Genomic DNA, 109330 nt, shown 5'->3' on the forward strand with positions numbered 1-109330 from the left:
TGCCTACGTCGACGGGGAGCACTCCCTGCCAGGCCCGGTCCGGGATGCCTTCGGCGACCGCGCGTCGCTGGTCGCCAGCGCCGCGCCGTGCCTGGCTGTTACGGATGACGCAGGCCTTCTGTCGGCGTGTCTGTCCGTCCCCGCGCCGCCGTCGCCGTTCACCGAGTGGGCCGACGCCGTTCGACTGGAGCGGTCGTGGTTCGAGCCCACCGGCAAGCACGTCGTCGCGCTAGTCCGTTCCGACCTGTTCGCCCTGGGCGAGTACGACGGCCGGGAGCAGACTGCCTTCCACGGCTTCGACTCGGAGCTAAAGAGCCAGCACTCCAAGGGCGGCTTCTCACAGAGCCGGTTCGAGCGGCTCCGGGACCAGCAGATCGACTCCCATCTTGACCGCTGCCGGGCCGCTATCGAGGAGGTGTCCCCCGACCGGCTGTACGTCGTCGGCGAGGGGTCGGTTATCCACGAGTTCGAGGACCTTTCGACGGCGATGAAACCGGTCGACGCGACTGGGGAGCCCGACACAGCACTTGACGATGCCGTCCGGTCACTGTGGACCGTTCGGTTGCGCGTGCCGTAGTTTGGGCCCTGTTCATTCCGGCACCCTCGGTGCCGGTTCCGTAGCTTTTTCGCGGGGCGGTGATTCTGTCCGGCCATGGCCGTAGCCATCTTAACACACGACGCCTTTCCCGACCGAGCCAAGACGGCTGTCGGGCTGTTGCGGTACGGCGACCGGGAAGTACGAGCACTCGTCGACCGCGAGCGGGCCGGCCAACGCGTCCACGACTCGCTGCCGGACGTACAGGACGCCCCAATCGTCGCGTCGATGGCCGACGCACCCGACGTCGACGCGCTCGTCATCGGCATCTCGCCCATCGGCGGCGAGTTCGACGAGTCCTGGCGCGCTGACGTGCGAATGGCGCTCGAACGCGGCTGTGACGTGTACTCGGGACTGCACTACTTCCTGGCCGACGACGAGGAGTTCGCCCGCCTCGCCGCGGAACACGACGCCGAACTGCACGACCTCCGAAAGCCACCTGAGGACCTGACTGTGGCGGCGGGGACCGCCGGCGACGTGGACGCGACGGTCGTGACGACCGTCGGCACCGACTGCTCGACGGGGAAGATGACCGCATCGTTCGAAATTCGCGACGCGGCGCGGGAGCGCGGCCTCGACGCCGCCGTCGTCCCGACCGGTCAGACCGGCATCGCCATCTCCGGCCGGGGCATCGTCGTCGACCGCGTCATCGCCGACTACGCCGCCGGCGCTGTCGAGCGACTGGTCGAAGCGGCACAGGCGGCGGACCTCCTCGTGGTCGAGGGTCAGGGCGCGCTTGCCCACCCGGCCTATTCGGGCGTGACGACGAGCATCCTCCACGGGTCGGCTCCCGACGCGCTCGTCATGTGCCACGAGGCCGGCCGCGAGGCGATTCACGGCTACGAGTCCTTCGACATTCCACCGCTCCCCGAGTACGTCGACATCTACGAGCGGCTGGCCGCGCCTATCTCGGACGCGTCAGTCGTCGCGGGGATGCTGAACACGCGCCATCTCGACGACAGCGAGGCCGCGGATGCTGTCGCGGGGTACAGCGAATCCCTCGGCGCACCGGCGACGGACCCCGTCCGCCACGGCGTCCCCGACGAGGTGCTGGACGCCATCCTATGAACTGGACTGTCGACCGCCACGACCTGCCGCTGTCGAACCCGTTCGGCATCTCGCGGGAGACCAGCGAGACCAGCGAGACCGTCGTGGTCGAACTCACCCACGAGGGAACCACCGGCATCGGGGCTGTCACGCCGTCGGCGTACTACGACGAGAGCGCGCAGTCAGTGGCCGAAACGCTGCCCTCGCTCTGTGAGACCGTCGCCCGCATCGGCGACCCGCACGCCCAGCAGCATATTGAACGAGAACTCGGCGAGCAAGCGCCGAATCAGCCTGCTGCCCGGATGGCACTCTCCATCGCCGTCCACGACCTCGCCGCTCGAAGCCTGGACCTGCCGCTGTACCGCCAGTGGGGACTCGACCCTGACGCTGTCCCGCCGACGACCTATACGGTCGGCATCGACTCGCCCGAGCGGATGGCCGAGAAGGCCAGGAAAGCGGCGGGCAACGGCTTCGGCCACCTGAAGGTCAAACTCGGAACCGACGACGACCGGGCGCGACTGGACGCGGTCCGGGACGCGGCCCCCGACGCCGAGGTACGCGTCGACGCCAACGCCGCCTGGACCGCCGGGGAGGCTATCGATAAGACTGCGTGGCTCGCCGACGCCGGCGTCACGATGCTCGAACAGCCGGTCGAAGCCGACGACATCGACGGCCTCCGCCGCGTGACCGACGCGACCGATATCCCCGTCGCTGCCGATGAGTCCTGCGTCACCGCGTCGGACGTCCCACGGGTCGCCGACGCCTGCGACATCGTCAACGCCAAACTGGTCAAATGCGGCGGGCTCCGGCCCGCAACCCGACTGCTCAACGCCGCCGACGCGCACGGTCTCGACTCGATGCTCGGCTGCATGGTCGAGTCAAACGCCAGCATTGCCGCGGCGGTCCACCTCGCGCCGCTTGTCGACTACGTCGACCTCGACGGGGCGCTCCTGCTGGCATCGGACCCCTACGCCGGCGTGCCGCTTGACGGTGCCGTGTTCGACCTCGCTGCGGTGTCGGCCGGCACCGGTGCTCGGCGGGCGCGAGACGCGTAGCTGTGAGACAGTACCGATAAAAATTCGGTTCGGAGTATTATGTGGCCCGTTTACGCCGACTCGACGGCGTCCAGCAGTTCGTCGTAGTCCGGCTCGTTGGTCGGGTCGTCGGCGACCCAGCTATAGGAGACTTCGCCGTCGTCGTCGACGACGAACACGGCGCGGTTCGCGACGCCGAGCAGCCCGAGGTCTTCGATGTCGATTTCGAGGTCGTAGTCCTGAATCGCCGACCGGCCCATGTCGCTGACCAGGTCGAACTCCAGACCGTGCTCGTCGCGGAAGGAGTTCAGCGAGAACGCCGAGTCGGCGCTGAGGCCGAGCACCGTCGCGCCGGCGTCGTGGAAGTCCCCGAGATGCTCCTGCAGGGCCACCATCTCGTTGGAGCACGGCGGCGTGAACGCACCCGGGAAGAAGGCGAGCACGACCGGCCCGTCGCCCAGGTGGTCGCTCAGTTCGAAGTCCGCTACCTCACCGTTCGCGATTGTCGCCGAGATGTCCGGCGCTGTGTCGCCTGTGGATACCATCACCCGAATATAACGGCGTCACCCGAATAAATACCCGCCATCCGGCAGGGTTGCCGACTCCTTGCCGCCGTGGGACTGGTCGCTTACAGCCACTCCGCAAAGGAGTGGTGCTCGCGGCTCGCCCCGATGTAGTCCCGCTGCATCGACTGGATGGCCGTCGAGAGGTCGTCGCCGGAATCGAGGGACTGTCGAACCCGGTCGATCTTCCAGTCGCTCGGGGTCATGCCGGCCTCGTAGCGGGCTTCAATCGGGTCGAGATACTCGTCGATGCGAGCCTCGGGCACGCCCTGCTCGGCCAGCCCCAGACGGGCGTACTCGAAGATTTCGTCGTAGATCTCGTCGTGGTCGGCTGTTCGCTCGCCCTCGGCTGTCACCCACGAGAGGTCGGCCTCAGAGCCGTCCTGCGCGGCGCTGTAGAAGCTCCGCCTGGCCTCCTGCCAGGGCAGTTCCGCGGCGGGATGGTCGGCGACGACCAGCCCGCGGATGAGACCGACCGTCAGCGCCTGCAGTCCGATCATGTCTTTGGCGTGGGGCTGGGTCGGCAGCGGGCGGTACTCGATGCGAAGCGACTTTTCAGTGCTTGCCCCGTCGACGGGGGCTCCGCCGACGACACAGCGGAGCCAGCGCCAGTAGGTCCCGCGCTTGTGGTCGAACTCCCAGAACTCGTCTTCGAACGCCGTTCGCTCGTCGTCGTGCAGGAACTCCCGCAGGAACGGCGCGAACAGGTCGTCGTCAACGACGCGACCGACGACATCCGTCGTGTCGTCGAGGTCCCGCGGGACCCGCACTTTCGGGTTCTCGCTGGTGTTGACCGACTGCTCGAAGGCCGCGATGCGGAGTTCGTGATGGGTGTTGTCACAGAGCCACTCGCCGTCGGTGTCGTCGTACATGTCCGCGGGGAGGAACGGCGAGTTCACCGAGAGCGCGAGCAGCGGCCCGAGCGTCCGTATCGCGGCGTTGTAGTACTCGGGGAACGCCTCGGCATCCGGAACCTGAAGGTGTGGCTGGATCGAGGTGGCCAGCGACTCGAACAGAATCGTCGGGAACGACCCGCTGTGCCCCGGCACGTCGAAGTCGATACTGCCGCCGGCGTGGTCCAGCGCCTCGTTGTCCAGCGCCACGTATCTGGGAGCCTGCCGCATGTTGTCCGCGAGGACGACGCCGTCGTTCGTCTCGTGCGCCGAGAGGTACTGCTCGCTGCCCTCCTCGGGCGGGATGGTCCACATCGCGTCGAGGACGAGTTCGCAGTTGTGCTTGCTCGCCTGCTGGCGGGCCTGTTTCGTCTGCATCTCCACCGCCGTCGTCTGGACCTCCATCCCGGTCTGGTCGAAGCTGTTCGGTTCGGTGTTGACCTCGGCGTTGTGCAGGCCCAGTTCCTTGTTGGCCTCGCCCTCGAACACCACGTCGGGCAGGCGGGTCAGCCGCCCCTCCCAGTCCTCGGGGTCCATGTACGGCTCGTCACTTTCTTCCTCGACTGACGACTCGACGGCCGGTTCGGCCTCCTCCTCCTCTGGCGTCTCTGGTTCGTCCTCGGCCAGCGGGCTGTCCGGGTCGATGTCGAGCGACGGTCCCTCTCCGGGACCGAACGAATCCTCGGACTCGGCAGCGGTTTCGCCGGCGTTCTGGTCCAGTGACTCACCGCCGGCTGGTTCCAGCGGGTCGCCTTCGTCTGGCTCCAGCGACGGCCCGTCGCCATTTGGTTCCAGTGATGCGCCAGCGCCGTCTTCTGGCTCCGCCGGCGCGTCGAGCGACCCGCTCCAGGCCGCCCCGCCCGATCCGCTCAGGTCGTCGTCGAGGTCTTCTTCGGCGACCCCCTCGTCGTCTGCTTCCTCGTCTGGCTCGGGTGGGTCCGGCTCCGCGTTGATGGCGTACAGTTCGATCTCCAGGCCGACGGAGAACGCTTCGTTGTCGAACTCTCCGGCCTCGATGGCTCTCCGGAGCTGCATCGCCTGTTCGTCGACCCGCTCGGTGAACTCGGCGGCAGTGTCGTCGGCGAGCGACCGGGTCACCAGGTCGACGATATCGTCCATGCTCGGTACTGTGTGGGCTCTTCCACTATAAGTGACCCGTCGTGTGTCTCCAGCGTTGATACCCGGTGTTACTCGAAGAGATCCTCGTGGCGGGCCGCGAGGTTGGCGTAATCGCCGGAGCTGAACGCCTCGAACACCTCGTTCGGGTCGATTGTTGTCTCTGACAGCGGTGTCACCGTGGCCGGGCTCCCACGGACGAACGACTCCGCAGGAACCTCGTAGCCCGGCGGGACGACCGTCCCCATCGCGACGATGGAGCCCTCGCCGATGGTGGCGTCGCTGACTGTCGAGTTGAAGCCAACGAGCGCCCCGTCCTTGACCGCTGCGTCGTTGAGGACGGCTCCGTGGCCGACCATCACCTTCTCGCCGACGGTCGATGCGTGGACGATAGCCCCGTCACCGATCGCCGATTCACGGCCCACCTCGACGGGCGCCACGTCGCCGCGCAACACGACGCCGGGCCAGACGTTCGCGTTCGGGCCGACAGTGACGTCGCCCACCAGCGTCGCCTCGCGGCTGACGTGGGCGTATCCGTGGATGTCCGGCGTGGCTCCCTCGAAGGTGTACTCTCGGCTGTCCATACTGCTCCCATCGTGTCGGCGGCTCGAAAAGATACCGGTCAGAACGGGGTGCTACTGGTGGTCTGTCCGCCGTCAAGCACGTCCGCGATACGAACGGTACCCCACCTGAGCTATTCGATGTGGACCACGAGGACGGGGACGGGCGCGCTCTGCACAACGCGCTCGGTGACGCTCCCGAGATTGGCGACCCGGTCCCGTCCGGTTCGACCGTGGGTCCCCATCACGATGAGATCTATATCCTCCTGCTCGGCGTAGTCGGTGATCGTCTTGTGGGGAATGCCCTCTTCCATGGTTGTGACGACCTCGACGCCGGACTCCTCGCCGCTGACCACGATGTCGTCGAGCGCGACGTCCCCCTCTTCCTCCAGCGACTGCCGCACTTCGTCCTGATTGGATTTGTCGGCCGCGAGGTACAGCCGCTTGTCCACGACGTACAGGCCGTGGAGGGTCGCGTCGTTGTCGCGCGCGATAGAGGTGGCGTGTGCGAGCGTCTCCGTCGTACCCGAACTGCCGTCTGTGGCTACGAGCACCGAATCATACATATCCGGCTTCTCATGCGAACTGTGCCCACATAGTACTCCCTATCACGTTGACGCGGTCCGTGGCTGTCCAACCGACGGTGAAACCGTTGATTCACCTTCCGTCGTTCAGTGTATAATCGTTCTAACCATTATTTGTCAACAGGAATACTTTTGCCGGTCGCTGTCCATTAATTTCTATACGATGCAGGGGAGCACGCAGCCAGACGAGACACGGGCAGAACTGTACGTTCGTTCACTCCTGCCCGACGGGCACACGCAGCAACAGGCTGCGGTCATCGACCGGCTTCAGGGACTGTCGGACGCTGACGTTCTGTCAGATATTGCCGTTCAGGTAATTGGCCGGCAGATCCCGTCCACACCAGCGGAGGCACGGACTGAGCTCGGGCTATTCGCACTCAACCGAGTTAGCGTCTTTCAGGAGTGGGCAAAACGAAACGACTGTTCACTCGACCCAGCGTTCCGGGTGCGGTCGGTAGATTCGGAAATAACGGGAGAGCAGTACCGCGCGCTCGTGTTCCCGATCCAACTATTAGCCGAGTACGACGGAGCGAAGCTCAGGTGCGTGACGCCGCACACAGCCGACGGGGAGACGGTCACTGTCAGGGACCGGCTCACCATGCTCGAAGGGGAAGACGAATCGACGTTTTCATCGCTGGAACGGGCGAGTGCGGCGCGGCCGCCAGCCCAGTCTGACCTGCCGGCGGCCGACGCTATCGACGAGGACTCGGACCCGCTGTTGCCAGAGTAACGCCAGCGTCGCCCGCGTCTCAATACACTTATCCCCGGCCGCCGTCGTATCCTCGGATATGAGTACGGTCACGGTCACGCTGCCCGACGGGACCCCACTAGAGGTCGAGCGCGGCAGCACGGTCGAGGATGTCGCCTACGAAATCGGGCCAGGGCTGGGTGACGACACGGTCGCCGGCGTCGTCGACGGCGAACTTGTCGACAAGCACGCGCCGTTGACAGCCGATGTCGAGCTCGAAATCGTCACCGAGAGCAGTGACGAGTATCTCGACGTGCTTCGGCACTCCGCCGCCCACGTCTTCGCACAGGCCCTACAGCGCCTCTATCCTGATGCCAAGCTCACAATCGGGCCGTGGACCGACAACGGGTTCTACTACGACATCACCGACGTCGACATCGACGAGGACGACCTCGAAGCCATCGAGGCCGAAGCCGAGGCGATAATCGAGGAGGACCTCGACATCGAGCGCGAACTCGTCGACCGAGACGAAGCCTTCGAGCGTTACGAGGACAATCAGTTCAAACAAGACATCCTCGAAACCGAGGCCGCGGACGACGAGGACGTCTCCTTCTACACCCAAGGCGAGTTCGAGGACCTCTGTCAGGGCCCCCACGTCGAATCGACCGGCGAGATCGGTGGCTTCGCCCTGCTCGAAATCTCGGCTGCCTTCTGGCGCGGCGAGGAGGACAACGAGACGCTGACCCGCGTCTACGGGACCGCCTTCCCGACGGAGGACGCGCTCGACGAGTTCCTCGAACAGCGCCGCAAGGCCGAGGAGCGCGACCACCGCAAGATCGGCCAGGAGATGGACCTGTTCTCCATCGACGAGACGACCGGGCCGGGCCTGCCGCTGTACGAACCCAACGGCAAGAAGATCCTCAACGAGCTGTCGGACTACGTCGCCGGCCTCAACCGCGACGCCGGCTACGACGAGGTCGAGACGCCCCACGTCTTCCGCACTGAACTGTGGAAGAAGTCGGGCCACTACGAGAACTACGTCGACGACATGTTCCTGCTCGACGTCAACGACGAGGAGTACGGCCTGAAGCCGATGAACTGCCCGGGCCACGCCACTATCTTCGAGCAGAATTCCTGGAGCTACCGGGATCTGCCGGTGCGGTATTTCGAGGACGGGAAGGTGTACCGCAAAGAGCAGCGCGGCGAACTCTCCGGGCTCTCCCGGACGTGGGCCTTTACCATCGACGACGGCCACCTGTTCGTCCGGCCGGACCAGATAGAGGAGGAGGTGCTGGCGACGGTCGACATCATCCTCGACACGCTCGACACGTTCAACCTCGACTACACCGTCCAGTTCGCCACCCGGCCCGAGAAGTCCGTCGGCGGCGACGAAATCTGGGAGAAAGCGGAGTCTCAGCTCGAAGCCGTCCTCGACGAGCAGGACATCGACTACGTCGTCGAGGAAGGCGACGGCGCGTTCTACGGCCCGAAGATCGACTTCGCCTTCGAGGACGCGCTCGGTCGCCACTGGGACGGCCCGACTGTCCAGCTGGATTTCAACATGCCGGAGCGGTTCGACCTCTCCTACACCGGCGAGGACAACGAGGAGCACCGCCCGGTGATGATCCACCGCGCGCTGTATGGCTCCTACGAGCGGTTCTTCATGGTGCTGACCGAGCACTACAACGGGAAGTTCCCGCCGTGGCTCGCCCCCGAACAGATCCGCTTGCTGCCGGTCAGCGACGACAACATCGCCTACTGCGAGGAGATTCAGGACGAACTCGACGACTTCCGGGTCACCATCGAGGACCGCTCCTGGACGGTCGGCAAGAAGATCCAGCAGGCCCACGACGACCGCGTGCCCTACATGTGTGTCATCGGCGACAACGAGGAAGAGGCCGGGACCATCTCGGTCCGGGACCGCAAGGAACGCGAGGAGAAGGACATCGATATCGCCGAGTTCCGCGACCACCTCGAAACCGAGGTCGAGCAGCAGCGGACCGCTGTGACGTTCCTCGCCGGCCGATAGCTGCAGTTCGTTCGGCCGATTCTCACCGACGGTGTACTGGCTTTCTGGCATCTGCCAGGCACGCCCTTTTATCCCCGGCGGGCGAGCCGACCTGTATGACCACTGACAGTGGAGCGTCGAGCGATACCATGCGGGAGCGCGCCACCGGTGACACCCGACTTCTCTGGCTCCTGCTCGACGCGGACCGCTGGCTCGTCACTGCCCTCCTCTCCGGTGTCCTGTTCTGTGGGATTCTCGCCGTCGGACTTTTGCATCCCACACCGGCATTGACGCTGTTGACTCGTGGTGACCCGGTCGAAACGCTGTTTCAGGCGCTGATTACGGGGACTGTAACCGCCGTTACGCTGGTTCTGACACTGAACCAGCTCGTCCTGTCACAGGAACTCGGGGCAGTGGGCGATCAGCGCGAGCGGATGGACGGGTCGATGCAGTTCCGCGCCGACGTGGCCGACGCCGTCGACACGCCAGTCAGTCCGGCAGAGCCCTCGGCGTTCCTCCGGTCGCTGGTCCGCGGGACCGCCGAACGGGCCGAGAATGCTCGGAACGCCGCCGAGGAGGCGGCGCTCGATGACGACCTGGCGGCGTTGCTGTCGAACTATCTGGCGGACGTGCTGACCAACGCCGACAGCGTCACCGCTCAGCTCGAAGACGGGACCTTCGGCGAGTTCGACGTCGTCAAGGCCGCGCTGGACTACAACTACTCCTGGAAGCTGTACGCCGGTCGACGCATCCGCGAGGCCTACGCCGACGAACTCACCGACGAGATCGACGACTCGCTTGCGGAACTCGTCGAGACGCTCGAACTGTTCGGCCTGGCCCGGGAACACTTCAAGACGCTGTACTTTCAGTGGGAACTGTCCGACCTCTCCCGGACATTGCTGTACGTCGCTATCCCGGCGCTTACCGTCGCAATCACCTCGTTATTGTTCCTCGATGTGCAAGATTTCGTCGGCGTCACGGCCGGCGTCCCCGACGTGTTGTGGCTCCTCGCGGTGACGACGACAGCATCGCTGCTTCCGTTCACGGTCCTGATATCGTACATCCTCCGTATCGTCACGATAACCAAACGAACGCTCGCTATCGGCCCCTTCATTCTCCGCGAGACGGACCGGCGCGTCGACGTCGACTGGGACTGACGCCGCCGCACATCACCACGGTATAAGTGCCGGACCGGACTCGCTAGTACCATGCAGATTGGCTCGCGTCGGTGTATCCTCAACCCCGTCAGTGGCGACGGCGAGCACGCCGACTACGTCCCGCGGCTGATGGCGGCGCGCGGGTTCGAGGTGTACGAAACCGAGGCGGCGGGCGACGCGGTCGAACTCGGCCGCGAGGCGGGTCGAGCCGAAGCTTCGGAGGTCGCCGTCTGTGGCGGCGACGGGACGGTGAACGAGGTCATCCGTGGGCTCGACGACGCCGGCCACCTCGACTCGGTGACGCTGAGCGTCATCCCGGCCGGAACGGCGAACCTCCTGGCCGGGAACATCGGCGTCACGGACATCGAACACGGTGTCGAAATCGCCGACACCGGAGACACGCGGCCGGTCGATGTCGGTGTCGCCGACGACGAGCCGTTTCTCGTCTCCTGTATCGCCGGCCTCCCCGCCGACGCCAGCGTCTCGACACCGGGCGACCTCAAAGAGCGGTTCGGTACGCTGGCGTTTCTGCTCACCGGGGCACAGGAGGCGCTCCGCTTCGACGGGTTCGACATCACTGTCGCGGCTGTCGGCGAGGACGGCCCGTTCACATGGTCGGGCGAGTCCGCCTGTCTCCTGGTGGGCAACGCCCGTAAGTTCGTCGCGGAAGGCGGGCAAGCAAACATGGAAGACGGCCTGCTGGACGTGGCTATCGTCGAACAGATGCCAACGGGGAACCTCGTCGCGGAGGCCATCGGTCAGCGACTCCTGTCGCTCGATACCGACGGGGTGACCCACGTTCGTGCGAAGGAGATCTCGGTTAGCGGCGACGGCGACGAACTCACGTTCAGCCGCGACGGCGAACTCAGCACGCACGAGGCGCTGTCGCTGTCGGTGCGCGAGCGCGCCCTCACGCTTCGCGTCGGGGCGGGCTACGCGCCGAACCCGGAGTGAGACCGGTCGCCTGTCCCAGCCGTCCACCGGCGGGGTGATCGGTCGGAATCGCCCCCGACGCTTTTGCCCCCATCCATCGAGGGCAATGGTATGCCCCCGCTCTCGATGGGTGCGCTCGTGGTCTTCGCGCTCGTCGCCGCCGCCCTGACGCTGTTCGTCACCGAGTGGCTGCCGCCTGACATGACGGCCATCGCCGTCCTCGTCGCGCTGGTCGTGCTGGAACCGTACACCGGTGTCCCGGCACGGACGTCCATCGAGGGATTCGCCAGCCCGGCGGTGGTCACCATCGTCGCGATGTACATCCTCAGCGCCGGCGTCGAATCGGCCGGCGTCGTCGACTGGCTGGCCGGGAGGCTGGCGGCGCTGACCGGCGGCGACGAGCAGCGCCTGCTGGCCGCCATCGTGGGCACGACGGGCGTCAGCGCGGGGTTCGTCAACAACACGCCGGTGGTCGCGGTCTTCATCCCGCTGGTCACCGGGCTCTCGGAGCGATACGGTATCTCGCCGTCGAACCTGCTGTTGCCGCTCTCTTTCGCCGCGATGCTCGGCGGGACGCTCACGCTGGTCGGTACCTCGACGAACCTCCTCGCCAGCGACCTCTCGGCGCAGTTGCTTGGCCGACCGTTCTCGATGTTCTCGCTGACGCCCGTCGGCGTCGTCATCCTCGCCGTCGGCGTGGCCTACCTGCTGACAGTCGGTCGGGCGCTCGTTCCCGAACGGGTCCACCCCGCGGCCGACTTCACGGAGGAGTTCGACATGGACCGCCACCTGTCGCAGTTACAGGTGCGGGACTCGTCGCCGCTGGTCGGACTGACGGTGCAGGAGGCGCTGGAAGGCGGCGTCCCCGACGACGTGGTCGAAGCAGTCGCGGACGTAGTCGATGCGGGAGAGTCGCTGCCGACCGAGGCCACCGTCGAACAGGTCCTCGCCGCGAGCGACCCGCTTGACATCGATGTGCTCCAGATCGACCGCAACGGCGAGTCGTTCTTCGCGACGGCCACCGACCGACCGCTCGAACCCGGCGACGTGCTGACCGTCCGCGGGAACCGACAGGCCGTCAATCAGTTCGCCCAGACGCTCGACCTGCGGGACCTCGCCCGCGAGTCCGTCACGGCGGACCTCCTGGCAGAGAGCGGCCATCCGGCCGTTCTCGCGGAGGCCGTCATTCACAGGGAGTCCCGGCTCCGCGGGCGGCGGCTCGCCGACGTGCAACTGCGCAGTCGGTTCGACGTGACGGTCCTCGCCGTCCGCCGCGGCGACGAGATCATCCACGAGAACCTCGCGGCGGTCGAGCTGTCCGCTGGCGACCTGCTCTTGCTCCAGACGCCTCTCGACGAGGTGGGCCACCTGCAGGACGAGGGGTACCTGGTCTTGACCGAGGGTCCCCCGGAGTTGTTCGACGCGCTCGACGGCGGCCCGCCGTCGCTCGACGCCGCGGCGGCGGTCCCGCTCGCGACCCTGCTCGCAGTCATCGCGCTCGCGGCGCTGGATCTGCTTCCAATCTACATCGCCGCACTCGGCGGCGTCGTCGCCACGGTCGCGACCGGCACGCTGAGCGCATCGAAGGCCTACGACGCGGTGAGCTGGAACATCGTGTTCCTGCTTGCCGGACTGCTCCCGCTGGGGCAGGCGATGCAAGCGACCGGTGGGGCCGCGTTCGTCGGTGGCCTCCTCGTCGACGCGGCCGGCGTCCTCCCGCCGCTGGCGCTGCTGGCGCTGGTGTACCTCCTGACGGCCGTCCTCGCCAGCGTCATCACTCCGGCTGCGACCGTCGTGCTGATGATCCCGATCGCCGTCGCCACCGCCGCCGAGATCGGCGTCGCCGGGTTCCCGTTCCTCGTCGTCGTGACGTTCGCAGTCGCAACGGCGTTCCTGACACCCATCGGCTATCAGACGAACCTGATGGTGTACGGCCCCGGCGGGTACCGCTTTACCGACTTCCTGCGCGTCGGCGGCCCGCTACAGCTCCTTCTGTGCGTCGTCACGACGCTCTCGGTGTCTGTCGTCTGGCCGCTGTAAAAATCCCGCGGCGGCGGCGCTACTTTTCGTCTTCTTTCAGTTCGTCGAGTTCTGACTCGACCTCGCTCTCGTCGACGTCGACCTGCGTACTCTCGTCCGTGAGTTCCTTCTCCAGTTCGGCCTCGGAGACGTCCGCGTCGCTTGACCCGCTGTCGCCGTCCTCGGCTTTCCCCATCTCGGCTTTCAGCGTGTCGAGTTCGGCGTCGACTGAGCCTTTCTGTCGGACTTCCTCAAGCTCCCGCTCCAGCGAACTCTCATCCGATATCTGACTTTCGAGGACGCCATCCTCGCGGAGTTCGTCCATCGCCTGCGAGCGGGCCTCCATGTCCTCGGTGCGTTCCTCCGCGCGCTCAATAGCCTGATTGATGTCTTGCATCTCGTCGCCAGCGCCGGTCATTGCCTCGTTGACGCGCGCCGACGCCTTCGCGGCCTCGTGGCGGGCCTTCATCGTCTCCTTCTTGGTCCGGAACTGCTCGATCTGTTTCTGGAGTTCGTCTTTCTGCTCGACTAGCTGGTCCTGCTGGCTCTGCAGGTCCTGTATCTGGCCCTCCAGATCCTCGATCTGGCTCATCTTCTGCTTTTTCTTCTCCAGCGCCTGACGGGCGAGGTCCTCTCGGTCCTGCTCGACGGCCTGGCGCGCCTGCTCGTTGTGCTTCTCGACGTTCTCTTCGAGGCGGCGCTTCTGTATCTCCAGTCGTTTCTTCTGGGTCGTCAGGTCCGCGATGCCCTGCTTGACGTCCTGCAGTTCGTCACGCAACTGCTCGTAGCTGTAATCGAGGGTCTCTGTCGGGTCCTCCGCTCGGTTCAGGACGGCGTTGAGTTTCGAGCGGATGACGTACGACGCGCGCGAGAGGATTCCCATATATGCGCATTGGTCTCTCCAACCTTAAATTTCTTACAGAGGGCTGGCGAGTGAACACGTATGACTACCGTCGGGATTCCGGGCGGGCGAGACGTCACCGCGACGCTCGACCGACCCGGGTCGGACGCTATCGTCGTTGCGTGCCCGCCCCATCCACAGTACGGCGGTAAGCGGTCGGACACGCGCCTGAACGCGGTCAGCGACGCACTGGCCCCTGATGTCGGCTGTCTCCGCTTCGACTACGGCGCGTGGGACGAGGGCCGCGGCGAGCGGGTCGACGCCGAGAACGCCCTGGCGTGGGCGAGCGAGCGGGCCGACGCTGTCGGCTTGTTCGGCTACAGTTTCGGCGCAGCTGTGGCGCTCTGTGCGGCCGCCGAACTCGATAGCGAGTCCGAGCCGTCGGTCCTCTCCGTCCTCGCTCCGCCGGCCGGACTGACCGCCCATCTCGATGCTGTCGCCGCGCTCGACGCTATCGACTGCCCGGTACAGGTCGTGGTCGGCGAGCGCGACGACACTGTGGACTGGGAGCCGGTCGTCGACCGGGCCACCGAACTGGGACAGGCCGTCGAGCGACTGCCGGCCGACCACCACTTCGTCGGCCAGAGCGGCCGTGTCGGTGAGACTGTTGGGCCGTTTCTCCGTGACCACCTGTAGCCGGTGTTGCATCCGACTGCCGGGACCCGAGACTACCGGACAGTATCGAAAGACAGAGACGCTGTCGGCCCAATCTCCGATCATGAACCGCCCGCTCGCGTTCGCTGCCGTTTCGTTTATCGCCACACTGGTGGCGCTGCTAGTCCTGATGCAGACGGCGCTCGTCGCGGGCGGACCAGCCCGGGCGCTCGTCCTCGCCTCGCTGGGGGGCCTCGGGACCTACGTCGCTATCAAATCCGGCGTGCTCAAGTCCTGACGACCAGCCGAAGGTACATTTATACTATATACTGATAAATAATGAACTATGTCAACACGAACCAGGGCGGCGGTGTCGCACTCGACACGGCACGGCGTCGTCTCGCTTCTGGGTGGATTCGTCGCCGGCTACCTGTTGTTCATCGCCATCGGCTCTAGTCCCGGTGATGCGCTGTTCTCGGCGCTGACGCTGGCTGTTCTCGTGGCGGCATGGCGCGTCCTCACACAGCCGTCACTGTAGCCCCGTTGACACTGCGACGGGGTGGCGAACAGTGCGCGCTCCGAAACCGTTTAGACTACGCGGGGTTCACCGTCGGTATGCCGACCGAACCCGAAACGGACTACGACCCGGAACTGGGTCGGAAGTTCATCTTCGTCACCGGTGGCGTGATGTCTGGCCTGGGGAAAGGCATCACCGCCGCCAGTACAGGTAGATTACTCAAAAACGCCGGGTTCGACGTTACAGCGGTCAAAATCGACCCGTATCTGAACGTCGACGCCGGTACGATGAACCCCTTCCAGCACGGGGAGGTGTACGTGCTCAAAGACGGCGGGGAGGTCGACCTCGACCTGGGGAACTACGAGCGCTTCCTCGACATCGACATGACCTTCGACCACAACGTCACCACGGGGAAGACCTACCAGCACGTCATCGAGAAGGAGCGGTCCGGCGACTACCTCGGTCGCACGGTCCAGATTATCCCGCATATCACCGACGACATCAAGCGCCGCATCCGCGAGGCCGCCGAAGGAAACGACGTCTGTATCATCGAGGTTGGCGGCACCGTCGGCGACATCGAGGGGATGCCGTATCTCGAAGCGCTCCGTCAGTTCGCCCACGAGGAAGACGAGGACGATATTCTCTTTACCCACGTCACGCTCGTTCCCTACTCGAAAAACGGCGAGCAGAAGACCAAGCCGACCCAGCACTCCGTGAAGGAACTGCGCTCTATCGGGCTCCAGCCCGACATTCTCGTCGGCCGCTGTTCGGACAAACTCGATATCGACACGAAAGAGAAGATCGCGCTGTTCTGTGACGTGCCGACGGAAGCCGTCTTCTCGAATCCCGACGTCGACGACATCTACCACGTCCCGCTGATGGTCGAGGAGGAAGGCCTCGACCAGTACGTGATGGAGGAACTCGACATCGCGACCGAAGCCCTGCCCGAGGACGAGCGGGAGAACCGCTGGCGCGACCTTGTCACCCAGAACACCGAGGGCGAAGTCGATATTGCCCTCGTCGGCAAGTACGACCTCGAAGACGCCTACATGTCCGTCCACGAGGCGCTGAAACACGCCGGCCTGGAGAAGAACGTCGACGTGAACGTCCAATGGGTCAACTCCGAGAAGATGAACGACCACCACGCTGACCGGATGCGCGAGGCCGACGCCATCGTCGTGCCGGGTGGCTTCGGTGCCCGTGGTACGGAGGGTAAAATCGAGGCGATTCGGTACGCCCGCGAGAACGATATCCCATTCCTCGGGCTGTGTCTCGGATTCCAGATGGCCGTCGTCGAGTACGCCCGCAACGTACTGGACCTCGACGACGCCCATTCCGCCGAACTGGACGAAGACACCCCACACCCCGTCATCGACATCCTGCCCGAGCAGTACGAGATCGAGGACATGGGCGGGACGATGCGGCTGGGTGCTCACGAAACCGAAATCGACGCGAACACGCTTGCCGCGACGCTGTACGGCGGCGAGTCCTGTACGGAGCGGCACCGCCACCGCTACGAGGTCAATCCCGAGTACATCGACGACCTCGAAGCCGCCGGGCTGAAGTTCTCTGGCTACGCCGAAAACCGTATGGAGATACTCGAACTCGCGCCCGAGGACCACCCGTACTTCATCGGGACGCAGTTCCATCCGGAGTTCCGCTCCCGACCGACACGCGCCAGCCCGCCCTTCGTCGGCCTGCTCGAAGCGGTGCTCGGCGACGACCCACACACTGTGACGACTGAGGAGGTGAGCCACTGATGGTGAACGTCGACGAGTTCATCGCCGACGCCAAGGCCGAGATCGCCGACGAGATCGGCGACAAGAACGCCGTCATCGCACTGTCGGGCGGCGTCGACTCCTCGACGGCCGCCGCGCTGGCCTACGAGGCCATCGGCGACCAGCTCACCCCGGTCTACGTTGACACCGGGCTGATGCGGAAAGGCGAGACCGACCAGATACGCGAGACGTTCAGCTACATGGACTCGCTGCGGATCGTCGACGCCCAGGACCGCTTCCTCGATGCGCTCGGTGATGAGACCGACCCCGAGGAGAAGCGCCACATCATCGGCGAGCAGTTCATCCGGGAGTTCGAGACCGTCGCCAAGGACGTCGACGCCGACTACCTCGTTCAGGGGACCATCTACCCCGACCGCATCGAGAGTGAGGGGACGATCAAGTCCCACCACAACGTCGGCGGCCTCCCCGAAGTAGTGGACTTCGAGGGCATCGTCGAGCCGATGCGGGACCTCTACAAGGACGAGGTCCGCGAGGTCGCCCGGGCGCTCGACCTCGAGGAGATAATCTCAGAGCGGATGCCGTTCCCCGGCCCCGGCCTCGCCGTCCGCATCATCGGCGAAGTCACCGAGGAGAAACTGGAAGTGGCCCGCGAGGCCAACCACGTCGTCGAGGAGGAACTGGAGGAGTACGAGCCGTGGCAGGCACTGGCCGCCGTCATCGGCAAGGCCACGGGCGTCAAGGGCGACAACCGCGTCCACGGCTGGGTCGTCGCCGTCCGCTCCGTCGAGAGCCGGGACGGGATGACCGCCCGCGCACAGGAACTCGACTGGGACACGCTCCAGCGCATCCAGTCGCGCATCACCGGGGCGCACGAGAACGTCGCCCGCGTCGTCTACGACGTGACCCACAAACCGCCAGCGACTATCGAGTACGAATGAAGGTGGTTCTCGTCGGCTCGGACCCGAACGCGCTCACCGACGCGCTCGAAGCCGAAGGCCACACGGTCACAGTCGCCGACGTCGGTAACCGACCCGGGCTCGAAGAAGCCGGCATCCACGAGGCCGAGGTCTACCTGCTGACCGAGATGTCGCAGGCGACCTCCATCGCCGTCGCCAAGGACCTTGCCCCCGACCTCCGGGTCGTCGTCTACGCGGCGGGCTCCCTGCCGGACTTCGCCAGCCGACAGACCGACCTCGTCGTCGACCCGGACCTGCTTGACGCCGAGGCGGTCGCCGAGGAACTGTAGGCTCGCCCGGTCTTTTCGTGTCTATGGTGTCCGCCCAGCAGTACCAACAGCCGGTCCGGCCGCACCCTCTTGCTGTTGAAGGGCATAATTTAACATATTCTTCGACGGATTTAATAGATAGATTAAGAGAGTAACTACTGGATACACCTATGCTAGCGATTCAGGCCGTCACGGAACGACCGCTGTTGCTGCAAGCGAACGTCGCTAATAGAATTGCCAAATATCTGTCAACATTCATCGCCGACGGCGTATCGGCCGTCGGGACGATACTGATTGCGGCAGTCATCCTCGCCATCGGCTACGGGGTCGGCGAGTACCTCGACAGCGCGGTGTACGACTGGACGCTCGAACGCGGGCTCGACGACCGCGCCGAGGAAACGCCGGTGTCTGCCGTCACAGCGGAGTCGGACCCGGTCGCGTCCGCAGCAGGTCTGCTCGCCCGATATCTCGTCTATCTGGTCGCTGTTCTTGCGGCGGTCAGAACGCTGAACATCAGCGAGCTCCGGACGCTCGCCGCGACGCTGTTCGGGTACGTTCCGAACATCGTCGCCGCCGCAGTGTTCCTGGTCGTCGGGTTCGGTCTCGGCCGACTGCTGGGCACGCTCGTCCCCGGCCTCGTCTCCAGTCCCGGTATCACGGAGAACTTCCCGGAAACGCACCTCGGACAGCTGCTCGACGCTGACAGCGGCACCGTTGGCAGAGTGGCTGGTCTAGTCGTCGAGTACTACGTCTACGCGGCGGCCGTCTACGTCGCTGCGGCGACGCTCACTATCGCTCCCGTCGCGGCCCTGCTCCGTGATGGATTGACCTACGCGCCGACCCTGGTCGGTGCCCTCGTCGTCCTCGTTCTGGGGGCACTAGTTGCTGATCACGTCGCCGACGTGATCACGTCGGTCGATGCCGCCGAAGAGTGGGTCTCGAAGCCGCTCCTCTCGGGAACGCTGCAGGCGCTCGTCTACCTGTTTACCGCCGTTATCGCGCTCAACCTCGCGGGCGTCGACTCGCTGCTGCTCGCCGTGTTGTTGCTCGCGGTCGTGTTCCCCGTCGGTATCGGGTTCGCGCTAGCGGTCGGGCTGGGCGGTCAGGATTTCGTTGCTGGCCGGCTCAGTAGCGACTAGGCCAGCCGTTTCACAGCGTCGCTGCCAGCTTACTGAGTTTCGCGGAACCCCCTTCCTCGAAGGGGACGCCGTGGCCCGGCACAGCGAGTTCAAACCGCGGTGCGCGCTCGGCGAAGTCTCTGATACTCCGAGCAACGGCGTCGGTATCGTAGCTCACCAGCCACGGCGAGGGCTCGGAGCGGCCGCTGTCCTCCCGGACGAGGTCACCCAGCAGTCCAAGCGAATGGTCTTCGCTGACGTAGCAGACGTGCCCCGGCGTGTGGCCAGGGGTATCGTAGACAGTGAAACTGCCGACGGTGTCGCCGTCGGCGAGGGGGACGACGTCGTTGTCCGGCGCGTCGAGGAACGGCGAGACGAGTCGCTGGAACGCTCCCTTGTGGTTGCCCAGCGGCGGAGCCTGCTCGCCGGTGACCAGCGGGGCGTCCCGCTCCCCGACGTAGATAGTCACGTCGATGCCGTCGAAGGCCGACAGCCCGCCGACGTGGTCGAAGTCGAAATGCGTCAGCAGAATTCGGTCCAGGTCCCGGAGTTCGTAGCCGGCGTCGCTCAGGCCGGCGATGAGCGCGTTGCCGTGCCAGGGAAGCCCGGTGTCCACGAGCGTTAGCGCTCCGTCGTCGTCGACGAGCGTTGCGTTGACGCCCGTGAGGTCGTACCACCAGATATCATCGGCGAGCGCCGTTACCATAGCGCGGGGTTGGAACGGCGGCGTCAAAACGCTTGACGAATCGGTGTGGCCGCAGAACCAGTCAACTGTGGCGCTCAGAACGGCAACTGCGACCGAACGAACTGCACGCCGGTCTTGACCTTCGACGGGTCCCGGATCCGCTCCATCTCCGCGCCGGTCAGTTCGAAATCGAAGACTGCCATGTTCGCTTCGAGGTGGTCGCGGCTGGACGCTTTCGGAATCGCGGCCACGCCGTCCTGCTGGACCAGCCACCGAAGCGCGACCTGCGCCGGGGATTTCCCGTACCTGTTACCCACTTGGACGAGCGCGGGGTCGTCGAGGACGCCGCCGCGGGCGAGCGGGCTGTAGGCAGTCAGGAGCACGTCGTGGATGCGACAGTAGTCGAGTAGCTTCCGCTGGTCCCAGTAGGGGTGGTACTGCACCTGGTCGGTGAAGATAGGGGCCGCGGAGATGTCCCGCGCCTTGTCCAGCAGCGACGGCGAGAAGTTGCTGACGCCGATGTGCCGGACCAGCCCCTCCTCGACGAGGTCGTTCATCGCCCCGAGCGTCTCCGACAGGGATGCCATCCACGGCGTGTTCGGCCAGTGGATGAGCAGGAGGTCGATGTAGTCCGTTCCCAGTTTGTTCAGGCTCTCCCGCGTCGACCGGCGGACGCTCCGCTCGTCGCGATTGGAGCCGTCGAGCTTCGTCGTCAAAAACACGTCCTCGCGGTCGACCGCGGCGGCGTCCATCCCCAGTCCGACCTGCCGCTCGTTGCCGTACGCCTGTGCAGTGTCGATGTGGCGATAGCCCATATCCAGCGCCGTTTCGACGGTTTCACGGCAGGACTGGCCGGTGAGCTGCCACGTCCCGAGGCCGAGTGCGGGGACCGACGTACCCTGGACCTGAATGTCGTCCATGCAGGGTGTTGGAGGGGGTCGGTGAAAAGTCAGTGGCTCCGGCGCACCGCGGTCTCGAACCGGCCTGCCCTACTGTACCGTCGCTACTGCTCCAGGATAGTCCCGCCCGAACCGACCGCGATGTCGGTGCCGCCGCGGACGATGGCTTTCAGGTTCTCGCCAGCGGGCGTCTGTTCCTGGGTCCAGCCGCCATCGCCGAGGGCGTACACCTTACCGCCGCCGCCGACCGTGTAGCCGGTGCTGTCGTCGCCGGTGACCTCGATGTCACGCAGGCCGGCGTCGCCCGTGTCGGTCGGCGTCCACTCGGACCCGTTCCAGTGGAAAATCATCCCGCCACCGCCGGAGACCCACACGTCATCTGGGCCGTCGGAGTCGACGCCGTAGAAGTTGACGTTGGCGTCGGCGAGGCCGATCTTGTTCCACGTCGAGCCGTCGTCGGTGGCGAAGACGCTCTTGTTGCCGTCGACGATGTGGCCCGAGCGCACGCCGTGGAAGTCGACGGCGTTGATGGCCGACCCGGAGCCGGGCGTGGTGTAGTCCCACGTCTCGCTCGCGCCGTTCTCGAAGCTGTAGTACATCTTGCCGGAGTCGCCGGCGACGTAGACGTTCGCCTCGCCGGCGCTCCCGGTCACGGACACGTCGTTGAAGTTGTTGGTCACGCCCATCGGGGCGCTGTGGTCGGTGAGAACGCCCGATTCCACGTCGTACTCGCCGATAGCGCCCGAGGCACCGACGAACCAGAGGGCCTTGCCGTCGTCGGTTACATCGGCCCCGTAGAGGCTGTTCCCGTTGCCGGTCGGGCCACCGCCGATGACCTTCTGCCAGCCCCTGCTAGTCCGTTCGAGGACGATACCGCCACCCGCCACCGCGTACGCGCCGGTGGCCGTGTATTCGACGTCGTGGAGGGTGTTCCCGGTCGGGGACTCGACGGACTCCCAGGGACCGGCCGCCGCAACCGTCCCGGAGATGGCTGCCCCACCCAGTGCAGCTGCAGCTGTCGCGCCGATACCCGTGAGCACGCCGCGTCGTGTCGCGTTGTGATCGGACATGACACACGAGCCTGTGGGCTGTCTCTACTTCAATGGGTGACGGAGTTAACGACTTTTTCACGCCGCTTTAAACGTTTAAACGGCCGATATTTGGGAGAAAAGCCGTCGGAAGTGGGAAAATTAGCGACCTGGGACGAACCGGCAAATATCACGTTAAGCCGGCTAAACGGTCACAAGACTGATACCGCGAGTTCGTCGTGTCGGCTCAGGACAGGTCAGCGACGAGAGACGGAGCTTCGGCCGCGATGATCTCGTCGATAGCGATACGAACCGCTGCCGGGTCCGCGGGCAGGCAGAACACCGGCGTCTCTCCAGCGATCCCGGCAGTCGCACGGATGGCGATGACACCGGTTCCCTGCTGTTCGAAGAGGAGGCTCCGGTACACTTCCTCGAACCCCGGCAGGGCCTTTTCGAACAGTGGGTGGACTGCTTCGAGCGTCTGCGCCGACGGGGCGACGCCGAGGCCCCCCGCGGTGACGACGACCTCCACGTCGTCGCGCCCGACTAGTCTGTCGACGGCACCCTGAATGCCGTCGTAGTCCCCTCGCAGGCGCTCGCGGGCGGTGACCGTCTGTCCGGTCGCTTCGAGTGCTGTCTCTACCGCCTCGCCCGTCGGGTCGCCCGTTTCCGTCGCTGTCCCGACCGTGACGACGGCGGCGGCAACCGACTGTTCTTGCGACGCGTCGTCCCGTGGGACTGTCTGCGCTGGTGGTTCATCCGCTGTCGGCGGCGTCTCAGCCTGCGATGTGTTTTCCGGTGGATCGCCTGCCTGTGTCTCAGAAAGGGGGTCTTCGTGGGGGCCCTCGTCGGGTCGCTCCGCCCCGCCGGCCCCTTCAGCGTCCTGTGTTTCGGCCGCTGGATGGCTGCTTTGCTCTACCGCCTCGTCGATTCGTTCTGCGACGGCGCTGTCGGCTTCAGGCTCCGACGTGGAGCCGTCACCGTCCCCCGTCACGTCGTCCGCCGCAGAAGTCTCCGTTCCGTCACCCCCACTTGCTTCTCTGTCGTTGTTTTCCGCTGCTGTATCCGTTGCTTCGGTTGGCTCTGAACTGGCGGCCTCGGAGTCGGTATCGACTGCCGCGGATTCCTCGTCGTCTCCCGTTTCGCCCTCGTCCTCGTCTGTCTCGTCGTCTTCCCCGTCGGTCGGACCCCGGCGTGTGTCACGGGACTGGAAATCCACCATACTACTCCATCGGTCGCGGTCGATAAATACCCTGACGACCGTTTGCGGGACTGCAATGTATATAATATCTGAAAACGGTAGGCTTAAAATATAGCGATATGAAACAAAATGTATGGCTGGGAGCTACCACGTCGTCTGCCATGAGTGTGCGTTCGAGGGACTGTACGAAGACTCGTCGGTCGCGGAGGGCCAGCGGGACGCACACGCTTCATCCAGCGGGCATCGGATGAGCCTGCGTGACATCTCGAGCCAGGAAGCACCTGGTCTGTCGCAGTAGCGGGACCGTTAGCGTTTTGCGCTCGCTTGCCTGATGCCGAGACATGCAGCCACGTTGTTTCGTCGGTACTCCCGGGGGAGGTCCCATCGTGACGCACCGTTCGAGCGGGCGCGACGGGGTGCGTGCCGATGGCTGACGACGAGTCCGGCTACGTCCACCGTCCCGACACGGAGCCACAGTCCGCAAACGCCCCATCTGCGGACAGTGAGACGGGTACGGAAGCCGCCGACGGTCCCGAGTTCGGGACGAGCGGCTGGATTCTGGTCGGGATGATCGGCGTGGCGTTCCTGTTCGTCCCCGGCGCAATTTTGCTTTTGCCGTCCGCACAGGGCGTCATCAGCAGTTTCGGGCTCACGCTCCGGGACGCATATCTCACACTCCCGCTCGTTCCGGCGTTCGTACTTGGTGCCCTCGCCGTGTGGTCCGCGGTTCGCTCGCAGTCGAAGTGACCGAGAATAGTTATATCAGGGACGCCATTACTACGCTACTGAATGGTCCTGTCGCCGCTTACTGTCGTTTTATTGTCGGGTGTCGTCGGTATGGGCGTCGCCTTTCTGGTGTGGCTCCACCGGGACCGGCCGGGCGCAGGACCGCTGGCAGTGTTCGTCGTTGCGGCGAGCCTCTGGGCCGTGACGTACGGTATCGAGCTCGCTGTGCCGGGATTGGCCACCATGGAGCGACTCGTCCAGGTGCAGCTGACGCTCTCGGTAATCATCCCTGTCGCGTGGCTCGTGACGGTTATCGAGTACACGGGGCATCCACACTGGCTCACCCAACGCCGAACAGCGCTGTTGCTCGTCGAACCGGCGGTGTTTGTCACGCTCGTGTGGTCGAATCACGCCCACGAACTCATCTGGTCCGGTCATGGGACACAATCCGTCTCCGCATCGTCGGTGGCGCTCGCTCCCGCGTACGAAGTCATGTACTGGGGGCACATGTCCTACATACTGCTGTTGATTCTCGCCGGCGGTGTCCTCCTGTTGCGGATGCTGTTCCGGTCGAACCAGGTGTTTCAGGGCCAGGGGATCGCACTGTTGCTCGCCATCGCCGTCCCGACGGTCGTCCAGTCGCTGTTCGTGCTCGGTGCGCTACCGACTCCGTTCAACCCAACAAGTCTCGGGTACGTCGCCTCGGGGGCGGTCCTCTCAGTCGCCATCCTCCGCGGGCAACTGCTCGACGTGGCACCGGTGACCCGGGAACTGGGCCGGGAAGCGATCTTCACCGAAATGGACGACCTGGTCATCATCGTCGACGACGAGCGCCGCATTGTCGATGTCAACGCGGCTGCTACGGCGCTGTTCGACGGCGACCAGGACGCGCTGTTGGGCCGTTCGCTACCACAGGTGTTACCAGCACTCGCCGAGGCGGTTCCCGATCCCGGCGAGCGAACGCAGACCGAGACGACCCTCGAACACGAGGGCAGCGTCCGGTACTACGACGTACGCGTGATACCGCTGTACCGCGCGTACGGCGTTGTCTCGGGCCACCTCATCAGCCTCCGAGACATCACGGAGCGGCGACAACGGGAACAGCGACTGGACGTACTCAACCGCTTGCTCCGGCACGATATCCGAAACGAGATGAACGTCGTCAAGGGGAACGCGGACCTGCTCCGGGACACGGCCGACGCCGACGAACGCGAGCGACTCGACCGTATTATCAGCACAGTCGACGACATCGTCGACCGCAGTAACAAGATCGGCCGAGTTACCGAGGCCCTGGAGACCGAACAGCACAGCCCGACAGCGCTCCAGAGGCTGCTGGAATCGGTCGTGAGCGATGCTCGGGACCGCCGCCCCGACGTGGCGATCACGCTCACCTGCGAGGATGATCTCTGGATACAGGGCGGTCCGTCGATCCTCATCGCACTAGAGGAACTGGTCGAGAACGCCGTCGAACATCAGGCGACCGATGGGGGTCCTGTCGAAGTCGAGATTACGGCGACGCGGACCGACGGAACGCCGGGCGTCCGCGTGGCCGTTCACGACAACGGTCCCGGTATCACCGACCACGAGCGCGAGGTCATCCGCTCGGGAACCGAAACGCCGCTCAAACATGGCTCCGGCGTCGGGCTCTGGCTCGTCAACTGGATCGTCCGAAACCTCGGCGGCCGGATGTCGTTCCCCGATACGGCCGAGCCGGGAACGACTGTGGAACTGCAACTGCCGGCGGCTGAGCCCGCCCACGCGACAGACGAGCCAGCGACGGCCGGAAGCGAGAACGCTGACTGATCGCGGCTGCCTACCACTCGATTTCGGCCCTATCGCGCCAGAACCGCCCGCTCGGTGCATCGGGTCGGAAGCGAGCGAGCCAGACTGGCGTCTCAGCCCCCTTTTCGGGCGTCCGTGGAGCGCTCCCCTCGGTCATGTCCGTCTGGACGTAGCCCGGACACACCGAGTTGGCGATGAGGCCGTCGGCCGCGTACTCGCCGTCGAGGTACTTCGTCAGTCCGTTGACGCCCGTCTTCGAGATGCGGTAGGCCGGCGTGCCGCCCGACTGGCTCTCGGTGATGGCTCCCAGCCCGGAGGCCATGGTGACGACACGGCCGCCCTCCTCGGCCAGCAACAGCGGGAGGGCGTACTTCGTCATGAGGACCGCCCCCCGGAGGTTCGTGTCGAGGGTGTGGTCGATAACATCTGTCGGCATCTCGTCGAGCGGCTCCCGTGAGTCCATCACGCCGGCGTTGTTGACCAGCACGTCGAGCCGTCCCTGCTCACGCTCGATGCGGTCGACCGCGGCGACCATCCCGTCGTCGTCGGTCACGTCGAGTTCGATGGCCTGGCGGTCCGTGGCCGCGATGTCGCCGGTATCGCGAGCGCCGGCATACACCGTTGCGTCGAGGTCGACCAGCCCGTCGGCGATTGCCTTCCCGATGCCCCGCGTGGCTCCGGTGACGAGTACGACCTGACCGTCGAGAGAGTCGTACAGCGGAACGTCCATACCCGGGGTTGGGTGGCCGGGCCGAAAAGGAAACGGGTCGGGGCGGCGTCACTGCGATGCCTGCCGCCCGCGCTGATGCTGACCGTCGGCGTTACCGTTCCTCGTCCCGGCGCATCGCGATCTCGAACCAGGGACAGAGGCGGAGCTGGCGGTAGTACTCGGGATGTTCACGCAGTCGCTCGTAGGGGACCCACATGAGGCCGTCGACCTCTTCGGGGTTCGGTTCCAGCGAGGTGTCGTGGAGCGTGGCCTGCAGCACCGCACACACTTCCCATTCGAGGCCGGCGTTCTCGTAGTAGCGCTTGTACTCGAACCGGTCGGTCACGCGGAGGTTCTGGTACTGCGAGGGGTCGATACCCAGTTCCTCTTCGAGTCGCTCCTCGGTGGCTTCGACCTGTGTCTGGCCCTCAACTGGGTGGGAGGCGACGGTGCCGTCCCAGTGGGTGTCCCAGAGGCGTTTGTTCGCCGCGCGCTGGGCGAGCAGAATCCGATCGTTCTCGTCGAACAGCAGGGCAGTGAACGCGCGGTGGCGAACCCCCTCGCCGGTGTGGGCGTCGAGCCGATTGACCAGCCCCTCCTCGTTGTCGTCGGCGTCCACCGCGATGACCTCCTGTCGGGCGTTTTCGTGCGTCTCGTCGACCGCGTCGGAACTCATATGTCGTACCTCTCACAGAGGCGCGTATTACGCGCTTCGACTTCCCCTCACCGCGCGGGGAGGTCCGAGACGAACTGTTTCAGGATCTGCTCCTCCGCGCGGTGGAGGGTTTCACTGCAGGTCGACTTCGCGATACCGACGCGGTCCGCCAGTTCCGTTAGCGAGCACTCCCGCGGCGTGTCGTAATAGCCCGCGTCGATGGCCTCCTGTACCAGTTCCAGTTGGCTCTCGGTGAGCACCTGCTCGGTTTCGAGGTGTTGCTGGATGCGGTCGACGCTGAAGGAGATACCGAACTCCTCCAGTTGCTCGCCGAGTTCGGAGAGCCGCTCCTGTGGCGCCGATATCTCCCAGACGGCCTCGCCGTTGGACAGGGTGAACGGCATCTCAAGCGGGACGCCCGAGCCCTGGACTGGGAAGAGCAGGAGCGGCATCGACGTCTCGAACTGAATCAGCGCGCTGTCGTCCCGGTGTGAAAGTATCTCAAGGGTCGTGACCGATTCCCGGTTCTCGATATCACGGAGGACCGCTGGGAGGTCGTCCGATGTGATCTCCGCGAGCCCGACACCGGAGTCCTCGCCGGGGAGGGCAGACAGGATGCGAAACGTCGCGTCGTCGTACGCTCGCGAGATGTCGCCGATCCAGATCTCGTCCGGAATCGTGAGCGTGAGTTCAGCGTGTGGCATTGGTGTATCCGAATATATTCGCCCGACCCCCGCGTCCGTAATCCCGAACATGTTCGCATAGTCGTGATGGGGATAAGAAACTTGGGGAGTGGTGTCACACACTATCACCACGAGATCAGGTCGCGCAAAACCATTGAGCCGAACATCTCCGGGTATGGCGAACGCTTATTCCGCCGGCCGCTGGCCGTCCGGTATGGAACGCGTCTCGCTGACTCGGACGGTCCCAGCCGACCCAGAGACAGTCACCGACCTGATAACTGACGTGGAGCCGTTTATGCTTGCGGCAGGGTTCGACGAGGTGACACTCGACGGGGACGACCTCGGCATCACGAACCGTGTCGGACTCTTCGAAATCGAACTGGACCTCGAAATCGTCGAAACTGACGCAGTGCTGCGGTACGAGCAACGGCAGGGCATCTTCGAGTCGATGATGACGGAGTACACGGTCGAGGCCGTCGACGGCGGGACTGAAGTCACGGCGACGACGGAGTACAGCGCGCTCGACCTCCCGGTGCTCGGCGAGATGATCGATTCGACCGTTATCTCACGACAGCGCAAGAAGGAACTGAACAAGCAGTTCGACTGGCTGGTCGAACGGGTGTCGTAGCAATACGTGTGATAAAGTCGCTCAGACGAATTCCTCTCTGCAATCCGTTGTGTATAATAACCCGAACATCTTCGGGATAGGACCGAGGGACGCCCGCCGTCAACCGGTACATATGAGCCATTCCCACGAGGACGTGCCTCCGGTTACAACCGAGGTTCACGACAACTCCTGGTCGGCGAACCTGGAGACGCCTGCACACGCCGAAGACCCCGACGTGGTCGTCGAACAGGCCATCGACGCCGTCGAGATGACGACGGCGGGGAACCACGTCAATCTGGTGAGCCACGCCGACCACGGCCACCCGGAAACCTACCTGTTCGATGCGCTGGCGGAGGCGTTCGGCGAGACCATTTCAGTGGAGTACGTCCAGCAGTGTGGCTGTGGGGGCCACGTCACCCGCGTCCATCGGGAGGCATAGATGCGGGGGAAACTCGACCTCGACGAGCAGCCGCTCGTGCTGATCTGGGAGGTGACGCAGGCCTGTGAACTGGCGTGTAAACACTGCCGGGCCGACGCCCAGCCGCGCCGCCACCCCGACGAGCTATCGACGGCGGAGGGGAAGGCACTGCTGGACCAGGCCCGCGACTTCGGCGACGGCCAGCTGGTCGTCCTCTCGGGCGGGGACCCGCTCGCCCGCGAGGACCTCCCGGAACTCATCGACTACGGGACCGAGCAGGGCCTCCGGATGACGCTGACCCCAAGCGGGACGAACTCGATCACGCGGGACCGACTGGCCGAACTCGACGACGCCGGACTCCGGCGGCTGGCCCTGTCCATCGACGGCGGCGACAGCGAATATCACGACACCTTCCGGGGCGAATCCGGGAGCTTCGAGGCGACGATGGCAGCGGCCGAGGCGGCCCGCAACCTCGATATCCCGTTGCAGATCAACACCACCGTCTGCGCCGAGACGGTCGAGCAACTGCCGGCGATCCGGGACCTCGTCGCGGACCTCGATGCGGTGCTGTGGTCGGTGTTCTTCCTCGTCCCGGTCGGCCGCGGGCGGGTGCTGACGCCGATTGCCCCCGAGCGGGCGGAGCGCGTGCTGTCGTGGCTCCACGAGGTCAGCGAAGAGGCATCGTTCGGCCTCAAGACGACCGAAGCACCCCATTACCGGCGCGTCGCGATTCAGAACCAGGAGGACGGTGCCGGCGGGCTCAAACGCCGGATGGGTATACGCGCCGGCAAGGGCTTTGCCTTCGTGAGCCACACCGGCGAGGTGTTCCCCTCCGGGTTCCTTCCGAAATCGGCGGGCAGCGTTCGAGAGGAAAGCGTCGTGGACATTTACCGGGACTCACCGCTGTTCCAGCAGCTCAGGGACGACGACGCGCTGACAGGCAAGTGCGGGGCCTGCCGGTACCGAACAGTCTGTGGCGGCAGTCGGTCGCGAGCGTACGCGACGACGGGGGACCCGCTGGCGGCGGACCCCCTCTGTGATTATCAGCCGGATGGGTTCGAGGGGTCGGTTCCCGATCAGCACCCAGCAGATTGAGGGGGTTTTTCACTCCGTGGGAACGCGCCTCGCCCGTTTTGTAATGTGGTGTCACAGTAACTCATATGAGCGACTCCGGCATTAGAGTAGAGCTGTCGGTCGACACCCCTGGGGCCTGTCCGGTGGCGAGCGTCTCGGACGAGGCGGGCGCGGCCGTGACCGACGTCGCCCGAAGCAGCCCAGATGAAGACGGGCAAGTCATCGAAGAGTTCACCGCGACGGGCACTGACGAAGGGGCAATCGAGGCCCGGGAGGACATGGACAAGGTGTTCGCGACGGGCAACGGCTCCCGCTACCAGTTCTCACGGTCGCGAACTGAGTGCGTCTGCGAGGCGGTCGAAACATACGACTGTCCGGTCGCTGATATCCGCGCCGAGGGCGGACAGCTCCACCTGACCTTCCACGCTCCCGATGTCGACCGGGTGCGCGCTATCGTGACACGGCTGAAAGAACTGTACGACGGCGTCTCGCTCCGGTCGATGCGGCGGAACGGCGACGTTGACCCGGTGGACTCGATCCTCGTCGACCGAAGTAAACTCACCGACCGGCAACAGGAGGTACTCGAAACCGCCGTCGAGATGGGGTACTTCGAGTATCCGAAAGGGGCCAACGCCGGTGACGTGGCGTCGGAACTGGATATCTCCGTCTCGACGTTCGCTGAACACCTCGCAGCCGCCCAGACGAAACTGCTCGACAGTATCATCGCGGAGTAGGCCCACAGCGCGTCGCTACTACTGCCATCGACGGGCGAACGCCGCTAACAGGAGATACGTATAGAGAAGTGCACCGAGAGCTCCAGCCGCTGTGCCGACCGATATTATCCAGCCGAACCGACCGATAAGACCGAGTAGCTGAACGCCGAGCCCACCACCGAGCAGTCCAATCGTCACCAGCGCTGTCCGGTCGTTCGCGTAGGGCCAGACGCCGACCGCCGGTGGGTAGAACTGGAATGCCGCCCCGACCACGGTGAGTCCGAGAAAGCCCGCCAGCATCGCCCGATAGTGTGCGGTGACCAGCGCCGGACTCCGACCGGTTACGGCGAGAACCAGTCCGAGTCCGATACCGACGACCCCGGCCACGACCGCCAACAGCACCGCGTAGAACCCGACGCGGCGGCGCTCCGACCGCAGGAAGAGAACGATATACGACAGTACGAATCCAACGACTGCGACAGCTTCGATGACGCCACCGACAAGGAGGAGTTCGGGGTCGAACAGCCCGAAGGCAAGCAGCGCGGGACCGCCAGCGCCGGCAGCGATGACCACCGTAACGACTGGTCGCGGCGCTTCAGCGACCAGGAACCGGGGAAACAGCCGGAAACCGACGCCGAAGACGAACAGCGCCGCCGTCCCTGCAGCGAGCAGGTGCGAGAGTTGCTGTGGGAGAATCGACTCGAAGCCAACAGCCGTGGCGAGCGCGCCACCCGCGGCGAATGCGAGGTAGCCGAGCGCTATCGGGACCGCGACGTTGGCGGTTCGGTCGACCGGCTCCCGATGGGCGTTTGGACCGCCGGTCCCAGTCGCCGCGCCGGTGACGTTGCCGCGAATCGTCCACCCCACCGTCCCGAGAAACACCGCGACGCCGCCTGCCCAGAGCGTGGTTCCGACGGGCTGGAGCCACGGTGGACCGAACGGCGCGAGCGCTAGCCCTGCTGTACCGAGGACGGACAGCGGGAACTGCACGGCCGGCCCCCGATCCCACGCGAGGTCCCGGTTGAAGTACGACGGTACGAGCGCGTAGGCCTTTCCGAACAGGACGTGCAGGACGAACCCGTACAGGCCGAGCGTGACGACGACGCGGCGGGGCGCGGCGACCGCCATCGCGGCGTGGAAGCCGACGAAAAACAGCGCGCTGGCGGTGACGAACCACCGCGAGACGCGCTCGGGACGCATCTCACTCCGGCCGGATCGTGACGTGCCACTCCTCGTCGGCGACCTGTTCCGTGTCGTACTGGTATCCCTTTCTCGTGAGAACGTCGTACAGCGGCACCGGTTCGAAACTGTTCACCAGCCGGAGCGCCTCGCTCTCGCCGACGGAATCGAGGGCGTTCATGATCTGTTCGAACGGTTCTCCGTCGACGTCCCGAACGTCGAGTTCCTGTACCGACTCCTGGTGATCTGTGCTCATACGTTCGACGACGGTCCCCGCCAGTCAGGCGCTTGTCCCGAACATGTTCGTCTTCGTGGCGGTACAGTACTCGTGGTCCGAGCCCGAACGGATCGCCAATACCACTGCGTTACTCCCGGTATCGCGCTACCGCAGCGTGGTGTAGCTCAGTCCAGCAATCGCGACGAACTGCAGCGAGCGCAGGACCAGCACGGCCTGCTGGACGTGTGGATCGCCGGCGTAGAAGCTCTGCATCGAGAAGAAGAAGTAGACCGCGATGGCGTTCTCGGCGAGCATCGCGACGGCGAAAGCGATGAGACCGGCGACGAGTCCCGTCCGGAACGTCGCGTAGTTGCGGAGCCAGACGCCAAGCAGCGGGAGCAGCAATAGGACGTTGAGTCCCGCGAGCGCTGCCGCGGCAGTGATGAGCGGTCCCATCGCCATCAGCGACACCTCTCTATATCTGTCCCCGTCATTCGTCCATCTTCTCCACGATTTCCTCGAAGGTGTCGCGGTAGTTGTCGAACCGGTCGGTCAGGAAGTAGAGTTTGGCGTACTCCTCGTCGCCGGACTCGACTACGTCGTGGTCCTCAAGCTGTTCCATGTGATGCCTGATCGTCTTGTAGCCCACGTCGAGTTCGTCGGCGAGTTCGTTGGCGTTCATCGGTCGGTCCGAGAGGGCGTCGATGATACGCGCCCGGTTGGCGCCGCCGCGCGTCGCCGTCAGCAGATACCAGAGCGCTTTCTCCATCCCACTGTCCTCCCGGGACCTGCGTCTGCCCGTCGTATAGTCCTGTCTCTCCCCGTCGAACAGCGCGCTGGACTCGGATGCATATGCCACGATGGGATACCGGAGTCAAGACCGGCGGCGGGTAAAGCGTTTCTTCGCACTCTCTACCGAGACTGTTCCAATTTCGGGGCGACTGTCCGCGTCGGCTGCTGACTGCTGGCCACTCAGCGAACCGCCGCCGTCGCGTCGGCCATGATGTCGATGGCCTCCTTCAGCGTCTCCATGTCCGTCGCGTAGGAGATTCGGGCGTAGCCCGCGCCGTGCTCGCCGAAGGCGTCGCCGGGAACGACTACGACGCCGCGGTCGATGACCTCGTCCACCCAGCCGTCGGGGACCTTCGGCATCGCGTAGAACGCGCCCTTGGGCGTCGGACAGTCGAGTCCCATCTCGTCGAGGCCGTCCAGCAGCACGTCCCGGCGCTCCTGGAAGGCGTCGCGCATCTCCGAAACCTGGTCCTGCGGCCCGCTCAGTGCTGCCTCGGCGGCGTACTGGGCCGGAGCCGACGCACAGGCCTGCGCGTACTGGTGGACGCGCAGCATCCGCTCGATGCGGTCGGTCGCGCCGGTGACCCAGCCGAGCCGCCAGCCCGTCATCGAGTAGGCCTTCGAGCAGGCGTTGACGACGACGACGTTGCCCGTGTCGCTGAACTCCGCCGGCGAGCGGTGCTCGCCCTCGAACACCTGGTGTTCGTACACTTCGTCGGAAATACACAGCACGTCGTGCTCGTCGGCAATGCGGGCGAACGCCCGCATGTCTTCGGGTGACTGCACCGCTCCAGTCGGGTTCGCCGGGGAATTGACGACGAACGCTGCCGTGTCGTCGGTGATGGCCTCCTCGACGGTTTCGGGGGCCATCGTGAGATCCTCACGCAGCGGGACCGGTCGCGGCGTCCCCCCGGCCAGATGGGTCAGCGCGTCGTAGGAGACGAACCCCGGGTCCGGGAAGATGACCTCCTGCCCCTCGTCGACGTGGGCCTCCAGCGCGATGTGCAGCGCCTCGCTCCCGCCCGAGGTGGCGATGATGTCCCCGGGGTCGACGTCGAGGTCGTTGTCCCGCTTGTGCTTGGCGGCGATGGCCTCCCGGAGTTCCTCGGTTCCCTTGTTCGACGTGTAGGCGTCGACTTCCCCCGCCTGAATTGCCTCGACGGCCGCCTGTCGGGCGTGCTCCGGCGTCGGGAAGTCCGGCTGGCCGAGGCCGAGGTTGATGGCGTCCTCGCCCGCCGCCTCGAACACTTCGCGGATGCCAGAGATCGATACCTGCTCTACCCGCCGGGAGAATCCAGTCATATTCTGTTTGGGGGCGGCCGGCCCGATAATTCTTCCTTGTGCTGCGGTAGCATTAGCGGCGTCCGTCTGTTCTGTCGCTATTGCCGACCGGTATAAACTATTATAACGTTCATAACTGTACCTTTATATATCAGAAAACAAGATAAACACGTATTTATAAAGTAGCATATATAATTTTGTTTATTAGACACCGGGCTGCATGAGGAATTATATATTAATTTTATAACCCACCCATATTTAGTGGGAGTCGGATGTCCCGACATACCCTACCGAAACCGTCCAGAAGATCAGTTATCAAGGCACTCGGCTCCGCTGTAACCGTCGCAGCTTTTGGTGGAGAAGCCACTGCATCACAAGAATCTGATACAGAAGAGTATCTGATCGGTGTGTCAAATGATAGGAACGCTTCAGACGTTCATGACAAAATAAAAGAACGGTCTGACCTCGAACAGCTCGATATTATCGACGTGAACGAGTCACTTTCGTATCTTCGCTCAGCAGTCCCGCAGAAATTCAAGGGCGAAATCCTTCCGACAGTCGAAGGAATTGACGGGGTCAAATATACGGAATTCAACCACGTTCGCGAGCCGATCGCCACGGTTCCGAACGATCCGAGGTTCGGCAGCCAGTACGCGCCACAACTGGTCAATGCCCCGAAAGCATGGGACATTACGTTCGGAAGCGAAGACGTCACCATCGCCGTCATAGACACCGGTACAGATTACACCCATCCCGACCTCGACGGGCAGTTCGGGAGCCAGAAAGGACGGGACTTCGTCGACAACGACGACGATCCCGCCCCGCAATCCGCTCAGCACGGGACACACGTCTCCGGTATCGCTGCCGGCGAAACGAACGACGAAACCGGTATCGCAGGTGTCAGTAACTCTCGGCTCCTGAGTTGCCGTGCACTCGGCCCGAACGGGGGCCGAACCGCCGATATCGCTAACGCCGTCCAGTGGGCGACTGAGCAGGGGGCGGACATTATCAATATGTCTCTCGGTGGCGGCGGCTACAACCAGACAATGAAAAACGCGGTCTCAAACGCGTGGGATCAGGGTGTTCTCCTCATCTGTGCAGCCGGGAATCATAAGGACAGTGATCCACCAAGCCAGCAGGACGTGTCGTACCCAGCGGCCTACGAAGAATGCGTCGCCGTTGGTGCCGTCGATAGCAACAAGAGTCCGACCGAGTTCTCGAACTACGGCGAGAAGGTCGACATTGCGGCACCGGGCAATGACATACTCTCATCCGTTCCGGGGGGAGACTACGCGCAGTTCCCCGGGACGTCGATGGCGAGTCCTGCTGTCGCCGGCGTCGCTGCGCTCGGTCTCGACAAACATGATTGGTCCGTCAGCCAGACCCGACAGAACCTTCTCGACACCGCCCAGCCTCTGGACGCAGACGGCCAGTTCGTCGGTTTCGGCCTCGCGGATGCATACAACTTCGTAACCGCCGGTGGCGGAACCGAAAACGAACCGCCGATCGTGACGCTCAACGACGATTCACGAACTGTCACTGTGAATAAAGAGATCATATTCGATGCCAGCGGCTCCCGTGATCCCGACGGCTCGATAACGAACTACCGCTGGGAGTTCGGCGACGGCTCTGAACCCATCGAGGGTGCGGACGCGACGGAGGTCAGCCACACGTACACCAGTACCGGCGACTACACCGTCACCGTCACTGTGACTGACAACGACGGTGCCGAGGCGACCACGTCAGTCAGCGTCTCCGTCACCGATGAATCGAAGGACCGTCTCACCGAAGAGTTGTCCGGGTCACTCGATGGGATGCTCGATTATGACAAGCAGACGTACTCCCTCAAGACGGAGTCGCCCATGCAGCTGATCCTCAGCCTCGATGGCCCATCTGACGCCGACTTCGACCTCTATGTCTCCTTCGACGGTCGCACGCCCACTCCGAACGACTACGACCGCGCGTCCTATACGCAGGACAGTAGCGAACAGATAATCATCGACGACTTCTCACAGGTCAGCGAGATCGGCATACTCGTGTATGTCTACAGCGGAAGCGGAGACTACACACTCACACTGGAGGAAATCGGAAAAACGGGCTCGTAATCTAATTGCTGTTCTCTCGTTTCGACTGGTCCCGTACGTAGCGCTCCTCTCGCTCTTCCACTTTCAGTTCAGCGGGATTTCACGCTGGCTTTGACATCGCAATTGCGCCGCCACCGCCGACGCTCACTCGCCTCGCCGCTGGCGGGGCCTACCGGACCACGGACATCGCAATTGCGCCACCGCCACCAACGCTCACTCGCTTCGATGGCGGCGGTTCATTAGCGAACCACAGACATCGCAATTGCGCCACCGCCACCGACGCTCATCCCCACGATACCGCGGTGATGATCCGCTCGCTCCATCGCGTACAGCATCGTGGTCGTGAGGATACCGCCGCTGGCTCCGATAGGATGCCCGAGCGCCACCGCGCCGCCGAGGGGGTTGTGCTTCTCGGCGGGGATGTCGAGTTCGTCGGCGACGTACACCATCTGCGCGGCGAAGGCCTCGTTGAGTTCGAAGTGGTCCACGTCGGCGACGGCGAGGTCGTTGCGCTCAAGCAGTTTAGCGACGACGTCCCGAACCGCGATGGAGAACTCCGACGGGTCGCGGTAGGCGACGGCGTAGTCCTCGACGTGAGCCATCGGTCCCAGCCCCTCGCGCTCTACCGTCTCGGCGTCGGCCAGCACCACCGCTCCCGCCCCATCGGAGAGTTTCGAAGCGTTGCCGGCGGTGATCGTACCGCCGTCTGCAAACGCCGGTGGGAGCGCCGCCAGCTGGTCTACCGTCGTGTCCGGCCGCGGTCCCTCGTCCTCCGTTACGAGGCCGTCAGCCGTTTCCACCGGGACGAGTTCCTCGGTGAACTTACCGGACTGGATGGACTCGACGGCCCGGTGGTTGCTCCGTCGAGCGTACTCGTCCTGGGCCTCGCGGCTGATGTCGTGCTCGGCGGCGAGTTCCTCCGTCAACGTGCCCATGTGGGCGTCGTAGTGCTTGTCCCACAGCGAGTCCCAGATCATCGCGTCGACAAGTTCGCTGTTCCCGTGTCGGCGGCCGCCGCGCATGTCCGGTACGAGATACGGCGCGTTCGACATCGACTCCATGCCGCCGGCGAGACACACCGATGCCCGACCGGCCTCGATGCGGTCGGCGGCGGTCATAATCGCCCGCAGTCCCGACCCCGAGGCCTCGTTCAGCGTCGTCGCGGCGACGCTGTCTGGAAGCGGTGACTCGACGACGACCTGTCGGGCCGGCACCTGGCCGACGCCCGCCTGTACCGCGTTTCCGAGGCCGACCCAGTCGACACTGTCTTCGTCGACGCCGGTTCGGTCGAGCAGTCCCTCGACGGCTGTAGTACCGAGCTCTATCGCGCTTCGCTCTGCGAGCCCTCCCAGCAGTTCACCGTGTGCGGTGCGTGCGCCGTCTACCAGAACCACATCCGTCATACGGCCTACATGAACCTGAGCCTACAATACTGTTCGCCCGACGATGGACGGCGTCTTACAGCGGGAGCAAGGCGAAAGCCCACCCCTTCAGGGGTGTGGATGAAGCCGACAACCCGGCAGCTTCGCCTGTAGCCTCACTCAGCCGGAGTTTTATAACCGGTGACACCGTATGCATGACCACACCGAGGCGGATCAGCCGCCCAGATAAACGGATAATATCGGGATTCGGGCCACGCTACGTCCAAAAGAATCCCTTTCGGGCCGCTGGCTGTGGATTCCGACACACGGTAACTCTGAATCCCCATACCGGGGATAGGAGTAACGGCAGCTTGGCCCCGCCAGGAGTCCGGTCATGCCGACCTGGCTACAAACCTGAAAATCCCAACCTAGCGGTGCGGTGCCGCGGGAATCCCGCGCCTTCAGGCGTGGGAGGAGGTCAATCCTCGGTTGCCGTCCGCAGTTCCTCGATAGCCGTCTCCAGTCGCCGGAGCGTCGCATCAGCGTCGGTGTAGCCTTGCTCGTACTCGCCGTAGGCGTCGTCGGCCTCGTTCAGGAACGCTTCGACGGCGTCGTGCATCTCGTGGTCGCTCATGGCTGTCCCGACGGTAGCCGACCGGAAAAGTCCCGCTACTTGCTGGTTACTGCGTCACATCGTAGTCGACGCTCGCGTCGCGGAGGGCGTCGGTCACACGACCGACGGTGTCTTGTGTCGCCACGACGACAGCGTCGAGTCCCCGTGATGCGGCAGCAGCGGCCACCTCGCCCGCCGCGAAGTGCGTCGTCGGTTCGATGTCGGCATCGCGGAGCGCGACGACGGACTCGACGCCTGCGGCGGTGACGATGGGGGCGTCCGCACAGGCCGCGGCGATGTCGTCGACGTTCTCGACCGGCCCCGACCGGACCGGCGGGACCTGTATCACGCTGACGTGGCCGGGGTTGAGGTCGATGACGCCCTCGAAGCCCGTGACGCCGACGACCTCGCCTTCCGCGGCGCTGGTCGTGGTCACGCCCGTCGCGTCGCCACCGCCGGGATGGGCGTGTAACAGGCCGTCCGACAGCGAGAGCGTCACCGTCTCGCCTTCCGCCAGGTCCGCCGTGGCGATGGCGGCGTCCTCCTGCACGCTACCGAGCACGTCGTCGGTGACGTGGTCGGCGAACCGGCGCACGTCGGTCGCGGACTGGAACACCCAGTCGACGCCCTCCTTCGTGACGCGGTAGCGCGACCGCCCTTCCTTCTCGACTAAGCCGTCGTCGACGAGTTCACGGATGTACTCGCTGACGGCCTGGCTCGTCACACCGACAGCGTCGGCGATTTCGCCCTGACTCACTGCGGGCTGGCGCTCGGCGATCTCCACGAGGACCCGAAACCGCGTTGCGGCCCGCTTGTTCTCCAGGACGTCGACCATACAGGAATCACGGGAGTCGCAGGTAAAAATACCACCGACACTGTCAGGCCGAGATATTCGGCTGCAGTCCGGCCACCTGCGATGTGTCTCGTCCCCATGCCCGACAATATAAGCCTCCCCGGTGCTGACTGGACGGCGATGACAGCCAGCTACGACGACCGGGCGCTCCTGCTCTGGGAGACGCTCGTCGTCGCGGACCTCCACGTCGGCCGGGGCACCGGCGGGAACCTCGAACTCCCGGTCGGGTCCGGTTCGGACATGGTCCAGCGGTTCCAGTCGCTCGTCGAGCGCCATGACCCAGCGGAGGTCATTATCGCCGGCGACCTCCTCCACTCGTTCCAGACGGTTCCCCGGTCGGTCGAAAGTACCGTGGCAGGGCTCAAAAGCGCCTGTCAGGCGGCCGGGGCTCGCCTGCTTGTGACGCCGGGTAACCACGACACGATGCTCGACAGCGTGTGGGACGGCCCGACCGAAACGACGTATCGCGTCGGCGAAACCGTCGTCTGTCACGGCCACGAGGCACCCGACGTTGATGCCGAGCGCTACGTCGTTGGACACGACCATCCGACGATCAGCATCGAGGGTCAGCGCCAACCCTGCTATCTCGTCGGGAGCGGCCAGTACCGCGGCAGCGACGTGGTGATGCTCCCGTCGTTCAACAGGCTGAACGCCGGCGTGGAGGTCAACGAGATGCGGGCCAGCGACTTTCAGTCCCCGCTCGTTACTGATGCCGACCGATTAGAGCCGGTAGTCTGGGACGAGAGCGGGCGGGAGACCCTGTCGTTCCCGCCGCTGGGTGAGTTCCGTCGAATGTTATAACGGTAAATATTTGAGCTACGACGGTGGACGCTGGAACATGGTTCAGACAGAAATCGCGCTGGGTCTCATCGCGATTACGCTGCTTTCGCTACTGTTGCTGTACTTCGCGACGATAAAGTACGTCTCGGAAGTCCTCGAAGGGGAGGGACACGACCACGAGGGAAACACGAATAGCGGCGGTCCGGCCGCATAGGCCGCCGTTTCCTTCCTGAAGTCGTATCGGCGTTTTCCTTATCGAAGCAGATCAGCGGCGACCTTGCCGCTTTCCAGCGCGCCCTGTATCGACGACCAGCGGGTGTAGTCGCCGGCCAGCACCGCGTTTCCGTCCGGCGCTGTCGGGTCCGGGAGCGACTCCCGGTACCCCGGCGGCTGGGCGAACTGTGCGAACGGGACGCGGTCGGTCCGGAGCAGTTCCAGCGCCTCGAAGCTCGCGTTCGGGTACCACGACTGAAGCGCGTCACGGACCTCGGCGGCCAGCTGCTCGTCGCCCGCTTCGGGCGTCCCGAGGAACGTGGCGCTGTACAACTCCATCCCAGCGGGCGCGTACTCGCTGGCGACGGCCGACAGCGGCGCGACGGTGTTCGGTCGGTCGTCCGCCGCGTTGAGGATGATGCGCTGTCCGGTCGTCGGCGCGCGGTTTGTCGGGAGCGCGAAGTACTGGGTGACACAGCCGACGGGCTCGGTCGGGATGGCGTCGATGTCCGTCAACTCCGCCGCGGTCTGCGGGTCCGTCGCGACGACGGCGCTCTCGGCTGACACCGTCTCGTTGCCCACTTCGGCAGTGACCTCGCCTTCGTGGGTTTCCAGGTCCGTCACGGCCGCGTCGGTTTCGATGGTCGCGCCCGCCGAGCGAGCGCGGTCGGCGAGCTGTCGCGGCATCGCCTGCATCCCGTCGGCGGGGACGAATATCTCGCCCTCGCTCAGCATCTTGTAGGTGTACTCGAAGATGCTGCTGTCGGTTCCGAGCGAGCGGTCGAGCGTGATGCCACCGTAGAACGGCGCGGCGAACCGCTCGACGAACCGCTGTGAGAAGCCGTAGTCGGCGAGGTACTCCCGGATGGTCCGCCCGTCACGGGAGAGCAGTTCGACGGGCTCGACGTTGGCCAGCTCGCGCTGGAGCCGGAACAGCCGGAGCTTGTCGGCCGTGCGAACGTCCGTGTTGAGTAGTGTCTGTGGTGCTGCCGAGGGATTGCGGAGCGGGTCCGACAGCACCGAACGGTGGTTCGGGCTGGCGATTGTCGCCCCCGGCGTGAACGTCCGCGGCGACAGCGCCTCGATGTCGAGTTCGCGCTTCGCCGCGGGGTAGGCGGTGAACATGACCTGAAACCCGCGGTCGAACGTGTAGCCGTCTTCGTGGGCCGTCCGGACGCGACCGCCCACGTCCGAGCGCTGCTCGAAGACTGTCACGTCTCGGCCCGACTCGGCCAGGTGCCGGGCGGCGACCAGTCCGGCGAGCCCGCCCCCAGCGACGACGACATCTGTCATACCTCCCAGTTCGGCCGCCCGGGACAAGAGCGTGCTGAAGCGGGACCGGACCACACTTGGTTGTCCCGTCCACAGAGAGAACCATGGAGACGACTGCGGCGTTTCGCGGCCTTATCTGCACGGCGTGTGGCGAGGAAACCGACAGCACGAGCGACCGCTGTCCCGACTGCGGCGGCGTTCTCGTCGGCGACTACGGCGTTCCGGACCTGACGCCTGCGGACCTGCCAGACACGACCGGACCCGGCCGCTACGAGCCGCTGCGGCCGTTCCCGCAAGACGCGACCGTGACGCTCGGCGAGGGGGCGACGCCGCTGGTCCCGGTTCCGGATCTGGCAGAGGAACTCGGCGTCGACTCGGTGTACGTCAAAGACGAGGGGCGCAATCCGACGGCCTCATTGGGCGACCGCAAGGTCTCGCTCTCAGTCACTGCCGCAGCGCAGCGCGGGGCCGAGCGCGTCGTGACGCCGTCGACCGGCAACGGCGCGCAGGCCAACGCCGCCTACGCGGCCCGCGCGGGAATCGAATCGAAGGGGTTTGTCCCCTCGCGGTGTCCGTTCCTCAACAAGGCGATGGTGAACGTCCACGGCGGCGACATGCGCGTCGTCGAGGGCCGGTACGACGACGCCGTCTCGGCTTTCGACGAGGAACTGGCCGAGGCGTCTGACGGCTGGGTTACGGTCGCGCCCGGCCACCCCTTCCGAATCGAGGGAGCCAAATCCGTCGCGTTCGAGGTGATCGACGACCTCGAATGGACGGCCCCAGACGCGGTTGTCCACCCCACCGGCCACGGTGAGACCCTCGTCGGTCTCGAACGCGGCTTCCGGGCAGCGACCGACAGCGGGCTCACGGACTCAGTGCCACGAACCTACGCCGCACAGCCGGACTCGACGGCCGCCATCGCCGACGCCGCACGCGAGGGGGCGAGCGAACCGGCCACCATCGAGCACCCCGACACTATCGTCGGCCCGCTGGAGGTGCCCGACCCCGCCGCCGGCGCAGCGGCGCTGGACTCGCTCGACCGCTCGGGCGGCGACGGCGTCGCCGTCTCGGACAAGGACATCCTGGCCGGTGCCGTCGATGGCTGCGAGATGGGACCGGAGACCGGCGCGACCGGGGGGACGGCAATCGCCGGCGCGAGAGCGTTGGCTGACGAGGGAGCTTTCGACGATGACGACGTCGTCGTCCTCGTGAACCCCGTCGCCGGAAGCAAGGAGGCGGACCTGCTGCGCAGTCACCTCATGAGCCAGGGTATCTGAGGGCGCGGTCGGCCGGAACGCTGGCCGTCGTGGCACACCACCGCATACTTCGGTGTTGTTTAGCCCGTCGTGGCACTACCCAGACCCGATGCGCACCGCAGCGTTCAGCGAACTCACTGGCCCGGACGGCGTCTCGATTGTGAACCAACCGACCCCCGAACCCAGACGTGGCGAGGCGGTGGTCTCCGTCGAAGCGTGTGCCATCAACCGCCACGACCTCTGGGTTCTGGAAGGGGATTCTGCGATGGTCGACACCGACGACTTGCCGTTCGTCAGCGGACTCGACGTTGCCGGAACCGTCGACGCCGTGGGCAAGGGCGTTACGGCTGTCGAACCCGGAGACCGTGTGGTCCTCTGCCCGAACGAGACCTGCGGGACGTGTCGCTACTGCCGCGAGGGGCCGGAGAACCTCTGTGAGAACTTCTCGCTGTACCACGGTGGCCTCGCCGAGGCGGCCCGCGTCCAGGCCGACCGCCTCGTCAGGCTCCCCGACGGCGTGGGAACGGTCGACGCGGCCGCGCTTCCGACGGCCTATATGACTGCCTTCCACATGCTCCGCAGGGTTGACGCCGGACCGGGCGACCTGGTGTTCATCCCGGGCGTAACTGGCGGTGTCGGCGTCGCAGGCGTGCAACTCGCGTCCGTTCTCGGTGCTCACAGCGTCGGGACCTCGTCCTCACAGGCGAAACTGAACCGGGTCGAATCGCTCGGCCTGGACTACGCCATCGAGAGCACCGACCCGGACGAGATTCGAGCGGCGGTCACCGACATCGGAACCGTCAACGGCGTGCTCAATCACCTCGGTGGCGAGTACACGCAGCTCGGTCTTGACGTTCTCCAACGTGGCGGCAGCATGGCCGTGTGTGGACGGACGGCCGGTGGCACATCCGAGATCGATATTCCCGACCTGTTCCTCGGCCACAAACGTATCATCGGGAGTACGATGGGGACCCAGGGCGACCTGGAGCGACTCGTCGGCCTCGTCGCCGACGGCGAGCTCACCCCGGAAATTGATGCAACGTACCCGCTCGAAGAGACCGGTGCGGCGTTTGCGGCGATGCAGGACCGCGATGGCGTCGGGAAGCTCGTCGTGACGCCGTAGTCACCCCAGCGACCCGGGACGGTGTTTCTCCGGACCGATTCCGGTGGAAACGGGGCAAATGTGTGGCCGTCAGTTCATTTCTCAGTCTCCGCCGATCACCGAGCGACGATGACTGGAACGGGTGAGTTACGGAACACTTTCTGGGCGACGTTCCCGACGACCAGTCGATCGGCCAACGCGCCGCCGTGACTTCCGAGTACGACCGAATCGAAATCGTCGGCTCTATTCAGAATCGCCCGAGCCGGATGTCCCAGTTGTACCTCGGTGGTGATTTCGACATCGTACTCGGCAGCGATCTCCCGAGCGTCGTCGAATACCGCCTCCGAACGCTCCTCCGCGGCCGCTTCGATGTCGTCCGAAAGAGCCAGTGCCGTGGCCGCTCCCCCCAACGGTGACGGTCCGCCCACGACGTGTAAGACAGTAATCTCCGCCCCAGGGTGGTTCTCAAGGGCGTACTCGAGCGCCCGCTGGGCCATCTCCGAGTCGTCCATCGGAACGAGAATCTGTGAGATCATATCCCGACTACGATCAGGTGGCTGATAAAACGGTGGTGCGCTTGTCTCATACTGTTGGCTGTAACTATTTCAAGATATTCGCCACCCTGAGGTGGCGAAATTCTTCACAGATGTACAGCCGACAGTATCAGGATAAGCGACGTATTACTACTGTGGTGATCTTCTATCTCGCTACGGCTTTTGTCGGGTACTGTGTCGGTTGAACGAGGCGTGCGAGATGCAGCACGCGTACGCGGCATAAGATGATTCTCGAATGGACGACGCTACTTCGTGGTGAGAATCGAACGTAGTGTTAAATCAATAGCCTGTCAAACTGTGTCCATGAGCCGAACGATCGACTCGATTCTCGTGCCGACCGACGGCAGTGACGGCGCACGGATCGGTGCCCGGCGAGGTATCGATCTCGCTGCCACAATCGGTGCCGACCTCCACGTACTGTCAGCGGTTGACTCCCGTGACATCGAACCGGATCTGAATTCTGACGGGCAGACTGACCGGGAGCGTCTCCTCGAAGCGGAGGCAGAACGAGCGGTGGATTCCATCGCCAGACTCGCCCGGGCACATCTCTCTGGGCACATCACGACCGCTGTCGAGTCGGGCATCCCGTTTCAAGTGATCAACGACTACGTCGATACCCACGATATTGATCTCATCGTTATGGGGACACAGGGACGGACAGGGTTCGAACGGGTTGTCCTCGGGAGTGTCGCAGAAAAGACGCTCCGGACCGCAGATGTCCCGATTGTCACGGTAACGCCGGACGGGGACATCGTCGAAATCGGCGACCAGCGGTACGACAACGTTCTGCTCCCGACTGACGGCAGCGAGGGCGCAGAACTCGCGATCGAGTGGGGAATCACGCTAGCTGAGGTGTTTGACGCAACGATACACACGATGTATTCCGTCGATACGAGTCGCTTCGGCGGCGTTGAGGGGGCAGCCGAGATTCACGACGCGCTTGAGCAGACCGGCCAGGAGGCACTCGAGACGGTCCATGAGCGTGCCAGAGATGCAGGCGTCAGTGTCGCGGGTAATATCGCAAGCGGCCCGGCTGCACGCGCTATCCTCTCCTACAGCGAGGAACACGATATCGACCTCATCGCGATGGGAACACACGGTCGATCCGGCCTCACGCGATATCTGACCGGAAGCGTCACTGAGACGGTTGTCCGTAATGCGGCTGTACCGGTCTGTTGTGTCCCGATGCAGTGACAGGTGTTCAGTCTCTCCCTACGATGCGCGCTGTCTCGACGCACCAGACGCGTGCTGTTTTGCAGTGGTGTACGCTTCCCGGACACGCTTGAACTCGTCCTCGTTGCCACCGTGGTCCGGGTGGACCTCCTTGACGCGCTCGCGGTAGGCCGATTTCACGTCGTCCAGCGACGCGCTCTGGGTCAGGCCCAGTTCGCTGAACGCCTGCACTGTCGGGTGTGGTTCCTCCTCAGGGTCCGGACCGAGGTTGACTTCGGGCGTCTCGAAGGGCAGGCGCGCGCCGAGGTAGACGCCGGGCATCTCGTGTTCGACCAGTACGGGAACAGTCGGCGACCGTTCGATGCGGTAGTACGCCCGGGCGTCGAACGTGATCGCCACGTCCCGTTTCGGCAGGTAGAAGGCGACGTGTTGCCCCTCGACGAAGTGGTTCTCGGCGAACTGCTCGTCGATGGCGGTGAGGTACTCCCGCAGCTCCGCCCGGCGTCGCATCTCTCCGCCGTCGGTCGCCTGCCGGTTCGGCCGCTCGGCCGGAAACACGCGGTTGGCGAGGACGAACAGCCCGGCGACGACGAGGGTTCCGGCGACACCGAGGACGAGCCCGAGGAGCAGCCACTCCGGTAGGACGCCCGGTTCTGTCTGCACGCCCCTCCGTTAGGCTCCAGTGGTAAAGAAATTCCCGCTCTCCGGTAGCAACGACTCCGAGGTCACCAATACCGAGCCACGGGAACGGCAATCTGGCTCAGCCGATATACCTGAGGTCCTCGTCGGCGGGCGACGGGGAGTTCTGCTGTTCCATCTCCTGAATTTTCCGGACGACCTCCTCCATCTCGTCGGCGCGGTCCTCAAGCGAACTGTAGTCGACCTCGAACCCGATGACGTCCTGAAGGATTTCGAGGACGGCCTGCGCGCTCTTGGGATCGACCAGGTAGCCCGACGTTTCGCCCATGAGACAACTGGCCGGCACGTCGCGGCGCTTGCTCAGGCCCAGCAGCAGGCCGGAGACGCCGACGATACCGCCCGCTGGTTCGTCCTCGCGGAAGGCCACGCCAGCGTCCTCCAGCGTTTCCTTGAAGTCTTCGGTCGTCGTCGCGCCGAGTACGTCGTACTCCTCGATGAGTTCACCGGTCGGGACGCCGCCGAGGGCGAACACCCGCTGGACGCCGAAGTCGTCGGCGATATCGAGGAACGTGTCGGTCAGCCCGTAGTGGCCCTGGTTGTCCTGGGCCTGGTGGTCCCCGGAGAGTACGAGCAGGTCCTGGCCCTCATCGGGGGTGACAGCGTGGAACTCGGCGCAGGCGAGCTGTGCCTGGCCTTCGTCGATGCTGACCTGTGGGGGGAAATGTGTCGAGTAGACGCGGCGGACGAGCTCGCTTTCGAGCTCCTCCAGCAGGTGTTCTGCGGCGAGTTTGCCGACGTGGCCGACGCCGGGCAACCCCTCGACCAGTACCGGCTCGTCGAGGTCGGGGTCCGCTACGCGCTCGATGTCGAATTCGTCCATACGGCTTATTCGCGGCTGCGGCGCTTAAGAGAACGTCGATACTCACCGTAGCTGTCTTCGGGCGAGAACGGCGCGGGTGCACTGTTGACCGCCTCGTGCCCGCACTCCGGACAGGTGTCGTCCAGCGTGTACACCGGCCGGTCGTGTTCGGATTCCCAGGCGGCACAGACGCGGATGTCCGATTTCATCGATGGGAAGTCACTGGCGCGACAACCGATTTACTCGTCGTCTTCGCTACGCTCGCGGTGGAACTGCCCCGAACCACCGTGTTGCTCGACGACCTTCGCAGCGCGGTCCGCGCTCTCTTCGAGCGCGTCCTCGGCGGTCTTGTAGTCGGGCGCTTGCACCTGGATGCGGTACTCGGGCGAGCCGACGTAGGTCACTTCGAGCTCGATCTCGTCGGGGACCTCGCCGTTGCCCTCCGCGGCCTGGAGCGCCTCCTTGATCACGTCGACGCCGTCGCTTTCGGGACAGGAGAGGTCGACGTAGCCGGTGACCTGAACGTACGGCACAGAGACGTTGTTCCGAGCCGTCTGCACGATGGCGTCGATTTCCTCCTCGGAGAGGTCGACGTCTTCGAGGGCGTCCTTGCCGTGGATAGCCGCCGACTCGAACCCGTCGTACATCGAGCCGAACTCCGCCAGCAGCTCGTTTGCGATGGCGGCGTAGGTCTCGTCGTCCAGGTCCTCGCCGAAGGCCAGTTCCATCCAGTTGTCGGCCTTCTGCTCGTTTTTCCACTCCTGGATCTTCTCTTTTCGCTGGTGGTCGTTGACGTCCTTGATCGAGAGGTCGATCTGCTGGGCGCTCTCGTCGACGTCAAGCACCTTGGCAACGACTGTCTGCCCTTCGTTGACGTGGTCGCGGACGTTCTTGATCCATCCGCTGGCAACCTCGGAGATGTGACAGAGGCCGCGCTTGCCTTCGTACTCGTCGAGGTCGACGAATACGCCGAAGTCCTCGATCTCGTCGATCTTGCCGACGACGAGTTCGCCCGGTTCGGGCCAGCCGCTGTATTTCATCCTATCGGGCCTCGACGACGGCGGTCACTTCGCCTTCGATGTCGGCCTTGCCGCCCGTCGGGCGGGCGATAGTGTGGCCACAGACGGCACACGAAACTTCGCTCGCGGCCTTCTCGAAGAGGGTCTGTTCGTTCTCGCAGTCGGGGCATTCGACGGTGATGAAGCTTCCTGCCATCGTTACTCCTGGAACTCCAGTCGGCCGGCGCGCCATCCCTCGCGGAGGTGGGCCTTCCCACACTCGCCACAGCGGTACTTGAGGTCCGTCTTCTTGGTGGGCTTGTCGCCACCCGGGACCTTCGAGAACTTGCCGTCGTTCCCGATACCGGAGTTACGCTCGCGCTGGCGGTCGATCCACTTCATGCCGGTCTGACGGCCGCTACGGACTTTCTCGACCTCGTGTTCCTGGTGCTCGTTACAGTGCGGACAGTACGTATTGAATCGTCGTGGCATCTGCATAGATATCGGCCTTACCGAGCGATTTGACGTGGCCGCTTAAAACCCGTTTGGTTCGCACCTGTTGTGCGGCGCTCGATTCCCCGCTGCTGTGACTGAGTGACCGGCGCTACGACAGCTATCCCACACCGTTACCGGAACCGCGCGGAGGGACCGGTCGACTCGATTCGGACCGCGCCGAACACGTCTGACGTGTCTGCCCCGGCCACCAGTTCGAGGTTCACCGCTTCGCCGGTCGAGAGCGACCCCAGCTTCGCCGCCAGTTCCTCGTCGATGTAGTCCACGACCTCGTAGACTTCGTCGGCTTCGACGTCCCGGAGTTCCATCCGTCCGTCGTCGTCCATCGGGCTGACGACGACTGAGGCCCGCTCGCACGACCGCTGCTGTTGTTTCAACATACACGACTGTCGCTATTCCGGATATATAAATATCCGCTATCAGGATGTTTACCATCTAAACACTATCGGCAAGAGTATAAGGTCATTCTAGTCACAGGTAGTTCACCTGTCGCCCGCTGTCGGCTAGTGCGTCGTGTCGCAATCGCCTTCGAAGTCACTAAGTACGCTGTTGGCAAAGGAACGGGCATGAAGAAGCTCATTATCCACGGCGACCCGGGGCTGCGAAAGGGCGGCCGCATCGAGTACGAAGACGAGGAGTACGAGGTGTTCTCGGTCTCGCGGCAGGGCGACTGGCACGGCCCGGACCGACCACAGCTCTGGTGTACCATCGGCTCGGAGGACGAGGAAGAGACGTTCAAACGGCAGGAGTACATCCCGATGCATCTGGACACGGACGACATCGAGGCCGAGGCCGTCACCGTCCTCCGCGAGCGCGCGCCGCCGAACGCCGAGTCCTGACTCGGCCCGCAACGCTCCCTGAAAAATCGTCCTTCGCCCACAGTACTCCGCTTCTTTTTCAGAAGTACTCCGGTCGGACCTGATAGATGACGACGCCGTCAGTTCGCTTCGCCACGGTCACGCCCTGTAGCTGGTCGACAGTCACGTCGCCGTAGCGGGCCCGCTCTGCGGGGCCGACGTAGACGTAGCGCACGTCGTACGCTTCGAGCAGGCGACGCTGCTCGGTCGCGTCCCCGGTGTAGATCGTCTCCACGTCGTCGACGCGGCGGTCGTACACCGTGTCGTTGCGGTACTGGGCCTCGTGAGTCCAGCCGGCGACGGTCGGCAGGCCGGTCAGGCTCGACGGCGCGCTTGCGCCCTCACCGTCGTCAGCATCCCACTGGTAGCCCGCCGGTGCGGCCGTGACGATGGTCGGCCGCCCAGCCGTGTTCTCGTCGAGCCACCGAATCGCCTCAGCTTCCTCGGGATGGTCGTCGTCGAGATAGGCCAGTCCGTCAAGCGTCGGGTCGCCCGCGGCCTCGACGTGGTTCGAGAGCGCGAACACGCCGTACAGCGACGCTGAACAGACGAGCAGGGCGACGAACGTACGGACGCCGATGCTGGTCCATGCTCGCGCGCGGTCGTCGGTCGGCCGCCAGCGGGTGAGCAGCCACGCCAGCACCGGGCCGGCGGCGACCCCCCAGAGCACCCACACCTGCATGTACGTCTTGAAGACGGTGTTCATCCGGCCGATGTTCTCCCTGACGAAAACGAACTCGACGAGTAGGACCAGCCCCGAACCGGCGAGAATCAACACCGCCTCAAAGCCGACGGGTTGGTCGCCGCCGTCAGCGAGCGCCGGGACCGCATCGACGGTTCGGTCGAGCGTCGGCGAGCGCGCGAACAGCCACGCACCCAGCAGCAGGGGGACGAGCAGGCCGACCGCCGCAATATCGAGTGTGGCCGCGAGCGCCGCCGCACCCACGGTCACGAGACCGACGATTCGGGCCGTACTCCGCCCGACGGCACGCCCGGTCTGGGCGTACAGGTACAGCCAGAACGGGGCGACGAACAGGCCGTGAACGGCCAGGAGCTCCAGCAGTGAGGTTCGGTCGGGCAGGACCGCTATCTCGCGTCCGCTCGCCGGGCCGAGCCAGAACGGGAGCGACCAGAGCAGTCCCAACGCGATCACGAAAGCAGCGACGGCCAACCCCAGTCCGATTCGGACGCCCTCCTGGCCCGGCCCGTTCAGTCGGAGCCGCTGTCCGACGTGCTTCGGCAGGAGCGTCGTCGGATCGGCCGGCGCGACGGTGACCGTCAGCAGGGCCAGCCCGCCCATCGACGGGAACGACCAGGTGTTCGTCACGGCCATGATGCCGGCGACGGCCGGGAGCGCGCCGAACAGCAGTGCGAGCCGCCGGCGGCGTTCGGCGGCCGGCGTCTGGTAGTAGCTGAAACAGAGCGCGGCGGCTAGCAACAGGAAGCCCGTGCTCATCATGTGGGCGTGCATGTCACCGTTGAGCCAGGCGAACAGCGGGAACTCGTCGATGACCAGCGCAGCGCCGGGCTCGTACGTTCCGAAATCGGCCGCGCTATCTTCGATGACGCGGCTCGCGTCCCAGTAGCTAAACGAGTCCGGACCCGATGCGAGGCCGTCCAGTTCGTAACCGCCCCGCTCGACGACTGTCTGGCTCAATCCATCGGGCAGAAGCCAGATGACGAACTTGGCGGGTGTCGACAGATTGCTCGCGATGCCCACACAGAACGCCGTGAGGCCGGCTGCCAGTCGTCGTGGGAGACCGCGTTCGCTCGCGACAGCGCCCGCCAGTCCGTACGCCGCCGTGACAAGCGTCGCGTAGAAGCCCGCCAGCGCGAGATTGTACGCGAACTGTCCCGCGGTTCCCGTTATTCTGGTGAGAATCGCCGCGACGAGGTGCCCGCCGTAGTAGTACGCGACCGGTTCGCCGGCGAACCACATGTCCTCTAGCGGGAGGCTGTCGGCCCGCACGAGCGACTGCAACAGTCCGAAATCGAGGAACTTCTCGCCGCCAATGGGGACGATCCCGGGGTCAAGCGCGCGGATGCCGACGACGAACAGAAACGCGACTGTGAACACGCCGGCCGTCTCGGCATAGGTTCGAGCGTTCGGTCCGCCATCAATCCACCAGACAGCTAGCGTACTCACAGCGAGAACGCCGACGCCGAGCCAGACACCGACTGTCAGCGAGAGGCGACCGACGAAATAGGTGACCAGCCACAGTATCGATACCGCGACCGGGACGCCGAAGGCGACTCCGCGGTCGGCGAAGCGAGGGAACAGCAGTCCAGCGACGGTCCCGCCAGCGTACAGTAACAGGAGGTAGAGGGCGAGCCAGGTGGCGAGGAGCCCGTATTCCATCAGTGAAGGGACCGGTTCGCTGGCCTATACGCTTTTTCGTTGCTCCCGGACTTATGACCTGATTAGGGACCGGTAGCTTCGAACTGTTTTTACTTCCGCCTGTCCGATTACTCGGCAATGTCGCCGACCGTTGGGGTTGTCCTCCCAGCCTACCGTCCCGACATGGACCAGCTCGGGACCTATATCGCCGCTATCGACGATGCCCTCGATCCGCGGACTATTGTCGTCGAACTCGATGCGCCACGAGACGGCGTCCCTGCACAGCTCCGGTCGCTCCCGGCAGCGGTCCACACTGTGCCCTACCGTCGCGGGAAGGGCGCAGCGATCACCGCCGGATTCGAGCGACTGGAGACCGACGTGTTGGCCTTCGTCGACGCCGATGGGTCGACACCGGTCCGCTCGCTCGAACGGATACTGGACCCGGTCACCGGCGGCCGAACGGACCTCGCTGTTGGCTCCCGACGTCACCCGGACGCGACGGTCGCCACCCATCAGACGTTCGCCCGGCGGTTCCTCGGCGACGGCTTTGCGTGGCTCGCCGGCCGGTTGCTCGACGCGCGGCTGTACGACTATCAGTGCGGTGCGAAAGCCATCGACGCAGCCGCCTGGGAGCGCGTCCGTGACCATCTGTACGAGCCCGGCTTCGCGTGGGATGTCGAACTGATAGCTATCACCGCGGCGCTGGACCTGTCTATCGAAGAGGTCCCAATCGAGTGGGAGGACAAGCCCGGCTCGACGGTGTCTCCGATACGGACGTCGATAGACCTGCTTGAGGCACTGTTGACAGCCCGCCACCGGTCGAAGCAACTGCGCGATGATCGCTTCCACACGGCTCTGGCCGATCACCTCGACGAACCAACTGCCCTTGTCGAGAAAGACCGATGATGGACATCGAACAGCAGGTTCGCCGCGTCGTTCCCGACCGGTTCGAGTCACTCGTGTCGGGCGTCCGGTTCGGCCAGTTCGTCTCCGTCGGTGTCGTCGGCGCGATCAGCGACAACACGGTCCTCGCCGTACTTGGCCTGGCGTTCGGCGTCAGCGATATGTGGGCCAAAGCCGCCGGCGTCGAGACGGCCATTCTGGTGATGTTTCTCGTTAACGAACACTGGACGTTCGCCGGCCAGGGTGACACCGGCCGCCGTTCGTTCGCCAAACGGCTCGGGAAATCCCATCTGGTCCGGTCCGGCGGCGTCGCGGTACAGCTCGCCGTCTACTGGCTGCTTACGCAGTGGCTGACGGTTGAACTCGTCGTCGCCGGAACTGACCTGTGGTTTATCGCTGCGAGCCCGCTCGCGATTGGAGTCGCGATGCTGGTCAACTACGTCGCCGAGAGCATCTTCACCTGGCAGGTCCACGCGGACGAGTGAGAATAGCGCGTTACTAACTCACGGACGGCACTCGAATCACAACCCTTAATGAGGGGACCGGACTACGAGAAAGTAGCGGGATGGGATAGCCAGGAGATTCCGGCGGGCTCATAACCCGCAGATCGGTAGTTCAAATCTACCTCCCGCTATATTCTGTCGCTCACAAATCCGTGAGCGACTGGAGAAGTCCAGTAGATTTGACCGAGAGAACACCGAGCGATAGCGAGGTGGTCGCGTTGTTCAAATCTACCGCCCAATGTTCTCGCGCTGCAGACTGCTTTCAGCCTGTTCACCGCTATTGCTCCCTGCTGTACCCTTCTCCGGCCGCTGTGAGTGTTCGGTACAGCGTGGCGACCAACGCCGCGACGAGCAGCACGCCAAGGACCTGTGCAGCCGTGTTCTGCGTCTCGAATGCCCACGGGAGCGACAGCGCTACAAACCCGACAGAGACGATAAGTCCGGCGAGTGTCGTGACGGTGACTAACAGATACCGGGCAGCACGTTGAAGTGAACCGCCGCGGTCCAGCGTAGCGAGCCCGTGTCGCTGTACCATCGCCCCCTCCAGCGCCAGCCAGAGTGCCAGCAGTGCGGCCACGCTGAAGCCGATGGTTCCAATCGGGTCCGGAACCACGACTCCTGTTAGATGGGTGGTGATTCTGCCCGCGAAGACGAGCAGCCCGAGCGTCAGTGGCCCAAGCAAGACAAGTGAACTAAACAGTGCGGCGAAATCCTTCGTGAGGGACCGAATGGAGGGGGACACAACAGCCAGTGTCGGCTCAGGTTTTTGTAAGCCTACTGGTGACTACTGGCGGCTCGCCCTCGCCTCGCTACAGAACCGTATCAACAACCGCTCTAGTCGTCGCCGTGCTCGTCGACGATGGTGACCTCGCCGTCGATGACCTGAACGTTGATCAGCGTCTTGGCGTCGTACCCCGCCTCGTCGAGCTTGTTCGTCCCGTCGGCTTTCTTGATGACACAGACGATGTCGCGGATGTCCGCGCCGATGTCTTCGAGCGCGCCCGTGAGTCCGGCCAGCGTCCCACCGGTCGAGAGCACGTCGTCGAGGACGAGCACTTGGTCGCCCTCGTACACGTCGTTGACGTACATCTCGCTCTCGGAGTAGCCGGTCACCTGAGACAGCGATACCTCGCCGTCGAGTCCGTACTGGCGCTTGCGGACGACGACGAGTGGGATGTCGGTCATCAGCGAGACGGCTGTGGAGATGTGGATACCCATCGCCGCCGGTGTGACGATCTTGTCGACGTCGTCGAGTTCTGCCTTCCGAATGATCTTGATGACGATTTCGCGCAGAAGTTCCGGTCGAAGCATCGGGACCCCGTCGCTGATGGGGTGGACGAAGTAGTGATAGCCTTCCTTCTCGATAATTGGCGCTTCGAGTAGGGACTTCTTGAGTCGGTCCATGCCGTCGGTACTACAAGCCCGTACTAAAATTCTCCGTCACCGACTCAGTAGAGTGCCAGCAACTCACCGAGCGCTCGCATCATCGGCAGGAGGTGCGAATCACCCAGTGCGTAGTACTCGACGGTGGTCAGGAGTAGAAACACCGTCGCAACGCCCGTTGCGGCACCGAGAAGCACTGCACCGGCCTGCCCGGCTCGGTCTTCGGAGCGACCACACAGTGCCCAGATACCGAGTGGAATAGCGATTCCAAGCGCGAGCAGCGCGTGCAACTGGAACGCTTCGCCGATGCCGTTCACCGTCAGCGCGACGAACACTACGGTCACCTGCCCGCCGATCAACACTGTCCCCGCAACTGTCCAGAGGAACACGTCCCAGTGGTCCGCGAGGCTCCCGCGTACCGCTGGGAGCCGCACGAACAGATACACGCCGAGCGGATAGAGCGGGAACAGATACCGGGCAGTCACCTGCGCGTGCAGCGGCAAGCGGCTGTTGTACAGCAGGACGACGCCGACGAACGCCGTTATGGCGAACGCGTCCACGACACGGTCGGCGCTGAGCGTTCGGTCGGCCATCGACGAGGGCAAACGCAGCCGTCGGAGGACTGGAAGCGCGCCGAGCATAGCAACGAGTACCGGCGCAGATTCGAGCAGCGAGAGATTGACGGATTCCTCACCGGTGTTATCGAGCGCACCGTCCGCGCTTCCCGACCGCACGAACGCGTGGTACACGTCATCTGGTTGCTGCTGGAGCGTTTTGAGTCCCGAAACGAGTTCGCCGCCAAGCAGCAGCAGTGGCCGCATCCCGCTTTCGAGGGTTCCGAGCAGGGGTGCCAGCGGCGTGAGCAATCCACCGGACCCGCCACTGCCGCCACCACCGCTCGTGCCGCCTGTTCCGTCTCCCCCGAGGGAGCCGCCACCGGAGATCAACCTCGGGGGTTTGATCGGCGATCCGGAGATGGCGATATTAGTGAGGATGAACGGCAGCAGGGAGAGGGCGAAGACGATGCCGATACGAGCAAGCGTTCGTGGGCTGTTGTCCGGGGCTGTCGGGATATCGACCAGTGCCAGGGCGACACAGAGCAGGAGCGCTTCCGGAGCGTGGACCCACGCGTACAGTCCCACAAGTGCGTAGGCCAGCGAACGGAACGTCTGTCGCTGCGTGATAACTGCCCCGTCTGCTGGCTCGCGGCTCCGATAGAGGCAGTACGCGATGCAGACGACCACCGTCCCGGTGACAGCGTGGCGCTTTGGCACCGTCGCCCAGAAGGCCAGCGGTGTCCCGGCTGTGAGCACCACGGCGCTCAGGAGCCCCAGCCGGCGTGTGTGCATCCGACTGAGAAGCCGATAGAAAACCACCGGCGTAAACGCCGCGATGAGGAGATGCGTCAGTTGCAGCGCGTACAGATGGGTTCGGCCGGCGTCGAGTGGCTGTGCCAGCGCGACGTTCAGTCCGAACAGTCCCAGCACGGCAACGGTACCGCTGTAGAGGACCCAGTCGCCGTCGGTGTAGTGACTGCACTGGACCACCAGTGCCAGCAGCGCGAGCGACCAGAGCGCGACCAGTGCAATCCGGAGTTCGACGACAGCGGTGAGCATGTCGAGCACGAACACGGCCGGCAACGAGAGCACGATGACACCGTAGTTGCGCGCGTACCACTGGCCGCCGTACCTGCTCGCCCCCGGCGTATCGAGTCCGGGGCCGTAGGCCGCCTCGGTCATCGCTAGCTGTCCGTTCGAGAGGCTGTACAACCCGTTAGCCAGCGTGTAGGAATCGTTTATCAGGAATGCCGTCCGCCACAGTAGCCCGAACAGCACGACCGTCGCGAGAAACACAGTCAGGCCGAGCCGGTCGCCGAACAGCACCGAGTATGCCGTCTCGCGGGTGTTCGACAGCGCGGGCGTCCGCTGTCGGAGACGCCCGACGAACTCCGTCGCCGTCATTCGACCACCGATATCGTGACGTTGCGCGTCGCCACTACGCCGTGGCCCGCCCCGTCGCGCTTGCTCACGGTCACTGTTCCGTTGTACTGTTCGCGCTCTATCTCCCCGTCAGTGAACGTGTCCGAGGCCAGCGTCAGGTCGTAGGTATCACCGGTTGAGTCGTCCAGGAAGTGATTCGTCGTCCGCGTGTACCCCAGTTCCTCGATTGTGAGTTCGTAGACGAGTGTCGGCCGCCCGGTCCGATTCGCGAACTGTATGCGGACCGGCGGTGCATCGAGGTAGTAGCTTGCCGCGCCGTAGGACCCTTTCTCAATCGTTACTTCGTCCGGCATTTCAACTGTGGAAACCGTGACATTGCCAGATTCGAGTGCGACCGACTCTGGCTCGGATGCCAGCGTGACGCCGGGGACCAGCGGGCCGGAAAGCAGTGTGACGCCGAGTATAAAGGCTATCACACTGGTGACAACAGCCCGCGTTCTTTCCATTGTTACCAGTCACTAGATATCTGGCAATAAAAGTATCGTGGAGAAAGTGCTGTAGCTTGGTACCCTGATAAAACAAGAATAGAGACGCAGTTATGCGTCAGGTCCGCTGTCGGAACCCAGCGTTGCAGACGAATCGCCTTCAGGCGGTTCATAGACGACATTAACATCGTAGTTGCTATACACACCAACATCCAGAGTCGAGCCGGCTGAAACCTCGCTATCCTTGGCGCCGTAAGCCGACGTACTGGACCATGCCTCATCATCGGCATCGTAGTCTGCCTGATCCGGGCTGGAGTCTAAGCCTTCAGTTGAGAGGTCTGAGTCTGTCACCATGTTCTCTCCTCGGATATACAGACTGCCTGCCTCAATAGTATCGCCACCATCATGCGAGACCGTTAGGAGGCCAGAATCGGAATTTGAACCTGCACTTGCGTCATACTCAAAACTGAAACTAGCCTGCGGCGTGGCCTGCTGCGCCTGGTCACCGAGACCAAGCACAAAGGAGGCGATTACTGCGGCCAGAATGACCGTGATTGCGACCATCAGGATGACCCCGATGACCGGCGACACTGCGTCGTCGTCGTGGATGAGTTGTTTGATATCCATGGTTTGTTCGACGCACACCGCGAGTGTGACCCGAGTAGGAACCCCCTATACATCGAAGGATTTCCTTACCGGCTCGCGGGGTGTGCTGACTCAACCACATGAGATGTGCCCACTTATACTCACAACACGTTTTAGCCGTTCAACGTTGCCTTGAAAGCCTTCAAGGCTGGCTGTACCGCCGAAATTCGATAGGCGGTGCGTGGATAGTTCAGCGGTAACTGAGACAAACGAAACAGCGCAAGCCGTGAAACAAACTGGGTGTGTCAGTCGTCCGATTCGGCTTCCTGTGCCACATACTCGGTCAGTGTCATCTCACGACCGGCGTAAGTGTGATAGCCCGCCGAGACGCTGAGTACGACCGCGATCAGCGTGGCCCAGACCAGCGGCGGAATTGCCGTGAACGGATAGACGCCGACCCAGAGGATCGTCACGATTGCCAGACTGACCGCGCCGAACGAGAGGTAATACTCGCGCCAGGGGAACTCGCTTCCCGGCACGATTTCGAGATAGACGGTGAGTTCCTCCGTGTGTGCAGTCTTGGAGATCGTCCCGTTTTCATCGTCGTAGTCGATGATACCCGTTTCGTCCATCCGCGGGAGATGGGACTGCTGTAACGTGGTGTAAACGCGCTTCCGTTGCGCGCTCGTAACCTCGGTATCCGGGCACTCGTACTCCTGTGCGGCGACGTGTGACGCGAGGTCGCCGAGCTGTACTGGCCCGTCGTGTGCCCGTAAATACTGCAACGTGTAGCGACGCCGTTCGTTCTGCAGGACGTCGAATATCTCGCCTTTGGAAAGGTCCTCGTCCGTCGTGGAGTCCGACCGTTCTACCTGCTTACTCATATCATATTCTCCAGTTCCCCACCACCCATCGCAGGGAATACAGCCAAACTCAGAGTGTGCATTAGTTATAAACTCACGGATTTCACTGCCGGAAAAAACGATATGTCGCGAGCTTATGCGTTTGGTCCGGACGCAGTCGCCAGTGTCGCGGAGTTGTCGCCGGTAGCTGACTGATACACAACATTTAGTGTGTAGTCGCCAGCGCTAGTCACGCCCACGTCGACTGAGTCACCGGCGACGACTTTTGAATTGCTCCCGCTCGTGCTACTCGCCGGCCAGGAATCGTCGCTGGTTGTAATGTCCTGTGAACCCAGATTAAGGTTTGACCCTCTAAAGTAGAGATTGCTTGCCTTGATTGAGTCACCACCGTCGTGAGTGACTGAAACCAGGTCGCTTCCACTATCGTAGTCCGTACTAAAGCTGGCTTGCGGTGCCGTGTTGCTGACCTGATCGCCCAGACCGAGGACGAATGTTGCGATAACGGCCGCGAGGATGACCGTGATTGCGACCATCAGGATGACCCCGATGACCGGCGACACAGCATCGTCGTCGTTGAAGAATCGTTTGAGTTCCATTGTTGTGTCCGCACGCATCAACAGGTCCCCCTGTTATGCCGTGCTTATCGAATCGTGGCTATGGAGATATATAAGTCTGCACCTGTATTATCAGAGCCTGTAATTACCTCATCTGTTAACACCTATTCTGGGGTGTTTGAACCCAAATATCCCCGATTAAACTCGCAATTATCACAGAAGATGTTTTTAGAACGTCATGAAAGGGCCAGCAGTGCCACCGTAACGAAGACTGCGAGGATGAGGATGCTGAGTCCGATACCGGCCCGCATCGGATGTGCGAGGCTGTCGTCGTCACGAAGCCGTGCAACCACGTCGTTCGGGGAAGTCACTGTTCGCGTGATGATGCCCGTCGCACGGACCACTGCACGGTCGACGGCGGCGTACAGTTCGGTCACGCCGACGACGAGGCCGCGGGAGCCATAGAAGACGGCGGGGTTGTACAGCGAATCGACGTCCGGGACGCGGCCGAGCTTCGAGAGGGGCTTCTTTGTCACCGCGAAGCCGACCAGTCCGAGGACAGCGAGCGCGACTCCTTCGATGAGATGGGGGGTGGTGTAGGTCTCGTAGACGTGGTCGACGACGGCCCCGCTCGTCACGTCGAACGGAAGAATGGTGAACAGAGCTGTGTCGTACACACCGTAGATGATACAGAGCGCGGCTACGGACACCATGGCGATGCTTTGGCCGCGGTTCGCGTCCGGCACGCTGTCGTCGTATTCGCCGTGGAAGAACGCGTAGTAGCCGAACTTGATGAACGACATGAACGTGCCGACGCCGCCCAGCAGCAGCATCCACTCGAGCGTATAGAACTCACCGAGTGGGAGCGGTCCCTTGCCGAAGGTGTAGTGGCTTCCAGAGATGATGATGCCCTTGCTGACGAACCCGTTGAAGCCGGGGAAGCCGGCGATAGACAGCGCAGCGACGGAGAACGCCCCAGCGGTGATAGGCATCTCTCGCCAGAGGCCGCCGAGTTTCTTCAGGCTCTCCGTACCGGTTCGGTAGATGACGACACCGGCGGTCATGAACAGCAGCCCCTTGTAGAGGATGTGGTTGAATACGTGCGCGAACGCGCCGGCCTGAGCGAGCGGCGAGCCGATACCGACGCCGGCGACCATGTACCCGACCTGGGACTGGATGTGATAGGAGAGGAGCCGCCGCATGTCGTTCTGGAACAGTGCGAACAGCGCGCCGAAGATAGCCATCCCGCCGCCCATGTACGCGATGGCTTCGTGGCCGTTGGGGAACGCGCGGTACATCCCGTAGACGCCGGTCTTTGTGGTGAACACGCAAAGGAACACGCTGGCGGCGATGTGCGGGCGCGGATAGGTGTCGGGTAGCCACGCATGCAGGCCGATGAAGCCGACGTTGACGCCGATACCGATCGCGGCCAGCGCGGCGGCCAGCCCGGACGTGATGCCGGCCGTCTCCGGGCCGCCCGGCACCGACGCGAACAGGAACGTCTCCACCTCGACGTAGTGCCGGAGGATGGCGGCCATCAACAGCGTGCCGCCCAGGCCGTGCAGCAGTGCGTACCGGAAGCCGGCCCGGACTGCCTTGCCGCCGTAGTGCCACACCAGCAGCGTGCTGGTGACGGCCATCAGCTCCCAGAAGAAGATGAGTGTGAGCCAGTCGCCGGCGAACACGGCCCCGAAGCTCGTCGCAACATACGAAAGCGCGAACGCCGTCTGTGTGGTGTCGGCCTCACTGGCGTAGGAGTAGAGCACGGCGACCGCGGCGATGAGCCCGAAGATGATGCCCATCAGCCGCGAGAACGGGTCGACGTTCAGTAGCACGGCGTCGAACCCGAGGAACTGGGTCTGGAGGTGTGCACCCTCAGGGACCACGACTGCCCATGGCACCGCCAGCGCCGGGACGAGCGCACCGACGGCGTGCCCGGCCCGCCGCGGGAGTCGGGACACGACGATTGCCAGCGCGAGCAGTATGACCACCGGCGGAACCGCCGTCAGCATCGACATTAGACGACCACCCCCGGGAGATTCTCGACGATAGCATCGACGATTTGCAGGAAGATCACTGTGTGTGGCACCGTCCCCAGCAGGAGCGACAGCGTGGCTGCGGTGAGTATCGGCCCGAGCATAAACCACGTACTCTCGCCGCCGCGCCAGCCGCGGTCGTCCCAGCCGCCTGCGGGCGGGCCGCCGTGGTGTTCGTGTTCTTCGTGGTGCTTGCCGAGATGGTCGACGTGCTGTGGGTCCGGAACATCGCCCTCGTCGGAGTGACCGTCGGCAGCGCCCGATTCGTGGTCCTCACCGCCGTCGGCCCGAACCTCGTCTCGCCCGCCAAGTGGTCCCCCGATGAGCGGCTTCTCGTCGTGGCTCTCCGGCGACTCGAAGTACGCCTGGTAGACGATGGGCCAGAAGTACGCGATGTTGAGTACGCCCGAAACCAGCAAGGCTGCGGCGAAGATGAGCCCGCCATCGAGGCTCAACGCGCCGATGACGAGATACCACTTGCTGACGAACCCGGCGACCAGCGGAATCCCGGCCATCCCGGCCGCGGCGACGGCGAAGGCGGCCATCGTCAGCGGCATCCGCTTCCCGATGCCGGCCATGTCGCTGATGTCGTCGGTGTGGGTCTCGACGTGGATCGCGCCGGCACAGAAGAACAGGGTGAGCTTCATGAACGCGTGGGCGGGGATGTGGAGCAGGCCGCCGGTCAGCGCCTGTCCGTGGAGTAGACCCAGTCCCAGTACGATATAGGAGAGCTGGCTTATCGTCGAGTACGCCAGCCGCCGCTTGAGGTTGTCCTGTCTGAGCGCGATGATACTCGCTGTCAGGAGGGTAAAGGCCGCAATCGCGGCGAGCGGGAGGCCGACGCCGAGTTGCTCCATCGTTCCGGTTCCGTACACGTCGAGGACGACCCTGGCGATACCGAACACGCCGCTTTTGACGACGGCGACGGCGTGTAACAGTCCGGACACCGGCGTCGGCGCGACCATCGCATCCGGGAGCCAGGAGTGCATCGGCATCAGTGCGGCCTTGACGCCGAAACCGGCCGCAAGCAGGGCGAAGGCCGCCCGCGCTAACGTCGGGTCGGCCGTCGCGAGGCCTTCGAGGCCACCGGGCGTGAATGCGGTCGTCCCGGCGAGGACGAACACGAGGACGGTCCCGCCCAGCACAGCGACGCCGCCGCCGAAGGTGTACGCGAGGTACTTCCGGCCGGCGGCGCGGGCCTCGTCTGTCTCGTCGTGGGTGACGAGCGGGTACGTCGACACCGTCAGCAGTTCGTAACAGACGAACAGCGTCAGCAGGTTCGACGCGAAGGCGACGCCGATAGCCGACGCGAGGCTGGCGGCGAAGGAGGCGAAGTATCGGGTCTGGGCGTGTTCGTTCAGCCCGCGCATGTAGCCGATGCTGTAGAAGCTCGTGACGATCCACAGCAGACTCGCGAGCAGGCCAAACAGCAACCCGAGCGGGTCGACGCTGAACGCCAGTTCGATTCCAGTGGCGAACTGTCCGATTGCGAACTCGTACTCTGTCCCGCTCAGGACGCCAGGGACCATGCTCGCAATGATCCCGAACTTCGCGAACGCGACGAATAGGGTCACCCCCTCCCGTACGTTTGGTCGGCCCTTGAGCGAGAGAATCGCGGGGATGGCCACCGCCGAGACGAGGATTGCCAGGATTGGGCGTAGCGAATCAGTCATTGGTTTAGAAGGGGTGGAAGTGTGTCCTCAAGCATTGCTTGTAACTCCGGTACGGCTGCGGTCAGCGCGACCGCGAGTGCGGCCGCGATGACGACGACGGCGATCATCCCGAACGAGACCGCCTGTCCGCTCCCGTCCGTCACGGGAGCCTCAGCAGGTGTCTCCTCCGAGTGGATGGTCGCCTCGGCGAAGTAGAGCCGCTCGACGAGGCGGGCGAAGTACGCGAGCGTCAGCAGGGTACTCGCGAGTAACACGGCCACGACGGGCCAGTTCTCGGCGTTGACCGCGCCGAGGACGATGTACCACTTGCCGACGAAACCGACCGCCGGCGGCACGCCGACCATCGCCAGCGAGAGCACGGCGAAGCAAAACGCCGAAATCGGGACGCGGCTCCCCATCCCGGCGTAGCCGTTCACCGTCGTCGCGCCCGTCTTACGCTCGATGACCCCCGTTGCCGCGAACAGCCCGCCTTTCATCACTGCGTGGCCGAGCAGGTGGACGGTCGCGCCGACGACGGCCAGCGGGGTCGCGATGGCGAATCCGGCGACGACGAGGCCGAACTGCGACACCGAAGAGTACGCGAGCATCCGCTGGACGCTGTCCTGTGAGACGGCGAGTGCGCTCCCCGCGATGATGCTCACGCAGGCCAGGCCGACCAGTGCCCAGCGAGCGACGGGCACGGCCGTCAGGAACTCAACGGTGAACACGGAAAACAGCAGGCGAGCGAGCGCGTACGCCGAAACCGTCGAGACGAGCGCCGAGATGAACGCGCTCACGGTGTCCGGCGCGTTCGCGTACGCGTCTGGCTGCCAGGTGTGCAGCGGGAACAGGGCGACTTTCACCGTCAGCCCGCCGATCATCAGCCCGAACGCGGTCAGGACGAGCGTCGAGTCGTAGGCCGCCATCTCCCCGAGTTTGCTCGCCAGATCGGCCATGTTGAGCGTCCCCGTCGCCGCGAGCAGGTAGCCAACGCCGAGCAGATACAGCGAGGCCCCGACGGTCCCGATGATGAGGTACTTCAGCGCCGCGACGGCGGCGCTCGCGTCCCGGCCACTGGCTACGAGGCCGTACGCTGCAAGCCCCGTGATTTCGAGGAACACGTAGAGATTGAACACGTCGCCGGTGACGGTCATCCCCGTCAGGCCGGCGACCAGCAGCAGGTACAGGCCGTAGAAGGCGTTCGAGTGCGGGCCGGCCTGTCGGGCGTACGCGAGCACGCCCAGTGACACGACGGCCACGAGCAGGGCGACGGCCCCCGAGAGCCCGTCGACGACGAGTTCGATGCCGTACGGGGCGGCGAAACCACCGACCGCGTAGGAAACGGTCCCGCTCGTACTGACGGTCCACGCCAGCAGGCCGGCCAGACCGGCCTGGCCGACGAGCGTCAGCGTCGCGACTGGCCACCCTGCCCGGTCGCTCACGAGGCTGGCGACCAGCGGCACCGCGCCGCCGATAATCGGCAGGACCACCAGTAACACAGGGAGTTGTTCAATCATAGTAGAGCTGTTTGAGTTTATCTTCGTCCAGCGTCCCGTACTCGGTGTAGATGCGGATGATAAGCGCCAGCGCCACGGCGGTCAGGCTCACCCCGACGACGATAGCGGTCAGGATGAGGACGTGTGGCAGCGGGCTCACGTAGGGGCCGCCGCCCTCCTTGATTATCGGCGGATCCCCGCCGGCCCGGAACGCGAGCGTGATGAAAAACAGGAAGATGCCCGTCTGGAAGATGTTCATCCCGATGACCTTCTTCACGAGGTTCTGGGACTCGATGAGCATGTAGAGGCCGATACCCAGCAGGAGCATCACCGCGAAGTAGTTGTAGTGTGAGTTCAGCAGTTCAAACATTAGCTCTCATCCTCCGGTGAGTCGACGGCGTGGCCGAACCCGGCCGCGAGCAGGAAAAAGAGGCCGATGGCAACGCTGGCGACGATACCACCGATGGCCAGTTCGACGAGCTCGATGGCGTAAGCGACCACATGCGAGATGAACTGTTCGTACAGGTGGTATTCGAGGAAGTTCCCGCCCAGGAGCATCGTTCCCAGACCGATTGCTGCGAACGTGAGCACGCCGCCGGACGCGAGCGCGGCGACGACGCGGACGTCGAGCCACTCCCGGGCCGCATCGATGCCGTAGGCGAAGGCGAGCATCATCACGACCGACCCGGCGATGACCCCGCCCTGGAATCCCCCGCCGGGGGAGTTCGCGCCGTGGAACATCACGAACAGGGCGAAGGTGAGGACGAACGGCGACACCACGCGGACCGTCGTCATGATGATCGTGCTCTCGACGTACAGTCCGGTTCGCTCGTCGCTACTCATGCGAACACCTCCTGTCTGAGGACGGTCAGTGCCGCCACGCCGGCGGAAAAGACTACGACCGCCTCACCCAGCGTGTCGAATCCACGGTAGGCCGCGAGCACGGCCGTCACACCGTTTTTGACTTCCGTGTCCGCGTATGCGTTGTCGATGTAGTGCTGTGTTACCTCGCCGCTGACGACGGGGTTTGCCGCGCCCTCCGCCCCAACGGCGGGCAGCGACGGGACCGTCGCTATCATGACGACGACGAACGCGCCGACCAGGACGACGGTCGGGACGCTGATCGACTCGAACAGGCCGTTTTCCTGTGGCCGAACGGTGTTTGCCAGCGCCAGGATGAACAGGATCGTCATGATGCCGGCCCCGACAGCCGCTTCGGTCAGCCCCACGTCAGGGGCCTCAAGCATCACCCAGATAATGGAGATGCCGAGGCTGTAGGCGGCAAACGCCATCAGCGACGCCAGCACGTCACGGAGTACGGCCGCGCCGATAGCACAGCACAATACGAACACCAGCAACACTCCCTCGATGAGCGAGAGCGTCATGACTCGCCCTCCTCATCGCCGGCAGTCCACGGCTCGATACCCTGGTCCTGTGCCGCCCGTGCGACGGCGTGGGCGGCGGTGGGGTTCGTTAGAAACATAAACACCAGCAGGAAGACGGCTTTGATCGTCGCGAGGTCGGTCTGAATCGCGAGCGCGGCGGCCCCGATAGCGAGGACGGCACCCAGCGTATCGCTCTTCGAGGCCGCGTGCGTCCGAGTGTACACGTCCGGCAGTCTGACGATGCCGACCGAGGCGACGCCACCGAAGAACGCACCGACCAGTGCGAGTACGACGATCCCCCACTCCAGCGGCGTCATAGCACACCCCCGTGTTCGACGTTGAACTTCGAGAACGCTATCGAGAGCAGGAAGTTCAACAGGGCGTACACGAGCGCGATATCGAGGAACAGCGGCTTATCGAGCGCGCCGGAGACGAGCGCGATAGCGATGACGGTGTTCGTCCCCATCACGTTGACCGCGATGACTCTGTCGTGGTCCGTCGGCCCCGCGAACACGCGGTACAGCGACACGATAGCGAACAGGACGAACGCGCTGGCGATCGCCAGCAGCGCCGCCTCGAACTCAATCATCGTCGGCCACCTCCGGGTCGTCGATATCGCTCTCGATTGTGCCGTCGCCGTCCCCCTGCCCCCGTTCGCGCGGCGAGGGAATCGCTGCGGCCTCCCGGCCGTAGAAGACGAACCGGACGGCCCGTTCGAGGCCGCCGTCGAACAGGTCCTCGCGCGCACTTCCGGTGAGCGAGTGGATATCGAACGCCTGTTCGGAGACGCTGACGGTGAGCGTCCCGGGCGTCAGCGTGATGCTGTTTGCCAGCGTCGTCACCGGCCCGTCTCCCCAGATGGCCGCCTCCAGTTCGACCATCTCGGGGTCGATTGGCAGCGACGGGTGCAAGACGACGTAGGCGATTTCGAGGTTCGCAATCGCGATCTCTTTGAGGAGGTACGGGATGTAGAGGGCCATCCGGGCGAACTGCCCCGGAACCCGTGTCAGCGACGGCTGGCGACTGAACGCGATCGGCGCAAGCAATGCAGTGACGATAGTCGCCGTTATCGCGCCAGTGAGGAAATCCAGCGGTTTGTACGAACTCAACAGCAGATAAAACAGGTACGACGCCCCGAAAATGGTGAGATACTTCGGGAGCGTCGCGGCGCGAGCGAGCGCGGTCGACCGCGCCGGCCGCTCGACGGGTGCGGTCTCGACGTCGATATCGCCCCGGACGAGTTCGACTTCGAGCGGCCGGAGCATCGGCGTCGTGCCGCCCGGGTTGAACTCCGGATCGAGGACGACCCGTTCGATGCTGTGTTCGTCGGCGTAGGCCAGTATGACGTCGGCGTAATCGCCGGGGCTGAACAGGTAGCGGTCGGCACCGATGACGCCCAGTTCCACGTCGAGGTTCGACGGTGGGTCAGCACCCAGATCCTCGTCGAGCCAGACCTCGATGCGGTCGAGCAGGTCTTTGGCCTGGCCGAGTTCCGTCTGCGCGTCGGGGTCGACGGCGCGCGTGCTTGCGACGGCGACGAGATGCAGGGATACCTGTTGCTGTCCCTCTCTGGCCGCCGATTCGGCCTGTTCAATGGCGTAGGCGACGGTGTTACGGACCGTCACCGAATCGGCTACTGGCACGAGCAGGCGACGGGGTGGTAGTACAGTCACAGTATCTGTTTAGAAACTCCGAATAGCGGTTCGTCGGGCAGTACTGTCGTTATCGGACCGGAGCAACGGAACACGCAAAACTATTTCGTAATCGGTTACGCGGTCAGCCACGACTGGACAGATGGTCACCGATTTCGTCGGCGACACGAGCGCCGAGTCCCTCCTTGTCCCCGACGTACTCCGTGGCCGTGTCCGCGTCGACGAGCAGGGCGCGCGTCTCGTCGGCCCCCATCACGCTCGCGTCGTTGGCGACCACGAAAGTCAGCCCGGCCCGCTCGCGTATCTCGCGGGCGCGCTCGATCAGCGTCTCGTCGTCACCCTCCGTTTCGACCTTGAACCCGACGATAGGGAGGTCGGGGTGGGCCGACCGAACGGTGTCGATGAGCTTCGGCGTCGGTTGCAGCGTCAGCGTCAGTTCCGCCTGCCCGCTCTTGATTTTCTCCGGTGCCTGCTCGACGGTGTAATCCGAGATGGCGGCCGCCGAGACCAGCGCGTCGGCCGAGTCGGCGACCCGACGAACGGCCTCGGTCATCTCCGCGGCTGATTCGACCTGCTCGACGGTGGCGTACGGCACGTCTGGCCCGTCGTGGACGAGCGTCACGTCGGCCCCGCGGGCGTAACAGGCCCGTGCGACTGCCCGGCCGGTCCGCCCCGATGAGCGGTTCGAGAGCGTCCGCACCGGGTCGACTGACTCCGTGGTCGCACCTGCGGTCACGACGACGTGTTCGTCTGCAAGCGGCCGGTCGTCCGCGGCCCGTGCAGTCGCCGTGACGATGGCCTCCTCCGTTGCAATCTTGGCTTTCCCTTCCTCGATCCGCGGGTCCACGAAGTCGACCCCCCAGGACTCGACGCGGTCGATGGCGTCCAGCACGCCGGGGTGGTCGTACATCGGTTCGTGCATCGCCGGCGCGACGACGACCGGCACGTCCGCGCCGAGAGCGGTCGTCGCACACGTCGTCACAGGTGTGTCGTCGATGGCTCCCGCAACCTTCCCGACGGTGTTTGCCGTCGCCGGTGCGAGCAAGAGCACATCCCCCCAGCCCGAGCGCCCGCAGAGGTCGACGTGCTCGACACTGCCCGTGATTTCGGAAACAACCTCGTTGTCCGTGGCGAACTCGAGTGCCCACGGGTGGATGATGCCCGTCGCGCTGTCGGTCATCACGGCCCGGACGGACGCCCCCTGTCGTCGGAGTTCGTGTGCGAGCTCCACCGTCTTGACGGCCGCGATAGACCCCGACACCCCCAGGACGACGTTGACTCCGGTCAGCATACCTGCCGGTTCGCGGTGCGGGGGTAAAAGCCCCTGTCTCTCCGGCGGGCCTAGTCGCCGTCAGTAGCGGGCTGCTCGTTTCGCGTACCACTCCTGTCGCTGCTGGTACGTGGTCCCCCGTCGTGGGCGTTCAGCGCGAGGGTGAAGGCGGCTATCGCAAGCAGGACCAGTCCGAGCGCGACCACCGAGCTGAGCGAGAGCCCGGCCGACGTGGTCGGAACCGCGACCGGGATGAGCACGTACCTGACGAGCATCACGAGCAGGATAGCCCCGGTGAGGACGGCCGCAGTGCCGGTGACGTGGACGAACTCGCTGTCCGTCGTTTCGGCGTCCCGGCCCAGCTGGTGGCCGATACTGCTGGCGTGCGCGCCGGCGTCCCAGACCAGCAGCGCCGCCGCGCTCCCGACGAGAACGAGTATCGGTGCGAGTCCGCGCTCCGCTCCGAGCAGCGTCATGACGAACAGGAGTCCGCTCCCGGCCGCGAATCCCGCCACACGTCGGGACAGCAACTCCGCACCGACTAGTTCGGACAGCACCGTGACGAGTCCACGAAGGACGACGACCGAAACCAAGACGCCGAGAAGGACCACGGTCGCCGAGCCGTAGTGGCCGCCCCCAGTATAGGTCGGTGCTACCCGCCGGGTCACGCCAGCGGCCGTAAGGACCAGCGCGCCCAGCAGCAGCACCACTGGGAGCACGATACTGCCGGTCTGCCGCGCCAGCAACCGTCCGGGGTTGTCCCCCAGCCACTGTAGCAGCCACTGCCGGAGCCGTTCGACGACGAGGATACTCAGTAACGCCAGCAGTCCGGCTACAAGGTGGAGGTGGAGCGGACCACTGAGAACGACCCGCAGGGCCGAGCCGAGCACCGGGAGGCTATCGAGGAAGCGGTCGAACAGTCCCTGTGCTGTCGGGACAAACGCCACGAGCAACTGCAGGCCCACGGCGGCTTTGACGTAGCGGTCGACGTCCCACCAGCTCGTCCCCAGCAGGTCCAGTCGGCCGAGCGTCCGGTCGGTCGTCGCCGTGGGTGCCGGAATCCACGATTCCAGCGTCTCCGTGACCCGGTCCAGCAACAACAGGGCGAGGAGGACACCAACCTGTAGCGTCACGAAGCCCACGAGCGGCTGGACCGAGAAGCCGGCAACGACACGGACGAGCACCCAGGGCAGCCTGACGGCAGCGGCGACGGCACAGACGATTGTGGCGCAGATACCGACCACCAGTACCACGAAACTCTCGTCGAGCATCGCCGTGAGTTCGTCCGTCGCGTCGGTCGGCGGCACCAGTCCGCTACTCGCGTCGATGACGACGAGTGTGGCGGCCAGCGGGAACCCGAGCGCCACGACGAGCGACCAGTAGTCAGTCGCCAACAGCGCGGTTCCACAGAACACGCCCGCGCCGATGACGACGGCAACGCTGCCGCCGGCGATGCGTTCGTGGGTATCGCTACGGAGCGCCCAGACCCCAGCTGCGATACAGAGCCCGCCGACGAAGCCGGTCAGGACTAGTATCGGGTCCACGACAGCGACGGCAAGGGCGAGCGAGACGAGCACCGCGACTGTTCCGGCCAGCGCCGCGCTCGATGCCGCCGGCCGACTGTCGAGTTCCGTCATGCCCACCGCTCCGTTGCGCGAATGAGGGCTTTGGCGAGCGGTTCCGCGGGCGTCCAGTCGGCGACCCGAACCCTCCCTCGAAGGTCGTCGAGGCGGGCCGTTCGGTCGATTCGTTCGACGGTACTGCCCGGACTGTCCCCGGTCGTCATGTCCGGGCTGACGACCGTGACCGCGTGCCCGTACGCGGCGAGCCGTTTCGCCGCATCGGCCGCCCGGTCGTCGAGCAGGGGCGTACAGAACACGACCTGTGACTCGCTCGGTATCGAGCGGTCGAGCGTCGCCACCGCGTCGCCGCCGTCGGCGATGCCGTACCGGTCTGTCATCCCGGTCGGCGACTGCATCCGCCGGGTTCGGGCGCCGGTGTCGAGCAGCGACGAACTGCGGGTCCCTGCCGACCCAGTGACTGACCCGCTCACAACCGTCTCCAGAAACGCCTCCAATCGCTGTTCCTGTGCCCGATTGGCCGACGGCTGGAGCGTCTCACAACTGTCGTAGACGGCGGCACCCACCCGGTTGTCCATGTCCAGCAACGCCGAGCCGACCTGCTGGGCCGCGTAGGCACAGAACTGGACAGCCGTGGGCGTGCCCGTCTCGCCCGCAACGGGGTGTCGGGAATCCACGAGCGTGATGACGGTGGCCGCCCGCGTCTCCTTGAACTCGACTGTCGCCAGCTCGTTGGTCTTCGCGAGGCGGTTCCAGTCGACGCGGTTCATCGGGTCTGAGGACTGGTGCTCGCGGATGGCGTAGAAAGCGAGGCCGTTCCCGCCGGCGTCCGTCGGCACGCGTCCGGACTGGGAGAGTGTCTGTCCCGAAAGCGGGACGGTGTCTACGCTGGCACTGCACGAGAGCGTCGTCTCGACGGCGACCTGCTCGGCGAACTCGACGGTCCCGGTCAGGTTCCGGCAGACGACCGCCACGTCGGTGAACGCGTGGTCGCCGCGTCGGGCTTCGACGGTGTAGGTGACCGAATCCGACGCTCCGGCTTCGAGGTGGGTGCCAAAGCGCGGGGAGCCGTCCACGACTTCGAGCCGCTCGGGGACGCCGTCGAGGACGCGAACGTCGGGCAGGGTCGCGTCCCCGTCGTTCGTGAGCGTCAGCGTCACTGTCACTTCCGAGCCGGGGAGCGGGTCGGCCGGTTCGACGTGACGCTCGACTGTGAGCGTCGGTTCGGGGTCGCCGATGGCCGCCTGATAGGCCGCGTACACAAGCGCCACCGCCGCGACCATGAAAATCGCCGGGTTCCCGGTGACGATTCCGGCCCCGCCGGCCACCAGCGCGGCCGAGACACCGACGTTGCGCTGTGTGGTCTCTCGGGTGCTCATGCACCCTCACCTCGCTGGAGCCGGCGTATCTCGGCTGCCGCAGCCTCGACTTTCCGGTCGAACCCCTCGCCGCTGGCCCAGTCCCGTAACTGCATCTCGATTGGCGGGTCAGGCGCGTCCGGACCGCCGAGGAAGGCGGCCGCCCGGCGGTCGTCCGTCCACGAGCCAGTACGGACGTCCCGGGCCGCCGCCTCCGTCGACATGTCCGCCGTTTCGACCAGCACCTGTCTCGCGGCCTCGCGGAGCCTGTTCCTGACTTCGGACGCATAGCTCGCTTCGAGGCCGTTGTAGGGGTCGACACGCCCGTCGATTTTCGCGAGTAACTCGTCGATATCCTCGCCGACCATATCGCCGGATTTCGCCTGTGTCGCCTCGGGTTCCAGCAGTTCGTCGAGCAGTTCTGCCGGCTCGTCGTCTGTACCGTCGTCACGATACGGGTCACGCGGCTGGCTCCCTTTCACTGGCGGGAGGTCCGACTCCTGTGTCAACACGACAGTATACAGACCGAAGAGGCCGATTACGACGGCTCCGATACTTGCACCGAGCCGGAGCCGTCTAGCCGTCCCGCTGCCGACATCTGGGAGGACTGAGGGAAAAGTAACGACGAACACCGCCCCGGCAAGTGCGACGAGTCCCAACAGCGTGTGCCGGACGAACTTGCGCCCCGGCGTCGGGCGTTCGACGCTGACGTCGATGGTTGCGCTGGCGGTCTCACCTTGTCGTGACTCTGAATCGCTCATCAGTCGTCACCTCCGCCGAGGAGCTGTCTGAGGGCGTTCCGGGCCGATTCGGCTCGGGCACCGGTCGCCGACCGCCCGCCGTACTCGACCTCGCGGAAGAGGGTTGTTAGCCGTCGAACGGGCTCTGCCGGAAGTCCGCTGTCGATAGCCCGGCGGGCGTACTCGCCGGGCGTCGCCGTCTCGGGGTCCGACACGGAGACGCGGTCGGCCAGTAGCGCCCATGCCTCTTGGATGGACAGGCTATCGATGTCCGGGCCGTCGTCCGCCTCTGCCGTCGATTCGGTGGCCGTCGACTGCCGCTGCTCCGAGTCCGACGAACCAAACAGCGGCGGGCTATCGACGCCACTTCGGACTGAGGCGAGGAAGCCGCCGGTCCCACCGAAGCCCCTGAGGGCTCTGAACGGCGCGACCGAGAGCGACCCGAGCGTACTCGGCAGGCCGGCGACCCCTCGCAGTGACATCGTGCCGACCGACCCGATTCCCGTCGCCAATCCGGTCAGGACACCGCCGGAGACGGCGCTGATACCGGCCCCGACTCGTGAGAGCGCCGACGACCCCGAGAGCAGCGCGGCGGTCGTTACCTTCGGAATCCGGCCGATGGTCCGCCCAACCGCGCCGTTCGAAACCGCCGAGACGACTGTCCCGGCCAATCTGTCGAGGAGCGGGTGCAGGAGGAATCCGGCGTCTGTCGACCCGTCGCGTTCCGGGTCTGATGCCGCCCGGATGACACCGACCGCGACGGCGCCGAACCCGCCGATAAGCGCCAGCCCGAGCAGTTTCATCAGAACTGGGGACCCGCTGTCTTCGCCTTCACCGGCTACCGGCGTCGCTGTCGCCGTCTCCGTCGGTGTTGGCGTCGCTGTCGCCGCCTGTTCGTCGCTCGCGCTCGGCGTCGTCTCTGTCCCATCGCTCGTCGCTACCGGCGTCGGCCCACCGTCGACTTCCTCGGGCGCTGTTCCGTCGGGTGTGACCGGCTCGCTCGCTCGGCTGTCGAGGGGACCGCTCGACTCGAACTCGACGCCGAGCGCGCCGGGAAACAGTGCCGTGCCGAACAGGACAGCGACTGCACAGAGGAGGGCGAGGGCGGCACGTACCAGCTTTGTTGACACTACGAGACCGTTTCCGGCGGCACAGTAAATATTTTCCCTCACTGCTGGGCTGTCGGAGCAGAAAACCTTTCATTCGCTGTGGGTATAGCAGAACCAACCCTATGCGGACACTGACCCGCCGTATCCTGTTGACCCTCCTGCTCCTCCTCGCTGTCGACCTCGCTGTGGTCGCTACCGCGGCGGTGCTCCTGACGCCCTGGCTTGCGCCGGTGCGGGACGCCGTTGCGTCCTCGCTTCCGTTCGGCGGGGCGTCGGCACGCATCGCCTGGTGGGTGGCAATTCTCGCCCCCGCCCTCGTGGCGTTTGTCTGGGCACAGCTCCGGTACACCAGCGCCCAGACGATGGCCGAGGTCGACGCTCGCATCGTCGGCCCCGAGGAGTACCCCGACCTCTACGAACGAGTGCAGCGGCTCGCACAACTGGCCGACCTCACGCCGCCACGGATTGCCGTCGCGGACGCCGACGTGCCAAACAGCTTCGCCATCGGGACGCTCGGCGGCGCGACGGTGGTCGTCAGCGAGGGACTGCTGTCGACGCTCGGAGGTGACGAACTCGACGCGGTGCTGGCCCACGAACTCATGCACGTCGCCAACCGCGACGCGACCGTCATGACGCTGGCCAGCTTCCTCCCGTCGCTGACAAACGGCGAGTACGACCCGCTTGATGACCTCCTCCCCGGCGGGAGCGGGAGTCGCTATGCGCTCGGGCTGGTCGCGCTCGGGTTCGCGTACGTGTGCAGCGCCCGGGTGCTCGCGGCCCCCGTCGGGAGCCTCTCGTTCACGCTTGGTTTCCTGTTCCTGTTCGCGGTGACGGTCCTGTTCGGCGGCGTCGCGCTGGGCGTGTTCACTGCCCCCGTCGTCGTCCTCGGGCGGTCGCTGTCGCGCGCTCGGGAGTTCGCCGCCGACCGGAGCGCGGCCCAGTTGACCGGCGACCCCGCCGCGCTCGCCGGGGCGTTAGAGACACTCGACGGCGGGGGCGACGACCGTCCGGGGACCGACAAGCGCTCCGCGTACGCGGGCGTTCGCGGACTGTGCTTCCTTCCACACGGCTTCGACACCGAGGCGTCGAGCGATTCCCTGTCTATCGAAACGCGGTCACACCCGCCGACGGCCGAGCGGATTGAACGGCTGCAGTCCGTTGCACGCTCGCTCGAAACGGGGTCAGTCTGAGACCTCGTCCTGGTCGACGCTCGGGTGCATCGTCGGCTCGCCCGGCATCGGTTCCTCGAAGTACCGCCGCATGACCTCCAGTGACTCCTGTTCGCGCTTCTTGCGTTCTTCCTCGTCGATCTCCTCACATCCTGGCGGAACCGGGCGGTCGCGGCCGGTGAAATACCCCTCCGGTGCGGTCCAGTCGTGATAGAAGTCGATGTCAGAGTCTTCCAGCAGCGTGAGTCCGACCTGTGCGCCGTGGCCCGCGGCGACGATGGTCTGGTGGTGCTGCTCGGCCAGCCGGCCGGCGGCGTACAGCCCCTCGATATCGGTCCGGCCCTGGTCGTCGGTCGAGATGAACTGCTTCGAACCGCGGTCGATAAGCGAAACTTCCAGCCCCTCCAGATACGACGGGTCCGACCAGGAGGCGGCGATGAGGTACGTCGCGTCGTAGGACTCACCGTCGGCACAGGTGACTTCGAATCCCTCCTCGGTTTCCGCCACCTGCTCGGCTTCGCCGTCGATGAACCAGACGCCGGCGCGCCGCGCCTGTGCCCGCATGAGTTCGAGCAGGAGCCGAGGGTTGATTCCCGCCGGGAACCCCGGGTAGTTCTCCAGGTGAGCATTGCGGTTCAGTATCGACTCACCGGTCGAGATAATCCGAGTCGACAGGTCGGCGCGAGCGGTGTATATCGCCGCCGATAGCCCGGCGACGCCCCCGCCCACGATGATGACTTCTTCGCGGTCGGTTGGCATAGACAGATGTTTTCGATGGGGGTCAAGAAACGTGCCGGTTTGAGACCTACGGACAGGAAGCGGCCAGTAGCGGCCCCCTCCGGACGAACGCCGGGCGATACAGTTTCTGGGACTACCCGAAGCCTCATAACGGTACACCTACTAAAGGCGTCGTAATGACCGACACCGTCGATGAGGTCGATATGCCGTACGACGATGACGCGTCTCAGCAACAGAAGATAGAGGCGCTGCAGGAGCGGCTGGAGGTGCTCGAATCCCAGAACGAGGAGATGCGCGACAAGCTGCTGGACGCGAACGCGGAGAACAACAAGTACCAGCAGAAGCTCGAACGGCTCACGCACGAGAACAAGAAGCTCAAGCAGTCACCGCTGTTTGTCGCGACCGTTCAGGAACTCTCCAGTGACGGCGTGATTATCAAACAGCACGGCAACAACCAGGAGGCCCTGACAGAGGTCACTGACGAGATGCGGGAGGACCTCGAACCCGACGACCGCGTCGCCGTCAACAACTCCCTCTCTATCGTCAAACAGCTCGACGACGAAACCGACGTTCGCGCCCGCGTGATGCAGGTCGACCAGTCGCCGGATGTCACCTTCGCCGACATCGGCGGCATCGAAGAGCAGATGGAGGAGGTCCGGGAAACCGTCGAAATGCCGCTGAAGAGCCCCGAGATGTTTGAAGACGTGGGCATCGACCCGCCGAGTGGCGTTCTGCTGCACGGCCCGCCCGGCACCGGGAAGACGATGCTGGCGAAAGCGGTCGCCAACGAGACCGACGCGACGTTCATCAAGATGGCCGGCTCCGAACTGGTCCACAAGTTCATCGGCGAGGGCGCGAAGCTCGTCCGAGACCTGTTCGAACTGGCCCGTCAGGAGGAGCCCGCTGTCGTCTTCATCGACGAAATCGACGCGATTGCGGCAAAGCGGACCGAATCGAAGACCTCCGGCGACGCCGAGGTCCAGCGGACGATGATGCAACTGCTCTCGGAGATGGACGGCTTCGACGACCGCGGCGACATCCGCATCATCGCGGCGACGAACCGCTTCGACATGCTCGACCGCGCCATCCTGCGGCCCGGCCGCTTCGACCGCCTCATCGAAGTCCCGAACCCCGACGTCGAGGGCCGCAAGCAGATATTCCAGATTCACACCCGCAGCATGAACGTCTCCGACGACGTGGACTTCGAGGCACTGGCCGAGGAGATAACGGACGCCTCCGGTGCTGACGTGAAAGCCATCTGTACCGAGGCCGGGATGTTCGCCATCCGCGACGACCGCACCGAGGTCACGATGGCGGACTTCCACAACGCCTGGGAGAAGATCCAGCAGGAGGAGACCGACGACGAGGACGTCTCCCGGACCTTCGCCTGATTCGGCCACGCTTCTATTGCAGTTCTTTTCTGTTTTCCGAGTCAGCAGCCACCGCTCCGGCTCGCAATCGCGCCGCTGTTCCCGCCCGTTTCAGAACACAGTTACCACTCCGGTCCTGAACTGTTGCTATGGCCGTCGCAGACACACTCCAGTCGCGTGCCCGCGCTCGTCCGCGGCTCGTCACCGCTGTCGTCTCGGTCGTTGGCTACGTGCTCGTGTTCGGCGCGTTCGGTGGCGTATTACCCCTCCCCGAGTTCTCGAACGACACCGTCATCCTGCTGGGTGACGCAATCGCCGTCGTCAACAGTATCGCCTTGCTCGCAATCGTCGCCGGCGTCTACTTCATCAAGAACGACCAAGTACAGAAACACCGCGCGGCGATGCTAACCGCCTTCACCCTCATCATGGTGTTTCTGGCGCTGTATATTCTCAAAGTCGGCGGCGGCTTCGAGAAGGAGATCGTCGCCGAGGGGATCGTCTGGACGGCGTACATCGTGATGCTCGCCATCCATATCCTGCTGTCCGCGGTGTCCGTGCCCGTCGTCGTTCACGCGGTCGTGCTCGGGCTGACACACTCTCCCGCTGAACTCAGGGAGACGATTCACGCTCGCGTGGGCCGCATCGCCGTCTCGGCCTGGGGGCTGAGCCTCTTTCTCGGACTCGTGACCTACGTCATGCTGAACCACATCTACGGCTGGGTCCCCCGGTAGGCGACGACCCTCCCGGTGCGTGCGGTGGCGAACGATTTTGCCGGCCGCCGCCGTAGGCCCGGGCAATGACCACAATCAAGGACAGCGTCCACGACCACATCGAGATTCAGGGCGTCGCGGCGGCGTTGCTCGATACACCGCCGGTCCAGCGGCTTCGGCACATCTCCCAGCTCGGCACGGTGACGCTAGTCTACCCTTCGGCGAACCACACTCGATTCGAGCACTCGCTGGGTGTTTATCACCTCGCGGACCGGGCACTATCTCACCTCGGCATTGAGGGCCAGCAGGCCGAACGGGTCCGCGCCGCGGCACTGCTCCACGACGTGGGACATTCGCCGTACAGCCACAACGTCGAGGCGCTCATCCACCGTCGGACAGGCAAGTACCACGACGACGTGGACGAACTGCTCGGTGACGGCCCTGTCGCGCGGGTCCTCTCGGAGCACGGCCTCAATCCGGACCGCGTGGCCGGCCTCGTTGCTGGTGAAGGCGAACTGGGACAGCTCGTCTCCGGCGAACTGGACGTCGACCGGATGGACTATCTGGTCCGTGACGCCCACCACACGGGCGTGCCCTACGGGACCATCGACCACGAGCGGCTGGTCCGGGAGCTGTGTTTCGTTGACGGCGAACTCGTCTTGGACGAGGGGAACGTCCAGACGGCCGAGTCGCTTCTGCTCGCGCGGGCGCTGATGAACCCCACTGTCTACCAGCACCACGTCGCCCGCATTGCCAAGTCGATGCTGCGCCGGGGGACTGAGGAACTGCTCGCCGCGACTGACACGACGGCCGAGGCGCTTCGCCGATGGGACGACAACGACCTGCTCGTGGCGCTCCGACAGTGTGACGCGACGGAAGCGTACGCCCGGCGGCTGAGTCAGCGGGACCTGTACAAGCGCGCCGTCTGGGCGGAGTGGGGGGCCGTGCCCGACGAGATTCTGGCGGCCGACCACGACGCGGTCGGCGCGATGGAGCGGGCTATCGCCGACGAAGCGAACGTCGACAGCGACGCTGTCGTGCTCGATATCCCGCCCGAACCGTCGATGACCGAGTCGAGCAGCCGTGTCCTCGTCAACGGCGACGTCCGCCGGCTCGGCGAGCAGTCGACCCTGGTCAACGCCATCCGCGCCGCCCAGCGCGACCAGTGGCGACTCGGCGTCTACGCGCCGGCGGACGAGAGCGAGCGGGTCGGTTCGGCGGCGATCCGCGAACTCGGACTCGATCTCGACGGGGCCAGAGTCCGGGACGTGCGGACGGGTATCCATGCCACCCTCGATGAGTTTAACTGAGAGAACGGGCGAACGGAGAGTATGATTCTCGAAGGGACGATTCTGACGGGACGGTCGTTCGAGGCTGTCGAGGGCCGCGTCGTGGTCGAAGACGGGGAGATAGCCGCCGTCGAGGAGACCGCGGTCGACAGCGACGACATCGTGGTCCCGGCGTTCGTCAACGCCCACACCCACATCGGCGATTCAATCGCCAAGGAGGCCGGAGAGGGGCTCTCGCTGGAAGAACTGGTCGCGCCGCCGGACGGCCTGAAACACCGGTTGCTCCGCGATGCGAGCCGGGACGAACTGGTGGCCGCGATGGCGCGGACGCTGTCGTTCATGGAGCAGTCCGGGACTGGCGCGTTCATCGAGTTCCGGGAGGGCGGCGTTGAGGGCGTCCGCGCGATACAGGACGCGCTGGCGGGTTCAGACCTCGACAGCGTCATTCTCGGACGCGAGACGACCGATGCAATGGAATTGGCCGACGGCTTTGGCGCGAGCGGGGCCAACGACAGCGAGTTCGGGGCGGAACGGCGCGCGACACGACAGGCCGGGAAGCTGTTCGGCATCCACGCGGGCGAGGTCGATAGCTCCGACATCAACCCCGCGCTCGACCTCGACCCCGACTTCCTTGTCCACATGGTTCACGCCGAGTCGCTGCATCTCGAACGGGTCGCCGACAGCGAAATCCCCGTCGTCGTCTGCCCCCGGTCGAACATCGTGACCGACGTTGGCCGTCCGCCGGTCGAGGAACTGGCCGAGCGGACGACAGTCGCGCTCGGGACGGACAACGTCATGCTCAACAGCCCGTCGATGTTCCGCGAGATGGAGTTTACCGCGAAGCTGTACGACATTTCCGCCCGTGAGGTACTGCGGATGGCCACAGTCAACGGGGCTGAAATCGCTGGGCTTGGCGGCGGTCTGGTCAAGCCCGGGCAGCCGGCACGCCTGCTCGTTCTCGACGGGGATTCGGACAACCTCTCCGGGGCGCGAAACCCGGTTCGGGCTGTCGTTCGCCGGGCGGAGACGGCCGACGTTCGGCGGGTCGTCCACCCCGGGACGGAATAATTCTTATCACTGCGGGAATAGTATCCTTGGGCGATGCCCTCCACCACCGACCGCGCCCTGAGCACACCACTGAAGATACTCCTGTATGGCCTGCTCGGAGTCGTGTCGCTGATTGTCGTTCTTGCCGCTGTGAGACTCGTGTTCGGACTGTTCTGGGGCCTTGTCGGCCTCGCATTCGGTATCGTCTCCCTGGCGGCTACTATCGGGGTGCTGGCGGCTATCGGCTACGCCGTGTACTGGGTCGTGTCAGAGGTCTTCGGTCAGGACGAGGCAACGGCGTCGGCGACTGACGTGTCACGGGCACAGGCCGCACACACGACTGGCGAGGCCAACGAAACAGACCCCGTTGATCGGCTCTCTGAGCGTTACGCCAACGGGGAGATAACCGAAGCCGAACTGGAACGACGGCTCGAACAGGCCCTCGACGAACCGGCGCTGGATGGCTCCGGGGCAACAGAGTACGAACGGGACCGAGAGCTGAACTGAGCCTTATCCTGCTCGATTGTTGTATGTTGCCTGTTACCAAACTATATCCCTTCAGCCAGACAATAGTACAGCATGTACGACAGGATACTGGTGCCGACAGACGGCTCGCCGGGGTCGGAAGCGGTACTCACACACGCTGAAACACTTGCGACGACCCACGACAGCGAGATTCACGCGCTGTACGTCGTCGACACCGGCCGGTTCTCGACGCTCCCGCACGAACCGACGTGGGAGAGCGTCACCGATTCGCTCCACCGCGAGGGCGAGATGGCCCTGGACATGGTGGAGCGTCTCGTTGCCGACGATGTGACTGTCACGCGAGCCACGGCCGAGGGAAGCCCGAGCCGGGAAATCATCGACTACGCGAGCCAGCACGACTGTGACCTCATCGTGATGGGGACCCATGGACGCGGCGGCATCGACCGCCTGTTGCTGGGGAGCGTCGCCGAACGGGTCGTCCGGTCGGCCCACGTCCCGGTCGTCACTGTTCCGGTCGAGACGACGCCACAGGATATCTCGGAGGACGAACAGCCTACCGGCGTCCCACAGTGACGTGTCTCCTGTCGTCGCCCTCACTCCGTAACCGGACGGAGATGTTCGCAATCTCCCGCTGAAACGACTTCTGTCCCAGATTCTGTCTCGATGACGAGCGCGCCCGGGAACTGGATATCTACGGCTTCGCCCTCGATGGGGCCGCCCGGCGTCTCGACCCGGACCTGTTGTCCCAGCGTCGTCGCGTACTCCCGCCACGCCTCGACGACCTGCTCCGTGTCCTGGCGCAGCGAGTCGAACTCCTCCAGCAGTCGCTGGGTGAACAGCCGTCGGTCGACCGGCTCGCCGCGCTCGGCCGAGAGACTCGTCGGGTTCGCTTCGTCGGGCAAGTCCGCGGGGTCGACGTTCGCGTTGACGCCGATGCCCACGACGACCCACGAGACGCGGTCGGCCTCGCCTTCCATCTCGGTGAGGATGCCGACTAGCTTGCGTTCTTCCTCGCCGCGCCGGACGAGCACGTCGTTGGGCCACTTGATGCTGGCGTCGACGCCGGCCTCGCGGGCCGCCCGCGTCACCGCGACGGCCGCCGCGAGCGTGAACACCGGCGCGTGGGCCATCGGCACGTCGGGCCGGAACAGCACCGAGAGCCAGGCCCCGCCGCTCGGCGAGTGCCAATCGCGGTCGAGTCGCCCCCGGCCGCCGGTCTGTTCGTCGGCCAGCACTACGACGTCCGACGCCCCCTCCGCCGCGAGGTCGCGGGCACGAGCGTTCGTGCTGGGGATGCTGTCGTGGTACTCGACGGAGAACGGCGCGTCGAGGCCGTATTCGACCGCGCTCGCCCCGAACTCCGGTACCGAATCGAGGACGTAGCCCGCATCGTCGCTGCGGATCTCGAACCCCTCGTCACGCAGGGCTTCGACGTGCTTCCAGACCGCAGAGCGGGAGATGTCCAGTTCGTCGGCGAGGGTCGGCCCCGAGACGGGGCCGTCCGCCAGTGCGTCGAGCACCCGGTGGCGTGTCTCGTTCATATGCGGGGCTTCGACCGGCCGGAATAAAAGGCGTCTGCAGCGCGCGGCGGGCAGGCCGCTCGCTCACCCGATCACAAAGAGCAAGTCGCCCATGTCGACGGATTCGCCCTCGCTGACGGCTACGTCGTTGACAGTGCCGCCGCGTTCGGCGACAATGTCGTTTTCCATCTTCATCGCTTCCAGCACACAGAGGACGTCGCCGGCCTCGACCTCGTCGCCTTCCTCGACGTTGACCTCCAGAATCGTCCCCTGCATCTCCGCGGCGACTTCCTGCCCTTCGGCGGCGGTGGCACTGCCGCCTCCGCTGTCTGAACTACTGCCGCCCCGTGGCCGCTGTGGCTGGCTCCCGCCGTCGGCGTCCACGTCGCCGACGTTGATCGGGGGTGCGCCGCGCTCTTCGAGGTCGACTTGGAACCGCTTGCCGTTGACTTCGACGGTGAACTCGCGTTCGACGACTTCCTCGTCCTCGTCGCCATCGGATTCGGTGACTGTGCCCCACTGCTCCTGCGCCTCTTCGATACGCGTGCGGTCGAGGTGTTCGTCGAGGTACTTCGTGGTGTGTGTCCCGGTGACGAACTTCTCGTCGGTGAGCATCAGGCGGTGGAACGGAATGACAGTCGGGATGCCTTCGATGTCGAAGTCCTTGAGCGCCCGTTTCCCGCGCTCGATACACTCCTCACGGTCCCCGCCGTAGGTGATGAGCTTCGCGATCATCGAGTCATAGTCCGTGACGAGGTCGTCGCCCTGCCGGAGCGCGTCGTCGAGGCGGACGCCGATACCGCCCGGCGGGTCGTAGGTGTCGAGGCTGCCGCCGGTTGCGGGCGCGAAGTCGTCAGCGGCGTTCTCGGCGTTGATGCGGAACTCCATCGCGTGACCTTCGATCTCCACGTCGTCCTGCTCGAAGGTGATCTCCTCGTCCATCGCCACCCGAAGTTGCCACTTGACGATGTCGATGTCGGTGATCTCCTCGGTGACGCAGTGCTCGACCTGAATGCGGGTGTTAACCTCGAGGAAATAGAAGTTCGCCTCCTCGCCGAGCAGTTCCCCTTGCTCGCGGTCGGTGTCCTCTTCGACGAGGAACTCGACAGTCCCGGCGTTGTAGTAGTCCGATTCGCGGACGCCGCGTCGGGCAGCGTCGCCGATCTTCTCGCGGAGCGCATCGTTCAGGGCCGGCGATGGCCCCTCCTCAATGACCTTCTGGTGGCGGCGCTGGAGCGAGCAGTCACGCTCGCCCAGATGCCGGACGTTGCCGTGGTGGTCGGCGATGATCTGGACCTCGATGTGGCGGGGGTTCTCAAGATACCGTTCGAGATACACCGAATCGTTCGAGAAGTACGCCTCTCCTTCCCGCTTTGCGCTTTCGAGTTGTTCCTCGGCTTCCTCAGGGTCGTGGACGATTTTCATCCCGCGGCCGCCACCGCCACCCTCGGCCTTGATGGCCACCGGGAAGCCGTTTTCCTCGCCGAACTCGACGACTTCCTCGGGGTCATCGACCGGGTCGGTCGTCCCGGGGACGATGGGCACGTCGGCCGACTGCATGATCTTGCGGGCCTTCGTCTTCTCGCCCAGTGCCTCCATCGACTCGCTCTCGGGGCCGACCCAGGTGACGCCGTCCGTCTCCTGGACGCGCTCCGCGAAGTCGGCGTTCTCCGCGAGGAAGCCGTACCCAGGATGGATGGCGTCCGCGTCGGCCTGCTTGGCCGCGTCGATAATCGCTTCCTGGTCGAGATAGGAGTCTGCGGCACGGGCCGGACCGACGTTGTACGCCTCGTCCGCATACCGGACGTGCCCGGCGTGCTTGTCGGCGTCAGAGTAGACGGCCACTGTGCCGATGCCCAACTCCTCGCATGCGCGCATCACGCGCACCGCTATCTCCCCGCGATTAGCGACGAGCACCTTATCGAACATACGCCCTCATACTGAGAGTCGGCCCATAAAACTATGCGCAGATAGCGGCCAAACTTACATATATAATCATGTTAGTATGGAACATGGACACAAATCCAGATAGGGCACCGCCAACTGATACGGATTGTTGTAGATCATTTCCGGATAGCTCCGATACCGGAGTCGGAGCATCCCACTAACTCTCCCTACCAATCCGTATGACAGAAGAGCTGTCCGCGGTCAGAACCGTTCGGTGCGGCCGGCGGCACTCCAGGGGTCGGTCGGAGCGTCCGAGCGGACCCGGACGGAGCGCTTTTGCGTGGCTTCGACGCGCCCGGAGAACGACCACTGCTTGCCGTCCCAGGAGTCCCCGTCGTCTGCCGCCGCAGCCGCCGCGGCCGCTGCCGCCGCGCGCTGACGGTCGGTGAGGTGTGCACCGATGGCGACGGCGATGGCGGCCGCCTCGTCCGTCGACGCGTCGTCGAGCTGGGCAGCGATCTCCGCGACCAGTTCGGCGTCGACAGCCGAGTCAGTGTCTGCGGCCATCGTTACAGTGGGATGTTGCCGTGCTTGCGGTCGGGCTGGTCCTTGCGTTTCCCCCGGAGGAGGTCAAGGTCGTCGATGAGCCGCGGGCGGGTTTCCTGGGGTTCGATGACATCGTCGACGAAGCCGCGCTTGGCCGCCGTATAGGGGTTTGCGAAGGCGTCGCGGTACTCGTCGATGAGTTGTTGCCGGCGGGCCTCCACGTCGTCGGCGTCTTCCAGTTCGTCGTCGTAGAGGACGTTCACCGCGCCCTTCGGCCCCATCACGGCGATTTCGGCGGTCGGCCAGGCGTAGTTCATGTCCGCGCCGATGTGCTTCGACGCCATCACGTCGTAGGCCCCGCCGTAGGCTTTCCGCGTGATGACGGTCACCAGTGGGACGGTGGCCTCCGAGTAGGCGTACAGGAGCTTCGCGCCGTGGTTGATGATGGCGTTGCGCTCCTGGTCCTTGCCGGGCATGAACCCGGGCACGTCGACGAACGTGAGAATCGGGATGTTGAACGCGTCACAGAACCGGACGAAGCGCGCGCCCTTCCGCGAGGCATTGATGTCGAGCGTGCCGGCGTTGACTCGTGGCTGATTGCCGACGACGCCGACGCTGTGGCCGTCCATGCGGGCGAACCCGATGACGATGTTGCGCGCGAAGTCCTCGGCCACCTCGAAGAAGGAGTCTTCGTCGACGATGCGTCCAACGACATCCGTCATGTCGTAGGGTTTCTGTGGTGCGTCGGGAACAGCCGTCTTCAGTGCCTCGTCCCGCCGTTCAGGGTCGTCCCAGGGTTTGACCCGCGGCGGGTCCTCGACGTTGTTCTGGGGGAGATACGAGAGGAGGTACCGGATGTCGTCCATCGCCTCTTTCTCGTCGGCGGCCGTGAAGTGAGCCACCCCGGACTCGGAGGCGTGGGTCTTCGCGCCGCCGAGTTCGTCGAAGCCGACCTCCTCGCCGGTCACCGTCTCGATGACGTCGGGCCCGGTGATGAACATGTGGCTGGTCTCCTCGACCATGTAGACGAAGTCCGTAATGGACGGGGAGTACACTGCACCGCCGGCACACGGCCCCATGATGGCCGAAATCTGTGGCACGACACCGCTAGCTTGCTGATTGCGGTGGAAGATATCGGCGTAGCCCGCCAGCGAGTCGATCCCTTCCTGAATCCGCGCGCCGGCGGAGTCGTTCAGCCCGATAATGGGTGCGCCCGTTTCGATGGCCTTGTCCATCACCTTACAGACTTTCTGTGCGAACGCCTCGCCCAGCGACCCGCCGAAGACGGTGAAGTCGTGGGCGAAGACGTACACCCGGCGGCCGTCGACTTTGCCGTAGCCGACGACGACGCCGTCTCCCGGTACTTTCTTGTCGGCCATGTCGAAGTTCGTCGAGCGGTGTTCACGGAGCGAGTCGATCTCGACGAAGGTGCCGTCGTCGAGGAAGTAATCGATGCGCTCACGCGCGGTGAGTTTCCCGCGGTCGTGTTGCGCCTCGATTCGTTCCTCGCCACCACCTCGTTCGGCCTCGGCTTTTCGTTCCCGAAGGTCCTCGACACGGTCATCGTGGCTCACGCGATATCACTTCTCCCGGACCGGAGCATATCCGACTCCTTGCGGGCATCCGAGAAAAGCGTTATCAAACTTCACCATTATTTCTCGTATTCGATAACGGAAACCGGCGGAGTTTTGAGCGATGGCCCGTTGCTTTCGCGCGTGAAGAACGTCACGGCCCGCCAGCACAACCCCTTCGGCTTCGACGCACCGTGTGAGCCGTTCGTGCCCGGGTACGGCGACGCCAACGCCCACTTTCACGTCATCGGCGACCATCCGGGTGTCCACGGTGGCGAAACGTCCGGCATCCCCTTTACCGACAGCGCTGCGGGCGAACGCCTCCAGCGGGCGCTTGTCGAGGCCGGACTGCTGGCCGAAGCCGGCACGCCGCCGACCGTCGAAAAGACGTATCTGTCCTATCTGTATATGTGCGGCGGCGAACCGCCGACCGAGTCGGACTACGACGACTTGGAACCGCTGTTCGACACGGAACTCCGGGCCATCACCGCCCACGTTCTCCTACCTGTCGGCGAGCGCGCCACGCGACATGTGTTCGCGAACACGACATCGGAGCCGACCGAGTCCATAGACATGGACGCGCGCCACGCCACGGAGGTCGTCGGGAGCGGCTGGCTCGTCTACCCGATCAAAGAGCCCGCGGAGTGGAGCGACGACGACGAAGACGCCCTTGTCGACGTCCTGACTGCGCTACTGAAGACCGACTATCGCCGCGAGGCGGACCTCGGGCGGTTCCTGCCGAACGACGACCCGTATCTGGTCCGGTAGCGGTTCTATTGATTCTTACAGCGGCTCCGACGATCAGAAACAGTGGCTACAGCGTCCACTCGTCCGAGAGCGGTTCCGCGGACGCCCAGTACGCGTCGAACGCCTCGATAGCCCACTCGCGGACGGCCGGCGCGGTCGTATCGATCGACGCCTGTAGAACGCCGTTGTCGTCCCGCAACAGCAGATGGACCACGTCGTCGGCGATCATCACCGCAAGTGGCACACCGTCGGTTCGCACCCGGACTGACGCGTCCGGTTCGGCACGCAGCGATTCGAGTCGTTTCCGGAGTCGGTCGTCCGCCGCCAGTGCGTCTATCGCGCCGGGCGAGAACACGCCCGAGAACCGCTGTTCGCCGGCGGTGACCCGTTCCTGAACGACTCGAATCGCCTGGTCGTTGAACGCATGGGAGAACGTCCGGACTTCCTCGGCATCTCGAAGCAGGTCGAGCAATCGCTGGACCGGCGCGTTCGGGCGCGTCTGACTTGGAACGGTTATCGTGGCGTCGGCCAGATGTTGCAGGTCGAAGGCCATCGCATCGGTGGGGAGATACTGGACGATGTCGCGCAGCCGCTGCTCGGTTTCGAGGCTACCGAGGAGGTCGGTGAACCCGTTAGCAACGATGCGGCCCGTCGCCGTGGCGACGTACTCGCCCCCTGTTCGGCGAATCCACGACCGCTCTTCGAAGTCAGCGATGATCCGGCCGAGCGTCGCCTGTGACGCGCCGGTTTCGGCCGCCAGTTCCCCGCGTGAGTGTGGCTCCGTGGCCAGAAGCCGCAACACCTCGACCCGGTTTGACGAGAGCGCGAGGAACTCGATCTCTTCGAGCGCCGATTCCATACCGCCACGTTAGGAAGTCCGTCCTAAATCGCTTTCGTAGTATGAAATAATTTCACACCGTGCACATCCGCCACGGGTGTTCGGCCGTTTCGCGTTATGTAATATTTTCTAAACGGGCCTATAAGTATCGATACCGTACTGTAGAGTACGATGATTCAGGTTTCTCCACGCGTTCTCTCTGTCGGCTGTGCAGTCATTTCAGAACCCAAATACGAGGTGGCGGTATGATTTCGCGCCGCACCCTCGCCCTCGCTGCGGTCGCCAGCGTCCTGCTCGGCGGGACCTTCGTCGGCGCGAAGGCCGGCCTGTCGTATCTCCCGCCGCTTCTGTTCGTCGCCCTCCGATTCGACATCGCCGCCGTCGTGCTCCTCGGCTACATCGGCGTGACCCGATCACGGGACGAACTGCTCCCGCGAACCCGTGGCGATGTGCTGGCGATTCTCTCGACGGGGCTATTCGCCCTCGGCCTCGCGAACGCGCTGCTATTCGTGGGCCAGCAGTCCGCCACCAGCGCGGTCGCCGCCATCGTGTTCAGTCTCAACCCGATACTGACGCCGGTGTTCGCCGCTATCCTGCTCTCCGACGAGCGGCTCTCGGCCCGCGGCGGCCTCGGCATGGTTATCGGCCTGCTCGGCGTCGGTCTCGTCGTCAGCCCCGACCCAGCGATGCTCCTGAGCGGCGGCATCGGCAAGCTCGTTCTGTTCGCCGGCGCGACCAGCGCCGCGCTGGGCAGCGTCCTCATCCGGTGGTCCGGCGGCGGCCTGTCGAGTACAGTCCGGACCGCGTGGGCGCTCCCCGTCGCCGCTGCGCTCTGTCACGCGCTGAGCATCGGCATGGGCGAATCGGCGGCCACGGCGGTCTGGTCTCCGACTGCGATAGCGGCCCTGCTGTACGTCGGTATCTTCTCCGGGGCAATCGCCTACATCGCCTACTTCGGCCTGCTCGATGTCACCGGTGCGATCCAGGCTAACCTCATCTTCTACGTGGTCCCCGTCGTGTCGACGCTCGGCGGGTGGGCCGTGCTCGGCGAGGCTATCACCCCGACTGCAGTGGCCGGCTTTCTGACCATCTTCACCGGGTTCGCGGTGCTTGGCAGCGAGTCGGTCGATATCCACGCACTGCTCCCGGGTACCGCCGACGAGGGTGACACTGCCCCCGAGAGTCTCGGGATTGCGGACGAACCGCGCGGGTTCGAATCCGACTGAAATCGGCTAGTAGGGTGTCGTATAGCTGCTGTCTAGTTTAAATCGTTAGTACACCGAGTCCACCAGTCATAGAAATTCAGCAACGCATTCATACCGCCATCATGTGTCTACAATGGTGTGAATTTCAACGAAAACGGACGCATTCGACAGCTCTTGATACCGATTGGCGGATTGGCTCTGGTCATTCAGTCGATAGCGTTTGAATCTACGTTTGAAATCGTAGAAAGTCCCGGTGTTTCCGGGACCCTCAGAGACGTGCTAAGCGGTGGTCTGTTGCTGGTGGCAACGGTCTGCCTCTTCGGTGGCGTGTATCTACGTCTACGCGAAGCGTGACAGAGACACAGCCCTATGGTACAGTCGACTCAGACTCCTGCGGCCGAAAAAATACTACTCTGGAAAAACTGTCTGGACCCCCGTCGGACCACTGCGACTGTTTTTCGCAGCAACCGCACACACTGGGCGGTCACCGCGAACTGCGGAAAAGAAGGTCCGCCGGAAACTGATACCGTACGTCGGTTATATCGGCGGGATGATCGCCGGGTCCTCGGCGAGGAACAGCGTCTGCAGGCCGAGCGCCAGCGTCAGGATGACGCCGAGGATGACCACCGTTCGGACCATCCAGAGCCAGGTCGGGCCGAACGCCCGGAGCCCACCCGTTCCCTGTCGGAGCTCGGCAACTGCGCTGGAGGAGAGCACCCAGCCGACAAACACCAGAACGAGCAGCACCGACAGCGGGAGGAACAGCTTGTACGCGAGCGTGTCGAACCAGCCGAACCACGCCAGGTCCCAGGCTGACGGCAGACCCAGAGCGAACAGCCCAACTCCGAGAATTGCCGACAGCTGCACTCGCGAGTACGGCGTGTTGTCGACACCGTAGGAGACTGCAACTTCGAGCAGGCTGATCGCGGAGGAGATCGCGGCGATGAGGACAACGCCGAAGAACACGATACCGAGGAGTCGACCCCCGGGGAGCTGTGGGAACGCCGACGCCATCGCGACGAAGATGGCGGACGGGCCGCTGGTGTCGGGACTGATGTTGATGGCGAAGAGAATCGGGAACACGACGAGACCCGCCAGCACACCGACGAGCGTGTTCGTCACGACGATGATGCCACCATCGACCGGGAGGCTCTCGTCGTCACCGATGTACGAGGAGTAGGTGATCATGGCTGCCATCCCCAGCGAGAGGGTGAAAAACGCCTGTCCAACCGCGAACGGGATCAGGTCGCCGGCGTTCGCCGCCAGCGTGGAGAAGTCCGGCGAGAGGAAGTAGCTGTAGCCAGCGCCTGCTCCCTCGAGTGTGGTGACCCAGGCCGCCATCCCGATCATGAGGATGACGATGCTGGGGACCATCACCTTCGTCGCCTTCTCGATACCGTCCTCGACACCCACTGCGACGATGCCGACACAGATTAGCAGGAACAGCGCCTGCCCGGCGACAGCTTCTGGCCCACTTGAGATGGCTCCGAAGTACTCCGCGGAGTTTCCGAAGTATGCGCCCGTCGCGCTACCGAGGATATACCGCATGACCCACCCGCCGACGACGTTGTAATACGAGAGGATCCAGAATCCCGTAAAGACGCCCAGGCCACCGACGACCCGCCACTGCTTGAACCCGAGTTCTGCGAACGCGTCGACGGCATTACGGTTCGTTCGCCGACCGATGATGAACTCCGCCAGCATTGCCGGGAAGCCGATGAGCAACACGGCGGCGAGGTAAAAGACGAGGAACACTGCGCCGCCGTTTGTCGCGGTCTTGAACGGGAACTGCCAGATGTTTCCGAGACCGACTGCGCTACCGATCGCTGCGAGAAGGAACCCGAGCCGTGAGGCCCACGTTTCTCTGTCACTCATTGTGATGCGGCATATTCTTTTGGGGTATAAAAACCACCGTGATTCCGGTTCGCAATACCATCCGATAGTATGACCAGTCTGACATCATTTGCGACGGCGAACAGCAGCAGCCGAGAGGTCCACACTGACACCTCCTTGCTGGTCATTTCTCGACAGCGTGGATATGTGACTTCGAATCTACCTATATGACCACGTCCAGAATCTGTACCTCAAATAATCAAAAACAAGTCCACGGTGAAAATTGTTGGGTTTGATTCATGTTCGCCGCGTACTGTGGAACGTAGGGACCGAACCCCCGGTTCTCGGACAACAGACATGGACTATTCAGATACAGAGCGGATTGTTGATGAATCGCTCGAGTTCCCAGCGACGCATACGGCTGTGATTGAACAGATCGGTGCCATTGAAATAACGTCTCCCTCCGGTAACTCGGTGACTATTCAGGAGACGTTAGACCCGGTCGAAGAGGAGAGTTATCTGACCGCGGATGCGCTTTACACCTCGATTATCGGCAATCTCGACGAGACATTCATTGGACGCAAGTACTATGATGATCGCGGGGGGATTGCAATCGGAACTGAGATCAGAGACGAATCTACCGTCTCCTTCTGACGATTGCTCCCGCTCATCCAGACCCCCGGTCGTCGTTCTGGACACGATATCGGTGGGTGACCAGGCAATCGCACCGATACCCTAAATAGTCAAACGTGAGTGGAGTGGTTCGTGCTGTCGGTGGAAGACGCTGTCCGACGGTCTAGCTAACAGTATCAGACCTCGCCGTACACCGGCACCGCTGCGCCGCTGGTCACGGTGGCGGCGTCCGAACAGAGGAACAACATCACGTCCGCGATGTCTTTCGGGTCGACCCACGTTTCGAAGTCGGAGTCGGGCATCATCTCGCGGTTCATCGGGGTGTCGATGACGCTCGGCATCACGGCGTTGGCTCGCACGGCCCCGAGGTTCTCCGCCGCGATGGTCTCGGTCAGGAGTCGGACACCGGCTTTCGATGCGCGGTAGATACCGTCGCCGTCACCGCCCTCCAGTGACGACCGCGCGGAAACTGAGACGATTGCGCCCTCGGTCTCCCGCAAGTGTGGAACCGCGTGTTTCGACGCCAGAAACATCGTCTTCAGGTTCACGTCGAACAGGAAGTCGAACGTGTCCACGTCCGTCTCGTGGATCGGTGTGCCACCCCGCCACGTTCCGGCGATGTTCAGCAAGTAGTCCAGCCGCCCGTGTTCGTCGACGACTGCGTCGACAGTCTCGGCGACAGCCTCCTCGTCGCTGAAGTCTGCCTGGTAGAAATCCACGCTGTCGGGATCGGACAACAGGAAGTCCTCGGTATTCGGTTCGATGATGTCGCTTCCACAGACGGTCGTCCCGGCTTCGAGGAACGCGTTTGCGACCGCGCTGCCCAGCGCCCCGCCGACACCCGTAACCAGTGCTATCTCACCGCCGAAATCAAATTCGACTGACATATATCTGTCAACGGATAGCAAGGGGATAAATGCCAATCCCCGGAAACGCGAGGACCGGGCCGGTAAACCGACGACGGGGTCCGCAGTAGCCGGGCTACGGCGTGACGACGAGTTTGCCGAGGAAGCTGTCGTTCAGTACGTCGTTGTGAGCGGCCGGGACGTCGTCGAGGTCGTACCGGCGGGCGACGACCGGCGTTAGGTCGTCGTCGGCCATGAGCGTCGCCAGTCGGGAAAGCACCGCGCCGAACTCCGGTGTGTTGAACATCGAGACGTGGTGAACGCTGAGGGCTTTGGCCCGGCAGCGCGGGACGTTCTCGAACGTCGCCGCGAGGTCGGTGTTCCCGATAGCGGCGATTCGAGCGCCCTGGGCGGCCACCTCGGCATCGAATGCGAGGTAGTCGTCGAGTCGGTGGTCGAGAATCACGTCCGGCGCGCCGGCGTCGACCACCGCGTCGGCGAGGTCGTCCCGGCTGTAGTCGAACACGTCGTCCGCGCCGAGGTCGGCCAGATGGTTGTGGTAGGCCGGCGATGCTGTCGTCGTCACCTGCGCGCCGTTCGCCGCAGCCAACTGGACTGCAACGTGGCCTACGCCGCCGCTGCCGCCGTGAATCAGCGCCCGCTCGGCCGGTTCCAGCGAGCAGGCGTCGACGAGCGTCTGCCAGGCGGTGACGCCGACGAGCGCGACGGCCGCCCCCGCCTCGGCGGACACCCCGTCGGGGAGCCGCGCCAGATGCGATTCGGGAACAGTGACGTACTCCGCGCAGGTCCCCTGGAGCCAGTTCCCCAGCCCGGTCGCGAACGCCCGGTCGCCCTCGGTGACGGTGGCCACGCGCTCGCCGGTCGCGGCGACGGTCCCGGCACAATCGGAACCAGGTATCCAGGGCAGTTCGCCCGGCTCGTAGTCGCCGGTCCGGAAGTACGTATCGACCGGATTGATCGCCGCTGCCTCGACTTCGAGCAGGACCTCCTCCGGACCTGGTGTGGGTCGTTCGATGTCGTCGACGCGGAGCACGTCCGTCCCGCCGTATTCGCGGAATCGTACAGCACGCATTGGGGTATGCGTCAGGTGGTATCGGGAAAACCTTTCCCCACGGACTGAGCGGCCCCGAATACGCTTCTCAACATATCGCGGTACGTTGAGTGACAGCGCCGACAGCGAACGAGTTGGGTCAGGACTCATATCGGCGACTGCGGATGATATTATCAGAAAAACACAACTAACCAACGTTAGCCGTACCGGGGCTATGAATTTCCACAGTGGCCACAGCGTTTATCATCGGTGAAAATTGCGCACCAACGCTTTATTAGCACGTTTGCGTAGCACTGGATGATGGAATCAGATAGGGACTCGCCGCTCCCGAGTTTTATTGCTGGCAGTTACGCTGCTAGACTCGGGTTGGCGCTTTCATTCGCGATAATTGTTATTATCGCCGCCGGGGTCCTGACAAGCGTGCAGGCGTCCGCCACTCTCGAGGAAGACGTTGCGGACGACATCACGGCGCTGTCAGAGACGCAGGCCGCACAGTTGGACGAATGGTTGACGACATCGCAGCGGGATGTCCGATCAACGTCGCGACTCCCCGTGTTCACTGACGGGACGAACACGGAGAAACAGCAACGACTGGAGGAGTTACGGTCCAACGAGGAACTCCCGCCCGGTGTCGTCGCAGTGCACTACTTCGACACCGAGACAAACGAGATCCGTGCCAGTTCGAATCAGGACTTCATCGGGGTCAACGCTGCCGAGCAGGGGGCACCGTTCGCTACGGACCCGCCACAGTTCGACGGTCCCGACGACACGCATGTGACGGAGCCGTTCTCCGTCTCGGTCGTCGACCATCCGATAGTGGCCGTCGTTTCGCCGGTCCCCGGTGACGAAGACAGAGCGCTCGTGTATATGATCGACCTCCGGGAGAAGGCCGACCAGATATCGAACCAGCGCGATGGGTCGTTTACCACGGTCGTCAACACTGACGGCGAGTTCGTCTCCCACCCCAACACCTCGATGATCGGGTCGACAGCACCGATCTCGGAGATGGAGTCGAACCCGCTGGGGACGCTCGAACCCGGCGAGAGCGCCTTCCACGAAACGGACAGTATGCTGATGGGACTGAACCGACTCGAATCACAGGACTGGGTCGTTATGGTCCACGCTGATCGCCAGAACGCGTACGCCCTGAGCGACCAGATCAACTCTGACCTCATCGGGCTCATTTTGCTTGCCGTCGTCAACCTCGGACTCATCGGAGTCACGATCGGCGGAAACACGATCGCTTCGCTGCGACGGCTTTCGGTGAAGGCCGAAGCGATGGCCGAGGGGGAACTCGACGTCGACCTCAGCACGTCACGCGAGGACGAGTTCGGAACGCTGTACGCCGCCTTCGACAATATGCGGGCGAACCTCCGGACGCAGATATCCGAAGCCGAAACCGCACGGCAGGAAGCCGAGGAGGCCAAAGAGCAGGCACAGACGGCCCGTGAGGACGTCGAATCCGAACGCAACGAGATGGAGGCGCTGACCGGCCACCTCGAACTCAAGGCACAGCAGTACAGCGACGCGCTCGCCGCCGCCGCTAACGGTGACCTCACCGCACGGGTAGATACGGACAGTATGAACGAGGCGATGGCGGAGGTCGGCGAGGACATCAACACGACGCTGGATGCGCTCGAAGACACCATTGCCGACATGAAGGCGTTCGCGGCCAACGTCATCCAGTCCAGCGACCGCGTCAACTCGAACGCGGAGCGGGTCGACCAGGCCAGCAAGCAAGTGTCGAAGTCGATAAACGAGATTTTCGAAGGCACGACCGAGCAAAACGAGGGGCTCGAATCGGCGGCCGCCGAGATGCAGAACCTCTCGGCGACCGCACAACAGGTCGCCTCCTCCGCTCAGCAGGTTGCCGACACGTCCCAGTCGGCCGCCGAAGTCGGTGAGGACGGCCGCGAAGCCGCCCAGGAGGCTATCGCGGAGATGAGCGCCATCGAGGACGAGACCGGCGAGACCGTCGAAGAGATCAACGCGCTCGACGACGAACTCGACGAGATCGGCGAGATCGTCGGCGTCATCACGAGCATCGTCGAGCAGACGAACATGCTCGCGCTGAACGCCTCCATCGAGGCCGCCCACGCTGACGGTGACGGCGAAGGGTTCGCCGTCGTCGCGGACGAGATCAAGGGCCTCGCAGAGGAGACCAAAGAGGCCGCCGCCGACATCGAGCAGCGCATTGCGGGCATCCAAGAGCAGGCCGGCGACACCGTCGAGACGATGGAATCGACCAGTAACCGGATTACTGAAGGCGTCTCGACGGTCGAGGAGACCGTCGATGCGCTGGAGACCATCGTCGAGTACACTGAAGAGGTCGACACCGGCATCCAGGAGATCGACCGGGCGACCGAGGAACAGGCCCGGACCGCACAGGACGTGATGGGTACCATCGACGACCTGACGACGATCAGTCAGCAGACGGCGACGGAGGCCGATACGGTGGCTGGCGCGGCACAGGACCAGTCCGCGTCCATCGACGAAGTGTCGGACTCCGCGACGGAACTCAGGCAGCGGGCTGACGACCTCGAATCGCTCCTGGACCGCTTTACGGTCGAAAACTCGGCCGGGACGGACACCGACAGCACGGCTGTGGTGGGGGACGACTAACAATGGCAACCATAACGACCTGGTTCACGCTGGGACTACTGGGTGAACTGCTCGGGACGGCCGTGCTGGCATACGGCTACACGCTCGTCCCCGAAAAGACGCGGAAGCGGTACCTGCTGTTGATCGCCATCCCGGGTATCGCCATCGTCGCCTACGCCCTGATGGCGCTTGGCTTCGGCTCGATACAGAGTGGCGGCCACACGGTGTACGTGATCCGCTACATTGACTGGCTGTTGACGACGCCGCTCAACGTCTGGTTCTTGGCGCTCCTCGCCGGTGCAAGTCGGGAGGACACGGTGAAACTCGTCGTCCTGCAGGCGTTGACTATCGTCTTCGGGTTCGCCGGCGCGGTCACGCCATCGCCGATTAGCTACGCGCTGTTCGCGGTCGGCGCAGCGCTGTTCGGTGGCGTCATCTACCTCCTCTACCGGAACATTGCGGCGGCTGCGAAGTCGACCCTGTCCGACATAGAGATCAGCCTGTACCGCACCCTCCGGAACTTCGTCGTCGTCCTCTGGATGGTGTATCCGGTCGTGTGGCTGCTCGGTGCGGCAGGAGTGGGCCTCATGGATGTCGAGACTGCGACACTCGTGATCGTGTACCTCGACGTGGTCACGAAAGTCGGCTTCGGCGTCATTGCCTTGCTGGCAATGATGGACCTCGGCTCAGTCGGCGAGAGTGCCGAGGAGCCGACAGCGGTTGCAGGGGACTAGCGAGGGGCGCGAACGAAGCGAGGGGCGCGAACAGAGTGAGCGGCCCTCGTTGTCGCGAGCGGGGAGGAACGATCCGCGAGCAGTGAGCGGCCCTCGTTGTTGCGAGCGGGGACGGAAGGAGCCGTGAGCACTGAGTTGCCCTCAAAAATGCGGGCGGGGAGGAACGACCCGCGAGCACTGAGTCGGCCTCGTTGACGCGGTCGGCGGCCGAAAACCCGCGAGCGGTCCCGATTTTGCGAGAAACTCACGGCACGTCGTTGTGTCGCCTCAGCAGTGCCGGTCTTTCAGGACCGGTCCTCATTGACGCCACCAGACGGCTCTGCTTCGTCAGTCGCGTCGGCTGCCTCGGTCTCCTCGACAGTATCGAGTGCCTCCGGAAGCTGGTTCTCAATCAGCCAGAACGTCAACCGGTAGACGCCGTAGCCGAGCAGGACGAACAGCACTAAGTCGATGAGATACAGTTCGACGAATTCGAGGAGCGAAATTTCGCTGAGCGCGAGGTCACCGGACAGGATGAGAAACTCCAGCGTGGCGACGACGAACAGCGCGGGTGCAAAGAGGATCACCAGTCCGATGACGAGAAGTGCGATCCGTTTCTGCGACGAGGAGACAGGCATACTTACGGTATCGGTGTCCAGACAGATAGTTCTGCACGCCTGTCGTTCCCAGTCCGGTAACGAACGTATAAGCTGCACTACCGGTGCCAGTACCTGCATAATGAGAGCGAACAGAGAACGACGCTACCGCACAACAGGGAACGCGGCCAGTCAGTGGATGCCCATCGCTTCGATCTGCTCCTGATACCGGTTCCGGATGGTGACCTCTGTCACCTGGGCCACGTCGGCGACCTCGCGCTGGGTCTTCTTCTCGTTGCACAGCAGCGAGGCGGCGTAGATGGCCGCGGCGGCGTAGCCGGTGGGTGATTTCCCCGAGAGCAGGCCCTGCTCGGCGGTCGTGTCGATGATCTCGTTGGCCTTGGACTGGACCTCTTCGGAGAGTTCCAGTTCGGAGGCAAAGCGGGGCACGTACTGCTTGGGGTCGACCGGCTCCATCTTCAGTTCGAGTTCCTGGGCGACGTACCGATACGTCCGCCCGATCTCCTTCTGCTCGACCCGGGAGACGTCCGAGACCTCCTCCAGGCTCCGTGGGATACCTTCCTGTCGACAGGCCGCGTACAGACAGGCCGTGGCGACGCCCTCGATGGAGCGACCGCGGATGAGGTCCTCGTTGAGCGCGCGTCGGTAGATGACTGACGCGACCTCTCGAACCGACCGTGGCACACCGAGCGCGCTGGCCATGCGGTCGATCTCTGACAGCGCGAACTGCAGGTTCCGCTCGCCGGCGTCTTTGGTTCGGATGCGCTCCTGCCACTTCCGAAGGCGGTGCATCTGGCTTCGCTTCTCCGAGGAGAGTGACCGACCGTAGGCGTCCTTGTCCTTCCAGTCGATCTGTGTGGTCAGCCCCTTGTCGTGCATCGTCTGGGTCGTGGGGGCTCCGACGCGTGACTTGGACTGGCGTTCAGAGTGATTGAACGCCCGCCACTCCGGCCCGCGGTCGATGTTCTCGTCCTCGATGACGAGGCCACAGTCCTCGCAGACGAGTTCACCACCGCCGTCGCTAGATATGGACTCCGACTCACACTCGGGGCAGGTCTGCTGGCCCGTGCTCTCGGACTCCTCCTCGCGTTCCTCCTGGTCAGAATCCCGCTGGCGCGTCGGCCGTTCCATGTGTTCTTTTACGGAGAAAAGCCAATCACGTATAAATGTTTGGGCGAGACCAACAGTTTTGCCTGATCTGGATGCTGGCCGCGGATGCTAGCTGGAATAATCATGTTAAATTTAGCTAGAACTGTCTATGTTTCGAACGAGCGGTGGGTGTAACCGGCTGACACTCCCCGTTCACACTCCGCGATGATGATGGAGCGCGGACGGATCGGTAGCGGTCGACCGGCATATCGCGCTCTTTTAGTCCGGGACTCTCCCACTCTGACGTATGAGCAAGGTCAATATCGGGCTTCGTGGCTGGCGCTTCGACGAGGACGTACTCGGGCCGGACGGACGGGTCCGGCCGCTCAAGACGATGGAACCGGAAACCCGCCAGCGGCTGCTGGTGCTCGCAGAGCGGGTCGTCGACCCCTGTGACGCCTGCTGGCTGATTCACGGCGACGAAGACATCGAGCAGTGCAACGTCGCGGATGCTATTTACGGGGAGCCGATGGGCGAGGTGGTCGTCTGCTCGGACCACGAGACGGACTTCATCTACTGGTTCCGCGAGGAGGGCGGCGAGGCCCACGCCGGAGAGACGGACCTGGCCTCGGCCTTCCACGAGTGGTTCCTCGACGGGAACCGAGCCCCCGAGGGATATGTCGGCCTCGAACACGTCGAGGAGGACCCGACAGCGTTGCCGGAGGCCCCCGACAGGGACGAAGCGATTCCGGGACTCGAAGAAGAAGTCGAGCAGATGGCCGAGGAAGACCTCGACACGATTGATATGGACCTCAGTGACCTGGACGTATGATATCGGTCGCCGTCGTCGACGCGGAGACGCCGGGCAACGTCGGCACCATCGCCCGGTCGATGAAGAACTTCGGCCTGTCGGAGCTGTTACTTGTCGACCCGCCGGAACTGGACCCCGATGGCGAAGCGTACGGCTTTGCCGGACAGGCCCGCGACGACATCCTCCCGAACGCCCGGACGGTGACGTTCGACGAGATCGTCGAGAACTACCACACCGTCGCCTGCACGGCGACGACGAACGAGGACCCCGCCAACCACGTCCGGTATCCGGCGACGACGCCGGCCGACCTTGCCGACTCGCTTCAGGATGTCGAGGGCGACATCTGCGTCGTCTTCGGCCGCGAACGGGTCGGGCTCTCGAACGACGAACTCGCACGGCTGGACGTCATCTGCTCTATCCCGGCCAGCGCGTCGTATCCGGTGTTGAACCTCGGCCAGGCGGCTACAATCGTTCTCTATGAACTGCGTGAGCTAACTGTTGCCGAGACCCAGCACCCCGAGGAGCTGCATACGCTCGCCGAGACGCCGGCGGTCGAGGGCCTACACGAGGAGTTCGACCGATTCCTCGGCGCTATCGGTCACCCCGAAGAGAAACAGCACAAGGCTCGGCGGCTGTTCCGCCGAGTGCTCGGGCGTGCACAACCCACTGGTCGGGAGACGAAGACGCTTCGCGGCCTGTTCCGGCAGGCCCGACAGCGAATCGAGCGTGCCGAAGACGACTGAGGGTCAGTCGAGCTTTTCAGACCCAGTGTCGGAGTCGAACAGCGAACCGATGACGGCGTCGTGGGCCTTCCGCAACCGGTAGTGCAAGGTCGGCGCGGAAATGTCGAGTGTCGCAGCCAGTTCCTCCGCGGAGCTCCCTCGCGGCCAGTCGTAGTAGCCGCGTGCGTAGGCAGTCTTGAGTGCGGCGGCCTGTTTCGGCGTCAGCCGGTCGCGTATCCGCGTCTGGAAATCCGTGGCCGTCGAGACTGGCTGGTCGACGTACTGCTTGCTCCGCAGTTCTGTCCCGGGCGCGATCTCCTGAATCGCCTCGACGACGGCGCGGACGTTGATATCCGGTGCCATCTCCGCTGTGAACCGCAGGTCGCCGTCCGCTGCGACGGCCCGCCGTACGGCCCCGCCGTAATCTGTGAGCGTGTCAAGCGGCGATGCGGATATCTCGTCGAGCGCGACTTCGAGCAGGGGCGCTCGGTTCTCCGCCGCCGTTTCCACGACGGTACAGGACTCGACCGAGGGCGTCTCAGTGAGCGCCTGACACACCCGGTCAGTGTCCACACCGCTGATGCGAACGTAGTGGAGGCAGTTCCCGGAACTGGTCGGGACGCGCCGTTCGAGCGTAAACGAACAGTCGAGCATCGCTGAGAGGCCGGCGAAGACGTCGTCGGAGTCCGGCGTCAGGAATTCGAGTTCGACCGTCGTCGCCGCCAGCAGTGACTGCTGACTGTGGACGCGCTGGATAGAAAGCGCGATAAGTCGCCCTAGATCGGCCAGAATACTCGACTCACGGCAGCCAATCGTGGCTTCTGTCGATGCGTACACCATCAGGACGCCGTACGTGGTCTCGCCAGTTGTCAGGGGAACAGCCGCGACGGAGCAGCGGTCTGTGAGTAGTGGGCGGTCCATCCCGGTGTCCGAGGGCGTCGACACGTCGGTGATATCCTCGACGACCTGTACCTCGCCGGTGTCGATGGCGTCGATGGCGAGACTGTGCTCGCCGGGCGAAATCTGCTCCGGCGTTGCCGTGTCGATCCCAGCGGCGGCACTCAGTGTTATCCTCGTGGCACTCCCGCGGCTCCCGGCCCACACGGCCTGGTACAGGTCCGATTCAGTGAGATGCGTACACACTGCCGATTCGATTTCCTCACGCGTCTGTGTGTCCTGTAGCGCCTTCGCGATCTCTCTGCCCAGCACGTTGAGCCGCTGTGTCTGTTCGAGTTCGTCACGCTGTCGTTCGAGTTCGGCCTGTCGGTCTTTGTGCGCAGTGATGTCCCGAGCGACGAAGATGACGGTGTCGAGGTCGTACGCGCGACTTTCCAGCGGCGCGACCCGCGCCTCGAACCACCGCTTGCCACTGGGAACCTGCAGTATGTACTCCACGGACTGGAACGACCCGGTCCGCAGGGCCGCACGAACGGTCGCCAGTAGCGAATCAGCGGTGTCGTGGGGAAGAAACTCGTGTAGCGTCTGACCGACAAGCGTGTCCGTATCGTCGACCGTCACCATCGTCTCGGGATCGGTCGGACAGTCGAGAAATCGCCCTTCCGCATCAATGATGAAACTGGGGTCTGGGAGGGCAGTATTCAACGCGCTTCGCTGTTCCGTGTGGCGCTGTCGTTCGAGTTCGTAGCCCGCCCAGTCCGAGAGCAACCGGACGAACGTCAGATCCCACTGCGTGAACACTGTCTCGCGTGGTTCCAGCCCGTAGAAGCAGAACGTCCCGTACACGGCCCCATCGACGACGACGGGCGCGCCGATGTAGTTCGCGATTCCCCACTCCGGGTCAGCGAGGTCCGGCGCGTCCGCAGCAACGTCACTGATCGCGAGCGGTTCGCGGTGTTCGACGACGTGTCTGCAGTTCGGGAGGTCCTCGATGCTGGTCGTGCTGCCGGCTTCGAGGTCGGCAGTCGCCGGTGCAGTGACTGCCTCGAACACGTACTCGTCACCGTGGACCCGGGAGAGCGTCCCAAACGACGTATCGAGCGTCTCACAGCCGAGTTCTAGCAGCGCGTCGAGTTGTTCTGTGAATGTCCGGTTCGCGTCGGTACAGATATCGTAGGCCGCTTCGAGCACTGACTCCCGTTGCTTGCGGGCCGTGATGTCGATATGTGCGATGGACGCATACGTCTCCCCGTCGATAGTGAACGGGGCGGCGTACAACCGGAACCACCGTTGCGATGACGGGGCGTGACATGGATATTCAAGTTCGAACGTGGGTTGTTCGCCAGCGAGGACGGTTCTGATCCCGTCGGCTGCCTGTTGCCCGGTCGCGTCGTCAGCCATGTCAGCGACGTCGAGGTAGTTCACGCCCAGCGTATTCGGTGTCAGCTCTGTTCCGTTTGCCCGGCCGAACTCGCTCCACGTCTCGTTCGTCGAGAGGATCACCCCGGACTCGTCTACGATCGCAAACATGAGTGGTAGTGTATCCATGGCTGGCCCGTACAGGGCTGGGATATCATGGCCATCCATGACACTTGGGACCATGAGTCAAAGTGTGGCGGCGAGCTACTTAACGCCCGGTGTCTAGTTAGAATAGTAATATTTTCTCGGGGAACACGTCTGTGGTGAATACTATGCAGAAATCGAACTCCAGAGCTCTATTCGGGCTGATTTGAACACAAACTTGGCAAAACAACTACCAGATATTCACATACTAACCAATTACCGATTGACCCAGATATATCACCCATGAATCCGATTCGTCCCGATTTATTCTAGGGGCCTAGAGAGAGTGCTTAGGACAGTTACCGCTGTATCGAGGCACAGGATACTCAACATCTCACTATGGATTCCACTGCCAATCCGGTTCGCGTCGAACTGTTCGTCCGGTCCCTCTGTCCGGGAGATGCAACGCAACAACAGAACTACCTGATTGACCGGTTACAGGCTCTCGAGGACGCGGGCTATATCGAGGATCTGTCGATATTAATCTGGGGGCGCCGGATCGAACCGCGGCTCGCACAGCGGACTGCGGAGGGACGACACCTGTTGGAGCGGCTTTCCATGTTCGAACAGTGGGAGCGCGACGCCGATGCCTCGCTTGCCGCCTTCGACTGGGAGCACCCGCTGACGAACATGGTTTCTGACGAATCGGTCAGCGTGATCACGCTGCCGACGCTTGCCCTCGCCGAATACGTTGATGATGACCTCACGCACGTCGCCCCCTGTACGCGGGATGGAACGGTCCACCGCGTCACCGACCGTGTCAACCGTCTCGCGGATGCCGCAGACCTAGCCGACGAACTCGAGCACGAGCGTACCGTGGTACAATAGCGTTCGAACCGCCCCAAACCTGCCACGATAGCTGTCCCCATCCAGCACCATACCAATCAAAATGAATACGAAACAAACTGAGATCCCCGACTCGCTTCCGCTGGACGACCGACTGTCGCTCCTGTCGTCGCACTACCGGCGGTACCTCCTGTACGGGCTTTCACAGTACACGACGCCGGTTTCACTAGCCGTACTCACGGATACGGTGACCGAATTCGAACACGGGACACCGGCCGAACAGCACCGCGACGAGCGACTCAAGATTTACACGGCCCTCTATCACAACCACCTTCCGCGGCTGGTCGATGCCGGTGTCGTCCAGTACGACCAATCGGAAGATATGGTCGATATCGGGCCGAACGCGCCGGCCCTCGTCCCGTTGCTCGAGTCGACGATCGAACACGACCTGTCCGCGAGCGGTAATGGCCTCTCATCGAACGCCGTCGATATCGACTCTTTACGCCCCGAACGGAGCAATTAAGCCCGCTTCTGTATCTCCGAGCGCAACACGTCGCTAACTGTATCGCCGTCAGCTTTGCCACGGAGTGCGCCCATGCACTCGCCCATCAGCGCCGAGAACGCCCCCATCCCCTCTTCGGCGATCTGGTCCTCGTGGCGCTCGACGACCTCGACAACGGCGTCCCGGACCTCCGACTCGTCGACGCCGCCCAGTCCCTCCTGCTCGACGGCTTCCTGGGCCGTCAGCGACGGGTTCTCTGCGAGGGCTGTCAGGAGGTCCTCGATCCCCTCACGCGGCACGTCTCCGCCATCGACCAGCAGGATTGCGCCCCACAGGTGCTCGTCGGTGAGGTTCCCGACGGGCACGTCGTCGCGGCGGAGTTCGGTCAGCGTCGACTCCAGCGTCCCGGCGGCCAGCGTCGGGTCGACGCCCTCGCCTTCCACAAGCGCCTCGAACAGCGGCCACCGCTGGCCGTAGGCGACCTGTTCGGCGAGGCCGGAGCCGAGGTCGAACTCGCTCTCGTACCGGTCGACCTTCTGGGTGAGTAGCTCCGGAGTCTCGACTTCGGTCACGTCGGGTTCGACCGGTGGCACGTCCGTCTCGGGGTACATCCGGGCCGCGCCGGGGAGCGGTCGGAGGTACCGCGACGTGGCGTCCTCGTTCGCGTCCCGCGTCTCCTCGGGGACGCCTTCGAGCGCGGTCTCGGCCCGTTCGGCAACGGCGTCGATAGCCAGTTCGGCGGTCTCCGGGTCGTCGGCGACGATGGCGACAGCGTCCTCGGGACCTGCGCCGACGGCGTCCCGAAGTGCCTCGACTTCCGCCTCGGTGACGCCGTAGGCCGGGAGTTCGTCGGTGTGGAAGATGCCGCCCGCGCCGTGGCGCTTGGCGTGGTCGGACAGCTCCGTCCCGAGCCGGCGGTCGGGCTGAATCTCGCGGCCGACCAGGCCGTCGAAGCCCGAAAGCAGGAGGCCCTGTACCTCGCCGCCCGAGGAGAGCGCGCCTTCGATGACGCCCGACTCCGTGTCTTCGAACACCCCGGTCACGTCCTGTGGCTCGCCGACGGCGGCGTCGCGTCCGGCGAGTTCGTCGGCGATGTCCAGCAGTTCGACCTGCCGGCGGACCTCGTTGCGGACGAGGTCGTCGATGTCGTCGAGGCTCTGGACGCCCTTCAGTTCGATTCGTGCGCCCTCCTCGATGGAGACGTTCACGTCCTGTCGGATGGTCCCGAGGCCGCGCTTGACCTTCCCGGTCGAACGGAGGAGCATCCCGATTCGCTCGGCGGCCTCGCGGGCCTGCTCGGGCGAACTGATGTCCGGCTTCGTGCCGATTTCGACCAGCGGAATGCCGAGCCGGTCGAGCGAGAACCGGACACCGTCGGCGGTCTCCTCGACGCGCTGGCAGGACTCCTCCTCCAGTAGCATGTCCTCGATACCGACCGGGCCGGCGCTCGTCTCGATGGCCCCGTCGTTAGCGACCAGCATCGACCGCTGGAACCCCGTGGTGTTCGACCCGTCGACGACGATTTTTCGCATGACGTTCACCTGGTCGACGACGGACATATCCAGTAGCTGGGCGATTTCCAGCGTCGTCTCCATCGCCTCGCGGTCGACGCGGTGGGGCGGCTCGTCGTCCTCCTCGACGAGACAGGTCGTGTCGTAGGCCAGGTACTCGAACTCCCGGTCGACCATGCTCTCCTCTAAGGCCGCCTGGTCGATCTCCCCGAGTTCGCTCTTGGTCGGGTGCAGATAGCGGGTAAAGGAGCGCTCGCTCTCCTCGGGTTCGCGGATCGTCGTCGGACAGTCACAGAACAGTTTCGTCGCGGTGTCGAGTTGCTGGTGGATCTCCAGCCCGGCGACGAGCCCCAGCTCCTCGTAGTCGTACTCGGTCATTGTCGAGGTGTCCGGGACCGGGGGCCAAAAAACGCACCCTTCCCGCGCTCGCCGCCGTGCTTTTGACGCTCTCTCCCTCACTGTCAGTATGCGCTGGCTGTCGACAGCCGCGGTGGCCGTCCTGCTCCTGACAGCCGGCTGTAACGCCTTCGTCGGCGCTGACACCGCCGATCAGGGCACCGTCACGCCGGTCCCGATTCCGACAGCAGCGGAGTCGGACACGGCAACGACGCTGGACTCGCCGCCCGGCGTTACCACGGAGCGCCTCGAAAACGTCGCGCTCCTGTCCGCCGCCCACCGGCAGGCACTCAACGGCACTACCTACACTCTGAACGAACGCTACACCGAGCTCACAATCGGGAACGACAGCAGCTCCGTCCGGCGCACCGAGACTGTCGCCGTCGAATCACCGACGCGGTATCGCGACGAGATGGTCAGAGTGACGACTGACTCGAACGGGACCGTCGGGCGGTACGAGCAGTCGACCTACGCCGACGGCACCAACTGGTACGAGCGGCGGGAGGACGGCACCGTCGAGCGCCAGCGCGGCGAGGTCCGCTTCAGCCGCGACAAGTACGCTTACCGGACGGCGTTCTACCTGAACCGCTACGCTGTGGTCAACCAGAGTTCTACGACCGTCGTCACCAGTGACGGCAGCCAGGCCTACCGGATTCGCGGTTCCGGCGGTGAGATTCCGACTACAGAACGGCTGGAGGAACTCCGAATTGAACTGCTGGTCGAACCCGCGGGCCTTGTCCGCCGATTCAGCGTTTGGTATCGCACCGAAGACCGCATCGTCGAATACAGCTTCTGGTACGAGGACATCGGCGAGACGACGGCGGAGCGGCCGGCGTGGCTCAACGAATCAACGCCGATGAACTGAGTCGGGCCAGCACGCGGCACCGCGCATCCAGCGGCTAGAGACGGTCCGTTTCCGTTCGAACTTCGTCGGTTCCGGACGTGCTCCCGGCCCGGTCGTCGTAGTACTTCCGGCCGATGAAATCGTCGTCGAGGTTTCCGACGAGGGAGTTGTACAGCCCCTCTGCGGACTGGTACGTGGCTTCGCTGGTCCGAGCCAGCACCTCACTCATTTCGACGGAGTCGCCGTTCTGGGCGACCAGCTCGACGTCGCCGAGCTGGTGGACGATAGTGGTGTGGTCGGCGGGGAACTCACAGGCCTGGTCGAACAACTGCAACGTTTCCGAGTAACGCATCTATATCACATACTCCGCTTCATAATTAAAAAACATTATGAATTTGGATTGTCCGGTGATCATCCTCGCCGACCAGATCCGGTTGTTGAGGCGAGACCTGATATTTCGATCCACTTGCGCGGGAAAACATATCACACATCGTGACATACGTTTCCATATGACAGTCAGTCCGGCAACTCCGGATGATGTGACGGCAATCAACCAGGTTGCGACGGCTGCCTGGGAGACGGATTACCCGTTGCTCACCCAGGAAACAGTCGAAGACGGCGTTGGCGACTGGTATTCGCCCGAGCAGATCGAATCGGAACTGGTCGAATCGCAGACGCTCTTGTTCGTCGCCGAGCGCGAGGGACGCGTTGTCGGGTTCGCACACGCGACGTGGCACGAAACCGACCGCGTGGGGTACATTCTCCGGCTGTACGTCCATCCCGACTACAGGCGCGAGGGCATCGGCCGGACCCTGCTAGAACGGACCTGCGAGGAACTGTTCGAGCACGACATCGACCGGATCAACGCGATGGTCCTCTCGGCGAACGAGCCCGGAGCCGAGTTCTACAAGGGGTTCGGGTTCGAGTTCGCCGACGAGAGCGAAACCGAAATCGGCGACGAGCGCTACCCCGAGAGCCGCTACGTCCTTGCGGACGAGTCGCGGGTCTAGAAGCATCAGCCGTGGTGGCCCAATGCTGTTTCCCGCGGTGACGGCTGTCCGTCGGCACAGAACCGACCAGAAAACAGAGACACAACAGGGGTCGTGCCACCCCGCGGCTCTGTCAGTCGTTCCTCGCGTTTCGGGGACCGGGACCCTCACAGCGCCGTTCCGGTACGAGAAATCTCACTCCGTTCGGCTCTCGCTGCTCACGGGTCGTTCCTCCCCGCTTGCCTATCCGAAGGCTTCGCTTCGCTCAGCCTTCGCTACTCCATCACGGCTCCTCACGTCGCCGTTCCGGTACGAGGGCCGCTCACTCCGTTCGCGCCCCTCGCTACTCATCGCCGAGGATACCACGCTTCGTCATCTTCTCGGGGTCGAGCACGTCGTCGACCTCGTCCTCGTCGAGGTACCCCTCTTCGAGGACGACCTCGCGGATAGTCTTCTCCTCGGCGAGTGCTTTCTTCGCGACCTTGCTCGCCTTGTCGTAGCCGATGGCGGGGTTGAGCGCCGTCGCCAGCGCCATGCTCTGCTCGACGCGTTCGGCGCAGTGCTCGGCGTCGGCCTCCAGTTTGGCGACGAACTTCTCGCCGAACACCGCGCTGCTGTTGGCGATGAGCTTGGCCGACTGCAGGAAGTTCGAAGCCAGCACGGGCTTGTAGAGGTTCAGGTCGATCTGGCCCTCGGCAGCGCCGGCCGAGACGGCGGCGTCGTTGCCGACGACCTGCTTGTGGACCTGATTGACCGCCTCGGCGACGACGGGGTTGATCTTCCCGGGCATGATCGAGGAGCCGGGCTGGTTCTCCGGCTGGTCGATCTCGCCGAGGCCGTTGCGGGGCCCGGACGCAAGCAGTCGGAGGTCGTTTGCGATCTTGTTCAGCGAGCCGGCGACCGTCCGGAGCGCACCGTGGGCCTCGGACATCGCGTCGTGGGCGGCCTGGGCCTCGAAGTGGTTGTCGGCCTCGCGGAACTCCAGGCCGGTTTCCTCGCTGATGTACGCCGCCGCTTTCGCCGGGAACTCGGGATGAGTGTTCAGGCCGGTCCCGACCGCGGTTCCGCCGAGGGCGAGTTCGGCGAGGCGACCGTGCGTGTCCTGCACCCGGGAGATTCCCTTCTCGACCTGCGTGCGGTAGCCGCCGAACTCCTGGCCCAGCGTCACCGGGGTCGCGTCCTGGAGGTGGGTTCGACCGGTCTTGACGACGTTCTCGAACTCGTCTTCCTTGGCTTCGAGTTCGTCGCGAAGCGTCTTCAGGCCGGGAATCACGTCCTTCTCGACGGCCTCCAGCGAGGCGACGTGCATCGCCGTCGGAATCACGTCGTTGCTGGACTGACCGAAGTTGACGTGGTCGTTCGGGTGGATCTCGCGGGTCCCGATGTCGCCGCCGTACAGCTCCGTGGCGCGGTTGGAGATGACCTCGTTGGCGTTCATGTTCGAGGACGTGCCTGACCCGGTCTGGAACACGTCGACGGGGAACTGGTCGTCGTGTTCGCCAGCGATGACCTCGTCGGCGGCCTCGACGATACAATCCGCCTTGTCTTCCGGTATCGTTCCGAGGTCGCGGTTCGCCTGCGCGGCCGCCTTCTTGACGACGCCGAGCGCTCGGATGAACCGCCGCCCGAAAGTCACGTCGCTGATCGGGAAGTTCTCGACGGCGCGTTGCGTCTGTGCGCCCCAGTACGCGTCGGCTGGCACCTGCATTTCACCCAGACTGTCCTGCTCTGTCCGGTACTCGTCGGTCATACGTCCGGGGGGTGGTCCGCCCGGTCGTAAAACCCACCGGTACGAGTCGGGACACCACTCGGCACAGGCCTGGGGCTGCCGGGACAGTCGCTCACTGCGCACCACGGGTCCCCGGTCGGACAGCGGAGACCGTAGGGCTCAGAACCCGTGACCTGGATAAACGTGTATTATCATTCGGAAATATTAAGTAGAATCTCTCTCCACTTACCATGAGTTCGACGCCACAGAGACGTTCATGACTGATGCCCCCACAATGTCCGGTGACGGCGGTGTGTCGCTGCCGTCGTCGGCTGTCGGGGCCCGATGGGACACCGACGGACGTGACACATCGCGAACGCTCGCAGCCGGTGTACCCGCCGCGTTGCAACCGCTCGCCCGCTCGGCACGACGACGGGATGGCACACCCGTCACCGTGCGTTCCCACGCCGCCTGCCAGCCTGTGTTGGTGCGACAGGCTGGCCGGGTCGCGTGGTTACGCGCGTGCTGGCTGGCGAGACTGTGTGACTGACGACACATCCGTCGGGACGATGGACGGCGAACTCACGTCGGCGAACCACTGAACAACCATGCGCGAGATACTCAGTAGACTCCTCGCCACCGGGGGTAGGCTCCGGTCGGCGGTATCGAGAGACGAATCGGACGGCGACCAACTGGCAACAGACGGGGGGGCGACCGTGAAGACGACCCGGGGCGACTCGCTCCGGAACTCACTGCCGGTCGAGTGGGAACTCGTCGAATCCGCCCCGTTCTGGCTCCCACCAGTCCTGTTTGCGGGCTTTTTCGTCTACGGCGCTATCGCCTGGAACTTCCTCCTGTCGCTGACCGATTACAACGGCCTCGGCGGTGCACAGTACGAGACCTTCGACCTCAGTATGTACAGCCGTATGCTGAACGACGGGGCGTTCTGGCAGGCAGCACAGAACACGGTGGTGTTACTCGTCGTGTTCACCGTTCTCTGTCTGGCGCTTGGCCTGTTCGTGGCCATCCTCATCGACCAGCAGATACGCTTCGAGAACACGTTCCGAACGATATACCTGCTCCCAATGAGCCTCTCGTTCGTCGTCACAGCGACGATGTGGGCGTGGGTGTACAACGCCCGCAACGGCGTGCTCAATCAGCTCCTCCGAGTGTTCA

The 109330-nt window shown here is 64.3% G+C and carries 116 protein-coding genes and 1 tRNA gene (2 of these 117 only partly in view); 51 read left to right on the top strand and 66 right to left on the bottom strand.

What is annotated here, in order from left to right; genetic code table 11:
* The 3 genes from ACNO8S_RS02930 to ACNO8S_RS02940 all read left to right on the top strand — a co-directional run.
* Nucleotides 1-577, top strand: the 3' portion of a protein-coding gene (locus ACNO8S_RS02930; RefSeq protein ID WP_151146958.1) for a Vms1/Ankzf1 family peptidyl-tRNA hydrolase. 317 nt of this gene lie to the left of the window's left edge; only the last 577 of its 894 coding nucleotides appear in the window; the start codon falls outside the window, past its left edge; the stop codon is at nt 575-577.
* A 75-nt stretch (nt 578-652) separates the two neighbouring features.
* A complete protein-coding gene (locus tag ACNO8S_RS02935; protein WP_420182452.1) occupies nt 653-1663 on the top strand; it encodes a DUF1611 domain-containing protein in 1011 nt (336 codons plus the stop codon).
* On the top strand, nt 1660-2697 hold the full coding sequence (locus ACNO8S_RS02940) for a dipeptide epimerase (protein ID WP_420182453.1): 1038 nt from the start codon (nt 1660-1662) through the stop codon (nt 2695-2697). The genes ACNO8S_RS02935 and ACNO8S_RS02940 overlap by 4 nt, the downstream gene beginning before the upstream one ends.
* Before the next feature lie 50 nt (nt 2698-2747).
* Here the strand turns inward: ACNO8S_RS02940 and ACNO8S_RS02945 are convergent, their stop codons facing one another.
* The 4 genes from ACNO8S_RS02945 to ACNO8S_RS02960 all read right to left on the bottom strand — a co-directional run bounded on the left by ACNO8S_RS02945 (nt 2748) and on the right by ACNO8S_RS02960 (nt 6374).
* The gene (locus tag ACNO8S_RS02945; protein WP_044951693.1) at nt 2748-3221 is read right to left on the bottom strand and encodes a peroxiredoxin; all 474 of its coding nucleotides are present in this window, start codon (nt 3219-3221) and stop codon (nt 2748-2750) included.
* Between the two features lie 83 nt (nt 3222-3304).
* On the bottom strand, nt 3305-5251 hold the full coding sequence (locus tag ACNO8S_RS02950) for a hypothetical protein (RefSeq protein WP_420182454.1): 1947 nt from the start codon (nt 5249-5251) through the stop codon (nt 3305-3307).
* Nucleotides 5252-5319: 68 nt separating this feature from the next.
* Nucleotides 5320-5832, bottom strand: a complete 513-nt coding sequence (locus ACNO8S_RS02955; protein WP_014039637.1) for a gamma carbonic anhydrase family protein — start codon at nt 5830-5832, stop codon at nt 5320-5322.
* A gap of 110 nt (nt 5833-5942) precedes the next feature.
* Complete coding sequence (locus ACNO8S_RS02960) at nt 5943-6374, bottom strand: universal stress protein (protein ID WP_014039638.1); 432 nt, start codon at nt 6372-6374, stop codon at nt 5943-5945.
* Nucleotides 6375-6555: 181 nt separating this feature from the next.
* Between ACNO8S_RS02960 and ACNO8S_RS02965 the strand changes: the two genes are divergently transcribed.
* The 5 genes from ACNO8S_RS02965 (at nt 6556) to ACNO8S_RS02985 (ending at nt 13218) form a co-directional block, all read left to right on the top strand.
* Nucleotides 6556-7122: an HTH domain-containing protein gene (locus ACNO8S_RS02965; RefSeq protein WP_014039639.1), complete on the top strand. Its 567-nt coding sequence runs from the start codon at nt 6556-6558 to the stop codon at nt 7120-7122.
* Between the two features lie 58 nt (nt 7123-7180).
* A complete protein-coding gene (thrS, locus tag ACNO8S_RS02970) occupies nt 7181-9109 on the top strand; it encodes a threonine--tRNA ligase (RefSeq protein ID WP_014039640.1) in 1929 nt (642 codons plus the stop codon).
* 95 nt (nt 9110-9204) lie between these two features.
* Nucleotides 9205-10245 (top strand): hypothetical protein, encoded by a 1041-nt coding sequence (locus ACNO8S_RS02975; protein ID WP_014039641.1) that lies wholly within the window; start codon nt 9205-9207, stop codon nt 10243-10245.
* Between the two features lie 51 nt (nt 10246-10296).
* Nucleotides 10297-11199: a diacylglycerol/lipid kinase family protein gene (locus ACNO8S_RS02980; protein ID WP_050037613.1), complete on the top strand. Its 903-nt coding sequence runs from the start codon at nt 10297-10299 to the stop codon at nt 11197-11199.
* Between the two features lie 90 nt (nt 11200-11289).
* Nucleotides 11290-13218, top strand: a complete 1929-nt coding sequence (locus ACNO8S_RS02985) for an SLC13 family permease (protein WP_023843140.1) — start codon at nt 11290-11292, stop codon at nt 13216-13218.
* A 19-nt stretch (nt 13219-13237) separates the two neighbouring features.
* Here the strand turns inward: ACNO8S_RS02985 and ACNO8S_RS02990 are convergent, their stop codons facing one another.
* The gene (locus ACNO8S_RS02990; RefSeq protein WP_014039644.1) at nt 13238-14080 is read right to left on the bottom strand and encodes a PspA/IM30 family protein; all 843 of its coding nucleotides are present in this window, start codon (nt 14078-14080) and stop codon (nt 13238-13240) included.
* 60 nt (nt 14081-14140) lie between these two features.
* Here ACNO8S_RS02990 and ACNO8S_RS02995 point away from each other — a divergent pair, with 60 nt between their 5' ends.
* The 7 genes from ACNO8S_RS02995 to ACNO8S_RS03025 all read left to right on the top strand — a co-directional run bounded on the left by ACNO8S_RS02995 (nt 14141) and on the right by ACNO8S_RS03025 (nt 19312).
* A complete protein-coding gene (locus tag ACNO8S_RS02995) occupies nt 14141-14734 on the top strand; it encodes an alpha/beta hydrolase (RefSeq protein ID WP_014039645.1) in 594 nt (197 codons plus the stop codon).
* 82 nt (nt 14735-14816) lie between these two features.
* Nucleotides 14817-14990 (top strand): hypothetical protein, encoded by a 174-nt coding sequence (locus tag ACNO8S_RS03000; RefSeq protein WP_014039646.1) that lies wholly within the window; start codon nt 14817-14819, stop codon nt 14988-14990.
* Between the two features lie 48 nt (nt 14991-15038).
* Nucleotides 15039-15230, top strand: coding sequence for a hypothetical protein (locus tag ACNO8S_RS03005; protein ID WP_008310615.1), 192 nt, complete (start codon nt 15039-15041; stop codon nt 15228-15230).
* A 77-nt stretch (nt 15231-15307) separates the two neighbouring features.
* Nucleotides 15308-16969 (top strand): CTP synthase, encoded by a 1662-nt coding sequence (locus ACNO8S_RS03010; RefSeq protein ID WP_044951697.1) that lies wholly within the window; start codon nt 15308-15310, stop codon nt 16967-16969.
* Complete coding sequence (guaA, locus tag ACNO8S_RS03015; protein ID WP_008310611.1) at nt 16969-17886, top strand: glutamine-hydrolyzing GMP synthase; 918 nt, start codon at nt 16969-16971, stop codon at nt 17884-17886. The genes ACNO8S_RS03010 and guaA overlap by 1 nt, the downstream gene beginning before the upstream one ends.
* The gene (locus ACNO8S_RS03020; protein ID WP_023843141.1) at nt 17883-18194 is read left to right on the top strand and encodes a DUF7126 family protein; all 312 of its coding nucleotides are present in this window, start codon (nt 17883-17885) and stop codon (nt 18192-18194) included. Before guaA ends, ACNO8S_RS03020 begins: the two co-directional genes overlap by 4 nt.
* 149 nt (nt 18195-18343) lie before the next feature.
* Nucleotides 18344-19312 (top strand): mechanosensitive ion channel family protein, encoded by a 969-nt coding sequence (locus ACNO8S_RS03025; protein WP_420182455.1) that lies wholly within the window; start codon nt 18344-18346, stop codon nt 19310-19312.
* A 10-nt stretch (nt 19313-19322) separates the two neighbouring features.
* On the opposite strand, the gene ACNO8S_RS03030 is transcribed toward ACNO8S_RS03025, so the two are convergent.
* From ACNO8S_RS03030 to ACNO8S_RS03045, 4 genes are all read right to left on the bottom strand, one after another.
* Entirely contained in the window at nt 19323-19997 is a 675-nt protein-coding gene (locus ACNO8S_RS03030; RefSeq protein ID WP_014039651.1) for an MBL fold metallo-hydrolase, read from the bottom strand.
* A 74-nt stretch (nt 19998-20071) separates the two neighbouring features.
* Nucleotides 20072-20896 (bottom strand): aldo/keto reductase, encoded by an 825-nt coding sequence (locus ACNO8S_RS03035; RefSeq protein ID WP_146417560.1) that lies wholly within the window; start codon nt 20894-20896, stop codon nt 20072-20074.
* An 83-nt stretch (nt 20897-20979) separates the two neighbouring features.
* On the bottom strand, nt 20980-21945 hold the full coding sequence (locus tag ACNO8S_RS03040) for a WD40/YVTN/BNR-like repeat-containing protein (protein ID WP_420182456.1): 966 nt from the start codon (nt 21943-21945) through the stop codon (nt 20980-20982).
* A gap of 205 nt (nt 21946-22150) precedes the next feature.
* Nucleotides 22151-23125 (bottom strand): molybdopterin-binding protein, encoded by a 975-nt coding sequence (locus tag ACNO8S_RS03045; protein ID WP_058990877.1) that lies wholly within the window; start codon nt 23123-23125, stop codon nt 22151-22153.
* A 112-nt stretch (nt 23126-23237) separates the two neighbouring features.
* Here ACNO8S_RS03045 and ACNO8S_RS03050 point away from each other — a divergent pair, with 112 nt between their 5' ends.
* The 3 genes from ACNO8S_RS03050 (at nt 23238) to ACNO8S_RS03060 (ending at nt 25633) form a co-directional block, all read left to right on the top strand.
* The gene (locus ACNO8S_RS03050; protein WP_023843142.1) at nt 23238-23402 is read left to right on the top strand and encodes a hypothetical protein; all 165 of its coding nucleotides are present in this window, start codon (nt 23238-23240) and stop codon (nt 23400-23402) included.
* 128 nt (nt 23403-23530) lie between these two features.
* Nucleotides 23531-23851, top strand: a complete 321-nt coding sequence (locus ACNO8S_RS03055) for a hypothetical protein (RefSeq protein WP_014039655.1) — start codon at nt 23531-23533, stop codon at nt 23849-23851.
* Between the two features lie 42 nt (nt 23852-23893).
* A complete protein-coding gene (locus ACNO8S_RS03060) occupies nt 23894-25633 on the top strand; it encodes a histidine kinase N-terminal 7TM domain-containing protein (protein ID WP_420182457.1) in 1740 nt (579 codons plus the stop codon).
* Between the two features lie 10 nt (nt 25634-25643).
* Here ACNO8S_RS03060 and ACNO8S_RS03065 read toward each other — a convergent pair whose 3' ends face one another.
* The 3 genes from ACNO8S_RS03065 to ACNO8S_RS03075 all read right to left on the bottom strand — a co-directional run bounded on the left by ACNO8S_RS03065 (nt 25644) and on the right by ACNO8S_RS03075 (nt 27680).
* Nucleotides 25644-26342, bottom strand: a complete 699-nt coding sequence (locus ACNO8S_RS03065; RefSeq protein WP_050037618.1) for an SDR family NAD(P)-dependent oxidoreductase — start codon at nt 26340-26342, stop codon at nt 25644-25646.
* A 91-nt stretch (nt 26343-26433) separates the two neighbouring features.
* Nucleotides 26434-26997, bottom strand: coding sequence for an NUDIX hydrolase (locus ACNO8S_RS03070; RefSeq protein ID WP_008310591.1), 564 nt, complete (start codon nt 26995-26997; stop codon nt 26434-26436).
* A gap of 47 nt (nt 26998-27044) precedes the next feature.
* Complete coding sequence (locus ACNO8S_RS03075; RefSeq protein WP_008310589.1) at nt 27045-27680, bottom strand: helix-turn-helix domain-containing protein; 636 nt, start codon at nt 27678-27680, stop codon at nt 27045-27047.
* A gap of 193 nt (nt 27681-27873) precedes the next feature.
* Here ACNO8S_RS03075 and ACNO8S_RS03080 point away from each other — a divergent pair, with 193 nt between their 5' ends.
* From ACNO8S_RS03080 to ACNO8S_RS03095, 4 genes are all read left to right on the top strand, one after another.
* Nucleotides 27874-28287 carry an SRPBCC family protein gene (locus ACNO8S_RS03080; protein WP_174878656.1) on the top strand — a complete coding sequence of 138 codons (414 nt, stop codon included), beginning with the start codon at nt 27874-27876 and terminating at the stop codon, nt 28285-28287.
* Between the two features lie 112 nt (nt 28288-28399).
* Nucleotides 28400-28705 carry a CGCGG family rSAM-modified RiPP protein gene (locus ACNO8S_RS03085; RefSeq protein ID WP_008310586.1) on the top strand — a complete coding sequence of 102 codons (306 nt, stop codon included), beginning with the start codon at nt 28400-28402 and terminating at the stop codon, nt 28703-28705.
* Nucleotides 28706-29779 (top strand): radical SAM protein, encoded by a 1074-nt coding sequence (locus ACNO8S_RS03090; protein WP_420182458.1) that lies wholly within the window; start codon nt 28706-28708, stop codon nt 29777-29779.
* A 65-nt stretch (nt 29780-29844) separates the two neighbouring features.
* A complete protein-coding gene (locus ACNO8S_RS03095) occupies nt 29845-30492 on the top strand; it encodes a helix-turn-helix domain-containing protein (protein WP_023843143.1) in 648 nt (215 codons plus the stop codon).
* Nucleotides 30493-30510: 18 nt separating this feature from the next.
* On the opposite strand, the gene ACNO8S_RS03100 is transcribed toward ACNO8S_RS03095, so the two are convergent.
* The 5 genes from ACNO8S_RS03100 to ACNO8S_RS03120 form a co-directional block, all read right to left on the bottom strand.
* Nucleotides 30511-31671, bottom strand: coding sequence for a hypothetical protein (locus ACNO8S_RS03100; protein WP_420182459.1), 1161 nt, complete (start codon nt 31669-31671; stop codon nt 30511-30513).
* Between the two features lies 1 nt (nt 31672).
* Nucleotides 31673-31906, bottom strand: a complete 234-nt coding sequence (locus ACNO8S_RS03105) for a DUF2249 domain-containing protein (protein WP_008310578.1) — start codon at nt 31904-31906, stop codon at nt 31673-31675.
* Nucleotides 31907-32032: 126 nt separating this feature from the next.
* Nucleotides 32033-32329: a hypothetical protein gene (locus tag ACNO8S_RS03110; protein WP_044951700.1), complete on the bottom strand. Its 297-nt coding sequence runs from the start codon at nt 32327-32329 to the stop codon at nt 32033-32035.
* Between the two features lie 28 nt (nt 32330-32357).
* Nucleotides 32358-32636, bottom strand: a complete 279-nt coding sequence (locus ACNO8S_RS03115) for an ArsR/SmtB family transcription factor (protein ID WP_004593670.1) — start codon at nt 32634-32636, stop codon at nt 32358-32360.
* Nucleotides 32637-32839: 203 nt separating this feature from the next.
* Nucleotides 32840-33961, bottom strand: a complete 1122-nt coding sequence (locus ACNO8S_RS03120) for a pyridoxal phosphate-dependent aminotransferase (protein WP_014039664.1) — start codon at nt 33959-33961, stop codon at nt 32840-32842.
* A 467-nt stretch (nt 33962-34428) separates the two neighbouring features.
* On the opposite strand from ACNO8S_RS03120, the gene ACNO8S_RS03125 reads away from it, so the two are divergent.
* Nucleotides 34429-36045, top strand: a complete 1617-nt coding sequence (locus tag ACNO8S_RS03125) for a S8 family serine peptidase (protein ID WP_420182460.1) — start codon at nt 34429-34431, stop codon at nt 36043-36045.
* 218 nt (nt 36046-36263) lie between these two features.
* Here ACNO8S_RS03125 and ACNO8S_RS03130 read toward each other — a convergent pair whose 3' ends face one another.
* From ACNO8S_RS03130 to ACNO8S_RS03140, 3 genes are all read right to left on the bottom strand, one after another.
* Nucleotides 36264-37427, bottom strand: a complete 1164-nt coding sequence (locus ACNO8S_RS03130) for a thiolase family protein (protein WP_420182461.1) — start codon at nt 37425-37427, stop codon at nt 36264-36266.
* Between the two features lie 436 nt (nt 37428-37863).
* Nucleotides 37864-38019 carry a hypothetical protein gene (locus ACNO8S_RS03135; protein WP_014039667.1) on the bottom strand — a complete coding sequence of 52 codons (156 nt, stop codon included), beginning with the start codon at nt 38017-38019 and terminating at the stop codon, nt 37864-37866.
* Nucleotides 38020-38065: 46 nt separating this feature from the next.
* Nucleotides 38066-38833, bottom strand: coding sequence for a MarR family transcriptional regulator (locus ACNO8S_RS03140; RefSeq protein WP_151146922.1), 768 nt, complete (start codon nt 38831-38833; stop codon nt 38066-38068).
* Nucleotides 38834-38914: 81 nt separating this feature from the next.
* Here ACNO8S_RS03140 and ACNO8S_RS03145 point away from each other — a divergent pair, with 81 nt between their 5' ends.
* Nucleotides 38915-39652, top strand: coding sequence for a metallophosphoesterase (locus ACNO8S_RS03145; RefSeq protein ID WP_207210964.1), 738 nt, complete (start codon nt 38915-38917; stop codon nt 39650-39652).
* Between the two features lie 37 nt (nt 39653-39689).
* Complete coding sequence (locus ACNO8S_RS03150) at nt 39690-39845, top strand: hypothetical protein (RefSeq protein WP_008310556.1); 156 nt, start codon at nt 39690-39692, stop codon at nt 39843-39845.
* A 38-nt stretch (nt 39846-39883) separates the two neighbouring features.
* Here the strand turns inward: ACNO8S_RS03150 and ACNO8S_RS03155 are convergent, their stop codons facing one another.
* Nucleotides 39884-41137: an NAD(P)/FAD-dependent oxidoreductase gene (locus ACNO8S_RS03155; protein ID WP_420182462.1), complete on the bottom strand. Its 1254-nt coding sequence runs from the start codon at nt 41135-41137 to the stop codon at nt 39884-39886.
* A gap of 83 nt (nt 41138-41220) precedes the next feature.
* Between ACNO8S_RS03155 and ACNO8S_RS03160 the strand changes: the two genes are divergently transcribed.
* Together ACNO8S_RS03160 and ACNO8S_RS03165 are read left to right on the top strand one after the other, a co-directional pair.
* On the top strand, nt 41221-42393 hold the full coding sequence (locus tag ACNO8S_RS03160; protein ID WP_420182463.1) for a threonine synthase: 1173 nt from the start codon (nt 41221-41223) through the stop codon (nt 42391-42393).
* 88 nt (nt 42394-42481) lie between these two features.
* Complete coding sequence (locus tag ACNO8S_RS03165) at nt 42482-43495, top strand: alcohol dehydrogenase catalytic domain-containing protein (RefSeq protein ID WP_420182464.1); 1014 nt, start codon at nt 42482-42484, stop codon at nt 43493-43495.
* A gap of 95 nt (nt 43496-43590) precedes the next feature.
* Here the strand turns inward: ACNO8S_RS03165 and ACNO8S_RS03170 are convergent, their stop codons facing one another.
* Nucleotides 43591-44010, bottom strand: a complete 420-nt coding sequence (locus ACNO8S_RS03170) for a universal stress protein (protein WP_420182465.1) — start codon at nt 44008-44010, stop codon at nt 43591-43593.
* A gap of 321 nt (nt 44011-44331) precedes the next feature.
* On the opposite strand from ACNO8S_RS03170, the gene ACNO8S_RS03175 reads away from it, so the two are divergent.
* Nucleotides 44332-45222: a universal stress protein gene (locus ACNO8S_RS03175; protein WP_014039674.1), complete on the top strand. Its 891-nt coding sequence runs from the start codon at nt 44332-44334 to the stop codon at nt 45220-45222.
* Between the two features lie 18 nt (nt 45223-45240).
* Here ACNO8S_RS03175 and ACNO8S_RS03180 read toward each other — a convergent pair whose 3' ends face one another.
* The 7 genes from ACNO8S_RS03180 to ACNO8S_RS03210 form a co-directional block, all read right to left on the bottom strand.
* Nucleotides 45241-45864 carry a J domain-containing protein gene (locus tag ACNO8S_RS03180; RefSeq protein ID WP_014039675.1) on the bottom strand — a complete coding sequence of 208 codons (624 nt, stop codon included), beginning with the start codon at nt 45862-45864 and terminating at the stop codon, nt 45241-45243.
* A gap of 97 nt (nt 45865-45961) precedes the next feature.
* A complete protein-coding gene (locus ACNO8S_RS03185; protein WP_420182466.1) occupies nt 45962-46720 on the bottom strand; it encodes a proteasome assembly chaperone family protein in 759 nt (252 codons plus the stop codon).
* A 5-nt stretch (nt 46721-46725) separates the two neighbouring features.
* Nucleotides 46726-46908 carry an RNA-protein complex protein Nop10 gene (locus ACNO8S_RS03190; protein ID WP_420182467.1) on the bottom strand — a complete coding sequence of 61 codons (183 nt, stop codon included), beginning with the start codon at nt 46906-46908 and terminating at the stop codon, nt 46726-46728.
* Between the two features lie 30 nt (nt 46909-46938).
* The gene (locus ACNO8S_RS03195; RefSeq protein ID WP_420182468.1) at nt 46939-47739 is read right to left on the bottom strand and encodes a translation initiation factor IF-2 subunit alpha; all 801 of its coding nucleotides are present in this window, start codon (nt 47737-47739) and stop codon (nt 46939-46941) included.
* A 1-nt stretch (nt 47740) separates the two neighbouring features.
* Nucleotides 47741-47914, bottom strand: coding sequence for a 30S ribosomal protein S27e (locus tag ACNO8S_RS03200; RefSeq protein ID WP_004518703.1), 174 nt, complete (start codon nt 47912-47914; stop codon nt 47741-47743).
* A 2-nt stretch (nt 47915-47916) separates the two neighbouring features.
* On the bottom strand, nt 47917-48195 hold the full coding sequence (locus tag ACNO8S_RS03205; RefSeq protein ID WP_004593654.1) for a 50S ribosomal protein L44e: 279 nt from the start codon (nt 48193-48195) through the stop codon (nt 47917-47919).
* A 128-nt stretch (nt 48196-48323) separates the two neighbouring features.
* On the bottom strand, nt 48324-48590 hold the full coding sequence (locus ACNO8S_RS03210) for a hypothetical protein (protein ID WP_420182469.1): 267 nt from the start codon (nt 48588-48590) through the stop codon (nt 48324-48326).
* A 186-nt stretch (nt 48591-48776) separates the two neighbouring features.
* Between ACNO8S_RS03210 and ACNO8S_RS03215 the strand changes: the two genes are divergently transcribed.
* A complete protein-coding gene (locus ACNO8S_RS03215) occupies nt 48777-49049 on the top strand; it encodes an HAH_0734 family protein (protein WP_004593652.1) in 273 nt (90 codons plus the stop codon).
* A gap of 58 nt (nt 49050-49107) precedes the next feature.
* Here the strand turns inward: ACNO8S_RS03215 and ACNO8S_RS03220 are convergent, their stop codons facing one another.
* Complete coding sequence (locus tag ACNO8S_RS03220; RefSeq protein ID WP_420182470.1) at nt 49108-51426, bottom strand: DUF2298 domain-containing protein; 2319 nt, start codon at nt 51424-51426, stop codon at nt 49108-49110.
* A 117-nt stretch (nt 51427-51543) separates the two neighbouring features.
* On the opposite strand from ACNO8S_RS03220, the gene ACNO8S_RS03225 reads away from it, so the two are divergent.
* The 3 genes from ACNO8S_RS03225 to ACNO8S_RS03235 all read left to right on the top strand — a co-directional run bounded on the left by ACNO8S_RS03225 (nt 51544) and on the right by ACNO8S_RS03235 (nt 52942).
* Nucleotides 51544-52311 (top strand): glycosyltransferase, encoded by a 768-nt coding sequence (locus ACNO8S_RS03225; protein WP_420182471.1) that lies wholly within the window; start codon nt 51544-51546, stop codon nt 52309-52311.
* The gene (locus ACNO8S_RS03230; protein WP_014039682.1) at nt 52311-52793 is read left to right on the top strand and encodes a GtrA family protein; all 483 of its coding nucleotides are present in this window, start codon (nt 52311-52313) and stop codon (nt 52791-52793) included. Before ACNO8S_RS03225 ends, ACNO8S_RS03230 begins: the two co-directional genes overlap by 1 nt.
* Nucleotides 52794-52867: 74 nt before the next feature.
* A tRNA-Met gene (locus ACNO8S_RS03235) sits at nt 52868-52942 on the top strand.
* Between the two features lie 146 nt (nt 52943-53088).
* On the opposite strand, the gene ACNO8S_RS03240 is transcribed toward ACNO8S_RS03235, so the two are convergent.
* From ACNO8S_RS03240 to ACNO8S_RS03340, 21 genes are all read right to left on the bottom strand, one after another.
* Nucleotides 53089-53553: a hypothetical protein gene (locus ACNO8S_RS03240; RefSeq protein WP_146417546.1), complete on the bottom strand. Its 465-nt coding sequence runs from the start codon at nt 53551-53553 to the stop codon at nt 53089-53091.
* A gap of 92 nt (nt 53554-53645) precedes the next feature.
* On the bottom strand, nt 53646-54215 hold the full coding sequence (gene hpt, locus ACNO8S_RS03245) for a hypoxanthine/guanine phosphoribosyltransferase (RefSeq protein ID WP_004518711.1): 570 nt from the start codon (nt 54213-54215) through the stop codon (nt 53646-53648).
* 44 nt (nt 54216-54259) lie between these two features.
* The gene (locus ACNO8S_RS03250) at nt 54260-56155 is read right to left on the bottom strand and encodes a hypothetical protein (RefSeq protein WP_420182472.1); all 1896 of its coding nucleotides are present in this window, start codon (nt 56153-56155) and stop codon (nt 54260-54262) included.
* Nucleotides 56152-56640: a hypothetical protein gene (locus ACNO8S_RS03255; RefSeq protein ID WP_420182473.1), complete on the bottom strand. Its 489-nt coding sequence runs from the start codon at nt 56638-56640 to the stop codon at nt 56152-56154. Before ACNO8S_RS03255 ends, ACNO8S_RS03250 begins: the two co-directional genes overlap by 4 nt.
* A 90-nt stretch (nt 56641-56730) precedes the next feature.
* Nucleotides 56731-57246 (bottom strand): type IV pilin, encoded by a 516-nt coding sequence (locus ACNO8S_RS03260; RefSeq protein WP_129755131.1) that lies wholly within the window; start codon nt 57244-57246, stop codon nt 56731-56733.
* Nucleotides 57247-57509: 263 nt separating this feature from the next.
* The gene (locus ACNO8S_RS03265) at nt 57510-58088 is read right to left on the bottom strand and encodes a DUF7344 domain-containing protein (protein ID WP_420182474.1); all 579 of its coding nucleotides are present in this window, start codon (nt 58086-58088) and stop codon (nt 57510-57512) included.
* Between the two features lie 113 nt (nt 58089-58201).
* A complete protein-coding gene (locus ACNO8S_RS03270; RefSeq protein WP_050007431.1) occupies nt 58202-58663 on the bottom strand; it encodes a type IV pilin N-terminal domain-containing protein in 462 nt (153 codons plus the stop codon).
* A gap of 194 nt (nt 58664-58857) precedes the next feature.
* Nucleotides 58858-60639, bottom strand: a complete 1782-nt coding sequence (locus tag ACNO8S_RS03275) for a Na(+)/H(+) antiporter subunit D (protein ID WP_420182475.1) — start codon at nt 60637-60639, stop codon at nt 58858-58860.
* On the bottom strand, nt 60639-62330 hold the full coding sequence (locus ACNO8S_RS03280) for a cation:proton antiporter (RefSeq protein WP_420182476.1): 1692 nt from the start codon (nt 62328-62330) through the stop codon (nt 60639-60641). Before ACNO8S_RS03280 ends, ACNO8S_RS03275 begins: the two co-directional genes overlap by 1 nt.
* A complete protein-coding gene (locus ACNO8S_RS03285) occupies nt 62327-63826 on the bottom strand; it encodes a monovalent cation/H+ antiporter subunit D family protein (protein ID WP_058990880.1) in 1500 nt (499 codons plus the stop codon). Before ACNO8S_RS03285 ends, ACNO8S_RS03280 begins: the two co-directional genes overlap by 4 nt.
* Entirely contained in the window at nt 63819-64175 is a 357-nt protein-coding gene (locus tag ACNO8S_RS03290) for a cation:proton antiporter subunit C (RefSeq protein ID WP_014039689.1), read from the bottom strand. The genes ACNO8S_RS03285 and ACNO8S_RS03290 overlap by 8 nt, the downstream gene beginning before the upstream one ends.
* Nucleotides 64175-64648, bottom strand: coding sequence for a Na(+)/H(+) antiporter subunit B (locus ACNO8S_RS03295; protein ID WP_050037636.1), 474 nt, complete (start codon nt 64646-64648; stop codon nt 64175-64177). Before ACNO8S_RS03295 ends, ACNO8S_RS03290 begins: the two co-directional genes overlap by 1 nt.
* Entirely contained in the window at nt 64645-65190 is a 546-nt protein-coding gene (locus ACNO8S_RS03300; RefSeq protein ID WP_050037637.1) for a DUF4040 domain-containing protein, read from the bottom strand. The genes ACNO8S_RS03295 and ACNO8S_RS03300 overlap by 4 nt, the downstream gene beginning before the upstream one ends.
* Nucleotides 65187-65507: a monovalent cation/H(+) antiporter subunit G gene (gene mnhG, locus ACNO8S_RS03305; protein WP_008310505.1), complete on the bottom strand. Its 321-nt coding sequence runs from the start codon at nt 65505-65507 to the stop codon at nt 65187-65189. The genes ACNO8S_RS03300 and mnhG overlap by 4 nt, the downstream gene beginning before the upstream one ends.
* Nucleotides 65504-65779 (bottom strand): cation:proton antiporter, encoded by a 276-nt coding sequence (locus ACNO8S_RS03310; RefSeq protein WP_005535719.1) that lies wholly within the window; start codon nt 65777-65779, stop codon nt 65504-65506. Before ACNO8S_RS03310 ends, mnhG begins: the two co-directional genes overlap by 4 nt.
* Nucleotides 65772-66815, bottom strand: coding sequence for a monovalent cation/H+ antiporter subunit E (locus tag ACNO8S_RS03315; RefSeq protein WP_044952163.1), 1044 nt, complete (start codon nt 66813-66815; stop codon nt 65772-65774). Before ACNO8S_RS03315 ends, ACNO8S_RS03310 begins: the two co-directional genes overlap by 8 nt.
* 151 nt (nt 66816-66966) lie before the next feature.
* Nucleotides 66967-68133 (bottom strand): bifunctional phosphopantothenoylcysteine decarboxylase/phosphopantothenate--cysteine ligase CoaBC, encoded by a 1167-nt coding sequence (gene coaBC / locus ACNO8S_RS03320; RefSeq protein ID WP_050037638.1) that lies wholly within the window; start codon nt 68131-68133, stop codon nt 66967-66969.
* 50 nt (nt 68134-68183) lie between these two features.
* The gene (locus ACNO8S_RS03325; protein ID WP_420182477.1) at nt 68184-69749 is read right to left on the bottom strand and encodes a DUF7519 family protein; all 1566 of its coding nucleotides are present in this window, start codon (nt 69747-69749) and stop codon (nt 68184-68186) included.
* Entirely contained in the window at nt 69746-71071 is a 1326-nt protein-coding gene (locus ACNO8S_RS03330; RefSeq protein ID WP_420182478.1) for a DUF58 domain-containing protein, read from the bottom strand. Before ACNO8S_RS03330 ends, ACNO8S_RS03325 begins: the two co-directional genes overlap by 4 nt.
* Nucleotides 71068-71811, bottom strand: coding sequence for a DUF7269 family protein (locus ACNO8S_RS03335; protein ID WP_050037641.1), 744 nt, complete (start codon nt 71809-71811; stop codon nt 71068-71070). The genes ACNO8S_RS03330 and ACNO8S_RS03335 overlap by 4 nt, the downstream gene beginning before the upstream one ends.
* Complete coding sequence (locus ACNO8S_RS03340) at nt 71811-72920, bottom strand: DUF4129 domain-containing protein (protein WP_420182479.1); 1110 nt, start codon at nt 72918-72920, stop codon at nt 71811-71813. The genes ACNO8S_RS03335 and ACNO8S_RS03340 overlap by 1 nt, the downstream gene beginning before the upstream one ends.
* Before the next feature lie 101 nt (nt 72921-73021).
* Between ACNO8S_RS03340 and ACNO8S_RS03345 the strand changes: the two genes are divergently transcribed.
* Nucleotides 73022-74089, top strand: coding sequence for a M48 family metalloprotease (locus tag ACNO8S_RS03345; protein ID WP_420182480.1), 1068 nt, complete (start codon nt 73022-73024; stop codon nt 74087-74089).
* Here the strand turns inward: ACNO8S_RS03345 and ACNO8S_RS03350 are convergent.
* Nucleotides 74081-74827 (bottom strand): FAD-dependent oxidoreductase, encoded by a 747-nt coding sequence (locus ACNO8S_RS03350; protein ID WP_420182481.1) that lies wholly within the window; start codon nt 74825-74827, stop codon nt 74081-74083. The two genes, ACNO8S_RS03345 and ACNO8S_RS03350, sit on opposite strands and share 9 nt — an antisense overlap.
* Before the next feature lie 155 nt (nt 74828-74982).
* On the opposite strand from ACNO8S_RS03350, the gene pan1 reads away from it, so the two are divergent.
* The 6 genes from pan1 to ACNO8S_RS03380 all read left to right on the top strand — a co-directional run bounded on the left by pan1 (nt 74983) and on the right by ACNO8S_RS03380 (nt 80281).
* On the top strand, nt 74983-76197 hold the full coding sequence (gene pan1, locus ACNO8S_RS03355; RefSeq protein WP_420182482.1) for a proteasome-activating nucleotidase Pan1: 1215 nt from the start codon (nt 74983-74985) through the stop codon (nt 76195-76197).
* 128 nt (nt 76198-76325) lie between these two features.
* On the top strand, nt 76326-76907 hold the full coding sequence (locus ACNO8S_RS03360) for a DUF420 domain-containing protein (protein ID WP_420182483.1): 582 nt from the start codon (nt 76326-76328) through the stop codon (nt 76905-76907).
* Nucleotides 76908-76972: 65 nt separating this feature from the next.
* Entirely contained in the window at nt 76973-78196 is a 1224-nt protein-coding gene (locus tag ACNO8S_RS03365; protein WP_420182484.1) for an HD domain-containing protein, read from the top strand.
* A 21-nt stretch (nt 78197-78217) separates the two neighbouring features.
* Nucleotides 78218-79243, top strand: a complete 1026-nt coding sequence (locus ACNO8S_RS03370) for an amidohydrolase family protein (protein WP_420182485.1) — start codon at nt 78218-78220, stop codon at nt 79241-79243.
* A gap of 33 nt (nt 79244-79276) precedes the next feature.
* Nucleotides 79277-79729: an SHOCT domain-containing protein gene (locus ACNO8S_RS03375; protein WP_420182486.1), complete on the top strand. Its 453-nt coding sequence runs from the start codon at nt 79277-79279 to the stop codon at nt 79727-79729.
* Nucleotides 79730-79801: 72 nt separating this feature from the next.
* On the top strand, nt 79802-80281 hold the full coding sequence (locus ACNO8S_RS03380) for a universal stress protein (RefSeq protein ID WP_050037648.1): 480 nt from the start codon (nt 79802-79804) through the stop codon (nt 80279-80281).
* 20 nt (nt 80282-80301) lie between these two features.
* Here the strand turns inward: ACNO8S_RS03380 and ACNO8S_RS03385 are convergent, their stop codons facing one another.
* The 4 genes from ACNO8S_RS03385 to ACNO8S_RS03400 all read right to left on the bottom strand — a co-directional run bounded on the left by ACNO8S_RS03385 (nt 80302) and on the right by ACNO8S_RS03400 (nt 85235).
* Entirely contained in the window at nt 80302-81249 is a 948-nt protein-coding gene (locus ACNO8S_RS03385; RefSeq protein ID WP_014039707.1) for a biotin--[acetyl-CoA-carboxylase] ligase, read from the bottom strand.
* A 63-nt stretch (nt 81250-81312) separates the two neighbouring features.
* Nucleotides 81313-83157: an acetyl-CoA carboxylase biotin carboxylase subunit gene (locus ACNO8S_RS03390; RefSeq protein WP_023843149.1), complete on the bottom strand. Its 1845-nt coding sequence runs from the start codon at nt 83155-83157 to the stop codon at nt 81313-81315.
* Nucleotides 83158-83376: 219 nt separating this feature from the next.
* Nucleotides 83377-83682, bottom strand: a complete 306-nt coding sequence (locus tag ACNO8S_RS03395; RefSeq protein WP_420182487.1) for an acc operon protein — start codon at nt 83680-83682, stop codon at nt 83377-83379.
* A gap of 2 nt (nt 83683-83684) precedes the next feature.
* Nucleotides 83685-85235, bottom strand: coding sequence for an acyl-CoA carboxylase subunit beta (locus ACNO8S_RS03400; RefSeq protein WP_014039710.1), 1551 nt, complete (start codon nt 85233-85235; stop codon nt 83685-83687).
* Nucleotides 85236-85376: 141 nt separating this feature from the next.
* Between ACNO8S_RS03400 and ACNO8S_RS03405 the strand changes: the two genes are divergently transcribed.
* Nucleotides 85377-86000 (top strand): uracil-DNA glycosylase family protein, encoded by a 624-nt coding sequence (locus tag ACNO8S_RS03405; RefSeq protein ID WP_146417528.1) that lies wholly within the window; start codon nt 85377-85379, stop codon nt 85998-86000.
* A 46-nt stretch (nt 86001-86046) separates the two neighbouring features.
* Here ACNO8S_RS03405 and ACNO8S_RS03410 read toward each other — a convergent pair whose 3' ends face one another.
* Nucleotides 86047-86838: a helix-turn-helix transcriptional regulator gene (locus tag ACNO8S_RS03410; RefSeq protein ID WP_146417527.1), complete on the bottom strand. Its 792-nt coding sequence runs from the start codon at nt 86836-86838 to the stop codon at nt 86047-86049.
* A 224-nt stretch (nt 86839-87062) separates the two neighbouring features.
* Between ACNO8S_RS03410 and ACNO8S_RS03415 the strand changes: the two genes are divergently transcribed.
* Nucleotides 87063-88043, top strand: a complete 981-nt coding sequence (locus ACNO8S_RS03415) for a DMT family transporter (protein WP_151102983.1) — start codon at nt 87063-87065, stop codon at nt 88041-88043.
* A 516-nt stretch (nt 88044-88559) separates the two neighbouring features.
* On the opposite strand, the gene ACNO8S_RS03420 is transcribed toward ACNO8S_RS03415, so the two are convergent.
* Complete coding sequence (locus ACNO8S_RS03420; RefSeq protein WP_014039714.1) at nt 88560-89897, bottom strand: sodium-dependent transporter; 1338 nt, start codon at nt 89895-89897, stop codon at nt 88560-88562.
* A 315-nt stretch (nt 89898-90212) separates the two neighbouring features.
* Here ACNO8S_RS03420 and ACNO8S_RS03425 point away from each other — a divergent pair, with 315 nt between their 5' ends.
* Complete coding sequence (locus tag ACNO8S_RS03425) at nt 90213-90509, top strand: hypothetical protein (protein ID WP_008310451.1); 297 nt, start codon at nt 90213-90215, stop codon at nt 90507-90509.
* 155 nt (nt 90510-90664) lie between these two features.
* Here ACNO8S_RS03425 and ACNO8S_RS03430 read toward each other — a convergent pair whose 3' ends face one another.
* Together ACNO8S_RS03430 and ACNO8S_RS03435 are read right to left on the bottom strand one after the other, a co-directional pair.
* Nucleotides 90665-91375 carry an SDR family oxidoreductase gene (locus ACNO8S_RS03430; protein WP_420182488.1) on the bottom strand — a complete coding sequence of 237 codons (711 nt, stop codon included), beginning with the start codon at nt 91373-91375 and terminating at the stop codon, nt 90665-90667.
* 94 nt (nt 91376-91469) lie between these two features.
* Entirely contained in the window at nt 91470-92426 is a 957-nt protein-coding gene (locus ACNO8S_RS03435; RefSeq protein WP_420182489.1) for an NADPH:quinone reductase, read from the bottom strand.
* A gap of 399 nt (nt 92427-92825) precedes the next feature.
* Between ACNO8S_RS03435 and ACNO8S_RS03440 the strand changes: the two genes are divergently transcribed.
* Together ACNO8S_RS03440 and sop2 are read left to right on the top strand one after the other, a co-directional pair.
* Entirely contained in the window at nt 92826-95027 is a 2202-nt protein-coding gene (locus ACNO8S_RS03440) for a methyl-accepting chemotaxis protein (RefSeq protein ID WP_151103930.1), read from the top strand.
* Between the two features lie 2 nt (nt 95028-95029).
* Complete coding sequence (gene sop2 / locus ACNO8S_RS03445) at nt 95030-95740, top strand: sensory rhodopsin II (RefSeq protein ID WP_151102988.1); 711 nt, start codon at nt 95030-95032, stop codon at nt 95738-95740.
* Nucleotides 95741-96024: 284 nt separating this feature from the next.
* Here the strand turns inward: sop2 and ACNO8S_RS03450 are convergent, their stop codons facing one another.
* Both ACNO8S_RS03450 and ACNO8S_RS03455 read right to left on the bottom strand, forming a co-directional pair.
* A complete protein-coding gene (locus ACNO8S_RS03450; protein ID WP_008310443.1) occupies nt 96025-96357 on the bottom strand; it encodes a hypothetical protein in 333 nt (110 codons plus the stop codon).
* Between the two features lie 150 nt (nt 96358-96507).
* A complete protein-coding gene (locus ACNO8S_RS03455) occupies nt 96508-97467 on the bottom strand; it encodes a transcription initiation factor IIB (RefSeq protein WP_008310442.1) in 960 nt (319 codons plus the stop codon).
* Nucleotides 97468-97732: 265 nt separating this feature from the next.
* On the opposite strand from ACNO8S_RS03455, the gene ACNO8S_RS03460 reads away from it, so the two are divergent.
* Together ACNO8S_RS03460 and ACNO8S_RS03465 are read left to right on the top strand one after the other, a co-directional pair.
* A complete protein-coding gene (locus ACNO8S_RS03460; RefSeq protein WP_420182490.1) occupies nt 97733-98257 on the top strand; it encodes a hypothetical protein in 525 nt (174 codons plus the stop codon).
* The gene (locus tag ACNO8S_RS03465) at nt 98254-98979 is read left to right on the top strand and encodes an RNA methyltransferase (RefSeq protein ID WP_129754858.1); all 726 of its coding nucleotides are present in this window, start codon (nt 98254-98256) and stop codon (nt 98977-98979) included. The genes ACNO8S_RS03460 and ACNO8S_RS03465 overlap by 4 nt, the downstream gene beginning before the upstream one ends.
* A gap of 3 nt (nt 98980-98982) precedes the next feature.
* Here the strand turns inward: ACNO8S_RS03465 and ACNO8S_RS03470 are convergent, their stop codons facing one another.
* Complete coding sequence (locus ACNO8S_RS03470) at nt 98983-101457, bottom strand: bacterio-opsin activator domain-containing protein (RefSeq protein ID WP_420182491.1); 2475 nt, start codon at nt 101455-101457, stop codon at nt 98983-98985.
* A 300-nt stretch (nt 101458-101757) separates the two neighbouring features.
* Here ACNO8S_RS03470 and ACNO8S_RS03475 point away from each other — a divergent pair, with 300 nt between their 5' ends.
* Together ACNO8S_RS03475 and ACNO8S_RS03480 are read left to right on the top strand one after the other, a co-directional pair.
* Nucleotides 101758-102246: an HTH domain-containing protein gene (locus tag ACNO8S_RS03475; RefSeq protein ID WP_050006915.1), complete on the top strand. Its 489-nt coding sequence runs from the start codon at nt 101758-101760 to the stop codon at nt 102244-102246.
* Between the two features lie 61 nt (nt 102247-102307).
* Nucleotides 102308-102727 (top strand): DUF7344 domain-containing protein, encoded by a 420-nt coding sequence (locus tag ACNO8S_RS03480; RefSeq protein WP_050037659.1) that lies wholly within the window; start codon nt 102308-102310, stop codon nt 102725-102727.
* On the opposite strand, the gene gatE is transcribed toward ACNO8S_RS03480, so the two are convergent.
* Complete coding sequence (gatE, locus tag ACNO8S_RS03485; protein WP_050037660.1) at nt 102724-104595, bottom strand: Glu-tRNA(Gln) amidotransferase subunit GatE; 1872 nt, start codon at nt 104593-104595, stop codon at nt 102724-102726. The genes ACNO8S_RS03480 and gatE overlap by 4 nt on opposite strands.
* An 88-nt stretch (nt 104596-104683) precedes the next feature.
* On the opposite strand from gatE, the gene ACNO8S_RS03490 reads away from it, so the two are divergent.
* On the top strand, nt 104684-105478 hold the full coding sequence (locus ACNO8S_RS03490) for a DUF7537 family lipoprotein (RefSeq protein WP_420182492.1): 795 nt from the start codon (nt 104684-104686) through the stop codon (nt 105476-105478).
* A gap of 34 nt (nt 105479-105512) precedes the next feature.
* Here ACNO8S_RS03490 and ACNO8S_RS03495 read toward each other — a convergent pair whose 3' ends face one another.
* Nucleotides 105513-105809, bottom strand: coding sequence for a hypothetical protein (locus tag ACNO8S_RS03495; protein WP_044951716.1), 297 nt, complete (start codon nt 105807-105809; stop codon nt 105513-105515).
* A 157-nt stretch (nt 105810-105966) separates the two neighbouring features.
* Between ACNO8S_RS03495 and ACNO8S_RS03500 the strand changes: the two genes are divergently transcribed.
* Nucleotides 105967-106467, top strand: coding sequence for a GNAT family N-acetyltransferase (locus tag ACNO8S_RS03500; RefSeq protein WP_420182493.1), 501 nt, complete (start codon nt 105967-105969; stop codon nt 106465-106467).
* A 322-nt stretch (nt 106468-106789) separates the two neighbouring features.
* Here ACNO8S_RS03500 and ACNO8S_RS03505 read toward each other — a convergent pair whose 3' ends face one another.
* The gene (locus ACNO8S_RS03505; protein WP_014039729.1) at nt 106790-108196 is read right to left on the bottom strand and encodes a class II fumarate hydratase; all 1407 of its coding nucleotides are present in this window, start codon (nt 108194-108196) and stop codon (nt 106790-106792) included.
* A gap of 566 nt (nt 108197-108762) precedes the next feature.
* Between ACNO8S_RS03505 and ACNO8S_RS03510 the strand changes: the two genes are divergently transcribed.
* A protein-coding gene (locus tag ACNO8S_RS03510; RefSeq protein ID WP_014039730.1) for a carbohydrate ABC transporter permease crosses the window boundary here: on the top strand, nt 108763-109330 show its 5' portion. 497 nt of this gene lie beyond the right edge of the window; only the first 568 of its 1065 coding nucleotides appear in the window; its start codon is at nt 108763-108765; its stop codon lies off the right edge, out of view.

Origin of the sequence: Haloarcula sp. KBTZ06 (assembly GCF_048595605.1) — an archaeon.
In the GTDB taxonomy this organism is placed as follows: Archaea; Halobacteriota; Halobacteria; order Halobacteriales; family Haloarculaceae; genus Haloarcula; species Haloarcula hispanica.

What these genes read in the sequence shown, in the direction of transcription:
- ACNO8S_RS03070 (WP_008310591.1), bottom strand. Translation starts at nt 26,997, where the DNA reads ATGAGTTCCGACGCGGTCGACGAGACGCACGAAAACGCCCGACAGGAG.
- ACNO8S_RS03500 (WP_420182493.1), top strand. Translation starts at nt 105,967, where the DNA reads ATGACAGTCAGTCCGGCAACTCCGGATGATGTGACGGCAATCAACCAG.
- ACNO8S_RS03165 (WP_420182464.1), top strand. Translation starts at nt 42,482, where the DNA reads ATGCGCACCGCAGCGTTCAGCGAACTCACTGGCCCGGACGGCGTCTCG.
- ACNO8S_RS03275 (WP_420182475.1), bottom strand. Translation starts at nt 60,639, where the DNA reads ATGTCGATGCTGACGGCGGTTCCGCCGGTGGTCATACTGCTCGCGCTG.
- ACNO8S_RS02940 (WP_420182453.1), top strand. Translation starts at nt 1,660, where the DNA reads ATGAACTGGACTGTCGACCGCCACGACCTGCCGCTGTCGAACCCGTTC.
- ACNO8S_RS02995 (WP_014039645.1), top strand. Translation starts at nt 14,141, where the DNA reads ATGACTACCGTCGGGATTCCGGGCGGGCGAGACGTCACCGCGACGCTC.
- ACNO8S_RS03035 (WP_146417560.1), bottom strand. Translation starts at nt 20,896, where the DNA reads ATGGACGACATTCAGGTCCAGGGTACGTCGGTCCCCGCACTCGGCCTC.
- ACNO8S_RS02950 (WP_420182454.1), bottom strand. Translation starts at nt 5,251, where the DNA reads ATGGACGATATCGTCGACCTGGTGACCCGGTCGCTCGCCGACGACACT.
- ACNO8S_RS03075 (WP_008310589.1), bottom strand. Translation starts at nt 27,680, where the DNA reads ATGCCACACGCTGAACTCACGCTCACGATTCCGGACGAGATCTGGATC.
- ACNO8S_RS03450 (WP_008310443.1), bottom strand. Translation starts at nt 96,357, where the DNA reads ATGCCTGTCTCCTCGTCGCAGAAACGGATCGCACTTCTCGTCATCGGA.
- ACNO8S_RS03285 (WP_058990880.1), bottom strand. Translation starts at nt 63,826, where the DNA reads ATGATTGAACAACTCCCTGTGTTACTGGTGGTCCTGCCGATTATCGGC.
- ACNO8S_RS03060 (WP_420182457.1), top strand. Translation starts at nt 23,894, where the DNA reads ATGGTCCTGTCGCCGCTTACTGTCGTTTTATTGTCGGGTGTCGTCGGT.
- hpt (WP_004518711.1), bottom strand. Translation starts at nt 54,215, where the DNA reads ATGGACCGACTCAAGAAGTCCCTACTCGAAGCGCCAATTATCGAGAAG.
- ACNO8S_RS03170 (WP_420182465.1), bottom strand. Translation starts at nt 44,010, where the DNA reads ATGATCTCACAGATTCTCGTTCCGATGGACGACTCGGAGATGGCCCAG.
- ACNO8S_RS03495 (WP_044951716.1), bottom strand. Translation starts at nt 105,809, where the DNA reads ATGCGTTACTCGGAAACGTTGCAGTTGTTCGACCAGGCCTGTGAGTTC.
- ACNO8S_RS03470 (WP_420182491.1), bottom strand. Translation starts at nt 101,457, where the DNA reads ATGGTCCCAAGTGTCATGGATGGCCATGATATCCCAGCCCTGTACGGG.
- ACNO8S_RS03290 (WP_014039689.1), bottom strand. Translation starts at nt 64,175, where the DNA reads ATGTTTGAACTGCTGAACTCACACTACAACTACTTCGCGGTGATGCTC.
- ACNO8S_RS03460 (WP_420182490.1), top strand. Translation starts at nt 97,733, where the DNA reads ATGAGCAAGGTCAATATCGGGCTTCGTGGCTGGCGCTTCGACGAGGAC.
- ACNO8S_RS03115 (WP_004593670.1), bottom strand. Translation starts at nt 32,636, where the DNA reads ATGGAGAAAGCGCTCTGGTATCTGCTGACGGCGACGCGCGGCGGCGCC.
- ACNO8S_RS03040 (WP_420182456.1), bottom strand. Translation starts at nt 21,945, where the DNA reads ATGTCCGATCACAACGCGACACGACGCGGCGTGCTCACGGGTATCGGC.
- ACNO8S_RS03140 (WP_151146922.1), bottom strand. Translation starts at nt 38,833, where the DNA reads ATGGTCGACGTCCTGGAGAACAAGCGGGCCGCAACGCGGTTTCGGGTC.
- ACNO8S_RS03270 (WP_050007431.1), bottom strand. Translation starts at nt 58,663, where the DNA reads ATGGAACTCAAACGATTCTTCAACGACGACGATGCTGTGTCGCCGGTC.
- ACNO8S_RS03265 (WP_420182474.1), bottom strand. Translation starts at nt 58,088, where the DNA reads ATGAGTAAGCAGGTAGAACGGTCGGACTCCACGACGGACGAGGACCTT.
- ACNO8S_RS03085 (WP_008310586.1), top strand. Translation starts at nt 28,400, where the DNA reads ATGAGCCATTCCCACGAGGACGTGCCTCCGGTTACAACCGAGGTTCAC.
- gatE (WP_050037660.1), bottom strand. Translation starts at nt 104,595, where the DNA reads ATGACCGAGTACGACTACGAGGAGCTGGGGCTCGTCGCCGGGCTGGAG.
- ACNO8S_RS03145 (WP_207210964.1), top strand. Translation starts at nt 38,915, where the DNA reads ATGTGTCTCGTCCCCATGCCCGACAATATAAGCCTCCCCGGTGCTGAC.
- ACNO8S_RS02955 (WP_014039637.1), bottom strand. Translation starts at nt 5,832, where the DNA reads ATGGACAGCCGAGAGTACACCTTCGAGGGAGCCACGCCGGACATCCAC.
- ACNO8S_RS02945 (WP_044951693.1), bottom strand. Translation starts at nt 3,221, where the DNA reads ATGGTATCCACAGGCGACACAGCGCCGGACATCTCGGCGACAATCGCG.
- ACNO8S_RS03490 (WP_420182492.1), top strand. Translation starts at nt 104,684, where the DNA reads ATGCGCTGGCTGTCGACAGCCGCGGTGGCCGTCCTGCTCCTGACAGCC.
- ACNO8S_RS03200 (WP_004518703.1), bottom strand. Translation starts at nt 47,914, where the DNA reads ATGGCAGGAAGCTTCATCACCGTCGAATGCCCCGACTGCGAGAACGAA.
- ACNO8S_RS03130 (WP_420182461.1), bottom strand. Translation starts at nt 37,427, where the DNA reads ATGACGGATGTGGTTCTGGTAGACGGCGCACGCACCGCACACGGTGAA.
- mnhG (WP_008310505.1), bottom strand. Translation starts at nt 65,507, where the DNA reads ATGACGCCGCTGGAGTGGGGGATCGTCGTACTCGCACTGGTCGGTGCG.
- ACNO8S_RS03425 (WP_008310451.1), top strand. Translation starts at nt 90,213, where the DNA reads ATGGACTATTCAGATACAGAGCGGATTGTTGATGAATCGCTCGAGTTC.
- ACNO8S_RS03160 (WP_420182463.1), top strand. Translation starts at nt 41,221, where the DNA reads ATGGAGACGACTGCGGCGTTTCGCGGCCTTATCTGCACGGCGTGTGGC.
- ACNO8S_RS02935 (WP_420182452.1), top strand. Translation starts at nt 653, where the DNA reads ATGGCCGTAGCCATCTTAACACACGACGCCTTTCCCGACCGAGCCAAG.
- ACNO8S_RS03475 (WP_050006915.1), top strand. Translation starts at nt 101,758, where the DNA reads ATGGATTCCACTGCCAATCCGGTTCGCGTCGAACTGTTCGTCCGGTCC.
- ACNO8S_RS03190 (WP_420182467.1), bottom strand. Translation starts at nt 46,908, where the DNA reads ATGAAATCGGACATCCGCGTCTGTGCCGCCTGGGAATCCGAACACGAC.
- ACNO8S_RS03215 (WP_004593652.1), top strand. Translation starts at nt 48,777, where the DNA reads ATGAAGAAGCTCATTATCCACGGCGACCCGGGGCTGCGAAAGGGCGGC.
- ACNO8S_RS03370 (WP_420182485.1), top strand. Translation starts at nt 78,218, where the DNA reads ATGATTCTCGAAGGGACGATTCTGACGGGACGGTCGTTCGAGGCTGTC.
- ACNO8S_RS03105 (WP_008310578.1), bottom strand. Translation starts at nt 31,906, where the DNA reads ATGAGCACAGATCACCAGGAGTCGGTACAGGAACTCGACGTTCGGGAC.
- ACNO8S_RS03185 (WP_420182466.1), bottom strand. Translation starts at nt 46,720, where the DNA reads ATGGACGAATTCGACATCGAGCGCGTAGCGGACCCCGACCTCGACGAG.
- ACNO8S_RS03155 (WP_420182462.1), bottom strand. Translation starts at nt 41,137, where the DNA reads ATGACAGATGTCGTCGTCGCTGGGGGCGGGCTCGCCGGACTGGTCGCC.
- ACNO8S_RS03090 (WP_420182458.1), top strand. Translation starts at nt 28,706, where the DNA reads ATGCGGGGGAAACTCGACCTCGACGAGCAGCCGCTCGTGCTGATCTGG.
- ACNO8S_RS02960 (WP_014039638.1), bottom strand. Translation starts at nt 6,374, where the DNA reads ATGTATGATTCGGTGCTCGTAGCCACAGACGGCAGTTCGGGTACGACG.
- ACNO8S_RS02985 (WP_023843140.1), top strand. Translation starts at nt 11,290, where the DNA reads ATGCCCCCGCTCTCGATGGGTGCGCTCGTGGTCTTCGCGCTCGTCGCC.
- ACNO8S_RS03100 (WP_420182459.1), bottom strand. Translation starts at nt 31,671, where the DNA reads ATGCGTCCCGAGCGCGTCTCGCGGTGGTTCGTCACCGCCAGCGCGCTG.
- ACNO8S_RS03325 (WP_420182477.1), bottom strand. Translation starts at nt 69,749, where the DNA reads ATGACGGAACTCGACAGTCGGCCGGCGGCATCGAGCGCGGCGCTGGCC.
- ACNO8S_RS03230 (WP_014039682.1), top strand. Translation starts at nt 52,311, where the DNA reads ATGGACATCGAACAGCAGGTTCGCCGCGTCGTTCCCGACCGGTTCGAG.
- ACNO8S_RS03310 (WP_005535719.1), bottom strand. Translation starts at nt 65,779, where the DNA reads ATGATTGAGTTCGAGGCGGCGCTGCTGGCGATCGCCAGCGCGTTCGTC.
- ACNO8S_RS02980 (WP_050037613.1), top strand. Translation starts at nt 10,297, where the DNA reads ATGCAGATTGGCTCGCGTCGGTGTATCCTCAACCCCGTCAGTGGCGAC.
- ACNO8S_RS03175 (WP_014039674.1), top strand. Translation starts at nt 44,332, where the DNA reads ATGAGCCGAACGATCGACTCGATTCTCGTGCCGACCGACGGCAGTGAC.
- ACNO8S_RS03000 (WP_014039646.1), top strand. Translation starts at nt 14,817, where the DNA reads ATGAACCGCCCGCTCGCGTTCGCTGCCGTTTCGTTTATCGCCACACTG.
- ACNO8S_RS03345 (WP_420182480.1), top strand. Translation starts at nt 73,022, where the DNA reads ATGCGGACACTGACCCGCCGTATCCTGTTGACCCTCCTGCTCCTCCTC.
- ACNO8S_RS03380 (WP_050037648.1), top strand. Translation starts at nt 79,802, where the DNA reads ATGTACGACAGGATACTGGTGCCGACAGACGGCTCGCCGGGGTCGGAA.
- ACNO8S_RS03375 (WP_420182486.1), top strand. Translation starts at nt 79,277, where the DNA reads ATGCCCTCCACCACCGACCGCGCCCTGAGCACACCACTGAAGATACTC.
- ACNO8S_RS03480 (WP_050037659.1), top strand. Translation starts at nt 102,308, where the DNA reads ATGAATACGAAACAAACTGAGATCCCCGACTCGCTTCCGCTGGACGAC.
- ACNO8S_RS03080 (WP_174878656.1), top strand. Translation starts at nt 27,874, where the DNA reads ATGGAACGCGTCTCGCTGACTCGGACGGTCCCAGCCGACCCAGAGACA.
- ACNO8S_RS03205 (WP_004593654.1), bottom strand. Translation starts at nt 48,195, where the DNA reads ATGCAGATGCCACGACGATTCAATACGTACTGTCCGCACTGTAACGAG.
- ACNO8S_RS03410 (WP_146417527.1), bottom strand. Translation starts at nt 86,838, where the DNA reads ATGGAATCGGCGCTCGAAGAGATCGAGTTCCTCGCGCTCTCGTCAAAC.
- ACNO8S_RS03255 (WP_420182473.1), bottom strand. Translation starts at nt 56,640, where the DNA reads ATGGAAAGAACGCGGGCTGTTGTCACCAGTGTGATAGCCTTTATACTC.
- sop2 (WP_151102988.1), top strand. Translation starts at nt 95,030, where the DNA reads ATGGCAACCATAACGACCTGGTTCACGCTGGGACTACTGGGTGAACTG.
- ACNO8S_RS03300 (WP_050037637.1), bottom strand. Translation starts at nt 65,190, where the DNA reads ATGACGCTCTCGCTCATCGAGGGAGTGTTGCTGGTGTTCGTATTGTGC.
- guaA (WP_008310611.1), top strand. Translation starts at nt 16,969, where the DNA reads ATGGTGAACGTCGACGAGTTCATCGCCGACGCCAAGGCCGAGATCGCC.
- ACNO8S_RS03045 (WP_058990877.1), bottom strand. Translation starts at nt 23,125, where the DNA reads ATGGTGGATTTCCAGTCCCGTGACACACGCCGGGGTCCGACCGACGGG.
- ACNO8S_RS03055 (WP_014039655.1), top strand. Translation starts at nt 23,531, where the DNA reads ATGGCTGACGACGAGTCCGGCTACGTCCACCGTCCCGACACGGAGCCA.
- ACNO8S_RS02975 (WP_014039641.1), top strand. Translation starts at nt 9,205, where the DNA reads ATGACCACTGACAGTGGAGCGTCGAGCGATACCATGCGGGAGCGCGCC.
- ACNO8S_RS03110 (WP_044951700.1), bottom strand. Translation starts at nt 32,329, where the DNA reads ATGGCGATGGGACCGCTCATCACTGCCGCGGCAGCGCTCGCGGGACTC.
- ACNO8S_RS03260 (WP_129755131.1), bottom strand. Translation starts at nt 57,246, where the DNA reads ATGGATATCAAACAACTCATCCACGACGACGACGCAGTGTCGCCGGTC.
- ACNO8S_RS03335 (WP_050037641.1), bottom strand. Translation starts at nt 71,811, where the DNA reads ATGAGCGATTCAGAGTCACGACAAGGTGAGACCGCCAGCGCAACCATC.
- ACNO8S_RS03390 (WP_023843149.1), bottom strand. Translation starts at nt 83,157, where the DNA reads ATGTTCGATAAGGTGCTCGTCGCTAATCGCGGGGAGATAGCGGTGCGC.
- ACNO8S_RS03415 (WP_151102983.1), top strand. Translation starts at nt 87,063, where the DNA reads ATGATTTCGCGCCGCACCCTCGCCCTCGCTGCGGTCGCCAGCGTCCTG.
- ACNO8S_RS03280 (WP_420182476.1), bottom strand. Translation starts at nt 62,330, where the DNA reads ATGACTGATTCGCTACGCCCAATCCTGGCAATCCTCGTCTCGGCGGTG.
- thrS (WP_014039640.1), top strand. Translation starts at nt 7,181, where the DNA reads ATGAGTACGGTCACGGTCACGCTGCCCGACGGGACCCCACTAGAGGTC.
- ACNO8S_RS02965 (WP_014039639.1), top strand. Translation starts at nt 6,556, where the DNA reads ATGCAGGGGAGCACGCAGCCAGACGAGACACGGGCAGAACTGTACGTT.
- ACNO8S_RS03435 (WP_420182489.1), bottom strand. Translation starts at nt 92,426, where the DNA reads ATGCGTGCTGTACGATTCCGCGAATACGGCGGGACGGACGTGCTCCGC.
- ACNO8S_RS03505 (WP_014039729.1), bottom strand. Translation starts at nt 108,196, where the DNA reads ATGACCGACGAGTACCGGACAGAGCAGGACAGTCTGGGTGAAATGCAG.
- ACNO8S_RS03120 (WP_014039664.1), bottom strand. Translation starts at nt 33,961, where the DNA reads ATGACTGGATTCTCCCGGCGGGTAGAGCAGGTATCGATCTCTGGCATC.
- ACNO8S_RS03195 (WP_420182468.1), bottom strand. Translation starts at nt 47,739, where the DNA reads ATGAAATACAGCGGCTGGCCCGAACCGGGCGAACTCGTCGTCGGCAAG.
- ACNO8S_RS03135 (WP_014039667.1), bottom strand. Translation starts at nt 38,019, where the DNA reads ATGAGCGACCACGAGATGCACGACGCCGTCGAAGCGTTCCTGAACGAG.
- ACNO8S_RS03465 (WP_129754858.1), top strand. Translation starts at nt 98,254, where the DNA reads ATGATATCGGTCGCCGTCGTCGACGCGGAGACGCCGGGCAACGTCGGC.
- ACNO8S_RS03020 (WP_023843141.1), top strand. Translation starts at nt 17,883, where the DNA reads ATGAAGGTGGTTCTCGTCGGCTCGGACCCGAACGCGCTCACCGACGCG.
- ACNO8S_RS03250 (WP_420182472.1), bottom strand. Translation starts at nt 56,155, where the DNA reads ATGACGGCGACGGAGTTCGTCGGGCGTCTCCGACAGCGGACGCCCGCG.
- ACNO8S_RS03010 (WP_044951697.1), top strand. Translation starts at nt 15,308, where the DNA reads ATGCCGACCGAACCCGAAACGGACTACGACCCGGAACTGGGTCGGAAG.
- ACNO8S_RS02990 (WP_014039644.1), bottom strand. Translation starts at nt 14,080, where the DNA reads ATGGGAATCCTCTCGCGCGCGTCGTACGTCATCCGCTCGAAACTCAAC.
- ACNO8S_RS03065 (WP_050037618.1), bottom strand. Translation starts at nt 26,342, where the DNA reads ATGGACGTTCCGCTGTACGACTCTCTCGACGGTCAGGTCGTACTCGTC.
- ACNO8S_RS03455 (WP_008310442.1), bottom strand. Translation starts at nt 97,467, where the DNA reads ATGGAACGGCCGACGCGCCAGCGGGATTCTGACCAGGAGGAACGCGAG.
- ACNO8S_RS03295 (WP_050037636.1), bottom strand. Translation starts at nt 64,648, where the DNA reads ATGAGTAGCGACGAGCGAACCGGACTGTACGTCGAGAGCACGATCATC.
- pan1 (WP_420182482.1), top strand. Translation starts at nt 74,983, where the DNA reads ATGACCGACACCGTCGATGAGGTCGATATGCCGTACGACGATGACGCG.
- coaBC (WP_050037638.1), bottom strand. Translation starts at nt 68,133, where the DNA reads ATGCTGACCGGAGTCAACGTCGTCCTGGGGGTGTCGGGGTCTATCGCG.
- ACNO8S_RS03025 (WP_420182455.1), top strand. Translation starts at nt 18,344, where the DNA reads ATGCTAGCGATTCAGGCCGTCACGGAACGACCGCTGTTGCTGCAAGCG.
- ACNO8S_RS03420 (WP_014039714.1), bottom strand. Translation starts at nt 89,897, where the DNA reads ATGAGTGACAGAGAAACGTGGGCCTCACGGCTCGGGTTCCTTCTCGCA.
- ACNO8S_RS03030 (WP_014039651.1), bottom strand. Translation starts at nt 19,997, where the DNA reads ATGGTAACGGCGCTCGCCGATGATATCTGGTGGTACGACCTCACGGGC.
- ACNO8S_RS03360 (WP_420182483.1), top strand. Translation starts at nt 76,326, where the DNA reads ATGGCCGTCGCAGACACACTCCAGTCGCGTGCCCGCGCTCGTCCGCGG.
- ACNO8S_RS03210 (WP_420182469.1), bottom strand. Translation starts at nt 48,590, where the DNA reads ATGTTGAAACAACAGCAGCGGTCGTGCGAGCGGGCCTCAGTCGTCGTC.
- ACNO8S_RS03365 (WP_420182484.1), top strand. Translation starts at nt 76,973, where the DNA reads ATGACCACAATCAAGGACAGCGTCCACGACCACATCGAGATTCAGGGC.
- ACNO8S_RS03430 (WP_420182488.1), bottom strand. Translation starts at nt 91,375, where the DNA reads ATGTCAGTCGAATTTGATTTCGGCGGTGAGATAGCACTGGTTACGGGT.
- ACNO8S_RS03350 (WP_420182481.1), bottom strand. Translation starts at nt 74,827, where the DNA reads ATGCCAACCGACCGCGAAGAAGTCATCATCGTGGGCGGGGGCGTCGCC.
- ACNO8S_RS03005 (WP_008310615.1), top strand. Translation starts at nt 15,039, where the DNA reads ATGTCAACACGAACCAGGGCGGCGGTGTCGCACTCGACACGGCACGGC.
- ACNO8S_RS03395 (WP_420182487.1), bottom strand. Translation starts at nt 83,682, where the DNA reads ATGGCCGCAGACACTGACTCGGCTGTCGACGCCGAACTGGTCGCGGAG.
- ACNO8S_RS03385 (WP_014039707.1), bottom strand. Translation starts at nt 81,249, where the DNA reads ATGAACGAGACACGCCACCGGGTGCTCGACGCACTGGCGGACGGCCCC.
- ACNO8S_RS03150 (WP_008310556.1), top strand. Translation starts at nt 39,690, where the DNA reads ATGGTTCAGACAGAAATCGCGCTGGGTCTCATCGCGATTACGCTGCTT.
- ACNO8S_RS03330 (WP_420182478.1), bottom strand. Translation starts at nt 71,071, where the DNA reads ATGAGCACCCGAGAGACCACACAGCGCAACGTCGGTGTCTCGGCCGCG.
- ACNO8S_RS03050 (WP_023843142.1), top strand. Translation starts at nt 23,238, where the DNA reads ATGGCTGGGAGCTACCACGTCGTCTGCCATGAGTGTGCGTTCGAGGGA.
- ACNO8S_RS03225 (WP_420182471.1), top strand. Translation starts at nt 51,544, where the DNA reads ATGTCGCCGACCGTTGGGGTTGTCCTCCCAGCCTACCGTCCCGACATG.
- ACNO8S_RS03095 (WP_023843143.1), top strand. Translation starts at nt 29,845, where the DNA reads ATGAGCGACTCCGGCATTAGAGTAGAGCTGTCGGTCGACACCCCTGGG.
- ACNO8S_RS03220 (WP_420182470.1), bottom strand. Translation starts at nt 51,426, where the DNA reads ATGGAATACGGGCTCCTCGCCACCTGGCTCGCCCTCTACCTCCTGTTA.